The following is an 85,838-nucleotide window of genomic DNA, read 5'->3' as shown; positions in this document are numbered from 1 at the left end:
CACAAAGAACAATGGACCATCCACATGCGATCAGGCATCCCCTGGTTCATCCCGCCACCCCACATCGACCCCCGCCAGGTACCGCGGAGAAACCACCAACTCCGAAACTGACCACCCGGCCCGGAAACGCAAGGTAGCGCACACCACAGCGCCCAAGCCACCACCGTCGGCGCATGTGCAGGGGCACCGTGGAAACATCCCAGCCGGAACGTAGCCAGACAGCCAGCTGACTAGCTGCCGCGCCCAGCTACCTCCGCCCGATGACCACCGTCGCGTCCAGTTCCTCCGAACGGGCAATGCGGGGCGTCAGTCCGCTCCGGGTCATGGCCGCTGCGGTCTGGCTGGCCTGACGGCGGCTTGTTTCAATGAGCAGGTGCCCGCCAGTCCGGAGCCATGCAGAGGCCTGCGCGATAACCCTTCGCTGAACGTCGAGTCCGTCGGGCCCTCCATCGAGCGAGACCCGGGGTTCGTGCACCCGGGCTTCGTGGGGCATGCTGCAGATGGAGGCAGTGGGCACATATGGCGCGTTGACCGCCAGAAGGTCGACGCGGCCTTTCACCCTCGGCGGCAGCGCCGCGTAGAGATCTCCCTCATGGACGTGGCCACCTGCCGGGACAACGTTCCGGCGGGCGCAGCGCACTGCGGAGGGATCGACGTCGGCGGCATGCAACTCGATGCCCGTAAGTGCCGCAGCCAGCGCGGTAGCCACCGCGCCCGAGCCACAGCAGAGGTCCACGACAATCCGCTCTGGTCGCGCCGTCATTGTCGTGGACCTGGCCCCGGCTCCGGCCGGCACCGCAACCTTTTCGGCGCCGGCAGAGGAGGCGAAATCCGCGCGAACCGACGAGATCGCCGGCTGAAGCCCCGCCGGACTGGCCGGCTCCTCGGGCACCATGGTGTGCGCCCTGAAGCGTGTAGGAGCCGCGGCCGGGGCGGCTGATTGAGTGACTTCTGAATGTGGGTCGGCTGGATATGGGTTAGCAACACCGGGACCGGGGTACCGCCTCGCAAGCAGCGCCGCCGCCTCGCTAACCAGGAATTCCGTGCGACGACGCGGTACGAAGACTCCCGAATCCACTGCGATCCGCAGACCGCAGAACTCGGCCCAGCCAAGGATATGTTCAAGCGGAAACCCGCCAACTCGCCGCTCGACCGCCGCGGCCAACTCACTTGGGGGGAAGGGTGCGGCTAAAAGGAGATCGGCCTCGTCTTCGGCGAAGACACAGCCCGCGGCACGGAGCCGGGCGATAACAGTGGAACGGGTCAAAGAGGGGTGAACAGGCATGAGTGCGTCCTTCGGTTGAACGATGGGCGCTCCGTGCATCGACTAGCCCCGAAGGTCCGGTGGGCAGCGGACAGGGAGAACCCAGGCTGGCATAGCGTGAATCGTTCTCACCTCCCGGAGTCTTCAAAGCCGCGTCTTCAAAAGCGGTTCAGGGCTCGAGCAAGCCCGCAAAAGTCCATGCTATCTGACGCCAATCGCGGCAATTCTTGGCAGGATGGGACGATGACCCGCAGCGAAAATCACACGCTCATCTGGACCGGCTCGTACACAGCGGACAGTGGAGGCCACGGGGCCGGCATCGGAGCCGTCTTGACCAATCCTGATGGGACACTCACCTGGCTGGGCACGGCTACAAAGGCGGACTCGCCGTCGTTCGTTGCCGTCCACCCGTCGCTTCCCATGGTCTATGCCGTCGGCGAGACTGCCACAACCGTCCAGGCCTACCGCCGCCGGGGCGAATTCGGGCTCGAGGCGGCTGGTGATCCGTGGGCCGCCGGCGAGGCTGCGTGCCACGTTGCCGTCGATCCGGAGGGCAGGTTCCTGATAGTTGCCTGTTGGGGCGACGGCCAAGTGCTGCTCTACGAGTTGGATGCCGAGGGCGGCATCACGGCCCGCTATTCGGCGGAGCCGTCGGTGGACCCCCACGGTGACGCAAACACTGCCGACGGCGGCCGTCCGAGTCGCGCCCACGCCAGCCTGATGCTGGCCGACGGCAGGATCATGACGACGGATCTGGGCCATGACCTACTGCGCGTATGGCACTACATTCCGGGGACCGGCCTTGCACCGGACCACGAGGTGGTGCTTCCAAAGGGCAGCGGCCCCCGGCACCTCGTGCAGCATCCCGGCGGAACGGTGTTCGTGGTGTCCGAGTATTCGATCGAGGTCTTCGCTGTACGGGCGGCATCGGATACAGGGCAGTTTTCGCATCAAGAGAAGTTCGAGCTAGTCGGACGTGGTCCGGCAACGTCAGGCGGCGTGCAGGATGGTGACTCGGCGGCCGAGATTGCTCTCTCCCCCGACGGCAGGCACGCCTATGTGGGCGTGCGCGGCTCCAACCGGATCAGTGTGCTCCGGATGGAGGCCGACTCAACTGACAGCACGACCTCGGGCGCAGCCGGCCGCACAGCCGGGCAGCTCCGGCCGCTGGCAGACTACCCAAGCGGAGGGGACTGGCCGCGGCACCACCTGGTCCGCAATGGCTGGCTTCATGTGGCCCACGAGCGCTCCCACGATGTGACCACATTCCGCCTGGATCCTGAAACCGGGATGCCCGGAGATGTGCACCACCGGCTCGTTGCGGGTTCCCCAACGGCCCTGATTGTGGCAAGCTAAGCCACAAATCGACAAGCCCAATACAGGATCCGTCATTCGCAATACACCTGCTTGACAGCAAGGCACGCGACTGCCGTGTTTCCGCGGCCTGGACATGTCGACCGGCAACACAGTCAGACCCGACAACCAGACAAGGCAGACCGGGACACATCGGCCCGGCAGAGCAGCGTCGCTTCGCGGAAGGCCCCAGCCATGTTCAATAATCCCCTCTGGAAATCCTTGCGCCGCGGCGGCTTCCGGGCCGGCAAGTCCGCCCACAACGTCTCCTTGCGCACCTCCGCAGCGGCGGCGGCCTCCCTGCTCCTGCTGGCAACCGCCGCCCCACCAACCCAGGCGGCACCGGGAAGGGGACCGGGCGCGCCATCAGGCGACCAGTCGCCGTCGGGCGTTCATTCCCTGCGGGCGCCGGTGACTGACGAGAACTTCTACTTCGTCATGGCGGACAGGTTCAGCAACGGGAACACAGCCAACGACGACGGCGGCCTCGGCTCGGATCCGATGGTCTCCGGCTTCGATCCGCAGCGCAAAGGTTTTTACAACGGCGGCGACCTGAACGGGCTGCTGGACAAGATCGACTACATCCAAGGCCTCGGGACCACGTCCATCTGGCTGACGCCCAGCTTCAAGAACAAAGCCGTTCAACCGGAGGACAACTCCGCCGGCTACCACGGGTACTGGGTCACGGACTTCACACAGATCGATCCCCACTTGGGTACCAACGCGGAACTGAAGGCGCTCATCGACGAGGCCCATTCGCGCGGAATGAAGGTGTACTTCGACATCATCACCAACCACACGGCGGACGTCATCGGGTACAAGGAAGGCGCCCGCACCGGCTACGTGTCAAAGGACAAGGAGCCCTACCGCACGGCCGCAGGGGAGGTCTTCGATGACCGTGACTTCGCCGGCCATGCGGACTTCCCAAAGCTCGATGCAAAGCTGTCCTTCCCCTATACGCCGGTGCTCGACCCGGCTGAGAAGTACCTGAAGGTTCCAGCCTGGCTGAACGATCCCACGCTGTACCACAACCGCGGGGACACCACCTTTGCCGGCGAAAACTCCTACTACGGGGACTTCTTCGGCCTGGACGACCTGTTCACCGAGCACCCCAAGGTGGTGGACGGCATGAAGGACGTCTATCAGACGTGGATCCGGGATTTCGGTGTTGACGGCTTCCGGATCGACACGATGAAACACGTGAACGACGAGTTCTGGCAAGAGTTCGGCCCCGACGTCCTCAGCTACGCGAAGGAGCAGGGCAAGGACGAATTCTTCATGTTCGGCGAAGTCTTCGACACGTCCAAGAGCTTCACTTCGCAGTTCACCACCCGCAACGGCATGCAGGCCGTGCTGGACTTCCCGTTCCAGGACGCCGCCCGCAATTTTGCCTCCCGAAGCCAGGACGCCAGGCAGCTCGAGACCTTCTTCGCCGGGGACGACTGGTACACCGACGCCGATTCCAACGTGTACCAACTGCCCACTTTCCTGGGCAACCACGACATGGGCCGGATCGGCAGCTTCATCAGCTCGGACAACCCGGATTCAAACGACGCCGAACGCGTGGCCCGTGACGAATTGGCCCACGAGCTGATGTACTTCTCCCGCGGCAACCCGGTGATCTACTACGGTGACGAGCAGGGCTTCACCGGCCCCGGCGGGGATCAGGACGCGCGCCAAACGCTTTTCGCGAGCAAGGTGACTGAGTATCTCGACGACGACCTGCTCGGCACTGACGCCACCCATGCCTCAGACCACTTCAACACCGGGCACCCGCTCTACGGGAAGATCAGCGAACTGGCGCAACTGACCAAGGATCATCCCGCCCTCCGCGACGGCGCCCACCAGCACCGGTACGCAGCGGACGGCCCCGGCATCTACGCGTTTTCCCGCATCTACGCGCAGGACCAGCGGGAGTACGTGGTGGCGCTGAATAACAGCGAACAGCCTAAGACGGCGGCTATCCCCACCTACATCGCGAAACGCAACTACAGCCTCGTCTATGGGGATGCAGCTGCCAAATCCAAGAGTTCCTCGGACGGCAGGCTGACCGTTACGGTTCCGCCGCTGTCAGCGGTCATCTACCAGTCATCGGGCCGGATTCCGAAATCCAAAGCCGCACCAGCTGTATCACTTCAGGCCCCTGTCCCCGCGGCGGCCAGCGCCACCTCCCAGGGCGATAACGGCAGGATGCAGGTGACGGCCGACGTCGCCGGTACTTCGTTCTACGAGGTCACGTTCGAGGCGAAGACGGCCGGCGGCCAGTGGGAGCCCATCGGCACGGATGACACCGCCCCCTACCGTGTCTTCCACGACATCGCAGCGCTCAATCCGGGCGCCACGGTGGAGTACCGCGCCGTGGCACTGGATAACGCGGGCCACACATCGGTCAGCAGCGCACGGGCCGCGACGGTTCCGGCGCCCGTGCTCACCATTCGGCAGCCTGCGGAAGGCAGCACGGTCCAAGGGAACGTGGACGTGGTCGCCACGGCGGATCCGGAAAAGGCCGGCCATGTGGTGGGCTTTGAACGGAGCGTGGCCGGGGGACCCTGGACGGCCGTCGGCAAGCCCGATGGCTCTTCGCCCGCCTACACCGTGGCTGACAATCTGGCCCCGCTGAACCTGGCTGACGGCACAGAGGTGCGTTACCGGGCCGCGATGGCAGGCCCCGGATTCAACGTGGTTAGCGGCGTGCGGACCGTCCTGGTCGGAGCCGCACCTCAACCTGAATCGGTCACGGTGGCCGGCAGCCTCAACAGCGAAATGGGCTGCCCGGAAGATTGGCAACCAGCGTGCGAGTCGGCCTTCATGACGCTGGACCCGGTCAGCCGCACCTGGAATCTGACCGCGGACCTTCCCCCGGGCCAGTACGAGTTCAAGGCGGCCATCAACGGTTTGTGGGACGAGAATTACGGCCAGGACGGCGTGCCCAACGGGTCCAACATCCGGTTGGACCACGACGGCGGTCCGGTCACCTTCAGGTACGACCACACCACGCACGTGGTTACTGCACAGAGCTGAGGACCTAGCCGCGGAGAGACCTGTCCACGGCCGCCAGTAGCGAGTTGAAGCGCTCGTTTTCCTCCAGGCTGTCGATCAGGACGGATTCGCCATCGGAATCTGCCAGCGGCACCTGCCAGTTGGGGTACTGGGCCGACGTGGTCCCGGGCTGGTTCTGGACGCGGCGCTCACCCACGGCGTCCACGAGCGCCACACCGAGCAGGACCGACGGGGACTGCGCGAGCAAGCGGTGCAGGGCCTCGACCCTTTCCTGCTCGGTACCCGGCTCGTCGGCGGGGAGGAGGCCGCGGTGCCGGAGCAGGGCCATCATTTTCTCCAGCTTGGCGTTGTGTTCCAGGCGTTCTTCCTCCGCGGACCGCTCCAGGAGCCCCAGGCCGTTCCGCAGGGTGACGTGGTCCCCGGCGAGATAGCCCGCTGTCGGCGGGAGGTCGTGCGTGTTCACGCTGGAGAGCGCCTGCACACGGTACTGTTCCGGCGCAAGCGGGGCGTCGCCGTCGTTCTCAAACCACAGAATGGAGGTGCCCAGAATGCCCCGCGAGGCAAGGTAATCGCGGACCCACGGCTCGAAGGTGCCCAGATCCTCCCCGATTACCACGGCTCCGGCGCGCTGCGCCTCCAGCGCGAGGATGCCGATCATGGCGTCGTGGTCCAGGCGGACGTAGGCACCGTCCGCAGGTGAATTGCCCGCCGGCACCCACCAGAGCCGGAAAAACCCGAGAATGTGGTCCACCCGGATCCCGCCCGAATGCTGCAGCACGGTAGCCAGCATCTCCCGGAACGGCTGGTAGCCCGCCTCAGCCAGGCGCGTGGGATGCCAAGGCGGCTGGTGCCAGTCCTGCCCCAACTGGTTGTACATGTCCGGCGGGGCCCCCACGCTGACACCGGAGGCGAGGACTCCGCGCAGCGCCCAGGCGTCGGAGCTTTGGAGGTCGGCCCCGACGGCAAGGTCATGGACGACGCCGAGACGCATGCCTGCCCGCCTGGCCGTAGCCTGGGCCGACTCGAGCTGTTCATCGCAGAGCCACTGCAGCCACCGGTGGAAGTCGATCCGTTCCGCCAGTTCGCCCCGCAGCCTTTCGAGCAGCGGCGATCCGAGCGCCGCCGCAGGATCTGTCCAAAACGGGTCATCGGCGTCGAGGTCCTCCCGCACCGCACACCAGAGGGCGAAGTCGTCCAGACCCGCACCCGCCGCACGGCAAAAGTCCTCAAACGCCCGCTGGCGGGACGGTGAACGGCGTGCTTGATAGAGCAGTTCCAGCGCTGCCAGCTTGGCGCTATACGCCCTGTCCCGGTCCAGCCGGGTGGTGTCCTTGTTCAGCTGCCGCGCCTGCTTCCTGAGGCTGCGAATAACACCTTGCAGCTTCGGTTTCAGGTAGGCCAGCTCCGGAATCGCTTCGATCCTGAGGTAGAGCGGGTTGAAGAAGCGCCGGGTGGACGGCGAGTACGGGGAGGGCTCCATCGGCGGCGCGGGTTCGGCCGCATGCAGGGGGTTCACCAGCACGTAGTCGGCGCCGTGGGCACCGGCGAGCGCGGCCAGTTCCGCAAGGTCCGCGAAGTCGCCGATGCCCCACGACCGCTTGGAGCGGACGGAGTACAGCTGCGTGGCGAGACCCCAGCCCCGGCGATCCTCCAACGCAGCGGCCGTGGACAGCCGGGCCGGAACCACCACCAGCGTGGCCTCGGCAACCTTGCCGTCGGACTCAGCCCGCAGCGTGTGCCATCCCAGGCCGGTGTTGTCCGGCATGTCGAACGTGGCCCTGCCCATGGTCACGCCGTCGACGACGCGCGGTTCCACCCAGATGTCCACCTGCGGGGCGATGAGCTCCCGGCCGTCCTCCGTCGAGACAGTCAGCCGGACAGGAGCCCCGTGCGGGACGTGGACCGGCACCAGCGCCGTGGTGCCTTCCTGGACCACGACGGCGGGAGGCAGCATCCGCCGCCAGGGCGCCAACTCCGCATCGGCCAGCGCCTTCTCGATGAGCTGGTCTGTGTGGGCCTCCACGCCCAGGGCGGCCAGTACACGGACCAGGGTGGCCGGCGCCACCTCGTGCGGAAGCCTGTCCCAGCCCTGGTACGTCGTCTCCACCCCGTGAACTTCAGCGAGCCAGTGCAAGAGTTCGGTGCTGACGGAATCGGCGGGTGTTCCGGAAGATGCCTCGTGCTGGCTGGGAGCCTTCATTAATGTCCGCCTCGTCTGCTGTGATCGGCCCGAAATTGCAGTGCTGCCGCTGCGGCCGGCCGCTTCTCAGCGAGGGGCGCAACTGTTGGTTCCGATTATTGCAGGGCGGCGCGGTGCTGGGTCCAGCGCTACGGGCCATGACGCGCATTCCCTAGATGCCATGGGACGTCCGGTCCGGCGGGTCAGACTAGCTCGCAGGAAGCGCAACGATACGGGTACGAAATACAGCATCGCGGGAGAGTTCGTGACAGCGGAACAACAATAGGGACATGGCGTCCCATTCCAGCTGTCGTAAAGGAAGCAGAATTCGGCCATTCTCGATGGTGGCAGTGGTCGGCGCCGCTGTAATGGCCACAGCCGGAGGTTGCACGTCCTCCTCCAGCGGGGAGCCGCCATGTATACCGCCCGCCTATTCGGTAAGCCCATCGAGTGCCAAGCCAGGAGAGACGGTGAAAGTCACAGCGCCTGATGCGGATTGCAATCCCCGCTACGGCGCAAATGCCCGCATTCAAGTCATCGTTACCGACGCCAAGGGGGTCAAGGTTATCAACACAACCTCCCCAATGACTGACGCCGGGGGATTCACCTATAGCTTTGACGTCCCTGATCGCATGGCGGTCGGAGACGCGGAAGTGACCGCCATGCCGTACAACATCGATTGGTGCGACGACACCGGACGGAATAACCGGGCCGCCGGCGAAGCGGGGAAATCGAAGGCGGCGTCATGTGCAATGCCCGTGGAGTCACTCAGCATCACGCGCTAATCATTCCGTGCGGCTACGCTGCGGCGCAGGCCTTCTTCAGCTGGGCGACAGATTCGCTGGGTACTTGGTCTCCGGCCTGCGCAATTTCCTTGAGCGGGGACGTGATCTCGGACGGAACGCCGGCGGTCTCGGCTCCGGCGACGAGTCCGGTCAGCGCTACCTTGTCCGAGGCACTGACCAGTCCGTCCTCCAGCAGGGCGCAGATCTGGCCCTTGACCTGCTCGGCCGCGGCGTTGGCCACGCCGGAGGCCGCCGAGCTGGCCGCGTTCTGCACGGCTTCCTGGGCCTGGCCGCAGCCCGCCAGAAGTACTAGCGCAGGGAGCATGGACAGTGCGAGGAAGGTACGTTTCATACTCCCAGCCTAGCAACCGGCTGAAGGCAGCCTTCGCAGGCCAACCACGAGGCCGGCGGCATCGACCGCCCAGTTTGACAACGGTGTCGAATCGCGTGCTAACGCCATCCGGCCAGTGAATGCTCCAACGCCGCCATATACAACGCGGAATGGACCGTTGACTTGTCTCGTGGACATCACCTAGCGTTCCAGTCACTGACAACGTTGTCTGCGGGAGGACACGCGCGATGAAGGGCGATTTCAGCAATATGAACATCCGAAATTCACGAAAAATGCAGGCAAGCACTGCGCTAACCATGGCGGGTCTCAGCCTTGCCGCGGCGCTGGCCGGGGCAGTACCGGCGCCGGCAGCAGGAACGGTAGGAGACGAGCAACACCGTCCGGCGATCCATTACACGCCGAAACAGAACTGGATGAACGATCCCAACGGGATGGTCTTCCACAAGGGCGTCTACCACCTGTACTACCAGCACAATCCGTCGGGAAACACGTGGGGGAACATGTCCTGGGGCCATGCCACGTCCACGGACCTGGTGCACTGGAAGGAGCAGCCGCTGGCCATCGCCACAGATGACCAGCAGGACATTTTCTCCGGGAGCGTGGTGGTGGACAAGAGCAACTCGTCCGGATTCGGAACGGCCGAGAATCCGCCCATGGTGGCAATCTTCACCAGCGCCTACAAGGACGCCTCACCCTACCGGGGGCTGCAGGCACAGTCACTGGCGTACAGCCTGGACGACGGCCAGACGTGGACGAAGTACAGCGCCAACCCGGTGCTCAACCGCAATTCGGCGAACTTCCGCGACCCCAAGGTGTTCTGGTACGACTCCCCCGGAGGCGGCGGCTACTGGGTGATGACGGCCGTCGAGGCTACGGAGCACAAGGTGGTGCTCTACAAGTCCAGCAACCTCAAGGACTGGACGCCGCTCAGCGAATTCGGTCCGGCCAATGCCACGGGCGGGCTGTGGGAATGCCCCGACCTCTTCCCCCTCGCGGTCGACGGCGATCCATCGAACATCAAGTGGGTCATGGTGGTCAACATCAACCCCGGTGGCGTGGCCGGAGGCTCGGCAGGCCAGTACTTCGTGGGCAGGTTCGACGGCACCACGTTCACTTCCGAGAGCACGAAGGCGAGCGACGCGTTGCCTGCCGGCACTCCCCTTGCGGGCTTCAATGACGCCACCTACAACGGCTGGGCCGTGAATAACGAACCCGGCAACGCGAAGAACGGGCCGTTCGGGGAGGCACCCGCGTCCGGAACCCTGGCAGGTCAGAACACCGTCACCGGCTTCGCCGGCAGCGGCCTGATCAACTCCTTCAACGACCGCGACTGGCCGCTCGGCTCCATCAATTCCCCGGAATTCACCGTGGACAGTGATTACCTCAACTTCCTGGTGGGCGGCGGCCAGCATCCGCGCGTCTCGGACAAGCTGGACAACACGCCGCCGCCCGGCGACCTTCTGTTCAACGGCTTTGAAGCTCCCGACGGTTCCACCATGGCCGACGCCGGCTGGACAGGCACCGGCGATCTCACGCCCGCGTCCCAGCCCGCCACCGCCGGCGGTGACTTCTTCATCGGCGCAAAGCGCATCAACACGTTCGAATCGGGCGGGGCTCCCGGCGACGACAGGCAGGGAACCATGACGTCGCCGTCGTTCCTTCTATCCCGGAACTTCATGAGCATGCTCGTGGGCGGAGGGCACCGCTCCGCGGACTCCGGCCAGCTTCTCGAGGTCCAGCTGCTGGTGAACGGCAACGTGGTGCGCCGCCTCGCGGGCGACGACGCCGGCGCCCTCAACTGGAAGGGCTGGGACGTGTCGGAATTCGCCGGGCAGGAGGCACAACTGCGGATCGTGGACCAGGCAACCGGAGGCTGGGGACACCTCACCCTTGACCACGTGATGCTGACGGACCAGGCCGCCGTTCTCCGCTCCGACGAGACCACCGTAAACCTCGTAGTCGACGGTCAGGTGGTCCGGACGGCCACCGGCGCGAACAGCGAAGTCCTGGACTGGGCATCCTGGAATGTTGCGGAATTCAAGGGCCGGCGGGCCAGCATCAGGGTGGTGGACAACAACCGGTTCGGCTGGGGCCACATTCTTGCCGATGAGTTCGTGGCATCACCCCGGCCGGCAACACCCAGGCTGCAGACCTACGACTGGCTGGATTACGGCCGGGATTACTACGCCTCAGTTTCGTTTGGCAACATGCCCCAGGACAAGCGCATCATGCTCGGCTGGATGAACAACTGGGACTACGCCAACAGCATTCCGACAACACCGTGGCGCAGTGCCATGTCCCTGCCCCGCCAGGTTGCGCTGACCCAGACGGCAAGCGGGCCGCGCCTCACGCAGAAAGCCGTCCAGCAGGCGGATGGCCTCGGCACAGGCGTGAGCTATGCGGAGAAGCGGACGCGAAACATCGCCCCCGGTACCCATGCGCTGCCGACGGCTGCCTTCGGGCAGGTGCAGCGGATCGACGTGACACTGGCGCCAGGCACCGCTTCGAAGGCGGGGATCACGGTGCTGGGGAACGGCAGCACCTCAACCGTCATCGGCTATGACAAGGCAGCGGGCGAGCTGTACGTGGACAGGAGCAACTCCGGAGATACCGGTTTCCACCCGCTTTTCGCGTCGGTGGACTCGGCGCCCGTCACGGTGGACGCAAACGGCAACGTGACCCTGCGCATCTACGTCGACCGGTCTTCCGTGGAGGTCTTCGCCCAGAACGGGCTGCGGACCATTACAGACCAGGTCTTCCCGGCGCAGGGGGCAAACCAGGTGGCGCTCTTCGCCGAGGGCGGCACCGCCCAGCTGAAGTCGTTGACCGTGACACCCCTGAGCAACTCCATGTTCGGAACAGCGCAAAAGCCCACTAAGAGCAAGGGCTAAGTCCCCGGGCAGGCCACCGGGGCACGCAGCCCACGGGACACCAGCGAAAGGGCCGGTGCCCGCATGAATCATGCGGGCACCGGCCCTCACTGTTGTCTGGAGAGTCCGGGGTTTCGGCGGCCTGGTGGTTGTGCCGCCTATCGCCGCCCGGTGGCCATTCCGCCTATCGCCGGCCCGACCTGACGCGGGTCAGTGAATTGGCTGGAGCCAGGTCAGCACCGAACCGTCCTCCTCGATGTGGTTCGCCAGCTCCCCGTTGAACGTGGCGCCGTAATCCGCGCTGATGTGCTCCTGGAATGCCGCGGCGTCCTCGTAGACCTCGAACACGAAGTACTCGCGGGGATTGGCTTCCCGGGTGTACGGCAGGAACAGCTGGTTGCCCGGCTCCCTGCGCACCTGCTCGGTCAGTTCGCGCATCATTTCCGCTACGCGGGCTTCGCTGCCGGGTTTCACGGTGAATTCGGCGTACAGCGTTTTGGTCATGGGATTCCCCTCTTGTGGATGATGTGGGCTGTGGATCGAGGTGGGCGGGTTGAACAGTTAGTGGCTGGCCGGATACGGCTCAGCTTGGCGGCCGGATCTCCCCGGATCCCCGCAGAATGAGTTCCGACGGGACGACATACGTCTGCGGGGCCTGCTCGTCGCCGTCGATCCTGGCCAGGAGCCGCTCGGCGGCGAGCTTCCCGATCCGCTCCGGGTGCTGTGCGATGACGGTGACGCCGGGGTCCATCATGTCCGCCAGGGTGAAATCGTCGAACCCCACCAGGGCCACGCGCTTGCTGGCGCCAAGCTCCTTTAGAGCCCGCATGACCCCGAACGTGACGAGGTTCTGGCTGGAGAATATGGCCGTGGGTGCATCCTCCGCCGTGAGCAGCTCCAGTGCTGCCAGGCGCGCCGATTCCTCGTCATGCAGGCCGTCCCGCAGCGGAATCGCGGACGTTGCGATGCCCGCCCGCCCAAGTTCCTCGGTGAAGCCGCGCCGGCGTTCGCGGGCCGTTTGAATATCACCGCGGTCGCCGAGATAGGCAAGCTTCGTGTGGCCCTGCGCGATCAGATGGGCTGCGGCTTTGGCCGCCCCGACGGCGTTGTCCGTCACCACCGCGTCCGCCTCCAGGCCCACCGGTTCGCGGTCAATGAAGACCATGGGCAGGTCGCGCGAATGCTCCGGAATGACGTAGGACTGGCTCTTGGCGATGGGGGTCAGGACCAGCCCGTCCACACGCCGTCCCAGGAACGCGGCGACAAGTGACTTCTCGCGCTCGGGGTCGTCGTCGATGCTGGCGGCAAAGACGGCAATTCCGCGAGGAGCAAGCGTGTCCTCCAACGCGCGGTGGATCTCGCTGCTGAACGGGTTGGCCACGCTGGGCAGCAGGAGCCCGATGGAAAGAGTCTGGCGGCCGGAGCGGCGGAGACTGCCGGCGGCCATGTCCAGCTGGTAATTGAGTTGCTGGGAAGCGCCCAGGACCCGCTGCCGGGTTGCCTCGGACACGCCCGGCTCATCGTTCATCACCCGCGAGACAGTCTTAATCCCAACTCCGGCCAAGGCTGCGACATGGCGCATGGTGGGCCGGTTCTTGGCCGCCTCGGCTTGGTAACGATTAGACATCGTTGTCATAACTTGGTCCTTCATCATCGAATTTATCTTGACTCTACCCTGTGACGTTGATTACATGATGTATGACATCGTTGTCAGGCACGGGAAGTGCCACGAAACCAGGAGATTCAATGTTGAGTTCCAAAGCCCCGCGGACAGTCACCAACCGCATGCTCGCCATCGGCGCAGTCCTGACCCTCGGCACGCTCAGCCTCACCGCCTGCGGCGGAAGTTCCACGGCCACTACGTCTACCGGAAGCTCGTCCGCGGAGAAGGTCGGTGTGTCCCTGATTGTAAAGACCACGTCGAACCCCTTCTTCGTGTCCATGCAGGACGGCGCAAAGAAGGCCGCCGAAGCCGACGGCGTGGACCTGAAGCTCGCGGCCGGCAAGGCAGACGGCGACGAAGAGACCCAGATCCAGGCAATCGAAAACGCAATCTCCAAGGGCGACAAGGGCATCCTGATCACGCCCAACGGCCCGTCCGTGGTGGACGCACTGAAGAAGGCGAAGGACGCGGGCCTCTTCGTCATCGCACTCGACACGCCGCCGGACCCCGCCGATGCGGCCGACATCACGTTCGCCACGGACAACTTCGCCGCGGGTGAGCTGATCGGCAAGTGGACCGCCGCTCAGCTGGCCGGTAAGAAGGCCACCATCGCACTGCTGGACCTGTTCGACGACAAGGTTGTCTCGGTGGACTACAACCGTGACCAGGGCTTCCTCACCGGTCTAGGCGTCGACACTGCCGACAAGAAGAAGAACGGCGACGAAGCCAAGACCGGCAAGTACACGGGTGGCAAGGGCGGCGACTACGAGATCGTGGGCAGCCAGGCGACCCAGGGCGCCGAAGACGGCGGCCGCACCGCCATGGAGACCCTCCTCGCCAAGAACCCGAACGTCAACGTTGTCTACACCATTAACGAGCCTGCCGCGGCCGGCGCCTTCGAGGCACTGAAGGCTGCGGGCAAGGAAAAGGACGTGCTCGTTGTCTCGGTTGACGGCGGCTGCGCCGGCGTCAACAACGTCAAGTCCGGCATCATCGGCGCCACGGCCCAGCAGTACCCGGTCAAGATGGCTGAGATGGGCGTCAAGGCCATCGTTGAGCTCGCCAAGACCGGAAAGAAGCCGGCCAATTCCGAGGGCCTGGACTTCTTCAACACCGGCGTGGAGCTCGTCACGGACAAGGCCGCCGACGGCGTCAAGAGCATCACCACGTCCGAGGCTTCCCAGATCTGCTGGGGCAAGTAACCAGCCTTGGACACCCTCCGCGGGAGGGCGCTGAGCATCGGCACCCTCCCGCGGCGGACAGCAACACAACCGGCGGCCCAAGCCGACGTCCTTCCCAGCAGAACCAGCCCCAGCAGAACCTTGAAGTTCAGGAGCAACCGTGACCCAGCAACAGACAGCAGGCCCGCCCGCAACCGGGCATGCCGACCTGGCCGAGGAATTCCTCGATCGACAGACCCCGCTCAGCCGTATCCGCAACGTCCTCCACCGCTACCCCGCCCTCAGCCCCGCCATCGTGCTGCTCGTCGCGGTAGTGGTCTTCGGGCTCCTCAACGACAGGTTCCTCCGGGTCGAGAACCTATCGCTGATCACCCAGCAGGTCTCGGTGGTGGGAACCCTGGCCATCGCCCAGACACTCATCATCCTGACCGCGGGCATTGACCTTTCGGTGGGCGCCGTCATGATCCTCGGCTCTATGGTGGTGGCGCAGCTGGCCGTCAGCAGCGGCATGCCGGGACCGCTTGCGCTCCTTGCCGGGCTCGTCGTGGGCCTCGCGGCAGGGGCGTTGAACGGCTTCCTGGTGACCAGGTTCAGGCTCCCTCCGTTCATCGTCACTCTGGGCACGCTGAACATCTTCATTGCCCTGACGCTGCTGTACTCCGGCGGCTCGACAGTCCGCGGTTCCAGCATGCCCGGCCTGCTCACCTGGATGGGAAGCACGTTCCCGGTGGGCCCGGTCCGCATCTCCACGGGCGTGGTGATGATGCTCCTGCTCTACATCGCGGTCGCCTTCATTCTCGGGAAGACCGCGTGGGGCCGGCATGTCTACGCAGTGGGCGATGACAAGGAAGCCGCCCGCCTGGCCGGTATTCCGGTCAACCGCGTCCTCATGAGCGTCTACCTCGCGGCGGGGGCAGTGCTCGCGATCGGCGCGTGGATCCAGATCGGCCGCACGAACGCTGCCAGCCCCAACGCGGGGGTGGATCTCAACCTCGACTCCATCACCGCCGTCGTGATTGGCGGGACCAGCCTCTTCGGTGGCCGCGGCTCCGTGTGGGGCTCGCTCCTCGGGGCGCTGATCGTGGGCGTGTTCCGCAACGGCCTGTCACTGGCCGGGCTCGACGTGCTCTACCAGACCCTCGCCGTGGGCGTCCTCATCATCCTCGCTGTGTCCATCGACCAGTGGATCCGAAAGGTGAAATCATGACTGCCACCGAAATCCAGCCCGCCAACACCGAGGTCCGCCAGCCGATCCTGCAGGCCAGGAACCTCGTCAAAACGTTCGGGCGGGTGGTGGGCCTGGACGGCGTCAGCCTTGACCTCTACCCCGGCGAAGTCCTGGCCGTCATCGGCGACAACGGCGCGGGAAAGTCCACACTCATCAAGTGCCTCACCGGCGCCGAGATCCCCGATTCGGGCGAGTTGAAGTTATCCGGGCAGCCGGTCCACTTCAAGCGCCCGCAGGACGCCCGCGCCCACGGCATCGAAACGGTGTACCAGAACCTTGCTGTTTCGCCGGCGCTGGATGTCGCGTCCAACCTGTTCCTGGGCCGCGAGGAACGGCTTCCCGGGCCCCTGGGAAAAATCTTCCGCGTCCTTGACACCAAAGGCATGCGCCGCAAAGCCAAGGAGGAGCTGACCAGGCTCGGTATCTCCACGCTCCAAGACGTGACGGTTCCGGTCGAGAACCTGTCCGGCGGACAGCGCCAAGCCGTCGCCGTGGCCCGTGCCGCTGCGTTCGGATCCAAAGTGGTGGTACTGGATGAGCCGACGGCGGCCCTCGGCGTGCGGGAATCGAACCAGGTCCTGCAGCTGGTCCGGGACCTCCGGGACCGAGGACTGCCCGTCATCCTCATCAGCCACAACATGCCGCACGTGTTTGACGTGGCAGACCGGATCCACATCCAGCGCCTCGGAAAATGCGCGGCCACCATCACGCCCGAGTCGCACAGCATGACCGATGCGGTGGCCATCATGACGGGTGCCGCCACCGCCTAACCGGCCGCCGTTTAGAGCGCCACCGCAATGCCGTTTTACCGCACCACCGCTTTACCCTCCCCAACTCCGTCCGCGGGCCCTAACAGGTCCGCGGACGGCCCCGTGAAAGGCCCCTCCATGCTCAAGACCCATTCCAGCGCAACTCCCCCGGCAACCCCTGATGTCATCGTCATCGGCGAAGCTCTGGTCGACGTCGTCACCTCCCCCGAAGGGACCGTCGAACACCCCGGCGGGTCTCCGGCGAACGTCGCATATGGCCTCGGACGCCTCGGCGTGCGCGCCGCCCTCCTGACTTCCATCGGCGACGACGACCGCGGCGCAGCGATCGAGGCGCACCTGGACGGCGCCGGCGTCGTGCTCCTTCCGGGTTCCAGGACGCCAGGACGGACGGCGTCCGCCACCGCCACCCTGGCCGCCGACGGCTCCGCCAGGTACGAGTTCGACATCCGCTGGGAGCTGCCGCCGGTGGCGCCGGCGTTCCTCCCGAAGGTGCTCCACACCGGCTCGATCGCCACCTTCCTGGCCCCCGGGGCCGCGGCGGTGAAGACGCTCCTGGAACAATCGCACCGTGAATGCGTGGTCACCTACGATCCCAACGTCCGCCCTGCACTCCTGGGCAGCCAGGCCGAGGCCAGGGCCATCTTCGAGGAGCTTGTTCCGCTGACGGACGTGGTTAAGCTCAGCGACGAGGACGCACGGTGGCTCTACCCGGGCCTGCGGCTCGAGGATGCGGCCGCAAGGATCCTCGGCCTGGGCGCCGGGCTCGCCGTGGTCACGTGCGGCTCCGAGGGGTCGCTGCTGGCCACCCCGGCCACGCAACTGCACATCCCGGCCATCAGATCGGTGGTGGCGGACACCATCGGCGCCGGCGACTCCTACATGGCGGCGCTGATCTACGGGCTGCTGGCACGCGGGACCGACGGCTTGGCTCCCGCCGTTCTGGAGACGCTCGGACGCATGGCGTCCAAGGCCGCGGCCATCACGGTCCGCCGGCCGGGCGCCAACCCGCCCACGGCTGACGAGCTGCTCGCCGACCTGCCGGAAGGCGCGGCCGCCCCTGCCGCCGTCGTCGCCTGACTGGGCTAACGCAGCGCTAGTCCCCGGTGTCCTTCGCCGCCTTGGCGGCGGCCTTGGCGGCCTGCTTGCTGGCCCGGACCTTGCTCAGGGACTCCGGATCCACGATGTCGGCAACGGACAGGAACGCATCCTCCTGGCCGTAATGGCCGGCGGCCTGGCGCCAGCCTTCCGCCTGGAGTCCGCACTGCTTGCCGAGGAGCGCCAGGAAGATCTTTGCCTTTTGCTCGCCGAATCCAGGCAAGGCCTTCAGCCGCCGCAGCACCTCCCGGCCGTCGGGGTCACCCTGGGTCCAGATGGCTGTGGCGTCCCCGTTCCAGTCCTGGTGCACGGTTTCAGCGAGTGCCTGGACACGGCCGGCCATGGATCCCGGGAAACGGTGCACGGCGGGGCGCTCCTTGAACACCTCCACGAAGCCCTGGGGGTCGTAGCCGGCGATGGCCGCGGGGTCCATGGATCCGATGCGCGTCCGGATTTTTTCGGGACCGGCAAACGCCGACTCCATGGTCACCTGCTGATCGAGCAGCATGCCGGTGAGCAGTGCAAACGCATCGTCGCTGAGTAATCTGTCGGCCGCCGGGTCCCCTGTGATGTGCAGTTCCATGCGTCCTATCCTCCCACCCGCTCCGGTCCGCGTCAGGGGTGGCCCCGCAGCCGGCCCCGCAAAGACGCGGCGCCCCAAACGGCCAGGAAGGCAGCCACGAGCAGCAGCCCGGCATCACCCAGATCGATGGACGCCAGCCACGCCGTCATCGGATCCCCGAGGCCGAACGCCGCATCGAAAAGTCCGCCCAGGGTGATGATGGCGACGACGAGTGCCGAGAGGGACGAAATGCCCGTAACCACGGCGTTGAAGCCAAGCTTTCGGCTGGGATCATGAATAGCGGACCTGTACATCCGCATCATGGCCACCCCGTTCAACGAATCGCAGAACGTCATTGATGCCGCGAACGCGAACGGCAAGGCCATCAGCGCCAGCGGCGACACCCCGGCGAGGGACGCCGCCGTTGTCATGACCAGTAGCCCGATGGTCGTGGCAGTGTCGAACCCCAGCCCGAACAGGAAGCCGATTGCATAGATGTTGCGCGGATGCTGGACCCGGGATAGCGGCTTAGCCAATAGCCGCGCCACGAAGCCCTTGGCCTCGAGGTCTTCGATGGAGATGCTCGCGCCCGTCCTGGCGCTGCGGTACAGCTGTGCCGTCCGCACGAACGCGGAGCCGTTGAAGATGCCCATCAGCAGCAGAAACAGCCCGGAAACCCCGCTGCCGATCAACCCCAGCACGATGTTGCCCGTGGCGCCCTCCTCCATGAGGCGCCCGACGGCGGTCGAACCGGAAACCACCAGGACGCCGGCCAGGACCACCACGGAGCTGTGCCCCAGGCTGAATGCGAAACCAACGCTGACAGGGTTCCGCCGCTGCGCGACGAACTTTCGCGTGGAGTTGTCGATTGCGGCGATGTGGTCCCAATCGTAGCTGTGCTTGATGCCCGCCACGTAAGCGGTCAGGACCAGCCCCAGGGCCAGCGGCTGGCCGGCATGTGCCGTACCGAGTGCAAGAAGGGAGATGGTGGCGGCGTGCAACGCCACCACAGCACCGAACGTCCACAGCAGCCTGGTGCGCATCGACAGGTGTTCGCGGGTGCGGTACAGGACGGCCAGGTCTGACAGCGTTGTCATCAGTGCTTCCTCAAATTCAGGCGATCCTGACCATTCCAATTGTGACGCAAGAGTGCCGTGCACGCACCCAGCAATCGGGCCAGACCCTCCGTGCTGTTGGCGAGCGAACGCACTATGAGGCCAGTCGTGCCGGCGACGGATTGGGTCAGCGAAATTCCGGTGAAGGCGTCATGGTCCTGGGTCACGGCGTGGAGTTCGTCGGCGAGCGCCTGGTCCACGCGCGGATCCACGACGATCAGCGATCCCAGATGGCTGAAGCCCTCCATGAAGCCCATTCCCGTGACGTCGTCGAGAGGCGGGCGGACCAGCAGGTTGTCGAGCGCCAGCAGTTCAGTGCCTGCGCCGGTGTCCACGTGGATCTCGTTGCGGAGCCGCAGTTCCTCGTACCGGAAGGATGATCCGTCCGGCGACCACCCCGGAGTGACCACCTCGGCCATCATCAGGCTCGACGACGGCCGAACAGTGATGTGCGTGTTCTGCCGGTAGCTGGCCTCCCGGTATGCGATGAGCTGGTCCGGTGCGAGTTCGAGCTGTGCCCCCTCCCCCAGCCGCAGGGTCATCCGCTGCTCGGCAAACGAGCCCGGGGTCCGGTAGATCTTCATCGCCGACTGAGTCGTCAGCAGTAGCTTCGCCCCCGAACCCACCTCCACATCAATGACATAGAGATCCGCGCCAAGATACGCCCCGCCCGGATTCACGATGACATAGCAAACCTGCCCCGAATCATCGAGGTAGTGCGGCCGTAAAACCCTCAAGCCGCCTTGATGGAACTGCCTCGAGGCAATCGATTTCCCGCCGCGTTCAGTGATGAGGAGTTCAAGGCGGCCCCTCTCGGGCCGATCAGCAGGCCCGGGTGAGATGACTGCTTGAGCCGCCTCGGGCGGGCCGCTGCTCATTTCGCCAGGTCGAGCATCAGGACGTCGCGCCGCACCCATTCGATGACGGCGTCGAGGCCTTCGTCCGTTTTCAGGTTGGTGAAGCAGAACGGCTTGGTGCCTCTGAACTCGCGGGAGTCCCGCTCCATGACTGACAGGTCTGCGCCCACGTGCGGTGCGAGGTCGGTCTTGTTGATGATGAAGAGATCGGACTTGATCATGCCTTGGCCGGCCTTGCGCGGGATCTTCTCGCCCTGGGCCACGTCGATGATGTAGATCGAGAAGTCGACCAGTTCCGGGCTGAACGTGGCGGAGAGGTTGTCGCCGCCGGATTCTACGAAGATCACCTGAAGGTCCGGATGACGTTTCTTCAGCTCCTCGATGGCCGCGGTGTTCATGGACGTGTCCTCGCGGATGGCCGTGTGCGGGCAGCCGCCGGTCTCTACGCCGATGATCCGGTCCTCCGGAAGGATTCCGTTTGCGGCCAGGATCTTGGCGTCCTCGATCGTGTAGATGTCGTTCGTGATGGCGGCCATGGAGATTTCGCCGCTCATATGGCGGGTGAGCCGCTCCACGAGCTGCGTCTTGCCGGCGCCAACCGGTCCGCCGACGCCGATCTTGATGGGTTCAGACATTCTTTCCTCCTACTAACTCATGAACATGCGGGCGCGTTGACGCTCGTGCCGCATTTGCGAAATTTCCAGCCCGGGACTGACGGCGCCGAAGTCGTCCGGCGTGAGCTGACCGACCCGCTCGACGGCGGCAGCAACGCCGTCGGACGCTTTCCGCAATAGGCGCTGGCCGGCATTCTGCCCCAGCGGGATGGCACGGACCGCGTTCTGCGTCAACGACGTGACGGCGGCGAAAAGGTACGCCGCGAGCGCCTCGGGCAGAGGCACGCCCAGTGAACGGGCGACGACGGCGAACCCCAGCGGCTGATGGCCGGCGGAACGGCCCGCAGTCACCAGTTCCCGGTACGCCGTCAGCTCAGGAGAGGGGAAGACTTCGTCGCCGATTTCCAGCAGCCGCGTGCCCATCTTGATGCTGGCCTCCCGCAGCTGCCGCGGCAGGAGCTGCGCGGTCAGGAGCGCGTCCAGCTCGGCCACGGGGACACCCTCATAAAGGAACCGGATGCCCAGTCCGTCAGAGTAGGTCAGCTGCTGGGAAACAAAAGCACTCAGCCAAACCCCAAACGACGCCTCATCATGAACCAACCCGCGCTCAATGTAGGTTTCAAACCCCAGCGAGTGCGCAAACGCCCCGGTAGGCAGCGCGGAATCGGTGAGCTGCTGCAGGGCCAGCTGGTAGCTAGTGGCTGTGTTCAGCATGGCGGAAGGGGACTGGCATGACGCGTTCCTGGCGGTTGTAGGGCACTCCGACGTGTTTGAGATAGTCCTCTACGGTGTGGTCATACTGGCAGACCATGACTTCAGCGCCGTATTCGGAGGTCGGGTCGAAGAACTGCGCCTGCAGGTGGCGGTTGCCCAGCGAGTGCGCCACGGTTCCCATCTCGTGGATGGTCCGCGGCGCGATCACCAGGACGTCGGTGGGCAGCACGGACACCACGATCACGTTGGTCTCGGCCAGATGGAGGATGTCGCCGTCCCGAAGGTCAGGTGAACCCGCAGGCAGCCGGATGCCGAGTTCCTTGCCGTGGTCGGTGGTGACGCGCTGGATCCGTTTGACCAGCTGGGCGCTGGGCAGCACCACCTTCTCCTTGTGAAGCCCGTAGTAGGTGTCCTGGCCGGCGGGCTGATCGTGCAGGTTGCCCAGGATCTTCTCGATGATCATGTGGTTCTCCTAGAAGAGGAAGTAGCGCTGTGCCATCGGCAGCACATCTGAAGGTTCACAGGTGACGTTCTCGCCGTCCACCGTCACCTTGTACGTCTCCGGATCCACCTGGATGTCCGGGGTGGCGTCGTTGTACTTCAGGTCGGCTTTGGTCAGCGTCCGGATGCCGGAGACCGGCCGGATGACTTTCTCCAGGCCCAGTTCCCCGGGCACGCCGGCGTCAATCGCGGCCTGGGACAGGAAAGTGATGGAGGACTGCTGCAGGGCCTTGCCGAACGTGGCGAACATGGGGCGCATGGTGCGCGGCTGCGGCGTGGGAATGGAAGCGTTGGCGTCACCCATCAGCGCGTAGGCGATCTGGCCTCCCTTGAGCACGAGCTCGGGCTTTACGCCGAAGAACGCCGGGTCCCACAGCACCAGGTCCGCGAACTTCCCCTCTTCCACTGAGCCGATGGCGTCGGCCATGCCCTGCGCGATGGCCGGGTTGATGGTGTACTTCGCCACGTACCGCTTGAGGCGGAAGTTGTCGCTTTCCGCGCCGGAGCCAAGAGCGGATCCGTGCGCACCGCCGTCGGGATCCGAAAGGATGCCTCGCTGCTTTTTCATCTTGTCCGCCACCTGCCAGGTGCGGGTGATCACCTCCCCCACGCGGCCCATGGCCTGGGAATCGGAGGCGGTGATGGCGAAGATGCCCAGGTCCTGCAGCACGTCCTCGGCGGCGACGGTTTCGGCCCGGATGCGGGAGTCGGCGAAGGCCACATCCTCGGGGATGTCCGGGTTCAGGTGGTGGCACACCATGAGCATGTCCAGGTGCTCTTCGATGGTGTTGCGCGTGTACGGCAGCGTGGGGTTTGTGGAGGCGGGCAGGACGTTGGGCAGCCCGGCGATCTTGATGATGTCCGGCGCGTGGCCGCCTCCGGCGCCCTCGGTGTGGAAGGTATGGATGACCCGCCCACCGATGGCACGGACAGTGTCCTCCACGAAACCGCACTCGTTCAGGGTGTCGGTATGGATGGCCACCTGGACGTCGTATTCGTCGGCGACCTTCAGGGAGGTGTCGATCGCCGCTGTCGTGGAGCCCCAGTCCTCGTGCACTTTCAGGCCCACCGCCCCAGCCCGGATCTGCTCGGCCAGCGGTTCGACGGCGGATGCGTGCCCCTTGCCCAACAGGCCGATGTTGATGGGGAGCCCTTCGGCGGCCTGCAGCATGCGCTGGATGTGCCACTTTCCGGGGGTGACGGTGGTGGCCTTGGTGCCTTCCGCCGGGCCGGTGCCGCCGCCCACCATGGTGGTCACGCCGCTGCAGAGTGCCGCGGGCACCTGGTCCGCGGAGATGAAATGGATGTGCGTGTCCACGCCGCCGGCGGTGAGGATCTTGCGCTCCCCCGCGATGATTTCGGTGCTGGCGCCGATCACAATGTTCACGCCGTCGGTGATCTGCGGATTGCCGGCCTTCCCGATCCTGAAAATGTGGCCGTCCTTCAGGGCGACGTCCGCCTTGTAGATGCCCGTGTAGTCCAGCACCACCACATTGGTGATCACGGTGTCGGGTACGGCTCCGCCCTGGACGTTACCGTCCCGCGTCACCTGGCCGTTCTGGCCCATGCCGTCGCGGATCACCTTGCCGCCGCCGAACACCACTTCCTCGCCATATACGGTGAGGTCTTTTTCGATCTCGAGGAACAGGTCGGTGTCCGCCAGGCGGATGGCGTCACCCGTCGTCGGGCCGTACAGGTCCGCGTACTGCCTGCGGGACAATTCGAAGCTCACTGTGCTCCCCCTGCGTTTCCCGGTGCGGACTGTGCCGTCCTTAGGCTGCCGTTCACCGCATTGCTCAGCCCGAATACCTCCCGGCTTCCGGCCAGTGCAATCAGCCGGACGGTCTTGCTGTCGCCGGGTTCGAAGCGCGCAGCCGTGCCCGCGGGGATGTCCAGGCGGCACCCGTAGGCAGCCCGGCGGTCGAATTCGAGCGCGCGGTTCGCTTCGGCGAAGTGGTAGTGCGAACCCACCTGAACGGGGCGGTCACCGGTGTTAACGACGACGACGTCGATCGCCTCGCGGCCCGCGTTGACCACCACGGGCTCAGCCCGCAGGACGTACTCTCCCGGAATCATGGCACCCCTAGCGGATGGGATCGTGGACGGTGACGAGCTTGGTGCCGTCGGGGAAGGTGGCCTCGACCTGGACGTCGTGGATCATTTCCGGCACGCCTTCCATGACGTCGTCGCGGCTGAGCAGGGTGGTGCCGTAGCTCATCAGTTCGGCCACGCTCCGTCCGTCCCGCGCCCCCTCAATCAGTTCATAACTAATGACGGCCACCGCCTCCGGAAAATTCAGCTTGAGCCCGCGCGACTGGCGGCGGCGCGCAAGGTCGGCGGCGACCACGATCATGAGCTTTTCCTGCTCGCGGGGCAGCAGATGCATTCCGGGAATCCCTTCTACGGCGGGCACCGCGCGGGCATGCCGTAGCTGCGGTGTGCCACCAGCGTAGGCGGCGGACGTTTCCGCCAGATTTCAGGGCCGTGCTTCCCGCCGGCGCTAGATGCCCTTCAGGCGTTGTGCGATCTCATCCGTGGACAGGACGGGCTGGCGGTATTCGGCGGACAGGATACGCAGCATATCCGCCGCCGCCTGCTCGTCCCCGGATGCCATCGCTTCCTCTGCGTACACAACGCGGAAGTTGTGCGCGAAGGCGTCGGCCGCCGTCTGGGCTACGCAGTTGTGCGTGGCGACTCCGGCCAGCACCAGCTCCTCCGCGTCCCAGTTCCGCAGCCTCGAGACGAGGTCTGTCCCCGTGAAGGCGCTGTCGCGCGTCTTGATGAGCCGGGGCAGCTCACCCGTTTCCAGGCCGGATACCATTGCGGCCTGCTCCGTGCCGCGGAAGATAAACCCCTGGTCATCGTCCAACATGTTCAGCGACCACGTGGACTTGTCCCGCTCGTGTTCAGTGCCCACCAACAGGACTTTGGCGCCGTTCGCGGCAAATTCGCGGATGAGGCTGTTGCAGGAGCGGACCAAACCCTCCCGCCGCTGGGCCAGCGCAGGATCCTCGAAGTAGGCATTCTGCATATCGATGATCAGCAGGACGATCATGGCGGATCCTTTCCGTTGCTCCGCAATTCCCCGTACCCAGGATGCCACCGGAAATAACGCCTCTGGAGGCCGCACCGCAACCGTCGCTAGGGTGCCGAGGCGCGGATCCGCAGCTCAAACTCCACTTCCACGTGCACTCCTTGCTCCGCCGTTTCAGTGCCCTCGACCCGATCGATCAGTAGCGCGATGGAGCGTTCGGCGATCTCGTCCATGCCGGGGGCAACGGTGGTAAGCGACGGCGAGGCAAACCGTGCCTCGTCGATGTCGTCAAAACCTGCCACGGCGACGTCCGCCGGCACGTTGACGCCGCGGATCTGCAGTTCGTGCATGGCGCCGAGCGCCAATGCGTCATTTAATCCGAAGACGGCATCGAAATCCGCTCCGCTGTCCAGCAGCTCCCCGACGGCAGAGGCGCCGCCATCACGCCGCCACTCCGCCGGCACAATGAGCGACGGGTCAAAGTCCATTCCCGCGGCGGCGAGCGCCTCCCGATACCCGGTCAGGCGAAGGCCCGGGCTTCCGGTGGAATCTTCCTCCGACGCTCCAATCACCGCTATCCGACGGCGGTCTCCCGCCAGGAGGTGAGCGGTGAGCGCCCGGGCGGCTCCGACATTCTTCATGGTGACGAGATCAAACCGGGGGTCATCGATGTGCTCGCCGAGCATCACCATCGGCTTGCTTCCGCGATGGTGGGCAATGGCTTCGGCCCCCAGCGTCAACGGCGTGAAAAGCAGCCCGTCCGTGAGTTGGCGGAAAGTACCCTGCAGCGCGCTGAGCTCGTTCGCCTCCTCCGCCGCGGACTGCTCTACGAGCACGCGGTAGCCCCGGGCAGAAGCAACAGTCATGAGCCGTGAGGCGAGCTCAGCGTAGTACGGCACGGAGAGGTCCGACAGGACCAGCCCTAGCATCCGGGACTTTCCGGACCGAAGGCTCCGCGCCGTCAGATTGGCCTCGTAGCCCAACTCGGCGATCGCATCGAGCACCTTCTGTTTGGTGGCCGGCCTGATGAACTCGTAGTCGTTGAGCACGTTGGACACCGTTTTAAGCGACACGCCAGCGGCACGGGCAACATCATTCATGGTCACGGCCATCCAAGGGCTCCTTCTAGCGGTGGTTCGTCTGAGTACATCGTTGCAGAAAGCGGACCGCCCCGCCCGCAAGAAATTCCCAAGGTGCCTGAACCACCCTTTGTCCAAGGTCTCTCAGCTCTGTGGCCGGGCAACGGCGCCTGGCCACGGGGATATTGGGGGGAGACCCACAGTGCGGGTCCCCTAGGGAATACCGGGGGGAGTTTCCTGGGGCCCGCCTGGGGGCAACGCCTTGCGGTAGGTCCGGGGAAAGTTCTGGGGGAAATCATGGGGAAGGTAGGCAGGAATTGGCGCAGAGTCCTGAGATGCCCGCGGCGGATTGGGCCGTCACAGACCGGAGGCTGTTTGCCTTGGTCGCCTCACATCGCGGTGCCCGGGTGCCCGGGCCGGTCCGCGCCGCATCAGCGGAGCGCGGCACAGGATTGGAGTTCCTGGCTCTGCTGGGCTCAGGCCCCCGGCGGATCACGCCGGCAGTCATCGCCGACCTGCCTGGGATCGCCGGAGCCGTTGTCCTGTCAACGTGCAACCGCTTCGAGGTCTACTGCGAAACCGTCCCTGGCGCCGACCCTCTAGCTGCCCGGGAGAACGTGCTGTCCGTCATCAGCGCATGCTCCGCCGTTTCCCGGCACGAACTGGTCCATGCTGTGGATGTGCTGATGGGGCAGGCCATGACCGAACACCTGTTCTCGGTGGGGGCGGGGCTGGATTCCGCGGTGGTAGGCGAGCGGGAAATCGCCGGGCAGCTGCGCCGGTCCCTCACGGCGGCACAGGAAACGGGCACGGCCAGCGGGGCGCTTGTCCGCCTGTTCCAGGGAGCTTCCCGGGCAGCGCGCGATGTGGGCGCGCTGACCACGTTGGGCGACGCCGGCCGGTCCATGGTCTCTGTGGCCCTGGACCTGGCAACGGCGAAGCTGGGGCTCGGTGCGCGGTTGGGTCGTGATCAGGCCGGCCGGGACCTGGAAGCCCGCGATCTGGCAGGCCTGTCCGTGGTGGTCATCGGCACCGGTGCCTATGCGGGCTCCACCATGGCACTGTTGGCGGCCAGGCAATGCACCGGAGTCTCGGTGTTCTCCTGGTCCGGGCGGGCGGAGGCATTTGCCTCGTCCCGCGGGGCCGCAGCCCTTACCTGGGACAATCTGCCGGCCGCTATTCACAGCGCCGATGTGGTGATCGGGTGCAGCGGCCGCGGCCCGCGGCTTGGTGCGGCGGACTTCCGGAAGTTCAGGCAGGGCACACCGGCGAGTCTCATCGTCGTCGACCTCGCACTGAGCCGGGACTTTGAGCCGGAGTCCGGCGGGCTCTCAGGGATTGAACTGATCTCGCTCGAGGAAGTGCGGCTCGCTTCACCGCCCGAGCACACGGACGTTGTCCGGCAGGCCAAAGAGCTGATCCGGCAGGCGGCGCTGAAATTCGAGGAGGACCAGCAGGCCCGCCTCATGGACCCTGCCATCGTGGCCCTCCGCGGGCACATGCAGCAGGTCCTTGCCGGCGAGGTTGCGCGGGTGAAAAACCAGCACGGTTGCACCGCCACGGCGGAAGCGGTGGAGCTCGCCCTCCGGCGCGTCGTGCGGCAGCTCCTGCATGTTCCCACCGCCCGGGCCCGGGAACTTGCCGCGGCCGGGCGGCAGGACGACTACACCGCAGCCCTCGAGGCCCTCTTTGGATTGAGCGTAGAAACCGATGCGCTCCAGCCCGCGGCGCAGTGCCCTGTGGACGGGCCAACTGCCGAGCGGGACGGCACTGCAAGGATCCGCCCGGGACAGGATGAGGGCCGGCAGGAGCCGTTCCTCACCCTGTCCGCCGCGAGCTAGGCGCCGGTCCCAACCACGCGGGTCCCAACCGGGCGGATCCCCCAACCAGGGGGCGTAGGTCAGGATTCCACGGCCAGGCGGATCATGGTCCACGAAACGGCCGGGAGAACCGCGGTAAGGCGGCCGGCGTCGAGCTTCACGCTCACGTTCTCCGCGGGCAGCACCGACGTGGAGTCATCCGCCGTCGCGTGCCAGTACGGATCCTTGTTGGCAAAAGTAACGGCCTCGATTACCCGCACGTTGCCGAGCGCGGCCACGGCGGCGTCCAGCGATAGCGCCTCGGCAGCTGATCGGTTGACAGCAAAAACCACAGCCTCGCCAGCCTCGGCATCGTGCGTTGCCACGGCGGAGAGCGCGGCAAAATCCTCGGTCTTGCCGCCGCTGAGCAGCGGGGACTCGACCGCGAGCTGCAGCACGGTGCCCGCCGCGTGCCGGGAGGTCAAGGCGAACGGGTGGAAGGTGGTCTGCTTCCAGGCGCGTCCGCCCGGTTCCGTCATGATCGGGGCGATGACGTTGACCAGCTGGGCAAGGCTCGCCGAGTGGACACGGTCGGTGTGGCGCAGGAGGGTGACCAGCAGGTCGCCGACCACGACGGCGTCCGCCACCGAGTAGAGATCCTCGAGCAAGGCGGGAGCGACGGGCCAGTCCGTACCTGAGGGAACCTTGGATTCGTCGCGGCTGGCGTGCCAGACGTTCCATTCGTCAAAGGAGATGCCGACCTGCTTCGCGGACTTCTTCACCGACTTCACGTGGTCGATGTGCGAAATGATGTCCCGGATAAAGGAATCCATCCGGTGGCCGGCCGAGAGGTGTTCCTGAAGGTCGCCGAAGTCTTCGAAGTACTGGTGCGCGGAGACGAGATCCACGAGTTCGTACGTTTCGGTCAGTACCACCCGTTCCCACTCGCCGAAGGTGTCCATGCCCGGCCCGGAGCTGCCGCAGGCCACGAGCTCGAGGCCGGGGTCAACCATGCGCATGGCCCGGGCGGCGTCGGCTGCCACGCGGCCGTACTCCAGGGCGTTCTTGTGGCCGATCTGCCAGGGCCCGTCCATCTCGTTGCCCAGGCACCACATCCTGATGCCGTAGCCCTGCTCGGCGCCGTTGGCCCTGCGCCTGTCCGAGAAGGCCGTGCCGCCGTCGACGTTGCAGTATTCCAGCAGGTCCACGGCTTCCTGGGTGCCCCGCGTACCCAGGTTCACGGCCATCATCGGCTCCACCCCGGCCTTAGCCGACCATTTGGCGAACTCGTCCACGCCCACCAGGTTGGGGTCCGTGGAGTGCCAGGCGAGGTCCAGCCTAGCGGGGCGCTCCTCTGAAGGGCCCACGCCGTCCTCCCAGCGGTAGCCGGACACGAAGTTTCCGCCCGGGTAGCGGACCGTGGAAACGCCCAGCTCGCGCGTCAGTTCCAGGACGTCGGACCTGAATCCGTCCGAGTCCGCCTGCGGGTGGTCCGGCTCGAAGATGCCGGTGTAGACGCAGCGGCCCAGGTGCTCGACGAAGGCGCCGAAAGTTCTGCGCCTCACCGGCCCCACGGTGAACGCCGGATCAATGGTGATTTTTGCGGAGTTGCCGGCTGGAGTGTCCATCAGATGCCCTCATCCCTGTTTTCTACAACGTTATAGAACCAAGTGTGAACGCTATCAGCCGCGCCCGTCAAGAGCTCTGGCACCGCGAGTACATTCGGGGTTAATTTTTAATCAGCTTCCAGAACAGGCTCCCGCCCGCCCGGCAATGAGAGGAAGTCCAATGAACCCCCGGCCAGCGCCCCCGCATCGTGCGTACCGCACCCTCCGAATCCTCGGAACGGCTGCCGTTCTCGCAGTCGCGGCATCCGGTTGCACCGGGAGTCCGGCGCCGCCGTCGTCAGCGCTGCCCTCCGGCAGCACCCCAGCCACCGCTTCCCCAGGTGGCACCACCGGCGATCCAGGCGGCGGCACGCCCGGCAGCACCACGGCGCCGAAACCGACGGCGGGGCAGGCCACCGCTGCGCAGCCCACCAAGGGGCAGGCGCCGGGCATTCCCCAGGGACCCGCGGATATTCCCTCCATCGTCAGCAACGTTCAGCCGTCTGTGGTCACGATCTTCACCGACGGCGGCCTGGGGAGCGGCGTGGTGTACTCGGCAGACGGGCTGATCCTGACCAACGAGCACGTGGTGCGGGGCAACACGGACGTTGAAGTGGCCTTCGCCGACGGCCGCCGCGTCGCCGGCACAGTGCGGGCCACCGACGCCATCTCCGACCTCGCCCTCGTGGAGGCAAAGCGGACCGACCTTCCGGTGGCCAAATTCCAATCCGAGCTGCCCCGGATCGGCGAGCTCGCCGTCGTGATCGGTTCGCCGCTGGGATTCGAGAACACAGCGACGGCGGGAATCATCTCGGGCCTGCACCGGGAGATCCCCGGGTCCGCCGCCAGCAGCCAGTCGCTCGTGGACCTGATCCAGACCGATGCCGCCATCAGCCCCGGAAACTCCGGCGGCGCGCTGGTGAATGGCAGGGGTGAGGTGATCGGAATCAGCGAGGCCTACATCCCGCCGCAAGCCGGGGCGGTGGCCCTTGGCTTTGCCATCCCGGCGGCAACCGCCGTCAAGGTGGCGGACCAGCTCCGCGAGGACGGCACGGCCGATCACGCCTTTATTGGCCTGACGCTGGGTGAGATCACCCCGCAGATCGCCGAGCGGCTGGGCCTGCCGGACACGCGCGGCGCTCTGGCCCTGGCAGTCCCCGACGGCGGGCCGGCAGCCAGAGCGGGCATCCGCCCCGGCGACGTCCTCGTGAAGCTCGACGGCGCAGAGCTCGCGTCGCCCGAGGACCTGCTCGCCGCCCTGCGGAGCAGGAGCCCGGGACAAACCGTGACCGTTGAATTCCGCCGGGAATCGGGATCGCAGGAAGTCAAGGTTCAGCTCGTTTCGCGCGCTTCCCAGACGGGCTGAGCGCGAAGCGGACTGCCCCCAGAGCCAACGCCGCCTGCGCCACAGGCGGCTACAGCCCGCCGGCCAGCTTGTAGTACGCGGCGTTCCAGTTCAATTCCTTCTTGAACTGCTTGATGGTGGTGCCGTCGTCGATGGTGAGCAGTTCGGTTTGGGCGATTTCTGCGAAGTCTTCGAAGACGTCCATTCCGACGGCGGTGGAGAGGACGGTGTGGTGGGCGGCACCCGCGGTGAGCCAGGCCGCTGCGGACGTGGCGAAGTCCGGTTTGGGTGACCAGAGGGCGCGGGCGACGGGCAGGTTGGGCAGCGGTTCGTCGAGGTCCACCACGTCCACGGCGTTGGCCACGAGGCGGAAGCGGTCCCGCATGTCGGACAGCGCCACCACGACGCCGGGGCCGGCGTCGGTGTCGAAGACCATGCGGACGGGGTCTTCCTTGCCGCCGATTCCCAATGGGTGGATCTCGACGCGCGGCTTCGTGGCGGTCAGCGACGGGCAGACCTCGAGCATGTGCGCGCCCAGGATCTTCTCCTCGCCGGGCGTGAGGTGGTAGGTGTAGTCCTCCATGAGGGAAGCGCCGCCGGGCAGCCCCGCGCCCATCACCTTGGCGGCGCGGACCAGGATCGCGGTCTTCCAGTCGCCCTCGGCGCCAAAGCCGTAGCCGTCGGCCATCAGCCGCTGCACGGCCATGCCGGGCAGCTGGCGCAGTTCGCCGAGGTCCTCGAAGGATGTGGTGAACGCGGCCGAGCCGTTGGCTTCAAGGAAGCTGCGCAGGCCGAGTTCGATGCGGGCGCTGTAGCGCAGCGATTCGTGCCGGGCTCCCCCGGCCTTCAGTTCCGGGACCACCTCGTAAAGGCGCTCGTACTCGGCGACCAGGGCGTCGACGTCGGACTCCGCGGCGCCGTGCACGGCGTCGGCAAGCTCGTTGACGGACCAGGTGTTCACGGAGACGCCGAAGCGCAGCTCGGCCTCGGTCTTGTCGCCTTCGGTGACGGCGACGTTGCGCATGTTGTCCCCGAAGCGGGTCAGCTTCAGGGTCCGGACGGCGGCCCAGCCGGCGGAGGCGCGCTGCCAGGCACCCACCTGGCGGGCCACCGCGGGGTTGGAGGCGTGCCCGACGACGGTCTTGCGCGGGATGCCGAGGCGGGACTGGATGTAGCCGAATTCGCGGTCGCCGTGCGCGGCCTGGTTCAGGTTCATGAAATCGAAGTCGATGTCCGCCCAGGGCAGCTCCACGTTGGCTTGGGTGTGCAGGTGCAGGAGCGGCTTGCGGAGCAGGTCCAGGCCTTGGATCCACATCTTCGCCGGGCTGAAAGTGTGCATCCAGGCGGTCACGCCGATTACGGCGTCGTCCGAGTTGGCCTCGAGCGCGGTGCGGCGGATGGCGTCCGAGTCGGTCAGCACGGGCTTCCAGACGAGCTTGACCGGCACGTCGGAGGAGGCATTGAGGGCGGCGGCGATCTCCTGGGACTGCGCGGCGACCTGCTTCAGGACGTCCTCGCCGTAGAGGTGCTGGCTGCCGGTGAGGAACCAGACCTCGTAGTGCTCAAGGGAGGTGTTGGCGGCGTGGGGCATGGTGGTTCTCCTGGGAAGCTCTGGGGTGAAAGGGAAAGTTGCGGGGCCTGCACCGGGCGTGCGCCGGGCCTGGGGGCCGTTTGTTGGACCTAGCGGCCGTAGACGTTTTGGTAGCGGTCGTAGAGCGACTCGATCTTGTCCGGGTCGATGGGCAGCGGCTCGCCGAGCTGCCGGGCGATGTGGACGGTGCGGGCCACTTCCTCGCACATCACGGCTGCCTTGACCGCCGAGCGGGCGTCCTTGCCGATGGTGAACGGGCCGTGGTTCTGCATCAGGACCGCCGGGGAATGGGAAGCCTGCAGGGTTTCCACGATGCCGCGGCCGATCGAGTCGTCGCCGATCAGCGCGAACGGGCCCACCGGGATGGTGCCGCCGAACTCATCGCCCATCATGGTCAGCACGCACGGGATCGCCTCCCCGCGGGCCGCCCATGCCGTAGCGTAGGTCGAGTGCGTGTGCACCACTCCCCCGACCTCGGGCATGTGCCGGTAGACGTAGGCGTGCGCGGCCGTGTCCGACGACGGCGTGAGGGCCGGGTTCTCCCACTCGCCGTCGGCGGGGATGCCGTAGAGGTCCGTCACCACCATGCTCTCCGGAGTGAGGTCCGCATAGGAGACTCCGGATGGCTTGATGACCATCAGGTCGTGGCCGGGAACGCGGGCGGAGACGTTGCCGGCAGTCCACACCACCAGTTCGTAGCGGGTCAGTTCGGCGTGCAGGGCGCAGACCTCGGCCCGGATCCCGGCAAGGGTGTCCAGGAGGGCACTCATGCGGAGACCTCCTCGGCGAGCAGGGACTTGGCCGCCTGGCGCTGGATGGCCTTGAGCCGGTGCATGACGTCGTTGGTTCCCCTGCCGAAGTAATCGTGGAGCGTCCGGTACTCCCGGAAGAGCTCGTCGTACGCGGCAACGTTCTCGGGGATCGGGGTGTACACGCCGCCGGGCGCGGAGCCCATGGCGGCCGTGGCTGCCCGGATGTCCGGATACCTTCCGGCGGCGACGGCGGCGTGGATGGCGGATCCGAGGGCGGGCCCCTGGGTGGAGCCGATGGTGGAGAGCTGCAGACCGGTGATGTCCGCGTAGATCTGCATCAGCAGTTGGTTCTTCAGTAGTCCGCCGGCCACGATGAACTCCTTCACCGGCACGCCGGAGTCGCGGAAGGCGTCCACGATGGTGCGCGTGCCGAAGGCCGTGGCCTCCAGCAGCGCCCGGTAGGTGTCTTCGGGGCGGGTGGCCAGGGTCTGGCCCACCACCACGCCCGAGAGTTCGTGGTCCACCAGGACCGAGCGGTTGCCGGAGTGCCAGTCCAGGGCGATCAGGCCGTGCTCCCCGATCGCCTGCCCGGAAGCCAGCTCGGTGAGGTATTCGTGGATGCCCAGCCCCGCAGCGGCCGCCGCCTCGTGGTATTCCGGCGGAACACCGTACTTCGTGAACCAGCCGAAGATGTCGCCCACGCCGGACTGGCCGGCCTCGTAGCCCCAGAGTCCGTCGACGATGCCGCCGTCGACCACCCCGCACATCCCCGGCACTTCGCGCAGTTCAGCCCCGTTCATGACATGGCAGGTCGAGGTGCCCATGATGGCCACGAGCTGTCCCGGTTCCACCGCCTTGGCCGCCGGGGCGGTGACGTGGGCGTCCACGTTGCCCACGGCCACGGCGATGCCCTCCGGCAGGCCGGTCCAGGCGGCAGCCTCGGCGGTCAGGAACCCAGCGGCGTCACCGAGCCGGCCGATGGTGTGGTCCAGCTTGGTGCTCACGAAGTCCTTGAACTGCGGGTTCAGCGCGGCCAGGAATTCCTCGGAAGGATACTTCCCGTCCTGGTAGATGCCCTTGTAGCCGGCCGTGCACGCGTTGCGGACGTAGTTGCCGCACAGCTGCCAGACGATCCAGTCCGCGGCTTCCACCCAATGGTCCATTTCCGCGTACGCTTCCGGGTCTTCCTCGAGCAGCTGGAGTCCCTTGGCGAACTCCCATTCGGAGGAGATCAGCCCGCCGTAGCGCGGCAGCCAGGTCTCGCCCAGCTCCGCGGCGAGGGCGTTGATCCGGTCCGCCTGCGCCTGCGCGGCGTGGTGGCGCCACAGCTTGACGTAGGCGTGAGGACGGTTGGCGAAGCCGGGCACTTCATTCAGCGGGGTGCCGTCGGCCTTCACCGGCACCATGGTGCACGCAGTGAAGTCCGTGGCGATCCCGACCACGTTGGACGGATCAATGCCCGCGTCCGCGATCGCGGCCGGCACAGCGTGCCGGAGTACGTCCCGGTAGTCGTTCGGCACCTGAAGTGCCCATTCGCCGGGAAGGCGTGTGACTGTTCCATCCGCTATGCTCGCCACATCGGCCGGAAGTGCGTCGGTGACCACCGCGTGCGGATAGTCGAACACCCCGCTGCCGAGCTCCTTGCCGTCGCGGACCCGGACCACCACGGCGCGGCCCGACAGGGTGCCGTAGTCCACCCCGATGACATAGTTTTCGCTGCCGGGGTTGAAACCGGTGTCGTCACTGGATTGCATGCTAAAAACCTCCATCCGGGAGGTGCTGGCCCCTATGCCCGGTATCGAAAACGTAAAAGATTCTCTTAGATTGTGAACGCTAACATATCTACGCGTCAAGCATTGGCGGCGCCCAATTTTGAGGCGCCCAGGCCGTGCTGTTCCCTCCGCCCAACTCGTCGCACCAATGGGGCAGGGGCCCCGCCCTGCTGGGCGGAGCCCCCTGCCCTTCCAGGCATCTGGGTCCTTCTTGGCGTCAGGTACTTCCCCGTGCCGCCTTAGCCGAGCTGGCTGTGAAGGCGCTCCAGCTCGGTCTTGGTAACGGGCAGGACAGTGCCGTGGCGCGGCGCACGAGGCAGTTCGTAGTTGCTCGCGAGCTTCCAGTCGGGGTTCTCGAGACTGGTGCTTTCCAGCGGGATGTAGCCGCGGCCACCAAACTCATCCACGAAGAGGTAATACTTCTCTTCGGTGTTTGATTTGAAGACGGTCGGCCCCTCCACGCCGCCGGTCCCGGCGTTCTTGCCGATGCAGTTGGCCATCAGGGACCAGTTGCGCGGGTTCGTGGCCGGCAGATCGACGGCCAGCAGATCGGTGGACTTCTCCTGCATGATGTCGAGGCAACCGGAGACCCGGGCCTCGTCCTTGGTGAACCGGTAGTAGGTGTCGCCCTCCTTGATAACTGTGGAGTCGATGACCGAATCACCCGGGTCGTTCCAGACCTTGGCTTCGCTGAACGTCCGGAAGTCGCGCGTGGTGGAGTACATCATCTTGTTGTGGGTACCGCCGGAGTGGTTGGGGTCGTTGTCGGCGTAGATCTTGGAAGCCCAGTAGACGACGTAGGCCCCGATCTTCTCGTCGTAGTGGGCTTCCGGCGCCCAGGTGTTCCCTGCCGTGTCCGGAGAGACCTTCACGTGCCGCTGCTCGGACCAGTTCACAAGGTCCGTTGACTCCCAGACTTCCAGGTACCGGCTGCCTTGGCGCTGGGAGGCGTCCCACGAGGTTCCGCTGCCGATGGAGAGGTCGGTGGCGATCATGTAGAACTTATCGCCTTCCGGAGAGCGGATGACGAAGGGGTCCCGCAGGCCCTTTGTGCCAAGACCGGATTTCACCACGGGCTGTCCGCCGTTGAGTTCGTCCCACTTGAGCGCGTCATTGCCCCGGCTGGCGGCCATGAAGATGTTCTCTCCGGCGATGTCGTTGCCGGTGAAATACGCGAAGGCGTATCCTTCCTTGGCCTCTGCCCTGGGCAGCGGAAGGACGGTGACGCGAAAAGTTCTCTTCGTCCTGGTCTTGCCGTAGCTGACGAACGCGTGGAGGTTGAGCCGGGCAGGCTCTCCGCCGAAGGCCGGCCGCGTGACCTCACCGGTGGCGGTGATGACGGACTCGTCTCCCGACTCCCAAACCACGCTGGTCCCGTGCAGGCCGTTCGTGGGCAGGGTGATGTTGCCGCGGATTCCCCCGGCATCCCACACGTTCAGGGCGGCTGCGGCCTCGCTGACTTTCTGCTCGCCGCTGATGTCTTCGAGGACCGTCACGGTGAACGTCTTCGTAGCCGATGCCTCACCGGAAGTGGCCGTGGCCGTCAGCGTCACGGTCGCGTTCCCCGTCCCGTAAGCGGGACGCGTGACGGCGCCCTTGGACGAGACCGTCCCTTCGCTCGAGGACGACCAGGTGTAGGCCGACCCGTTGGGCCCGGTGAGGGGCAGGGCCAGGTCGGCGGTAACGGCGCTGGTGTCCCCGAGCGAGAGATCCTGCAGATCGAGGGCCACCTTCTCTTCCGGGGAGACGTAGCCGAGCTCGCGCACTTCAGCCGCCGAAAGGGCACGGTTGTAGATGCGGAAGTCGCGGACCTGCCCCTTCAGGTACTTGTCTCCGCTGTAAACCGATCGTCCCAGGTAGTTGGCCGTTGTGCCTCCGCCGCCGATGCTGCCGGGGGTGATGGTGACTCCGATCCTGCGGGCCACTTCGACGCCGTCCTCGTACAGAACGGCGGTGCCGCCGGCGAGGGTGTAGGTGATGGTCTTCCAGGCGCCTCGCGCCAGGTCCCTGCCGGCATTGGCAGTCTGCTCTGTTGACCAGTTACCGCTGGCGATCGAGGTGCGGTACGAGTTGCCGGTGGTGAACAGATAGCCGTTTCCGGTGCCGTTGCTGGTATTGCCGAGTCCCCAAATGAAATAGGGCGTGGCCTGATCCGAAGCGATCTTCACGTCCGTCGAGACGGTGATGGAGTCGAGGCCCCGCATGACGTCGTTGGGAAGGCGGACATGGGCGTTGGTGCCGCCGAGCTGCAGGCCTTCATCACCGAGGCGGCTGGCGTCGCCGCTGATCGCGCCGTTGCGGCCATTTCCGGAGGTGTCTTCGGCAACGGATCCCGTCGGTTCGGTCAGGTTGTATTTGAGGACCAGGCCGTCGTCAATGGCGGCCTGGGCGGGGGCGCCGGCGGCGAGGCCGCCAAGGACAAGGGCAGCCGCTGTGAGGACTGCCGGCCCGGTGCGGGCTCTAAGTGGAATTAGGGGCATGGATGATGCTTTCGTTAGGGCGGCCAACGGAGCCGCGGTTGACGGGTCTTGGGGCAGGCCCTGGGGCCTTGGGAAGCCGCTGCTGCGCGGCACGGATCAGGAGGTTGCGAGGTCAGGAGTCAGGAGTCAGGAGGTCAGCCTGACAATGAGCGCCTGCGCACCGCTCACCAGGATGTCCCGGAGGGCCTGGCTGTGCACGCTGTGCCCGGCGAAGTCGATGTACTGCTTCAGGTACTGCAAAGCCTTCGCAGTGGATTTCTCCGCCAGTGCTTTCCGGGCGGCTTCCAGCCGGGAGCCGAGCATCGCGTGCGCCTCGGCTGTCATGGTGCCGGCGGTGCGGACTGCATCCGCAACGGCCTGGAGGTCATCGATCTCGCCGGCCGGAGCCGTGAAGGCTGCGCGCTGGGCACACCGGTAGATGCGGTCGGCGTCAGCTTGGGAAAGGGCGCCCTCGATGATCCAGGTGCTGTTCACCTGGCCGACGCGCTTCAGCAGTTCAGGCTTGTTCACGAAGGAAGCGGCGTCCCAGACGTCGTCGAGCAGGGTGGTCTTGTTGGCCCGTGCGGGGTTGGGCACGCCGGAATCCACGCCGCCAAACACGACTTTCGGCTCATTGCGCCGGAAGTATGAGTGGAATGCGTCCGCCGTTCCTTCGAGGAAGGGCGCCAGTTCGACGCCGGAGAGGGTGAAGTGCAGCGGCTTGCCGGCAACCGGCTGCACGGCCGGGGCGAGGTCTCCGTTGAGCTTGGCCGTAGCGTACAGACTGAACGGCAGGAAGGTGGTGCGGCTGTCCCGTGCGACCAGGTGCATAGGTCCGTACATCAACGTCTGGACTGTCGGGTCGTCCAGGGCCCTTTCGGCACGGAGGGTGAATGGCATGTCAATCTCTACAGAGTCGCCGCTCTTCCACGCCCTGGGAATGTTGAGGTACGTGCCGGGTGCCGCCCGCCCGTCGACCGGGGTTCCGTTGACGCGGACGGTGAAGCCTGCCGTCGCCCATGCCGGAACCCTTAGCCGCAGTTCGAACTGGCCGTCGCCGGCGACCGTAAGTTTCGACCGCTGCTCGAGCGGATAAGTGGTCTCCTGCGTCACTGTTAGGTTCTTGTCCGCCCAGTTGAGCTTGGAGGGCATATAGAGGTTCACGTACAGTGCGCTGTTGTCCTCGGCAGTGAAGTACACCGAATCCTGATACTTAGTGGCCGACTCCATGCCGGTGCCTTCGCAGCAGGTGGTCCCGTTCTTCGGGGTAAAGTCGCGGACGGCGCCAGGCTGAAGGCCGATGAAGTAGGTCGCAAGCGGCAGCTCCGCGCTGTCCTGGTCCTGCTTCGAGCCAAGCACCTGGTTCAGGAGCGCGCGTTCGTAGTAGTCCATGTATGCGGGGTTCTGCTCCTTGAAGAACAGTTCGCGGGAGAGCTTGAGCATGTTGTAGGCGCAGCAGGTTTCGGCGTCCGTGTCATGCAGCGTGCTCGCAATCTGGTTGGGCGCCTTCCAGAATTCGGTCTGGCTTGTTCCGCCGATGCTGTAGGTTCGCGTGCCTGCAACCATGCCCCAGAAGTTGCGGGCGGACCTGAGGTACCTCTCATCGGCGGTCTTGTTGTACATGAGCATCAGCCCGGTGAAGATCGGGATGTGCTGGTTGGCATGGAGGCCGGTGAGGACGTCCTTGTTGGCGGCACACGCGTCGATGAGGGAGTCGAGATCGAAGTACTTGGCGAGTTCAAGGTGCTCCGGTTTGCCGGAGTGCCCGTGGGTCTCAAGGATGGCTTCCACGATGCCGCCGAACTCGCCGCTGGAGAAGATCCCCCACATGCGCTGGCGGACGGCCGGGGTGAGCCTGCTGAGCCGCGAGTGCATCCAGTCACAGAGGCCGACTGCCAGGTCAAGGGCCTTCGGTTCCTTCGTGGCCGTGTACGCATCCAGCAGGCCTTTCAGGATCTTGTGCGCGGTGTAGTACGGGGCCCAGACACGGTGGTAGTCAGGGGTGGTCCTGCTCTCGAGTTCGATGAACTGCGTTTCGGGGTAGGCCGCGAGGAACCCGGGGTGGCTGGGCAGGCCCCAGGTGCGCCGCAGGGTGGCGTGACGGCCCTTTCCGGACGCGTCGGCCAGTGTCGACCCGCTGGTCTCGCCGCAGGCGATGGAAATGACGTCCCCGCCGCCTGCCGAGGTGGCGGAAGCGCGCGCCCCGGCCAGCTCTCCGATCTGCCCCGCGGTCAGCGCCGCCGACCAGATGTTGATGTCCTGGTACCCGCCCGCGTAAGTCGGGTCGTTGTACTGGGAACGGCCCAGCCACACGTTGCCCAGGCTCCCCAGCATCGCGGGGGTCAAGGTCATGGCGGCGTTTTGGCCGACGCGCCGGCCATTGACGTACAGTGTGCCCGTCCCGCCGTCGAGCGTGACCGCGACATGGCTCCATTCGTTGACCGGCAACGGCGAGGAACCCACGATCGTCTGCTCGCCGCCCGCGAAGTTCCGCGTGATGGCGAATCGGGGAAGCCCGCTACCGTCGCGCGGCGTCAGGAAGGCGTAGGTCCTGGTGTCATTTCCGAAGTCGAATATCCGCGCCCAGTTCGCCGCCGCTGTGGGGCGCACCCATGCTGCGAACGTCATACTGTGAAGCCCGTCGACCGATCCCGGAGGCAGCTGACCGTAGAGACAGGACCCCCGGGCCAGCTCGACGGCGGAAGCGGAAACCCGGCCGGTTGTTGCCTGGACGGAGGGATCCTGCGAGAGCGACTGCCGGCATTCGTGGAGCGAGGAGACCAGGTTCTGCAGCTTCGTCCCGAACACCTCCTCCCCGGTGCTGGCATAGGCCTGGGCCAGCATGGACATATGGTGCCCGGTGAAATGACCCCTCAGGTTCCCGTTCGCTTCGCCGTCGAGGCCTTCCCACCCGCCGGCCGGCAGGGGCGTTACGCCGGCAATCGGCCGGAGGCCGGCGTTGGCCCGGAAAACATTGATGTAGCGGCGCTCGTCGTAGCCCCGGGCGAAGTTGAGGATCAAGTCGCGCTTCCGGGCGAAGACTCCGGGGCCCAGCGCGACGTCTGAAAGTTTGAAAGGGCGAAGGGCAAGCGCGGCGGTAACGCCGCCGGTGGCTGGCAGGGGACCCTGCGCGGCGGCTGCCGTGGCCGCGCTTGCAAGCGAGGGGAGCCATGGAAGCGCCGCAGCGGCCGCTCCGAGCCTGAGGATATTGCGCCTGGATACTGGATTCGTCATTGGATCTCCGGTACGTTGTCGCGGGCTGCCGCGGAAGTAGGGCGAGACAAGTGGCCCGGCCGGCTCGCCAGCCGGGCCACCTGTGGTCAAGCCTGGGTTACGTTCCTATTTGCGTGAGCTGCCGTCGGTAAGCCGGATGAAGGTCACCGAACTGGGCTCGAACGTGTAGGTGAACTTCGGCCCTGCCCCGTTGAAAGTGCTCGCCGCGGAGGCGAGGTTCTGCCCGTCCGCAGTCTCGGTGAGCGTCGTCACGGCAGCGGTGGCGGCAATGTTGGTCGCGCCGGTGACGCTGACATCCACGGGAGTCCGCTCAGCCGAGGTGTTGACCACCTTGACGATGGTGTCGCCTGACTTTGCGTCCTTGGTGACCACGGAGTAGATGGGATCGGCGGGCGTATCGTCCACCGTGCCCCACAGGACGTTGTCCAGGTACAGCTTGGCGATGCGCCCGGTGACCTCGATGCGGATGTCGTATTCATGTCCGGTTTGGATCACCGTGTTCTTTTCCAGGACATTCGTCTTGCCGCCGTTGACGGCTTTCTCGACGACGGACTTCGAGTTGTTCCAGCCGCCCAGGTTCCACCAGAAGTAGTTTCCGGTGTCCTTGACTCCGAAGGAGACAAGGAACCCTTCCGAGCCCGCCAGCTTTGTCGCCTTGGTGTTGAGCGTGTAGTTGCTCCAGTCGGCGTTTCCGGCCGTCACCATGGTGTTCAGGGCGGTGGTGCTTGACTGCACGTAGGCGCCGTCCTGGATGGACCAGGATCCGGTGCCGTTGCCGGTCCACGCCGCAGCCGTTCCCGAGAAGTCATCGCTGAACAACGTTGCGCCGTCGTTGCCGGTCACCTTGACGTCGTCATAGCGGGCGGACGTGGCCCAGGTGGACAGCCCGATCTTGCCTGCAATCGGCGCCACGGTCGAGGCCGGGTTTTCCTGCGTGCTCGGCACCACCTGCGTGCCGACGTTGTTCATGAACAGCTTCTGGACCTCGTAGTTGGGGGTGGTCCGGACGGACGTTCCGTTGAAGAACATCATGTCCGGGCTCCACTGCGTGTTGGCCTCGTTCGCGATCAGCGGCGCGTAGGACGCCATCTTGACCACATCTGCGTTCCGCTCGAGGCCGGTCATGTAGGAAGCTTCCGCGAGCGCGTTGAAGGGTTTGTTTCCGCGGGAGGCGTACTCGCCAAGGAAGACCTGGTAGCTGTCGCGGCTGTAGGAGTCGTAGCGGTGGTTGTTGTTAAGGAACCAGGACGGTTCGTTGTAATAGTGCTCGTCGACGAGGTCCACGCCCGTGTCAGCGTTGAACTTGGCGAGGTCGTCGAATTCGGGGCCCTGGCTGAACGGCCCCGTGTTTCCGATGATCTTGATCTCGGGGTGGGCGGCCCTGACGGCGTTGTAGAACTGGGTGAAGTATTGCTTGAACTCGGGCTTGTACTCCTCGTTGCCCAGGCCGATGCGGTCCAGCTTGTAGGGCTCAGGGTGGCCGTATGCGATGCGCTTTGCACCCCACTCGGTGCTGGCATCGCCGTTGGCGAATTCGATGAGGTCGAGCGTGTCCTGGATGTAGCGGTCAAGGGTCGCCTGGTCGGGAGCGGACTTGTTGTCGCCGCATCCCGTGACACCCACGGGAACCACCGGCACAGGGACTGCGCCCATATCCTCTGCCCACTGGAAGTACTCCATGTAGCCGAGGCCGTACGTCTGGTTGTAGCCCCAGAAGTTCCGGTTCGCCGGGCGCTGCTCCACCGGCCCGATGGTGTCCTTCCACTGGTACGTGCGGGCGCGCGTGTAGTTGGGGGCTGAATAGGTGTCGTAGCTTCCGGTGTTGACGATGCAGCCGCCCGGGAAGCGCAGGAATCCGGGGTTCAGGTCTGCGATCTTTTCGGCGAGGTCCTTACGAAGGCCGTTTGCCCTGCCGTTCCACGTGTCCTGCGGAAACAGCGAAATCATGTCGAGCCGGACCGTGCCAGTTCCCTGAACGACTGTCGCCAGCCGGCCCGCTCCGGTGGAGGACTTGGGCGACAACGTCAGATCGTACTTGGCCCACTTGTCACCCTTGATTTTGATCGTGGCGGTGGCCAGGCGGGTGCCTTCCGGCGTCTCCAGCGTTACGGCAAGGCTTGTACCGGCGGGGTTGGACGTGCGTGCCCAGACTGAGTAGTTGTATTTCTTGTGCGCCTCGAGCTTCTGCCCGGCGTTCCAGCCGCTGTTGCGGACGCCGACACCGGCGGCGCCGCCTGCGCCGGCGCTGGCGGCGTCGATCTGCAGGTAGTTCCGGTTGTTCTCGTTCAGGCGATTGCTGTCATTGACCACGGCGACTGTTCCGTCGCTGCCCCGCCTGAGAGTTTCCCAGGCGGTCATGGGCGTGTAGGTGCGGTTGTCCCCGGAGTTGAATTCAAACGACCGGTTCTGGACGAGTTCGGCGTAAATGCCGCCGTCGGCGCCCTGGTTGATGTCCTCGTAGAAGGCCCCGTACATGGTGGGATCGATCGAAGGCCCGGTCTCGGCGGCATTGATGTTGATGGTTCGGTTTGTTGCTGTCTCTGCATTGGCGCCCAGCGCCGGGGCCAGTGACAGCATCGCTGCTGCCAGTGATCCGGCAAGCGCCATGGTGCAGGCCCGCTTTGCGGGACTTGGGGATTTCGATGGCATGGAAGAGATGGCCTTTCTCCATTGAACGGTCCGCCGGCTCGCCGGCGCAGCTCAGGCAAGGCGGCCGCCGACAGTTTCGCAGGATGCAAAACCGTCCCCGGGCGTGGCCGCCGGTGAATGGGTAAACAAAAAGCTGTTAACGCTAACAAAGTGCGCGTCGGGAAAAGTATTCGACATCTTTGCAGTGTTGTAAAGAGCCTTGACAAGAACGGCAGGCGGGTGGATCACGCCTGGGGCACCCTTCCGGGATTCCCTTCGGGCCGCCACTCGATAGTGCGGCCGGCCAGCCAGTCAGCCGAGTCGCCAATTTGTGACCCTGGCTACTTGACGACTTTCTTTGTTAGCGTTCACAATGAGTCGCAGAGCGCATCAGCTCACTTGCAGCAATGGCGGTGTTCGAATTCTCCCGCCTGCATGTAACTACGCTTCCGGGAGGATGTTGTGTTTAAGAAATCCCTAATTGCGGTTGCCGCCGCATCAATGCTCACGCTGACAGCCTGCGGCGGAACCGGCAGTGCTGCCGGCAACGCGGGCAGTGACAAGATCACCATGGGCTTTGCCCAGGTCGGCGCCGAAAGCGGGTGGCGCACCGCAAACACCAAGTCCGTACAGGAATCCGCCAAGAAGGCCGGGATCGACCTGAAGTTCTCAGATGCCCAGCAAAAGCAAGAGAACCAGATCAAGGCGATCCGTTCCTACATCCAGCAGAAAGTCGACGTCATTGCGTTCTCCCCCGTGGTGGAGTCCGGCTGGGACACGGTGCTGAAGGAGGCCAAGACGGCGAAGATTCCCGTCATCCTCACCGACCGGGCGGTCGACTCCTCGGACAAGACCCTGTACAAGACGTTCCTCGGTTCTGACTTCGTTGAGGAGGGCAAGAAAGCGGGAGCCTGGCTCGTGGAGGATTCGAAGGCAGCCTCCGACACCGTCAACATCGTCGAAATTCAGGGCACCACCGGGTCCGCTCCGGCGAACGACAGGAAAGAAGGGTTCGAGGAAGCCATCAAGGCTAATCCGAAGCTGAAGATCATCGCCTCGCAGAGTGGGGACTTCACCCGCAGCGGCGGCAAGCAGGTCATGGAGGCCTTCCTCAAGAACAACCCGGACATCGACGTTGTCTTCGCCCACAATGACGACGAGGGCCTGGGTGCCATCGAGGCCATCGAAGCGGCCGGCAAAGTTCCCGGCAAGGACATCAAGATCGTCACCATCGACGCGGTGAAGGACGGCATGACCGCGCTGAGCAACGGCAAGATCAACTACATCGTCGAATGCAGCCCGATGCTCGGCGACCAGCTCATGGACCTTGCCAAGAAGGTTATCGCCGGCGAGACCGTCCCGGAACGGGTCGTCACCGAGGAAACCACCTTCACCCAGGAACAGGCAAAGCAGGTCCTTGCCAGCCGCCCTTACTGAGTCCCGGCGCCCCTGAACGCCCGTGCGGCGGCGGATCACCGCCGCCGCACGGCCGCCCGCCGCACGGCAGACCTAGCACAGAAAAGATACGAGGATGAACGAAATCGTTCCGGTCGTCGAGATGACCGACATAGCTATTGGATTTCCAGGAGTTAAGGCGCTCGACGGAGTCAACTTCCGCCTCTTCCAAGGTGAAGTCCACGCCCTCATGGGAGAGAACGGCGCCGGCAAATCCACGCTGATCAAGGCCCTGACAGGCGTGTACACCATTGATTCCGGCACGATAACCGTACTCGGCGAGCACAAGCAGTTCTCGACGCCGGCAGCATCCCAGGCAGCCGGCATCAGCACTGTCTACCAGGAGGTCAACCTCTGCCCCAACCTGACCGTTGAAGAAAACGTGCTGCTGGGACGGGAGCCGCGCCGCCGCGGCTCCATTGACTGGAAGGGCGTCCGGTCCCGGACCCGGGAGGTCCTCGCAGAGCTGCACCTGAACCATGTTGATCCCGGATCCCTGCTGTCCTCGCATTCCATCGCGGTCCAGCAACTCATCGCCATTGCCAGGTCGGTGGAGATCAACGCCAAGGTCCTCATCCTGGATGAACCAACGTCGAGCCTCGATGCCGATGAAGTCAACCAGCTCTTCCGCGTCATCCGGGACCTCCGCGACCGCGGCGTAGCGATCCTGTTCGTCTCCCACTTCCTTGAGCAGGTCTACGAGATCTCCGACCGCATGACGGTGCTCCGCAACGGAAAGCTCGTGGGCGAATACCTGACCCGCGACCTCTCCCGCATGGGCCTGATTTCCAAGATGATCGGCAAGGAAATGGAGGCACTCGCCGAGCTGGACCAGGCCCCTGCCCGGACACGTGCCAGGACAGGCTCCGAGGTGACGCCGTTCGTTGAGGCCCGCGGGCTCGGGAGGAAGGGATCGGTGTCGAACGTGGACCTGTCCATCTACCCCGGGGAGGTCGTTGGCCTCGCAGGCCTGCTGGGAGCAGGCCGGACCGAGATTGCCAGGCTCTTTTTCGGTGCCGACAAGGCCGATGAAGGTTCCATCAGGGTTAAGGGCGTCAGCCAAAGGATCCGCTCCCCGCGGACCGCGATCGATAAGCGCATCGGGTTCTGTTCCGAGGACCGCAAAGAGGAAGGCCTCATCGGAGACCTGTCCGTCCGCGACAATCTCATGCTGGCCATGCAGGCCAGCAAAGGCTGGGCGCGCCGTATCCCGCGCCGCGTCCAGGACGAGCTGGTGGCCGAGTACATCGCAACCCTCGATATCCGCCCGGCAAATCCCGACGCCCTGATCCGCAACCTCAGCGGCGGGAACCAGCAGAAGGTCCTGCTCGCCCGCTGGCTGATCACTTCCCCCGAACTGCTGATCCTCGATGAGCCAACCAGGGGAATCGACATCGGGGCGAAGACCCAGATCCAAAAGCTCGTCAACAAACTCGCGACAGAAGGGATGTCCATCCTCTTCATCTCCTCGGAGCTCGAAGAGGTCCTGCGCCTGAGCGACCGCGTCGCCGTCATCAAGGACAGGGAAATGGTCGCCGAAATCAAGAATGACGACGTCTCAGTGGAAGACGTCATGACGGTCATCGCCGGAGGTACGCAGTGAAATCCCTTATGAAGAACCGCCTTGCCTGGCCGGTGATCGCGTTGGCAGCGCTGCTGCTGCTGAACCAGATTTTCCGGCCCGACTTCCTGAGCCTGCGGATGCAGGACGGACACCTCTACGGCAGCATCATCGACATCATGCGCAACGGCGCCCCGACCATCCTCATTGCCCTGGGGATGACCCTGGTCATCGCCACCCGGGGCATTGACCTCTCGGTCGGCGCGGTCGTAGCCATCGCCGGAGCGGCGTCGTGCGCCTACATCGCCGCTTCCCCGGAACCTGCCTCGCCGGTAACGGCAGCCATGGCCGTGCTCATCGCCGTGTTGGCGGGCCTTCTCCTGGGCGTGTGGAACGGGTTCCTGGTCTCAACTGTCGGTGTGCAGCCCATCATTGCGACTCTGGTGCTGATGACCGCCGGACGGGGCATCGCCCAGCTCATCACGGGCGGCCAGATCGTCTCCGTATCGAATGACCACTACAAGTCAATCGGTGCCGGGTACCTGTTCACCCTTCCCGTCTCCATCCTGATCACCGCGGCAGTCTTCGTCCTGGCGGCCGTCCTCACCCGGCGCACGGCGCTGGGAATCCTCATCGAAGCCGTGGGCATCAACCCGGTGGCCAGCCGCCTGGCCGGGCTGCGCTCGCGGAACATCATCTGGATCGTTTACGTCTTCAGCGCGGTGTGCGCCGCCATCGCCGGCCTGATGATCAGCTCCAATGTCACCGCGGCCGACGCGAACAATGCAGGCCTTTACATTGAAATGGACGCGATCCTTGCCGTCGTCATCGGCGGCACTTCACTCGCCGGCGGGCGGTACACCCTGGCCGGGACCGTGATCGGGGCCTTCATCATCCAGACCCTGACCACCACCGTCTACACGCTCGGAATCCCGCCGGAAGTGACGCTGGTGTTCAAAGCCCTCGTCGTCATTACCGTATGTCTCCTGCAGGCGCCCAAGGCACGGAACCTGCTGAGGAGCCTCAAAGCCGCACCCAAGCCCGGCACGAAGGAAAAGGTCGCAATCTGATGTCCTCCCTGTCCACCCTGACGCCACTGACCGTCAAGGAACCGTCGCCCCTCCGCAGCCGCATGCGCGGAGGCGCCCGCTATGCGCCGACCCTCGCGACCCTGGGGCTCTTCATCGCCATGTTCGCCGTGGGTGCGGGCATGTACCCGAGCTTCCTCTCCGGCCAGGTGTTCCTGAACCTCTTCATCGACAACACCTTCCTGATCGTGCTCGCCGTCGGCATGACGTTTGTGATTCTGACAGGGGGCATCGACCTGTCGGTCGGAGCCGTCGTCGCACTGTCGATGATGGTCAGCGCCACACTTCTCCAGCAGGGCTGGAATCCGGCCGCTGTCATATTCCTTGTCCTGGTCATCGGTGGCGGGCTGGGCCTCCTCATGGGACTGATCATCCAGTACTTTGACATCCAGCCCTTCATCGTCACCCTCGCCGGCATGTTTCTCGCCCGCGGCCTCTGCTACGTCATCAGTCTCGACTCGATCCCCGTCACCGAGGGATTCTTCACCAGCGTGGCCCAGGCCCAGATCCCGCTTCCCGGGGACCTCTTCGTCTCACCGGGTGTACTCCTGGCGCTGGCCATAGTTGCCGCAGCCTTCTTCATCCTCCACCACACCCGCTTTGGCCGGACCGTCTACGCCATCGGCGGCAATGAGCACTCAGCGATGCTCATGGGGCTGCCGGTAACGAGGACAAAAATCCTGGTCTACGCACTCAGCGGGCTCTGCTCGGCCATCGCCGGAGTCCTGTTCTCGTTCTACAGCCTCTCCGGCTACAGCCTCGCAGCGCAGGGAATGGAACTTGATGCCATCGCCGCCGTCGTCATTGGCGGCACCCTGCTGACGGGCGGAACGGGCTACGTCCTTGGATCCGTCGTGGGAGTCCTGGTGCTGGGAATTGTCCAGACCTTCATCGCCTACGACGGAACACTGAGTTCCTGGTGGACGAAGATCGTCATCGGCGGACTGCTCCTCGCCTTCATCCTGCTGCAGCGGCTCTTCGCCAGGAAGACGGCTTAAGCGGCCCGGCGTCGCTGGCCCTCCCAACCCGTCACACCCGATTCATCAGCGCCAAAACCATTCACAAATCGCGAAGCCCGGCCCGGGAGCCTGCACGCCTTGTGCCGCAGTCCCAGTCCGGTGCTTCATCAATGACCCCTTCTCCGCTGCCGCGCGGCCTCGCATGAGGCCGACCGCGCCCACGCGTGGAAGGGAATCCAGGAAGGACGCTCTCAACATGAATGCTCCCCTCAACCGGCAGTTTTCGCGCCGCTCGTTCCTCGGCTCCGGAACCGCCGCAGCCACCACGGTGATACTGGCCGGCGCGGGTGCCGGAACCCTGGTGACGGCCCCGGCGGCCGCCGCCGCTCCCGCCCTTCCGACGCCGGTCATCAACCCGGTCGTTCCGCAACGGGCTGACCCCTGGCTCATGAAGCACACCGACGGCAGGTACTACTTCACCGGCTCCGTGCCTGAATACGATCGGATCATCCTCCGCTCCTCATCCACCATCTCCGGGCTGGGCAGCTCCTCGGAGGCCGTGGTGTGGACGCGGCCCGCCACCGGAACCATGGGAGGCTACATCTGGGCACCGGAGCTGCATCACTTTGACGGGAAGTGGCACATCTACTTCGCCGCCGGGGACAGCAACGACGTTTTCCGGGTGCGGATCTACGTGATCTCCACGGCCGCGGCTGACCCGACGACCGCGGTGTGGGAACCACCGGTCCGGGTGTACACGCACGCCGACACTTTCTCCCTGGACGCCACCACCTTCGAGCACGCCGGCACGCGGTACCTGCTCTGGGCCCAGAGCGATACAGGCGTGAATTCGAGCCTGTTCATCGCCGCCATGTCATCTCCCTCCACCCTGTCTAGCGCTCCGGTCCGCATCGCCGTCCCCACGCTGGACTGGGAAACCAGGGGGTACAAAGTCAACGAAGGGCCCGCCGTGATCAAGCGGAACGGCCGGATCTTTGTGTCCTTCTCAGCCAGTGCGACAGACGCCAACTACTGCATGGGCCTCCTGACCGCCGACGAAAACGCGGATCTGCTCAATGCGGCGTCCTGGACGAAGACCCCGACGCCGGTATTCAGCACCTCGGAGGGGTCAAAGCAGTACGGGCCGGGGCACAACTCCTTCACCGTCGACGAAGCGGGCAATGACGTTCTCGTGTACCACGCCAGGTCCTACCGCGACCCGATCGGCAACCCGCTCTTTGACCCCAACAGGCATGCCCGCGTTCAGCGGTTGCACTGGAAGGCAGACGGAACACCCGATTTTGGAGTTCCCGTTGGGGACGGGGAGCTCCCCGTGCGATTGGAATCAGCCGCCGCCCCCGGCGCCTACCTCGTTCACGACGGGACAATCGTCACAGCTTCGTCGGCGCCGTCGCTGGGGGGGTCCCAGTTCCGCATTGCCCCCGGCTATGCCAAGAAGAACTCCGTGGTCATCGAGCCGGTCCTGACCAAGGGACGTTACCTTCGGATCCAAAGCTCAACCGTCGCAATCGCGTCCACCGCCGGATCGTCGTCGGCATTCATCCAGCGAGGCGGACTTTCGGATCCGGCAGGAGTCTCCTTCGAGTCAGTCGATCTTCCCGGTTCCTATCTGCTGCTCCGGCAGAGCGTCCTCACCGTAGCCCAGGCAGGCAAGAACGACAGGGCCGCGGCCACTTTCTTCCTGGGTTCATAGCCGCACGGTACGGTCGTCGTCAGCATCTCCCGCAGGGCCCGGTAAGCTTCCCAGCTGCCGGGCCCTGCGGGTGCCATTTGAGAGGCGTGCACGGGCCTCAGCCACGGTCCCCCGGGCTCAGCGTGCGGCGGGTGGCGGCGCCGTCGTCGAGCGAACCACAAGCCTGGGGTTGACCACTGACGATGCACCTGAATGGCCGTTGGCCATATCGAAAAGGAGCATTTGCATGCAACGGGCTCCGAGTTCCTTGAAACCCTGGTTGACAGTGGTCAGGGGCGGCACAAGATAGGCGGCCTCGGGCTGGTCATCATAACCAACGAGACTGATGTCCTGCGGGACGCGCAGCCCGGCTTCGCTAAAGGCACGCAGGGCTCCAAGTGCCATCTGGTCGTTGGCTGCGAACAGCGCGGTGACATTTCCTGCGGCCGCAAGTTCAAGCCCGGCACGGTAGCCGCTTTCGGCGCTCCAGTTGCCCCGGATCAGCACGGAGTCGGAAAGTTCCGCCTGGGCGAGGGTCCGACGCCAGCCGTCAATGCGGGCGGCGGCGTCAATCCAGTCCGGCGGCCCGGAAACATGGGCTATGGCTGCATGGCCGAGGTCCACCAGATGCTGCACGGCAAGGCTGGCGCCCATCCGCTGGTTCACCGCGGCGACACTCAGCCGCTCGTCGACGCCGAAGCCCACCGCAACCAGCGGGACGGCCATGCTGATGGTGCTGAGCGATTCGAACATGGCCTCGTGCGGCACGATCACGACGATGCCGTCCACTGACTGCATCATGAAGTATTCGAGGGCGTCCTTGATCGCGGCCGGCGTGACTTCACTGAGGCTGGCCACGCTGACGAAATAGCCCTTGTCACGGGCTGCCTGCTGCACTCCAAGCAGCGTATTGGCCGGACCGTAATGGGACATGTCGCTTCCCAGGACGCCTATGGTTTGGGACCGCCGGGTAACCAGGCTGCGCGCTGCGGTGTTCCGGCGGTAGCCCAATTCCCCGATGGCCTTTTCGACGCGTTCGCGGGTTTGGGGGCTGACGTTCGGATGGGCGTTGAGGACCCGCGAGACCGTCTGGTGTGAAACACCGGCCAGCCTGGCCACGTCCTCCATCACGGGGGGACGCCTGGTCTCTGATCCTACTGACATCCCTCCCCCTAAGTTAGCGCTAACAATTAGTTTACCAGCTATGCCGAAATCAGGATGCGGGAAATCCAGGTTCAGGCAGGGGCGGAGGTGCTCTGCCGCACCACCAGTTCGGGCGCCACCACGGTGCTGCTGACGCCCTTGCCGTCCTCGATGGCCGTCAGCATGAGGTCTATGCAGCGCCGGCCGAGTTCCTCGAAGTCCTGACGGACAGTGGTGAGCGGCGGGGTGAAGTAGCCCGACTCCGGCTGGTCATCGAACCCGACGACGGAGACGTCGTCGGGCACGCGGACGCCGGCCTCATTAAACGCGCGCAGCAGGCCAAGGGCCATCTGGTCGTTACCCACGAAGATGGCCGTGGCCGAGCGCTCGGCGGCCAGCTTCCTGCCGATCTCGTAGCCGCTGCCGGCACTCCAGTCACCCGTCATCAGGAGATCGTCCTCAAGGCCCGCGGAACGCATTGTGGCGCTCCATGCCTCTGCCCGCGCCACGCCGTCGATCCAGTCCTGCGGTCCGGCGACGTGCCCGATCCGCCGGTGGCCCAGCTCAATCAGATGCCCGACGGCGAGTTCGGCTCCCCGCGCCTGGTCCACCATGGCACCGCTCACCGCGTCACTTCCCAACGACCCCACCGCCACCACCGGGACCCCGAGTGTCAGGTCCGCCAGGGCCAGCAGCGTTTCGGAGTGCGGCACACTCACCACAATCCCGTCGACGGACTGGTCCATGAAGTGCCTGACGGCGTCGAAAATCGACTCACGGCTGACCGACTTCAGCGCCGCGATACTGACAAAATAGCCGGCGTTCCGGGCGGCCTGTTCAACTCCCAGCAGCGTGTTGGCCGGACCGTACTGGGAGAGCTCGCTGGCCAGGACGCCGATGGTCTGGGAGCGGCGGGTGACCAGGCTCCGCGCCGCGGTGTTGCGCCGGTACCCGAGCTCGGCAATGGCTGCCTCCACGCGTTCGCGCGTGGCCTTGCTGACGTTGGGGTGGTTGTTGATCACCCTGGAGACGGTCTGGTGCGAGACGCCGGCACGCTCCGCCACGTCCTCAAGCCGCGGCAGCCGCGCGTTGCGTTTAATCATGGGGCTATTGTGCGCGACGCCGCGCCGCAACACGAATGCCGCAGTGGCGCCGGGCGGCAGGCACGCAAAAAAGTCCCCGGCTCCTGTTGCCAGGAACCGGGGACTTTCCACTCTTCGCTAAAAGAGTGGGCCCTGTGGGGATCGAACCCACGACCCACGGATTAAAAGTCCGATGCTCTACCAACTGAGCTAAAGGCCCAAACTGACTGTCGAAATGCCTGCCTCAGCGGCCTGCACAGCGGGTGTCAGCTCCAGTCCATTTCTGGACGTTAACACTGTACCCCAGTCCACGGCGTCTTTCGCACGGGGCCCACCGCCGCCGTCGTCCCGTCGATTTTCCGGCCCGGCGACGGCGGAAACCGCGCGGTTCCGCGGAGCGGGGGCTCCGACCGCACGCTCGATTCCCGCACGGACCAGGAGTAGCGTGGGAGCATGAGCGAGAAAGCAGGAACCAGCGGCCCGGGCGGGGCGGAGCGGCACCACAAACCAAAGCCTTTTGCGCCCATCGATTTCGAGCCATTCGCAGGCGGTGCTGATCCGGCACGCGTGTCCGAAGCGGCACACCTCGCAGCCCAGGCCCTGGTGCGCCACGGGCGCGACAGCGACGATCCCGTCATCACCAAACGCCTGGTGAAGCTCGCCGACGAACAGGGCCTGGAGGCCATCGCCGAAATGTGGGCCGAGAGCCCGGCGCGCTCACTCCCGGGTGCACTGTGGCGGCTGTATGCCCTGCGCGCAGCGACCGTCCAGGATCCGGAGCGCATCTCCGTCTACTTCAAGGCGGGCAAGGACACGGCACAGGTGTCCAACGTGGTTGCCGGAGCGGCCGAACCGCCCGGCGCCGACGAAATGAGGACCATGGCTGACGCCATTTTGTCCGGCGCGTTCGACGGCGACTTCGACGTCGCGCTGGAGCGTTCGGCCGCGTTTTGCCGCGTTGTTGCGCTGGGCCAGGCCACCCTTGCGGACGGTGCCGACCACAGCAATGAGGTGCACGCCCGTAAGCTGACGCGCAACTCGCACCTCCTGGTGAAGACCGCCGAGGACCTCGAACACGCCGCCAACGCCTGGCGGCTGGGCGAGCTGGACTGACCCATCAGGACCGATCTGTCAATGTTGACTTGGAACGGGCAAAGTAGAACACTGAAACTGGTGCCGAACCGCGAAACCCCCGGGCTTCAACATTTAGCCGCCTAGAGCGGCCTACCGCCGAGAGGCGTATCCGGTTCGGCACCACTTTCATGCCCGGCTGCCGGTGCCGGTAAAGTACTGACTAGCTGCGGGGCACGACGTCAAGTCACACCGTCCGCAGTGCCCAGCCCTGACGATCCTCCGGAGACCGGTACTAATGAAGCTGCGCCTTTTTCCGCAGGAGCCCGCGGGGCTGAGCCTTCTCTCGCAGCTGGCACGGCAGATCGTCCTGGCCAGCGCCACCATGGCGGAGATCCTGGGGGCGCCGGCCACGGAGCATCACCGGCTCGTCGAGGACATGCACAACCACGAGGCCAAGTCCGCTGAGCTGCATTTCGCCCTGCTGACCCACATGCGCACCAGCTTCGTGAACCCGCTGCCCCGCGAGGACATGTACGGCCTGTCCCTGTGCCTCAACGAAGCAATCGAAAAGCTGGACGCCGCCGCCGAGCTCGTTGCCCTCTACAAGCTGGACCGGCTACCGAAAAGGGCCGCAGACCAGCTGGAAATCATCAGCCGCCAGGCCGAACTCACGGCTGATGCCATGCGGCGGCTCAACAACCTCGACGACCTCGAGGACTACTGGATCGAAGTGCTCCGCCTGGCCAAGCGGGCCGAGCGGACGCACCGGATCTGGGTGGCGGACATGCTCAAGGACATGAAGGCCACGCAGTACGCCCGGAACAGGGACGTCGCCAACCAGCTGGTGGACGTCACCAAGGACATGCGGCGCATCGCCACCCAGGTAGGCAGCATCATCGTCAAGGAATCCTGACGTGACGCTGTTCATCTTCGCCCTGGTGGTGGTCCTGGCCGCAGCCTTCGCGTTCATCAACGGCTTCAGGGATGTGTCCACGGCTGTGGCCCTGGCCGTCCGCACCCGGGCGCTTACGCCGACGGTGGCCGTCCTGCTGGCGGCCATCTTCAACTTCATCGGCGCCCTGCTCAGCGCCGGACTGGCCGTTGCCGTCAGCCAGAACTGGATCACCCTTCCCTCCGGCAACAGTGGGCTGACCATCCTGGTGGCCGGGCTGGCCAGCGCCTGTGTGTGGGGCCTGATCCTGTGGTGGCGCGGCGTACCGTCATCCTCCACGCATGCATTGGTGGGCGGCTTGGCGGGCGCCGGTACCGCGAGTGTGGTGGTGGGCGGCAATTCCGTGGGCGGCGTGGACGCCTCCCTCCTGCATCAGGTTGTCCTCCCCCTGGTGTTTTCCCCGGTCATCGCCTTCATCTGCGCCTACCTACTGGTCTTCCCGGTCACCTGGGCCGCCCGCTATGCGCAACCGAGTGTCATCAACAAGCGCTTTAGGGCCGCACAGTCGATCGTCGCCGGGGCTGTCGCCTTTGGCCACGGGCTCCAGGACGGGCAGCGCATCAGCGCAGTGCTACTCCTGGCCCTTCTGGCGGCGGGATACAGTGGCGGCGGCTCGATCCCGCTGTGGGTGGCGATGCTTTCCGCCGTTGCGATCACTGTGGGGACACTGTTCGGCGGTTGGCGCATCTCGCACACACTGGGCTACCGGCTCATCCGGATTGATCCGCTCCGCGGCGTGGTGGCACAGGGCTTCAGCGCCATTCTGCTGTTCATCGGCGCGATCGGCCTCCACTGGCCCGTCTCCACCACGCACACCGTCACGGCGTCCGTTCTCGGCGCGGGTGAAAACCAGAACTTCGCCGCAGTCCACCGGAAGCTGGTGATCCGAATCCTGTGGCTATGGGTTCTTACGCCGGTTGCCACCGCAGCCGGCGCCTTCGTCCTTGAGCTGGCAATGTCGCCGCTCATCGGGGCGTAGCCCCACCCATCGAAAGCGCAAACGGCCCCTCTGAGCGTTCAGAAGGGCCGTTTACGGGCAATCGAGGGCGGCGGTGGCTGGGCCCACGCCGCCAGGGGTCCCTGGCCGAGCTTGCGAGGCGAGGGCGGCGGTGGCTGGGCCCACGCCGCCAGGGGTCCCTGGCCGAGCTTGCGAGGCGAGGGCGGCGGTGGGGATTATCCGAAGCGGCCGGAGACGTAGTCCTCAGTGGCCTTCTGGCTCGGGTTGTTGAAGATGGTGCTGGTCTCGGCGAACTCGATCAGCTTGCCCGGCTTGCCGGTTCCGGCGATGTTGAAGAACGCCGTCCTGTCCGAAACGCGGGCCGCCTGCTGCATATTGTGGGTCACGATCACCACGGTGTACTGGTCCTTGAGCTCGTTGATGAGGTCCTCAACGGCCAGGGTGGAGATCGGGTCCAGAGCGGAACACGGCTCGTCCATCAGGATCACCTGCGGCTCCACGGCGATGGCACGGGCGATGCACAGCCGCTGCTGCTGGCCGCCGGAGAGACCGGAACCCGGCTTCTCCAGGCGGTCCTTGACCTCGTTCCACAGGTTGGCGCCTTGGAGCGAGCGCTCCACGAGGGCATCGGCCTCGCCCTTGGACATCTTCTGGTTGTTCAGCTTCACGCCGGCCAGCACGTTGTCCCGGATGGACATGGTGGGGAACGGGTTGGGCCGCTGGAAGACCATGCCGATCTGGGAGCGGACCGTGACGGGGTCGACGCCGGGGCCGTACAGGTTGTCGCCGTCGAGTAGCACTTCGCCCTCGACGCGGGCGCCCGGCAGGACCTCGTGCATGCGGTTGAGCGTCCGCAGGAACGTGGACTTGCCGCAGCCGGAGGGGCCGATGAACGCCGTGACGGACTTGGCTTCGATGTTGATGCTGACGTCTTCGACGGCAAGGAAGTTGCCGTAGTAGACGTTCAGGTCTTTGACGTCGATGCGCTTGGACATGATGTTCCTTTAACTTGCTGGTATGGATTGAAGTCTAGATCCCGGCTGCCCGTTCCGGAACGGCCGGGGACCTGCCTAGCGTCCGGTCTTCGGGGCGAAACTCTTGGCAATCAGACGGGCGCCGAGGTTCAGGAGCATCACCAGGAGGATGAGCACCAGCGCGGCACCCCAGGCCCGCTGCGAGGACGGGTCCGGGTTGGACGGCGAGGTCGGGTTCAGGATCTGCGTGTAAATGAACGTGGGCAGGGAGGCCATCCAGCCACCGAACACATTGTTGTTGATGGTCGTGGCGAAGCCCGCCGTCACCAGGATGGGTGCGGTCTCGCCGATCACTCGGGCGATCGCGAGGGTGACGCCGGACGCGATGCCGGAGATCGCCGTCGGAATGACTACCTTGAGGATGGTGCGCCATTTGCGGACGCCCAGGGCGTAAGCCGCCTCGCGGAGCTCGTTGGGGACGATCTTGAGCATTTCCTCGCTGGAGCGGACCACCACCGGGATCATGAGCACTGAAAGCGCGACGGCGGCGACGGCGCCCGTTTTGGTGCCTGGGCCAACAATGGCGAAAAAGAACGCTGCGGCAAAGAGGCCGGCCACGATGGACGGGATGCCGGTCATGACGTCCACGAAGAACGTGATGGCGCGGGCCAGGGGGCGGTCGTTGCCGTACTCGACGAGGTAGATCGCTGTCAGCAGGCCCACGGGTACAGAGATAACTGTCGCCAGCAGGGTGATCTGGAGCGTGCCCATGAGCGCATGGTAGATCCCGCCGAGGACGGCGCCGGTCCCTTCGGCCGCCCTGTTGTCAAAGACGCCCGTTACGCCGTTCATGGACGTGCCCAGGAACCCTGGCGTGATAATGCCCGGGATGCCGTTGACCAGGACGGTCCAGATCACGGAAATGAGCGGCAGGAGCGCAATAAGGAAGGATCCCATCACGAGGCACGTGGCGAGCTTGTCCTTGGCCTTGCGTGAGCCTTCCACGGCGGCACTCCAGCCCACCAATCCTGCAGCGAAGAGGATGGCGGAGAGAAGGCCCCAGCCGAAGGCGTTGAAGCCAATCAGCGCGAGGATCGCTGCGCCGAGAACCAGCGCCACGGCGAGGACGACGTACGGGGCAAACTTGGGCAGCTGGCCCTTGGTCAGTGCGGACCTTTTGCGGGCCGGCGTCAGGGTGGAGGTCATTTAGTTGGCTCCCGAGAATTCTTTGTGCCGGCTGATGATCCAGCGGGCAACCATGTTGACGGCCAGGGTGATCACGAAAAGGATCAGGCCAGCGGCAATCAGCGTGTTCACCTTCAGGCCGCTCGCCTCAGGGAAGTTAAGCGCGATCTCGGCTGCGATGGTCTGGTTGCCAGATTGAATCAGGCTGGCGGTGAGGGCGCCGGAGGAAAGCACCAGCGCCACGGCCATGGTCTCGCCGAGCGCCCGGCCGAGGCCCAGCATGACGGCACTGATGATGCCCGGGCGGGCGAACGGCAGGACGGCCATCTTGATCATTTCCCAGCGCGTTGCGCCTAGGGCAAGTGCGGCTTCCTCGTGCAGCTTGGGGGTCTGCAGGAAAATCTCGCGGGCCAACGACGTGATGATCGGAAGCACCATCACGGACAGCACGATGCCTGCGGTCAGGATGGTCTTGCCGGTGGCTGATGCAGGTCCCTGGAAGATGGGCAGCCAGCCCATGTTGTCCGCGAGCCAGTCATAGGCCGGGGAAATTTGGCTGGCCAGGAAGGCCGCGCCCCAGGCGCCGTAAATCACGGAGGGGATGGCGGCGAGGAGGTCAATCACGTAGCCGAGGCCGGAGGCCAGCTGCCGCGGCGCGTAGTGCGAGATGAAGAGCGCGACGCCGATGGCAACCGGCGTGGCGATGACCAGCGCGATGACGGCCGCGATGAGCGTGCCGATGACAATCGGCCAGATGTAGGCAAAGAAGCCCTTTCCGCCTTGGATATCCGAAGCAGGGGCCGTGAAAGCCGGAAGGGCCTGGATGAGGAGGAAGAGCGCAACGCCGAACAGCACGGCAAGGATCAGGCACCCTGCTGCCAGGGCGGCTCCGGAGAAGACTTTATCCCCGGCGCGGCCTGCGCCACGGGAACTTGTCAGGGAGGTGGTGGTCATACCTGGCCCTTCGGTGTTGGTGTTGCAGAATTGTGGATCTTTGTGGAGCCGGTTTTTACACGGCTAAGTTCCCCGCCCTGCCTTTCGGCTGGGCGGGGAACTTCGGCGTTCAGTTCAAACCTTACGACTTGACCTTGATGGCTTCGATGGCCTTGGTAGCCTTCTCCGTCAGGGCGGAGGACAGCGGAGCCGACTTTGCGGACTCGGCGGCAGCCTTCTGGCCCTCTTCGGAGACTACGTACGTCTCAAAAGCCTTGACCAGGTCAACGGTCTCCTGCTTGTCATAGGCGGAGCAGACTACGTGGTACGAAACCAGCACGATCGGGTAGGCGCCGGACTCGGTGGTGGTACGGTCCAGCTTGATCGCAACGTCGCTGGCGGCGCGGCCTTCGACGGACTTGCCGGCGTCAACGGCCTTGGCAGCGGCCTCCGGGGAGATCTTGACGAACTCGGAGCCGACCTTGATCTGGGCGGTGCCCAGCTTGCCGCCAACTGCGGAGTCATCTGCGTACGTCACTGCACCCGGGGTGTCGGTGACGGTCTTGACGACGCCCGACGTGCCCTTGGCGTTCTCGCCCTTCAGCGAAGCGGGCCACACGCCGTCGGCCTCGTCCTTCCAGACCTCCGGAGCCGCAGCCGCGAGGTACTCGGTGAAGTTCGTGGTGGTGCCGGAGTCGTCGGAGCGGTTAACCGGGGTGACCTTGAGGTCCGGAAGCTTGACATCCGGGTTCAGGGCAGTAATGGCGGGGTCGTTCCACTTGGCGATCTCGCCGCGGAAGATCTTGGCCGCCGTGGGAGCGTCCAGCTTCAGGTCCATGACATCCGGCACGTTGAACGCGATGGCGATCGGGGAGATGTAGACCGGGATGTCGATGGCGCCTTCAGGGCCGCACTGGGTCTTGGCGCTCGCGAGCTCCTCGTCCTTCAGGTAGGCGTCGGAACCGGCGAACTGTGCCGAGCCGTCGAGAATGGCCTTGCGGCCAGCCCCGGAACCGTCCGGTGAGTACTGCACGGTGGCGCCCTGGTTTGCGGCGGCGAAGTTGGTCTTCCAGACGTCCATAGCTGCGCCCTGCGCAGAGGAACCGATGCCGGTCAGGGTTCCGGTGACCTTGGTGCCGGCAGCGGACTGCGTGCCTGCAGGAGTGTTAGTGGCGTTGTCTGAACCGCAAGCGGTGAGCGCGAGTGCGCCAACGGCGATGACAGCGATAGCCGCGTGGCGGCCGAAGCGGAGTGCCTTCACTGGGTGTACCCCTTCCAGGGTTTTCTGATGCGATCCGAACCGGAGACGTCCGGACAGGGAGCTGCGTACTTTTTGTACCTTCATCGAAGTTATGGGCCGCAGGTAACGAGTGTTGGGGTCAAAGGTGAACGGAAGGTTAACGGCAGCGGGACATTGGCTTACACATGCAGGGTCAGCATTGCGTTAGTTACGTCACAGCCGTAGGGGACCATCTTCCCATGCACGGCTGCGAGGCGCGGTTCCACGGGCTTGTTCCCTCCTGAAACTGGGCACGCCGCCCGGCATCGCGTGACACGATGGGCTTCATGGAGACACCCGGGAACCTGGATGCACACCGCCTTGGCGAGGGGCCGCCGTCGGACGCTGACGTGGACCTGTACCGCAGGCTCAGCAGCGACATCGCCGCCGGCGTCGGCGTGGTTTCCACCGTGCTGCGCAACCGCGATTATGCCGCGACCGTCAGCGCGTTCCTCTCAGTTTCCTACGATCCGCCGACCCTGCTGGTCAGCCTCTATTCGGAATCGCGGATCGGCGAGGCGGTTGCCGAAGCGGGTACGTGGGCGCTGAGCCTGCTGTCCGGCAATCACCAGGGCACCGCGAACTGGCTGGCCAGCCCCGGGATCCCGCTGCACGGAATGCTCGCGCAGGTTCCCTTCCGACGCGGTCCAGCCACGGGAGCGGCCGTTATCGAAGGAGCCCTCGCCTACTTTGAGCTGCGAACGGTATCCGTTCATCCGGCCGCCACCCACCTGCTCGTTGTCGGAGAGGTCTTGGCGATGGGCAGCGACGCTTCACCGGCCGAGGCGTCGGACCCGCTGCTGCATTTCGGCTCCGAGTTCCGCCGGCTGGCGCCCTAGGCCCGCCGCATTAGCCCGCGCTGAGTCGACGTACATCCTCTGGGGCTCAGCCTCCGGCGGGGACCGTCAGACGGTGGAAGGGTCCGTGTTGGCGCCGCACAGGATAACGGCAACGCGTTCGCCCTCCGCCGGAACGTAGGCCCCCGACGTCAGCGCAGCATAGGCGGCCGCGGCACCGTGCTCCACGACCATCCGGTACTCGGCCCACAGCAGCGAGCGCGCGGCGACGATCTCGTCGTCGGACACCAGCAGGCTCTTCACGCCGGTCCTGACCGCAACTTCAAAGCCGATCTGCCCGATTCGCCGGGCTCCCAGGGAGTCCGCCGCGATCCCGGCGACGGCCACGTCGACCGGGGCTCCCGCCTCGAGGGCAGCACGGAGCGTGGGGGCAGTGGCTGGCTCCACTCCCACCACGTTGGCCAGGCCTTCGACGGCGGCCGCAATCCCGGCCATCAGGCCCCCGCCGCCCACGGCCACCAGCACGGTGTCCACGCCGTCCAGCTGTTCCAGGAGCTCCGAACCGACCGTGCCGGCAGCCGCGGCAATCTCCGGCTGGTCGTAGGCGTGGCAGTACACGGCGCCGGATTCGGCTGCATAAGCGACGGCGGCGTCGTAGGCGATGGCGTATTCGGCGCCGCGCTGGATGACGGAGGCCCCGGATTCCCTGAGCTTCTTCACCTTCATGGCGGGGGCGGTCTCCGGGACAAAGACGGTGGCCGGCACGCCGGCCTGTGCAGCGGCATAGGCGTTGGCCAGGCCGGCATTGCCGCCGGAGGCCACCACGATTCCGACGTCCTCCTTCAGCTCGCCGCGTTCACGGCAGGCAAGCACCCGGTTGAACGCACCGCGCGCCTTGAACGTCCCGGTGTGCTGCATGAACTCGCACTTCAGCCACACGTTCCCGGCATAGCTCCCCCGGTCCGCTGCTATCACCGGGGTGCGCCGCACCAGCCCGGCAATTCTGGCGGCGGCTTCATCGACGTCAGCTCGCGTGATCATTTCATCCCCGGGTGGCAGTGGTTCGGTGGTTCGGTGGTTCGGTGGTTCGGTGGTTCGGTGGTTCGGTGGTTCGGTGGTTCGGTGGTTCGGTGGTGCGGCCGGCCTGAGCCCCCGCAGGCCTTTGCGCAGGCCTTTGCGCAGGCTAAATCCGATCATATCCGGCCAGACGACTCGATCACCGGGGGGCGCTAGGTCACCGGCGCCGGAGCCGGGCCAGCAGCGTGGCGGCGAGCAGCGCCGTCGTAATTTCCAAGGCGACGATGGCCAGCAACCCGCCAGAGGCAGAACCAGCCGCGGACCAGCCCGCCCCTGCTGCCGGCAGGGCCGTCCCGTGGCTGTGACCGGCCGCCGCGCCACCGGCAGCACCACCCAGGAGCAGGGCGGCGTGCAGCACCGTCATGGCCAGCCCGCATGCCATCACCTGCCGCAGGGAACCCGCCCTTCCATCGCGCCAGATGTGGAAAGCGCAGGGCAGGCAGACTCCCACCATGGCCAGCATCAGCACGTTAAGCCACAGCCCGTGGTGGCTGCCCGTGACGAGCCAGAGGTGGACCAGGCAGGATGCAGCCGTCGCAGCGGCGACAACCCGGGAGTGGACAAGCCGGGAGTGGACAATGGGGCCGGGGCGGAGGACGGGGCCGGCGGCGCGGCCCCGTTCCCGAAGGGCTGTCAACGGCGTCAGCCTAGCCGTGGCAATGTCCGCCGGAAGCCGGCTGCGAACCGGCAGGCACATCGAGTACGGGGCTGCGGTCAAAGAATCCTTCGGGGCGCAGCTTGAAACCGACCGTGTCCACCGGCATGATCGGCCAGTCTTCGGTCCGCGGGAAGTGGGTGAGGCCGAAGGTGTGCCAGACAACAATGTCCTGCCCGTCGATGTCCCGGTCCTGGGCGACGTAGGCCGGCAGGCCCGCTCCTCCGGCGTGCTGGTTCACGAAGTCCCCGGTGGGGTAGCGCTCGTCTTCCGCGAACCGGGTGACCCACAGGTCCTTCGTCGCGAAGGCGGCGCGCTGCGCGATGGAGGACCCCGGATCAGCCAGAAGTGTGGGCTGGCCCTGCGCGTGGAGTTTGAAGCCCACCGGCTCGCCGAGCCGGTTGCGCGAGTCCGGATTGGAGATGATCCAGGTGCGGCCGTTGCGCGCGTCAGCTTCACGGACGGCTTCCGATTCGCGGGCCAGCAGGGTGCGCCGCCGGGAGAAGGCGTTGCCCCGTTCGTTGCCCTCCCCCATCGGCTGCCGGACAACGTCCTCTTCCTCGACCCGGTTGGTGAACCCGTCGATCGCCATGTCCAGGCGGGCGCTGAAAAGGTGCTGGTGGAAGGGCGCCCCCAGCCCGGGAGCCAGCTGCGAGATGTTGTCCGACCCTCCCTCGGGGTAGGCACTGGTGAAGACCACGCCGGTGGCCTTGGCCTCGAACTCGATGGTGCCGTCCAGGTACAGGTACCAGTAGAAGCCGTAGTCGTAGTTGCCGATGGTGGTGAAGAAGGAGATCACCAGGCGGCGGTTCCGGCGCGTGTAGTTGACGCCGGACCAGAGGTCGCTGTGCTTGGCCAGGATGCCCCAGTCCTCCTCATGCATGCAGATGCCGTTGCGGATCTCGCGGGGGTTGCCGAAGGCGTCGCTGATGACCGGGCTGAGGTAGGTGATGTCACCGAGGCAGTCGCACCCCAGTTCGAGCGAGTTGGCGTACTGGCCCACCAGGTACTCCCCCGTGTCGAAGTAGTTCTGCCACGACCGGATCGGGGACGGATCACCGTAGGGAACCACCATCTCGGCGATGGATGCGCGGTTGATGATGGGGCGCCTCCGCTCACCGTCCTGGAAGGCGAGGTTGTGCAGCACCACGCCTTCGCGGACATCAAAGCCGACGTCCAGGCTCCACTTCTCCCACTCCACGTGGTTGCCGCCGGCCACGGTGAAGCTGGGCCCTTCTGGCTGCGTGATGCTGATGGGCTTCTGGGTGGTGCGGAGCGGGCCGGTCAGCTCCGGATCGGTGTAGTTGCCGTGTTCCGCGGGAACGGGGAACACGCCGGTGTCCAGCACCTGGGTCACCGTCTTGCTGACGACGTCGACGTAGGCCACGAGGCCGTCCACCGGATGCGCCCAGGCGCTGTCCTGCGGGAACTCCTGCACGAACGCGAGGCCCCGGAGGATCCTGCGCCCCTTCTCCTCCGGGTATTCGAAGACGCCGGCCGACAGCGGGGCCACGCGCACCTTGTTGACCTCCAGTCCACGCTCCGCGAGCGCGCTGAGCCACCGTTCGTCGGAGGCGAGGAGTTCCTCGACGACTTCGAACTCCTCCTCGAGTACGGGGAGTTCACCCGTCACGGAAGTGTCCAGTTCGACGGCGGAAATCACCGCGCCGCCCGTGGCCGAGACGGTGACGTCCAGGGGTTGCCCGCCGGTCACATCGTGAATGAAGACCCGGAAGCGCCGGTCCTCCTGTTCGGGCGTCGCGCCCCGGGCCGGATCCAGCAGGCCGAGGTAGGCAATCCGCTTCTCCGGGCCCAGAAGTCCGCCGGCGCTAAGAATGCCCTGGACGTCCGTGATTTCGGCGCCCGTCGCCAGGCGGTGCGGCGTAAGCGTGTCAGTTATGGAGGGGGTCATGACGGCCTTTTGTCCGGGACCTTGGCAGGTCGGATTTTTATTTTCTATAGTTGTAGAGAATAAACGGTCCGTAAGATGGATCACAAGGGTTCGACACAAAAAAGTTCCGGGGGAGCGCCAGCGTGCCAAAGATTGTTGACCATGACGAGCGTCGCCTGGAACTGGTTGACGCGACCTGGCGGATCATCGCCAAGCTGGGCATCGAGGGCGCCACCATGCGCGAAATTGCCACCGAAGCAGGCTTCGCCAACGGAGCCCTCAAGCCGTACTTCCCCACCAAGGACACCCTCCTCGCATTCGCCTTCAGCCACGTTTTCAACCGGACCAACCAGCGAATCGAGGCGGTCACCGCCGGCAAATCCGGGATCGCTGCCCTGCGGGCCTTCTGCGTGGAAGTGTTGCCGCTGGACGAGGAGCGCATCAACGAGGCGCGGATCGTGATCCCGTTCTGGCAGAAGGCGGTCAACGACCCCGCAAAGGCCGCCATCCACCGGGAATCCATGGAGCAGTGGCACGCAGCGTTACTGGGGCACCTCGCGGAGGCGAGGAAAAGCGGCGCCGTCACAACCGCCGTCGACGACGACGCGCTCGCCGGCCAGCTGCTGAACATGCTCCTCGGCGCCCAGATATGGGCAGCGCTGGCCCCGGAAGGCCGCACCGACCTCGGACTGAACGAACAGCTCGAGGGCTTCCTGGCCCTGCTGACCCGCTAGCCTTGTGAGTTCAAGACCCCGCCCCCGGACCGCGACGGCGGAGATGACCAACCAGGAGATGCCGGCTGTGACCATCCCAAAGGAAATCGACACGCCGGAAGTCATGGTCGACCTGGACATACTCGAGCGGAACATCGACCGCATGGCATCGGCTGTCCGGGCAAAAGGCCTACGCCTGCGCCCGCACGCCAAAACGCACAAGATCCCCGAGATCGCCGCCCGCCAAATCGCTGCGGGAGCATCGGGCCTTACCGTGGCAACCATCGGCGAAGCGGAAGTGTTTGCAGCTGCGGGTGTCGATGACCTGTTCATCGCCTATCCGCTCTGGATTTCCCCCCAAAAAGCCGACCGGCTGCGGCGCCTGTCGGAAACTGCACAAATCGCCGTCGGCGTGGATTCCGCGGCAGGGGCGGCCATGCTGGGAACCGGGCTGGGGAAGGCGGCCGGGAGCGTGAGCGTTCTCCTGGAGGTCGACAGCGGCCACCACCGGAGCGGGGTCCGTCCGGAGGCAGTGGTGCCGGTGGCCCAAGCAGCGGCACAGGCCGGCCTGAAGGTCGCGGGAGTCTTCACCTTCCCGGGCCACAGTTATGCGCCCGGCATGCCGGCCGAGGCGGCCCGGCAGGAGCAGCGGGCCCTGCACCAGGCGTCCGAAGTCCTCGCCGCGGCAGGGTTCCACATCACCTGCCGAAGCGGCGGCTCAACCCCGACGGCGATGCTGACCGAGAATTCGGTGGCCACCGAGGTGCGTCCGGGCGTCTATGTCTTCGGCGACGCCCAGCAGCTGGAGCTGGGGCGGTGCGCCGTCGAGGACATCGCACTGACCGTGGCGGCCACGGTGGTCAGCCAGCATGAAACCACGGCGGACGGCCCCGCACGCTTCATCATCGACGCCGGCAGCAAGGTTCTCGGCAGCGACCGGCCGGCATGGGCAAGCGGCTTCGGCCGGCTGATGGACCAGCCCGACGCCCAGATCACGGCATTGTCGGAGCACCATGCCACCGTCGAGTGGCCCGAGCGCGCGACCGTGCCGGCGATCGGACAGAGGCTGCGCGTCATCCCCAACCATGTGTGCCTTGCGATAAACCTGGCCGACGACGTCGCAGTCACCAGCCGCGGTGAGCTGGTGGACCGGTGGGCCGTGGCCGCCCGGGGGAAGAACAAGTGAATACGCAGCCAGCCAGGGAATCTTTTTTCGACATGTGTTGAAAAAAGATGACACGGCGGAACTTCGCCGCTAACCTGAAATGACTGTGTTCCAGGACACAGTGCTGGGGACTAACTTCAGATGGCCATCCGTCGTCAGGAACATCCATGTCTGCAATTACTGCCCGCCCCGGGCGCCAGGACGTCCACACCCGCGTGGCGGGATCGTTCGACCATTGGCGGCACCTCGTGGCAGAATCCTTCGTGCCGCTGCTCGCCGAGACGGCCGACGCCGGCGGCTTCCGCGGCCGAATGCGGTCCCGGGTCATGGACCGCCTGTGCATCGTGGAGGTCTCCGCGACGCGGCACGAGGTGCACCGCACGCCCGCCCTCCTGGCGCAGTCGGACCAGCGCTACTTCAAACTCAATCTCCAGCTGGAAGGGACCGGGCTTCTCATCCAGGACAACCGCGAGGCGGTGCTGCGGCCCGGAGACCTGGCCATCTACGACACCAACCGGCCCTACACCCTCGCCTTTGAGGAACGGGCGCGGATGATGGTGGTCATGTTCCCGCACGACGCACTGTCACTGCCGCCCGACTATGTGGGGCAGCTCTCGGCGGTCCGGTTGTCAGGCGGCAGTGGCCTGACGGGCATTGTGGGTCCGTTTATTGCTCAGCTCGCCGAGAACCTGGAGGCCCTCAGCGGCCCCAGCGGTTCGCGGCTGGCCGCCAACGCGCTCGACCTCGTGTCAACTATGCTGCACTCGGAGCTGGCCGTGGCACCGGACAGGATGAAGCCCCAGGCAGTGCTGGCAACCTCGGTCCGCGAGTACATTGAGGCCAACCTGGCGGACCCGGACCTTTCGCCGGCCAGCATCGCGGCGGCGCACTTCATCTCCACGCGGCACCTGCACAACGTGTTCCACGAATCAGGCTCGACCGTTGCCAGCTGGATCAGGAGCAAGCGGCTGGAGCGTATCCGCCGCGACCTGCGGGACCCTCTCCACGCGGGCACGTCGGTAGGCGCCGTCGCGGCGCGCTGGGGATTCCTGGACGCGGCCCACTTCAGCCGCACCTTCCGCGAAGCGTTCGGCGAATCCCCCACCGACTGGCGGCGCGGCGCCTGACGCCGCCTGCCGTTGTGGATCAGGCCTGGATCGGCCCTAGATCAGGCCCTGGGCCAGCATCGCATCGGCCACCTTGACGAATCCGGCGATGTTCGCGCCCGCCACGTAGTTTCCGGGGGCGCCGTACTCATCCGCGGTTGCTGCGCAGCGGTCGTGAATTCCCACCATGATCTCGGTCAGCCGCTGTTCGGTGTGCTCAAAGCTCCAGGAATCCCGGCTCGCGTTCTGCTGCATTTCAAGGGCCGAGGTGGCGACGCCGCCTGCGTTGGCAGCCTTGCCCGGCCCGAACAGCACGCCGGCGTCCTGGAACACCGCCACCGCCTCACGCGTGGAGGGCATGTTGGCGCCCTCGCCGACGGCGAGCAGCCCATTCCGGACAAGCCGGGCAGCGGCATCGCCGCCGAGTTCGTTCTGCGTAGCGCAGGGCAATGCCACGGCGGCATCAACGTCCCACACCGAGCCGCCCTCCACGTAGGCGACGTGGGTCCCGCGCACGGCGTAGTCCTTGAGCCGCCCGCGTTCCACTTCCTTGATCTGCCGGAGCAGGCCGACGTCGATTCCCGCCTCATCCACGACGTAGCCGGAGGAATCGGAACAGGCCACCACGGTGGCGCCGAGCGACTGGGCTTTGGCGATGGCGTTGATGGCCACATTGCCGGAGCCCGACACCACCACCCGCCGGCCGTCGAAGGAAGCGCCGCGGGTCTTCAGCATCTCCTCCGTGAAGATCACCGTGCCGAAGCCCGTGGCCTCCGGCCTCACCAATGATCCGCCCCAGGAAATGCCCTTGCCGGTAAGGACGCCGGATTCGTAGCGGTTGGTGATGCGCTTGTACTGCCCGAACAGGTAGCCGATTTCTCGCCCGCCCACGCCGATGTCACCGGCGGGAACGTCGGTGTATTCACCGATGTGACGGTACAGCTCGGTCATGAACGACTGGCAAAAACGCATGATCTCCGCGTCGGAGCGGCCGCGTGGATCGAAGTCGGAGCCGCCCTTGCCGCCGCCGATGGGCATGCCGGTGAGGGCATTCTTGAAGATCTGCTCGAAGCCGAGGAACTTCACGATCCCCAGGTACACCGAGGGATGGAAGCGCAGGCCGCCCTTGTAGGGACCCAGCGCGGAGTTGAACTCCACGCGGAAGCCGCGGTTTATCTGCACCCGGCCGGCATCGTCCGTCCACGGGACCCGGAAGATGATCTGCCGTTCGGGCTCGCAGAGCCGCTCCAGCACTGCGCCTTCAAGAAATTCCGGGTGGCGGTCGTGCACCGGACCCAGGCTTTCGAACACCTCGGTAACGGCCTGGTGGAACTCGGCTTCTCCCGGATTCCTGGCCAGGACGGTATCCCTGATGGCCTCGAGCCGTGCATCCATGATGATTCCTTACGTCGAACCGGGCGCGGGAAGTCTCCGGCATACGCCGGACCGGCACCCTTTTATTGAAACTTCAACATATCCAATTGTGACTGCACGGGCCACGCATGGCCAATCGGCCTTCGACTAACCTCCGTATTGTGACATTTAATTTCCATGAAACGAAAACAATGGCCTCGGGTTGGGGTTCGGCAGGTGACTTCTGATGGCCCATATCTGCCTGCTTCTCTCCGGGGCCGCGCTGCTGATCAACGGGCTCGCAGCGCTGAAGCTGCTCCCCCGCAGGGACGCCGCGGTGATCAGCCTGGTCATCGGCAGCATCCAGCTGGCCCTGGGCATCACGTACCTGGGGATTACCGGCGACGGCGGCCTGCATTTGCTCCTCGGAGCATCCGGGATGTTCCTGTTTGGACTGACCTACGTGTACGTCGGCCTGGATTTCCTGCTGGGGCTCGGGTCCAGGGTGCTCGGCTGGTTCTGCGGGATGGTGGGCCTGTGCGGCCTCCTGCTTGCCGCAGCCTGGTCCGGGGAGGATCCGCTGCTGGCCGTCCTTTGGCTGTGCTGGACCTACCTGTGGTTGCTGTTCTACCTTCAGCTTGCGCTGGGCATGGAGCACCTCACGCCGCTCATCGGCTGGTCCCTCGTCCTCACCAGCCAGGCCTCTGCCACGGTGCCGGCATTTATGGGACTGACCGGCCGGTGGCCCGGCGAACCGGAGATTGCCGCGGGAGCGGCCGTGTCGCTGTTGGCGCTGTTGCTGGTTGCCGGCGGCCTCGCCTGGCGCGGGCGGCACCAAACCGCCGCCCGCCCCGCCGCCGTCGAAAGTCCGTTACCCGGCGAACTCAAGGTCTAGGTTCCGGGCCACGCTTCTCCACCCGGATCTCGACCAGCACTCCGGCGAGGAAAATCACGGGGACGGCCACCAGCAGGCAAACGGCCGTTTCGGCGCTTCCGCCAATGAGGGATGTGAAGTTGCTGACCACCAGGGAGAGGACCCATGCGAGTAGCAGGGCGGCGAGTGACGGGGCAATGAGCGTCCGCCAGCACTGTCCGGTCACCCGCTCCCGGCGGAAATAGCCGACGACGGCGAGCGAGCACAGCATGTACAGCACCAGGAGTGCCGCAACAGCGAGCCCGCTGAACCAGGAGAACAGGGTCAGCACCGGGTCCAGTCCCAGCAGGGCGAACGGTGCCACCAGCAGGGCGGCGATCACGGTCTGGATCCACGCCGCGACTGCAGGGGCACGGTGCTTGTTGGTCCGGGCCACCACGGCCGGCATCGAACCGCGCAGCGCCAGCGAATGGAGGTAGCGGTTGATGCCGTTGTGGAAGGCAATGATGCCGGCCAGCAGGGAGGTCACCAGGAGGACTCCGGCGGTGACGCCCGCCCATGGTCCGAACAGTTCGACGATGGGGCCGATGACGAATGACGTGGCGTCCCCCGATTCCAGTGCGGCGCCCGCGGCGTCGGCTACCTGTGAGGGCCTATAGAAACTGACCAGCATCCACGTGATGAAGGAGAAGAACACGGCGATGATGCCCACGGAGAGATAGGTGGCCCGGGCCACGGTCTTGTGCGGATCCTTGGCTTCTGCGGAGTAGATCGCCGTGGATTCGAAACCGAACATGGACGCCACCGCGAACATGATGGCCACGCCGGGCGCGCCGGTCGCAATGGCCTCGGGCGAAAACGAGGCCGCGAAGTTCAGGCCTTCCGGCCCGCCGCCCTTGAACAGCACGGAGAAACCGAACATGAGGAGAATCGCGACTTCGAGGCCCACCAGCACGGCGAGCACCCGGGCGCCGAGCTCGATGTTCATGGAACCCAGCACCTGGACCCCGGCCATGGTGGCCACGGCCAACAGCCACCAGGGGACGCCGATGCCGGTGGACGCAAGCAGCCCGGAGAAGGCAGCCCCGTACAGACCGTACATTGCGGCCTGCACGGTGCTGTACGCCAGCAGCGCCAGCCATGCCGCCCCGGCGCCGACCTTGCGGCCAAACGCCGCCGTGACATATGCGTAGAAGGCGCCGTTGGTCTCTACTTTCCGGCTCATGGCGACGAACCCGACGGCGAAGATCACAATGACGATGCCGACGATGAGATAGGCGCCCGGGGCACCGGCGCCGTTGCCGAGCGCTGCCGCCAGGGGTGCGGCGCCCACGATCCCGGTCAGCGGGGCCTGCGCGGACAGGACAAAGAACAGGATGCCCAGGACGCCGATGCTGCCTGCGCGCAGGGCAGTGGAGTGTTCCTGGCGGGACCCGGGTTCTGCGGTCCGGGATTCGGGATTCGAAATACTCATTGGATCCTTCTTAACGGTCATGAGTGCTGGGAAAAATGCTGGGGGTGTTCCGGGGAAAGAGCTTGGGAAGGGTGCCGGGCCCGGGCAAAGCTGCACCGTGAAATCCAGCATGGCAGTCGCCTCAGAAGGCGCCTTGTCGTGCAGCGATCAGTTGTTGTTCCTGAGCGCAAAGACCTGTTTCGAGGACAGTGCCTCACCCCGGGAACGCCAAAGGCCGGTCACCGCCTGTCTGCGGTAACCGGCCATTGGATCGTTGGGTGCCAGAGACGGAGGATCAGCTGATTTCTGCCGGAACCGGTTCAGCCGGCCCCTCTGCAATGATTGGGACATTCTTGGCTTCTGCAGCCCTGACGAACCTCGGACCGGCAGGCCCGAAGGCGTCGGCCGGTTCCGGGAAGAGCCAGAGCACGAGGGGGTAGAGGACTGCGGCCAATCCGATGGAAACGGGGATGCTCAGGTCTACGCCTGCGGCCAGGTCGCCGAGCGGCCCGGTGAACTGGCCGGGGATGTTCACAAAGAGGATGCCCATCACCGCCGCGAAGATCCAGACGGCCATGGCCCGCCAGTTCCAGCCATGGTTGAACCAATACCTGCCACCGGTCTGCCGGCGGTTGAAGACCTGCAGGGAGTCGGCGTCGTACCAGCCCCGGCGAACAATGTAGCCCACCGTCATGATGATCATCCACGGCGCGGTGCACGTGATGATGAGAACGGCGAAGGTGGAGATACTCTGCACCACGTTGAATGCGAACTTGCCCACAAAGATAAACACGATGGCAATGGAGCCGATGAAGATGGTCGCCTGGACGCGGGAAAAACTGGGGAAAACGCTGGAGAAGTCCAGGCCGGTGCCGTACAAGGCAGTGGTCCCGGTGGAGATGCCGCCGATCAGTGCGATCAGGCAGACCGGCAGATAATACCAGGCCGGGGAAACCGCCAGCAAGCCGCCCACATAGTCCGACCCCTCGAAGAATGATGGGGCCTCCATGGCGATGATGGTGGCCGTCACTAGCCCGAAGCCGAACGGAATGAGGGTGGCAATCTGCGCGAAGAAAGTGGCTGCCATCACCCGGATCTTGGGCGTGTCAGCGGGGATGTAACGGGACCAGTCCCCAAGAAAGGCGCCGAAGGAGACGGGGTTGGACATCACGATCAATGCAGAACCGATGAAGGACGGCCAGAACAATGCGTTGGTGGCGGCATCCGCGGCCGGGCCGAAGATGCCCGCATAGGAGGGATCGAAGGCGCCGGCAAAGGCGAAGATGCCGAGCAGGAACAGCAGCGAGGCCGCCACCACGGCGATCTTGTTAACCAGCAGCATGAACCGGAAGCCGTAAATGCAAACGGTCAGGATCAGGATTGCAAAAACGCCGTAGGCGATGCTGAGGGTGACCGGGTTCTGCGGCAGGCCGATCAAACGGTTGGCCCCGCCGACCAGGGCATCGCCGGAGCTCCAGACGGAGATGGAGAAGAAGGCGAAGGCCGTCAGCAGGGACAGGAAGGAACCCACCACCCGCCCATGGACTCCGAGGTGCCCGGAGGATGAAACGGCATTGTTCATCCCGTTGGTGGGACCAAAGACGGCCATGGGTGCCAGGATCAGGCCGCCCACCACCACGCCCAAGACCGTAGCCCACAAGGCGTCTGTAAATGAGAGTCCGAAAAGTATGGGGAAGGAGCCGAGAACCACGGTGGCAAACGTGTTGGCGCCGCCGAACACCAGCCGGAACAGGTCCAGGGGCCGGGCGCTACGGTCCTTCGCCGGGATGGGCTCGATACCGTGCTTTTCGACCTCAGTCGCTGCCGGTACGTCGGAGTTGATCGTCATGAGGGTGCCTTTGCCTAGGAGACGTACGCGGGTGAAAGGTGTTCGTGGATGGCCAGGATCCGGCCGTCCGGAGTCCTGGAAAAAATGATGGACTCCCGTTCATGGAGCACATCCTTGGCTCCCTTCACTTCGACAACCGTCCGGACATCGTGGCTGAAGACGGCGCCGGTGCCGGCAAGCTGGACGGCCTGTCCGGAGCTCTGGCATTCGACGACCCGCCAGCCGGAGTCGAGCCAGCTTTGCCAGAGGTTCCGGTACTTCTCCAGCGATTCAATCCGGGAAGGTTCCGTGTGGAACACGAAGGTGGCATCCTCCGCGAAACACCGGAAGTATGCCTCGAAGTCGGCGGCCGCAAAGGCGTCGACCAGCCTGGTGGCTGCTGCCTGGACCTCCGTCCTGGTAAGAATTTCCATGGTCCGCTCCTTGGCCGATGGGCTTCATATCGTTGAATTGAGCCTTCGTGATGCAACTCACAATGTGACTATCGAACATCAGACATTGCCTAATAGGCAACAAAGTGCTGTGAGTCGGCCGTTTGTTACGCGGTGCACCGGCGCAAAAAAGTTCGCCTGGGGTCAAGAGCCGTTCGCGGATACACAAGACTCCCCGGCGCCGGCCGGGCAGACTCGAGACATAGCCTCAGGCCATGCCGGCCGGTGCGCATTGCCTACTCGAAGTGGAGTACCCCATGGAAACCTACGACGCCCTGCTGGCCTCGATCACCGCGGACGCCGGCTCCAACAGCCGGACCATCCTTGACCCCGCCACCGGCACCCCGGTCGGCGACGCCCCGGTCCACACCCTCGAGGACCTCGAACACGCCATCACCGCCGCCGCGGAAGCCCAGCCGGCCTGGGCCGCGCTGGGCCACGACGCCAGGTCCGCCGCGCTCCTCAAGGCCGCCGACGCCGTCGAACGCTCCGCCGAAGAACTCGCCCGGCTCCTCTCCCGCGAGCAAGGTAAGCCCCTCAACGGCCCCAACGCCCGCTTCGAAGTCGGCGCCTGCGCCGCCTGGCTCCGCGCCACCGCCATCACACCCCTGGAACCCGAAACCGTCGTCGACGACGGCCAAACCTACGCCGAACTCCACTACCAGCCCATCGGCGTCGTCGGCGCCATCGGCCCCTGGAACTGGCCCATGATGATCACCATCTGGCAGATCGCCCCCGCCCTCCGGATGGGCAACACCGTGGTGGTCAAACCCTCCAAAATGACCCCGCTCTCCGTCCTGGCCCTGGCCAAGGTCCTCAACGAAGAACTCCCCGACGGCGTCCTGACCGTCGTCTCCGGAGACCGCGAAGTCGGCGCCCGCCTGGCCGAACACCCCGCCGTCGGAAAAATCATGTTCACCGGCTCCACCGCCGCCGGTCGGGCCATCATCAAATCCTCCGCCGACACCGTCAAACGCCTCACCCTGGAACTCGGCGGCAACGACGCCGGCATCGTCCTGCCCGACGCCGACCCCAAAACCATCGCCGAAGACCTCTTCTGGGGCGCCTTCATCAACACCGGCCAGACCTGCGCCGCCCTCAAACGCCTCTACGTCCACGACGACATCTACGACGCCGTCTGCGAAGAACTCACCAAGGTCGCCGCAGCCATGCCCATGGGGGTCGGCCTCGACGAAAACAACGTCCTGGGCCCGCTCCAGAACAAAGCCCAATACGACATCGTCGCCGGACTCGTGGAAGCCGCCAGGGAATCCGGCGCCCGCATCCTGCTCGGCGGCAACCCCGACCCCGGCCAGCCCGGACACTTCTACCCCGCCACCCTCGTGGCCGACATCGACAACAACAACCCGCTGGTGGCCGAGGAACAGTTCGGCCCCGCCCTGCCGATCATCCGCTACAGCACCGTAGACGAAGCCGTGGCCATGGCTAACGCCCTCGACGTCGGACTCGGCGCCTCTGTCTGGTCCCCCGACCTGCCCGCGGCCCGGAAAGTCGCCGCCCGGATCCAGGCCGGCACTGTCTGGATCAACAAGCACGGCGCCGTGGACCCCCGCGTCCCCTTCGGCGGCGCGAAGCAGTCCGGCTACGGCCTGGAATTCGGCGTGGAAGGCCTCAAAGCCCTCGGCGTGCCACAGGTAATCAACGGCTAGGCTTCGGTTCAAAAGAACGACGACAACAAGGAGGCCGGGGCGCAGAAGACACCCCGGCCTCCTTGTTGTCGTATTCGGCGTCCATTACGACATCGATTGTCACCTGGGTGAGTGGCGGGGCGCCACGCGTGAAACCATACGGAGCATGGCCCAAAAGATTGCGTACCAGGGTGAGCCCGGCGCCAACTCCAATATCGCTTGCATCCAGATGTTCCCCGAGCTGGAAAGTATCCCGAGTGCCAGTTTCGAGGACGCATTCGAACTGGTGTCTAGCGGCGAGGCTGACCTTGCCATGATCCCGATCGAGAATTCGATCGCCGGCAGGGTGGCGGACATCCATATTCTGCTGCCCCAGTCCCACCTGCAGATCGTGGGTGAGTTCTTCCTGCCCATCCACTTCGACCTGCTAGGCATCCCGGGGAGCACCATCGAGGCGGCCACCGAGGTCCACAGCCACATCCACGCCCTGGGCCAATGCCGGAAGCTGATCCGCAGCGCCGGCCTCAAGCCCGTGATCGCCGGAGACACCGCAGGGTCAGCCCGCGAGGTCCGGGAATGGAACGACCCCGCCAAACTGTCCCTTGCTCCCCCGCTGGCAGCGCAACTCTACGGCCTGGAAGTGCTGGCTTCCGCCGTCGAGGACGACCCCTCCAACACCACCCGCTTCGTGGTCCTGGCGCCTGAAAAGAAACTGCCGACCCGAGACGAGTTGCCCGGGCCGGCAGTGACCAGCTTCGTGTTCCGCGTCCGGAACGTCCCGTCCGCGCTCTACAAGGCACTGGGCGGGTTCGCCACCAACGGCGTGAACATGACCCGGCTGGAGAGCTACATGGTGGGCGACGAGTTTGCTGCCACCATGTTCATGGCCGACGTGGAGGGACACCCGGAGGACCTGCCGCTGAAGCTTGCCCTGGAGGAGCTGGACTTCTTCACCACCGAGGTGCGGATCCTGGGTGTGTACGCCGCTGCCGAATACAGGACCCGGCCAGCTCAGGCTGCCGCTGTCTGACGCCGGTTCAGGAGAGGCGCGAAGAACGCGGCGAGCTCCGCCGTCGCCGTCAGGGGCAGGACGTTTGCCACGTACTGGTCCGGGCGCACCACGACGACGGCGCCGCCGCGGTTGATGCCGCGCAGTTCGAAGATGTCAGCCGCCGGATCGGTGGCGTAGACGTTCTCCAGGTAGGTGAGCCGGAACGGCCCCACCTGAGGCTTGAACGCCGCCGGCACGGCGCCGATGTCGATGCTGGTGTGGTCCTGCTGGTAGATCACCTTCACGTCGAACCAGGCATCGCGGTCGGCGCCCGACGGCGTTGCGGCCAGCGGCGAGTCGGCCGCCGTCGCGATCCACGCGGCGAATTCCGTGGTCGGCGACGGGGCGCCGTTCTGTCCCGCCGCGGGCGCTGCCGCGTCCGCGAACACGTAGATCCGCCACCGGCCGTCGGCCTTCGCCTGGTGGCCAAGGTGAACCGGGTTGGTGTCGCAGACCCGAACTACGGGCGCTGACTTGAAGCGCTTGCCGATAGTGAACCCGGTGGCGAGATCCTGGTGCGCCGGCTCGCCAATGAGCATGGACGGGGCGTACTGGGTCATGAAGCCTGCCGGGAATTCGGCGGTGCTGACGTAGAAGTCCTCGAGCTCCGAGGGGTTCTCGAATTCCTCGGGCTTCTTCGCCATGAGCGTGGACCACTCCTTGTCGAAGTCGATGAGGTTCTTCGCGATGACCTGGCGTTCGGCCGAGTAGGTGGACAGCAGGCTCTCCGGGCTACGGCCCTCCAGCACATGCCCGAGCTTCCAGCCCAGGTTGAAGCCGTCCTGCATGGAGACGTTCATGCCCTGGCCGGCCTTGGCGCTGTGGGTGTGGCACGCGTCGCCGGTGATGAACACGCGCGGCGTACGGGTGCCCCGGTCCTCCGGCAGGACGTCGTCGAACCGGTCAGTGAGGCGGTGGCCCACCTCGTACACGCTGTGCCAGGCGACGTTGCGGACGTCGAGCGTGTAGGGGTGGAGGATATCGTTCGCCTTGGCGATGATCTGCTCGATGGTGGTGCTGCGCACTGCGCCCTTGTCATTCGGGTTTACTTCGCCGAGGTCGACGTACATGCGGAAGAGGTGGCCGCCTTCGCGCGGGATCAGCAGGATGCTGCCGCCTTCACCCGACTGGATGGCACACTTCAGCCGGATGTCGGGGAAGTCCGTGGCGGCAAGGACGTCCATGACGCCCCAGGCGTGGTTGGCCTGGTCGCCGGCGAGGGTGCAGCCGATCGATTCCCGCACCTTGCTACGCGCGCCGTCTGCACCGACAACGTACTTGGCCCGGACAACGCGCTCCCGGCCCTCATCGGGGCCGGCCGTGTGCAGGAGCGTCACTGTGACGGGGTACTCCCCCGCGCCGGTGACCTCGAGGCTGCGGAACTCATAGCCGTAGTCTGGCGCCATGCGGCTGGGCGAGTTGGCCATGAACTCGGCGAAGTAGTCCAGCACGCGGGCCTGGTTGACGATCAGGTGCGGGAACTCGCTGATGCCGGCGGGGTCGTCCACGGCGCGGGCTGCGCGGACGATGCGGGAGTGATCCGCGGGGTCCGGCTTCCAGAAGGCCATCTCGGTGATGCGGTACGCCTCTGCGGTGATCCGCTCGGCAAAGCCGAAGGCCTGGAACGTCTCGACACTCCGGGCCTGGATGCCGTCGGCCTGGCCAATGGCGAGCCTGCCGTCCCGGCGCTCGACGATCCGCGTCGTGACGCCCGGGAACTGGGACAGCTGCGCTGCCGTGAGCATGCCCGCAGGCCCGGTGCCCACGATGAGCACGTCCACTTCGTCGGGAAGCTCTGTTGGCCGGTCGATGCCGACGCCGGCGGCCGGTTGGACTCGCGGGTCACCTGAAACGTAACCGTGGTGGTGGAACTGCACGGGCTTTCCTCACTTCGTTGTGTGGCTGACTATCGCCATTGATGTTCGATATTAGAACTACCAGTTCCATAATCGAAACATCGTCGTTGATCCAGAACTGTACGCCAGATATGACATGGGTTACAAGTGCCCGAAAAGTCCCTGCCAAACAGGGGTTGACGCCCCGCGCTTCTTGGGCAATAGTTTTCGTATACGATTTCGTACTCGATGAGGAGTAACTCTTGGAACAGGTCACTGACCACATCCTCGCTGCGGCCCGCAAGGTCATCGCGGTGCATATCAACTACCCCAGCCGGGCTGCCCAGCGCGGCCGCACACCGGAGCAGCCCTCTTACTTCCTCAAACCATCGTCCTCCCTGGCCCTCACCGGCTCAACAGTGGAACGCCCCGCCGGCTGCGAACTCCTCGGCTACGAAGGCGAGATCGCCCTGATCATCGGCAAGCCCGCCCGCCGCGTCGGCCTCGAGGACGCCTGGAGCCACGTCGAGTGGGTCACCGCCAGCAACGACCTGGGCGTCTACGACCTCCGCTACGCGGACAAGGGCTCCAACCTCCGCTCCAAGGGCGGAGACGGTTTCACGCCTGTGGGCCCGGGACTGATCGCCGCCGATGCGGTGGACCCCGCGAAACTGCGGATCAGGGCTTGGCACAACGGCGAGCTGGTCCAGGACGACACCACCGAGGACCTCCTCTTCCCGTTCGCCCGGCTCGTCGCCGATCTGTCCCAGCTGCTCACCCTCGAAGAGGGTGACATCATCCTCACCGGCACGCCGGCCGGCGCGTCCGTCGCCAAGCCGGGCGACGTCGTCGAGGTTGAAGTCAGCACAGTTGAAGTCAGCACCGCTGAAACCAGCACCAGCACGACGACGGCGGGCGGCGCCGCTCCGGGCATCACCACCGGCCGGCTGGTCACCAAAGTCGAGGAGGGCACGACGGCGTTCGCCGACTTCGGCGCCCGGCCCAAGACCGATGATCTCCAGCGCGAGGAAGCCTACGGGTCGCGCGAAGCGGCCGGCCTTGCTGCGGCGGAGGCAGCCGCCGTCGGACCTGTCTTGGCCCCTGAACTGAAGGCCAAGCTGGAAAGCGTCTGCACCGCCACCCTGTCCTCCCAGCTGCGCAAGCGCGGCCTCAACAACGTCAGCATCGACGGCCTCACCTCCACCCGCCCGGAGAAGCGGATCGTGGGCCTGGCCCGGACCCTGCGCTACGTACCCAACCGCGAGGACCTGTTCAAGACCCACGGCGGCGGCTTCAACGCCCAGAAGAGGGCGATCGACTTGGTCAATGAGGGCGAGATCCTGGTGATGGAGGCCCGCGGCGAGAAGGGCACCGGCACCATCGGGGACATCCTCGCCCTCCGCGCGCAGGTCCGCGGCGCGGCCGCCATCATCACTGACGGCGGCGTCCGTGACTTCGCCGCCGTGGCCGCAATGGACATGCCCACGTATTATGCCAACCCGCATCCCGCGGTGCTTGGCCGCCGCCACATCCCGTGGGACACGGACATCACCATCGCCTGCGGCGGCACCACCGTGCAGCCGGGCGACATCATCGTGGCCGACTCGGACGGCATCCTGGTCATCCCGCCGGCCCTCGCCGAAGAGCTCGCGGACGATTCGATCGCCCAGGAACGCGAGGAAGTCTTCATCGCCGACATGGTGCAGCAGGGCCACAGCGTGGACGGGCTCTACCCGCTGAACGACGAGTGGCGGGCCAAGTACGAACAATGGGAAACGGACAAAGCCAATGACTGAGACTGTCACCGCCGCAGGTACCAGCACGGGCAGCAAGTCGGAGCAGGCCTACGCCGCCGTTAAGGCCAGGATCATCGACGGGACCTACTCCCCCGGCTACCGGCTGGTGCTGGCCAAGATCGCCGAGGACCTGGGCGTCAGTGTGGTTCCGGTACGGGAAGCCATCAGGCGGCTCGAAGCCGAGGGCCTGGTGAAGTTCGAGCGCAACGTCGGCGCCACCGTGTCCGGCATCGACCCCACGGAATACCTGTACACCATGCAGACGCTGAGCATCGTGGAGGGCGCCGCCACCGCGCTGTCCGCCCCGCTGATCGATTCCGTGGCCATCGCCCGGGCGCGTGCCGTGAACGAGGAGATGCGGGAATGCCTGCACCATTTCGATCCTGTCCGCTTCACGCAGCTGAACCAAGACTTCCACAGCGTCCTCTTCGAGCACTGCCCCAACCCGCACATCCTGGACCTCGTCCACCGCGGCTGGAACCGCCTGGCCTCCCTGCGCTCCTCGACGTTCCGCTTTGTCCCCGGACGCGCTCATCAGTCCGTGGACGAACACGAAGCGCTGCTCCGGCTCATCGAAATCGGTGCCAGCGCAGACGACATAGAGAAAGCAGCACGACTCCACCGCAGCGCCACCCTGGACGCCTACCTGGCCGCCGCAACCGACCACCAGACCCCGCAGACCGCACAGCAGTAAGGAAAAACAATGACGTTCACTGCCCCGGAAACGAAGACGCACTACATCCCCGAGGACCTCCCCGCCCACATCCAGCACTACATCAACGGCGAGTTCGTTGACTCCGTGGGCGGCAAGACCTTCGACGTCCTGGACCCGGTGTCCAACAACAACTACGCCACCGCCGCGGCCGGCCAGAAGGAGGACATCGACCTCGCCGTCGCCGCGGCCCGCGAAGCCTTCGTCAACGGCCCGTGGCCAAAGATGAAGCCGCGCGAACGCGCCCGCGTCCTGAACAAAATCGCCGACGCCGTCGAGGCCCAGGAAGCACGCCTCGCCGAACTCGAAACATTCGACACCGGCCTGCCGATCACCCAGGCCAAGGGCCAGGCCCTGCGCGCAGCGGAGAACTTCCGCTTCTTCGCGGACCTGATCGTGGCCCAGTTCGACGACGCCATGAAGGTGCCCGGCTCGCAGATCAACTACGTGAACCGCAAGCCGATCGGCGTCGCCGGCCTGATCACCCCGTGGAACACCCCGTTCATGCTGGAATCCTGGAAGCTGGCCCCGGCACTGGCCACCGGCAACACCGTGGTCCTCAAACCGGCCGAGTTCACCCCGCTCTCCGCCTCGCTGTGGGCGCAGATCTTCAAGGACGCGGGCCTGCCGGACGGCGTCTTCAACCTGGTCAACGGCCTCGGTGAGGAAGCCGGCGACGCCCTGGTCAAGCACCCGGACGTCCCGCTGATCTCCTTCACCGGCGAGACCACCACGGGGCAGACGATCTTCCGCAACGCCGCCGCCAACCTTAAGGGCCTGTCCATGGAGCTCGGCGGCAAGTCCCCGTGCGTGGTGTTCGCGGACGCCGACCTTGACGCCGCGATCGACTCCGCCCTGTTCGGCGTCTTCTCGCTCAACGGCGAGCGCTGCACCGCCGGCTCCCGCATCCTGGTCGAGCGCGCCATCTACGACGAGTTCTGCGAAAAGTACGCCGCCCGCGCCAAGAAGATCGTCGTCGGCGATCCGCACGACCCCAAGACGCAGGTGGGTGCCCTGGTCCACCCGGAGCACTACGAAAAGGTGGCGTCCTACGTGGAGATCGGCAAGTCCGAAGGCCGGCTGCTGGCCGGCGGCGGCCGCCCGGAGCACCTCCCGGAAGGCAACTACATCGCCCCCACCGTGTTCGCCGACGTCGCACCCGACGCGCGGATCTTCCAGGAGGAAATCTTCGGCCCCGTCGTCGCGATTACGCCGTTCGAGAACGACGACGAGGCGCTGGCGTTGGCGAACAACACCAAGTACGGGCTCGCCGCCTACATCTGGACCCAGAACCTGACCCGGGCCCACAACTTCTCCCAGAACGTCGAGGCCGGCATGGTGTGGCTCAACAGCCACAACGTCCGCGACCTCCGCACCCCGTTCGGCGGCGTCAAGGCCTCCGGCCTGGGCCACGAAGGCGGCTACCGCTCCATCGATTTCTACACCGACCAGCAGGCCGTGCACATCACCCTCGGCTCCGTCCACACGCCCAAATTCGGCGCGTAGGCGACGCCGGCACCCCAGCCTGCCCGCCGCCGTCGTCCATCGCCCAAGACCCCTTTCAAAGAAGAGAGAATCCCATGAACAACTTCGTCCCCACCCCCAGCGTCCCGGCACCGGACATCGTCCGCTGCGCCTACATGGAAATCGTGGTCACCGACCTCGCCAAGTCCCGCGAGTTCTACGTTGACGTCCTCGGCCTGCACGTCACCGAGGAAGATGAAAACGCCATCTACCTGCGCTCCCTCGAGGAGTTCATCCACCACAACCTGGTCCTCCGCAAGGGACCCATCGCCGCAGTGGCCGCCTTCGCCTACCGGGTGAAGTCCCCCGCCGAGGTGGACGCCGCCGAGGCCTACTACAAGGAGCTCGGCTGCCGCACCGAGCGCCGCAAGGAGGGCTTCACCAAGGGCATCGGCGACTCCGTCCGCGTCGAGGACCCGCTGGGCTTCCCGTACGAGTTCTTCTACGAGACCGAGCATGTGGAACGCCTCACCCAGCGCTATGACCTCTACTCCGCCGGAGAACTGGTGCGGCTGGACCACTTCAACCAGGTCACCCCGGATGTCCCGCGCGGCCGCAAGTACCTCGAGGACCTCGGCTTCCGCGTTTCCGAAGACATCCAGGATTCCGACGGCGTCTCATACGCCGTGTGGATGCACCGCAAGCAGACGGTGCACGACACCGCCCTGACCGGCGGCAACGGCCCGCGCATGCACCACGTCGCCTTCGCCACGCACGAGAAGCACAACATCATTCAGATCTGCGACAAGATGGGCGCACTGCGCATCTCCGACCGGATCGAACGCGGCCCCGGCCGGCACGGCGTCTCCAACGCCTTCTACCTCTACATCCTGGACCCGGACGGCCACCGCATCGAGATCTACACGCAGGACTACTACACGGGCGACCCCGACAACCCGGTGGTCACCTGGGACGTGCACGACAACCAGCGCCGCGACTGGTGGGGCAACCCGGTTGTCCCCTCCTGGTACACCGAGGCCTCCCTGGTCCTGGACCTGGACGGAAACCCGCAGCCCGTCATCGAACGCACTGATGCCTCCGAAATGGCAGTTACCGTGGGCGCGGACGGCTTCTCCTACACCCGCAAGGAAGAGGACGGCCCTGCCGGAGAAAAGACGGGCTTCAAGCTCGGGGCGCAGGTCTAGCGTGCTGGATCCCAAGACGATCGAGGCGATCGCGGACGAACTGCTCGAGGCCGGCCGGAACCGCAAGCCGGTGCCGCGGCTGACGGCCCGCTACCCGGACATGACGGTGGAGGATTCCTATGCCGTGCAGCAGCTGTGGCGGCGGCGGAACGAGGAAGCGGGCCGGACGCTGGTGGGCCGCAAGATCGGGCTCACGTCCAAAGCCATGCAGGCAGCTACCGGCATCACCGAACCCGATTACGGCGCCATCTTCGATGACATGGTCCTCGAGACCGGCTGCTCCGTGCAGTGGGACCAGTACACGCATCCGCGGGTGGAGGTTGAACTGGCGTTTGTCCTGAAAGAGGGGCTCAAAGGGCCCGGCTGCACCATTTTTGGCGTCCTGAACGCCACCGACTACGTGGTTCCGGCCCTCGAGATCCTCGATTCCCGGATCGAGATGGAGGGCCGGACCATCGTGGACACCATCGCGGACAACGCCGCCATGGGAGCCATGGTGGTGGGCGGCAATCCCGTCCGCCCCGACGCCGTCGACCTCCGCTGGGTCTCCGCCATCCTGTACAAGAACCAGACGGTGGAAGAGACCGGCGTCGCCGCAGGCGTGCTGGACCATCCGGCCAACGGCGTGCACTGGCTCGCCAATAAGATTGCCGCCCACGGGGACGGCATGCAGGCCGGGGACATCATCCTGGCCGGGTCCTTCACCCGCCCGCTGTGGGTCTACAAGGGCGACACCGTGCACGCCGACTACGGACCGCTGGGGAGCATCACATGCCGCTTCGAGTAGAACCGGACGCCACGTTCCGCGATGCCCTGGCCGCCGCAGACCGGCCGCTGGCCGGAATGTGGGTGTGCTCCGGCAGCCCGCTGGTCGCCGAGATCTGCGCCGGGGCAGGCCTGGACTGGCTCCTGATCGACGCCGAACACAGCCCGAACGGACTCGAATCCATCCTGGCCCAGCTGCAGGCGGTGCACGGCTATCCGGGGCACGTGATGGTGCGGCCGCCGGTCAACGACACGGTGGTGTTCAAGCAGTACCTGGACCTCGGGATCCAGAACCTGCTGGTGCCCATGGTGAACTCCGCGGCGGAGGCCGAGGCGGCGGTGGCCGCCACGCGCTATCCGCCGCAAGGCGTCCGCGGCGTGGGGTCCGCCCTTGCCCGGGCCGCCCGCTGGAACCGCGTCCCGGACTACCTGAACCGCGCCGGCGAGACCATCAGCTTGACCGTCCAGATTGAATCGACCGCTGCAGTGGAGGCCGTTGAAGACATCCTGTCCGTGGAAGGTGTGGACGCCATTTTCCTGGGCCCTGCCGACCTTGCCGCCTCTATGGGGCTGCTGGGCCAGCAGGAACACCCCGAGGTGCGCGCCGCCGTCGAACACTGCATCGCCGCCGCCAAAGCGGCAGGCAAGCCCGCCGGCGTGAACGCTTTCGCCCCCGCCACGGCCCGCGCCTACCTCGACGCCGGCGCTGCCTTCGTCCTGGTGGGCGCCGACGTCGCACTCCTGGCCCGCGGCTCCGAAGCGCTCGCCGCCGACTACATTGCGCCAGCAGTGAGCGAACCGCCCGCAAGCTACTGAGCGGACCCCGCTGGTAGAGCCGCCGACGCCGACCCCGCTGGTTGAGCCTGCCGAAACCCCGTACTTTCCCGAGGAGACCCCGCATGACCACTTCCCCCGTACTCTCCCCTGCCGTCACCCCCGAACAGGAAACCGCCCTCCTGGCCTCCGTCCCCACCGGCCTGCTGATCGGCGGCACGTGGGTGGACGCGTCCGACGGCGGCACGTTCGACGTCCACGACCCTTCCACCGGGGAGGTCCTCGCCACGCTGGCCTCCGCCACGAGCCATGACGCCCTCGCCGCGCTCGACGCCGCGGACAACGCCCAGGCATCCTGGGCCCGGACCGCACCGCGGGAACGCGCCGAAATCCTGCGCCGCGCCTTTGACCTTGTGACAGCACGGGCCGAGGAGTTCGCGCTGCTGATGACCCTGGAGATGGGCAAGCCCCTCGCCGAAGCGCGCGGCGAAGTCACCTACGGCACCGAGTTCCTGCGCTGGTTCTCCGAGGAGGCGGTGCGCGACTACGGCCGCTACCTCACCACCCCCGAGGGCAAGAACAAGATCCTGGTCCAGAAAAAGCCGGTGGGGCCCTGCCTGCTGATCACGCCCTGGAACTTTCCGCTCGCCATGGCCACGCGCAAGGTCGCCCCCGCCGTCGCAGCCGGCTGCACCATGGTCCTGAAGCCGGCGAAGCTGACGCCCCTGACGGCGCAGCTGTTCGCCCAGACCATGCTCGACGCCGGCCTTCCCGCGGGCGTCCTCAACGTGGTGTCCTCCTCCAGCGCAGCCGGGATCTCCGGCCCGCTGCTGGCAGACCCGCGGCTGCGCAAGGTTTCCTTCACGGGTTCCACTCCTGTGGGCAAGCGCCTCATGGCAGACGCCGCACAGAACGTCCTGCGCACCTCCATGGAACTCGGCGGCAACGCCCCGTTCATCGTGTTCGAGGACGCCGACCTGGACAAGGCCGTGGAAGGCGCCATGGCCGCCAAAATGCGGAACATGGGCGAGGCCTGCACCGCAGCCAACCGCTTCCTGGTCCAGGAAACCGTGGCAGCAGAGTTCACCCGGAAGTTCGCCGCTGCGATGGCCGCACTGACCACCGGCCGCGGCACCGAACCGGACACCCAGGTGGGGCCCCTCATCGACGCCGGCGCCCGCGACGACGTCCACGCCCTGGTAACCGCCGCCGTCGACGCCGGTGCTACCGCCAGCACGGGAGGAGCGCCGGTGGACCGTCCGGGCTACTTCTACCAGCCCACGGTGCTCGCGAACGTACCCAATGACGCCGAGATCCTCCGGCAGGAAATCTTCGGCCCGGTTGCCCCGGTGACCACCTTCACCACCGAGGAGGACGCGGTCTGCCTCGCCAACGCCAGCGAATACGGCCTGGCTTCCTACGTCTACAGCCGTGACTTCAACCGGCTGCTGCGCGTGGCCGAGCAGATCGAATTCGGCATGGTG

The 85,838-nt window shown here is 65.7% G+C and carries 68 protein-coding genes, 1 tRNA gene and 2 pseudogenes (1 of these 71 only partly in view); 32 read left to right on the top strand and 39 right to left on the bottom strand.

The window, feature by feature from the left end:
- Positions 1–247: 247 nt before the first annotated feature.
- Positions 248–757, bottom strand: a pseudogene (locus CXQ90_RS13235) (putative protein N(5)-glutamine methyltransferase); the annotation flags it as partial.
- A 255-nt stretch (positions 758–1,012) separates the two neighbouring features.
- A pseudogene (locus CXQ90_RS22970) lies at positions 1,013–1,285 on the bottom strand (putative protein N(5)-glutamine methyltransferase); the annotation flags it as partial.
- A gap of 222 nt (positions 1,286–1,507) precedes the next feature.
- On the opposite strand from CXQ90_RS22970, the gene CXQ90_RS13225 reads away from it, so the two are divergent.
- Complete coding sequence (locus tag CXQ90_RS13225; RefSeq protein ID WP_181038554.1) at positions 1,508–2,620, top strand: beta-propeller fold lactonase family protein; 1,113 nt, start codon at positions 1,508–1,510, stop codon at positions 2,618–2,620.
- 192 nt (positions 2,621–2,812) lie between these two features.
- Entirely contained in the window at positions 2,813–5,638 is a 2,826-nt protein-coding gene (locus CXQ90_RS13220; RefSeq protein ID WP_104139734.1) for an alpha-amylase family glycosyl hydrolase, read from the top strand.
- Between the two features lie 4 nt (positions 5,639–5,642).
- Here the strand turns inward: CXQ90_RS13220 and malQ are convergent, their stop codons facing one another.
- On the bottom strand, positions 5,643–7,817 hold the full coding sequence (malQ, locus tag CXQ90_RS13215) for a 4-alpha-glucanotransferase (RefSeq protein WP_104139732.1): 2,175 nt from the start codon (positions 7,815–7,817) through the stop codon (positions 5,643–5,645).
- A 449-nt stretch (positions 7,818–8,266) separates the two neighbouring features.
- Between malQ and CXQ90_RS13210 the strand changes: the two genes are divergently transcribed.
- Complete coding sequence (locus tag CXQ90_RS13210) at positions 8,267–8,581, top strand: hypothetical protein (protein ID WP_104139731.1); 315 nt, start codon at positions 8,267–8,269, stop codon at positions 8,579–8,581.
- Between the two features lie 13 nt (positions 8,582–8,594).
- Here the strand turns inward: CXQ90_RS13210 and CXQ90_RS13205 are convergent, their stop codons facing one another.
- The gene (locus CXQ90_RS13205) at positions 8,595–8,933 is read right to left on the bottom strand and encodes a hypothetical protein (RefSeq protein ID WP_104139729.1); all 339 of its coding nucleotides are present in this window, start codon (positions 8,931–8,933) and stop codon (positions 8,595–8,597) included.
- 272 nt (positions 8,934–9,205) lie between these two features.
- Between CXQ90_RS13205 and CXQ90_RS13200 the strand changes: the two genes are divergently transcribed.
- Positions 9,206–11,824 (top strand): GH32 C-terminal domain-containing protein, encoded by a 2,619-nt coding sequence (locus tag CXQ90_RS13200; RefSeq protein WP_104139756.1) that lies wholly within the window; start codon positions 9,206–9,208, stop codon positions 11,822–11,824.
- Positions 11,825–12,013: 189 nt separating this feature from the next.
- Here the strand turns inward: CXQ90_RS13200 and CXQ90_RS13195 are convergent, their stop codons facing one another.
- Together CXQ90_RS13195 and CXQ90_RS13190 are read right to left on the bottom strand one after the other, a co-directional pair.
- Positions 12,014–12,307, bottom strand: a complete 294-nt coding sequence (locus CXQ90_RS13195) for a putative quinol monooxygenase (RefSeq protein ID WP_104139728.1) — start codon at positions 12,305–12,307, stop codon at positions 12,014–12,016.
- Positions 12,308–12,386: 79 nt separating this feature from the next.
- Positions 12,387–13,385 carry a LacI family DNA-binding transcriptional regulator gene (locus CXQ90_RS13190; protein ID WP_104139755.1) on the bottom strand — a complete coding sequence of 333 codons (999 nt, stop codon included), beginning with the start codon at positions 13,383–13,385 and terminating at the stop codon, positions 12,387–12,389.
- Positions 13,386–13,549: 164 nt separating this feature from the next.
- Between CXQ90_RS13190 and CXQ90_RS13185 the strand changes: the two genes are divergently transcribed.
- From CXQ90_RS13185 to CXQ90_RS13170, 4 genes are all read left to right on the top strand, one after another.
- Entirely contained in the window at positions 13,550–14,668 is a 1,119-nt protein-coding gene (locus CXQ90_RS13185) for a substrate-binding domain-containing protein (protein WP_104139726.1), read from the top strand.
- Positions 14,669–14,807: 139 nt separating this feature from the next.
- Complete coding sequence (locus CXQ90_RS13180; RefSeq protein ID WP_104139725.1) at positions 14,808–15,854, top strand: ABC transporter permease; 1,047 nt, start codon at positions 14,808–14,810, stop codon at positions 15,852–15,854.
- Positions 15,851–16,645, top strand: coding sequence for an ATP-binding cassette domain-containing protein (locus tag CXQ90_RS13175; protein WP_104139723.1), 795 nt, complete (start codon positions 15,851–15,853; stop codon positions 16,643–16,645). Before CXQ90_RS13180 ends, CXQ90_RS13175 begins: the two co-directional genes overlap by 4 nt.
- A gap of 117 nt (positions 16,646–16,762) precedes the next feature.
- Positions 16,763–17,722 (top strand): carbohydrate kinase, encoded by a 960-nt coding sequence (locus CXQ90_RS13170; protein ID WP_104139722.1) that lies wholly within the window; start codon positions 16,763–16,765, stop codon positions 17,720–17,722.
- Positions 17,723–17,738: 16 nt separating this feature from the next.
- On the opposite strand, the gene CXQ90_RS13165 is transcribed toward CXQ90_RS13170, so the two are convergent.
- The 11 genes from CXQ90_RS13165 to CXQ90_RS13115 form a co-directional block, all read right to left on the bottom strand.
- Positions 17,739–18,323: an HhH-GPD-type base excision DNA repair protein gene (locus CXQ90_RS13165; protein ID WP_181038553.1), complete on the bottom strand. Its 585-nt coding sequence runs from the start codon at positions 18,321–18,323 to the stop codon at positions 17,739–17,741.
- 32 nt (positions 18,324–18,355) lie between these two features.
- Positions 18,356–19,399, bottom strand: a complete 1,044-nt coding sequence (locus tag CXQ90_RS13160) for a HoxN/HupN/NixA family nickel/cobalt transporter (RefSeq protein WP_104139720.1) — start codon at positions 19,397–19,399, stop codon at positions 18,356–18,358.
- The gene (locus CXQ90_RS13155; RefSeq protein WP_258064526.1) at positions 19,399–20,184 is read right to left on the bottom strand and encodes an urease accessory protein UreD; all 786 of its coding nucleotides are present in this window, start codon (positions 20,182–20,184) and stop codon (positions 19,399–19,401) included. Before CXQ90_RS13155 ends, CXQ90_RS13160 begins: the two co-directional genes overlap by 1 nt.
- A gap of 107 nt (positions 20,185–20,291) precedes the next feature.
- Entirely contained in the window at positions 20,292–20,909 is a 618-nt protein-coding gene (ureG, locus tag CXQ90_RS13150; protein ID WP_104139717.1) for an urease accessory protein UreG, read from the bottom strand.
- 12 nt (positions 20,910–20,921) lie between these two features.
- Positions 20,922–21,602 (bottom strand): urease accessory protein UreF, encoded by a 681-nt coding sequence (locus CXQ90_RS13145; protein WP_104139716.1) that lies wholly within the window; start codon positions 21,600–21,602, stop codon positions 20,922–20,924.
- On the bottom strand, positions 21,583–22,065 hold the full coding sequence (ureE, locus tag CXQ90_RS13140) for an urease accessory protein UreE (RefSeq protein ID WP_104139714.1): 483 nt from the start codon (positions 22,063–22,065) through the stop codon (positions 21,583–21,585). The genes CXQ90_RS13145 and ureE overlap by 20 nt, the downstream gene beginning before the upstream one ends.
- A gap of 9 nt (positions 22,066–22,074) precedes the next feature.
- The gene (ureC, locus tag CXQ90_RS13135; protein ID WP_104139713.1) at positions 22,075–23,835 is read right to left on the bottom strand and encodes an urease subunit alpha; all 1,761 of its coding nucleotides are present in this window, start codon (positions 23,833–23,835) and stop codon (positions 22,075–22,077) included.
- Positions 23,832–24,179: an urease subunit beta gene (locus tag CXQ90_RS13130; RefSeq protein WP_104139711.1), complete on the bottom strand. Its 348-nt coding sequence runs from the start codon at positions 24,177–24,179 to the stop codon at positions 23,832–23,834. The genes ureC and CXQ90_RS13130 overlap by 4 nt, the downstream gene beginning before the upstream one ends.
- Before the next feature lie 7 nt (positions 24,180–24,186).
- Positions 24,187–24,489 carry an urease subunit gamma gene (locus CXQ90_RS13125; protein ID WP_104139710.1) on the bottom strand — a complete coding sequence of 101 codons (303 nt, stop codon included), beginning with the start codon at positions 24,487–24,489 and terminating at the stop codon, positions 24,187–24,189.
- Positions 24,490–24,603: 114 nt separating this feature from the next.
- Positions 24,604–25,158 (bottom strand): cysteine hydrolase family protein, encoded by a 555-nt coding sequence (locus tag CXQ90_RS13120; RefSeq protein ID WP_104139708.1) that lies wholly within the window; start codon positions 25,156–25,158, stop codon positions 24,604–24,606.
- 86 nt (positions 25,159–25,244) lie between these two features.
- A complete protein-coding gene (locus tag CXQ90_RS13115; RefSeq protein WP_104139707.1) occupies positions 25,245–26,249 on the bottom strand; it encodes a LacI family DNA-binding transcriptional regulator in 1,005 nt (334 codons plus the stop codon).
- A 302-nt stretch (positions 26,250–26,551) separates the two neighbouring features.
- On the opposite strand from CXQ90_RS13115, the gene CXQ90_RS13110 reads away from it, so the two are divergent.
- Complete coding sequence (locus CXQ90_RS13110; RefSeq protein WP_104139705.1) at positions 26,552–28,057, top strand: glutamyl-tRNA reductase; 1,506 nt, start codon at positions 26,552–26,554, stop codon at positions 28,055–28,057.
- A 59-nt stretch (positions 28,058–28,116) separates the two neighbouring features.
- On the opposite strand, the gene CXQ90_RS13105 is transcribed toward CXQ90_RS13110, so the two are convergent.
- Complete coding sequence (locus CXQ90_RS13105; RefSeq protein WP_104139704.1) at positions 28,117–29,643, bottom strand: alpha-N-arabinofuranosidase; 1,527 nt, start codon at positions 29,641–29,643, stop codon at positions 28,117–28,119.
- Positions 29,644–29,803: 160 nt separating this feature from the next.
- Here CXQ90_RS13105 and CXQ90_RS13100 point away from each other — a divergent pair, with 160 nt between their 5' ends.
- Positions 29,804–30,988, top strand: a complete 1,185-nt coding sequence (locus CXQ90_RS13100; protein WP_104139702.1) for a trypsin-like peptidase domain-containing protein — start codon at positions 29,804–29,806, stop codon at positions 30,986–30,988.
- A 49-nt stretch (positions 30,989–31,037) separates the two neighbouring features.
- Here CXQ90_RS13100 and araA read toward each other — a convergent pair whose 3' ends face one another.
- The 6 genes from araA to CXQ90_RS13070 all read right to left on the bottom strand — a co-directional run bounded on the left by araA (position 31,038) and on the right by CXQ90_RS13070 (position 43,424).
- A complete protein-coding gene (araA, locus tag CXQ90_RS13095) occupies positions 31,038–32,558 on the bottom strand; it encodes an L-arabinose isomerase (protein WP_104139701.1) in 1,521 nt (506 codons plus the stop codon).
- 89 nt (positions 32,559–32,647) lie between these two features.
- A complete protein-coding gene (locus CXQ90_RS13090) occupies positions 32,648–33,328 on the bottom strand; it encodes an L-ribulose-5-phosphate 4-epimerase (protein ID WP_104139699.1) in 681 nt (226 codons plus the stop codon).
- Positions 33,325–35,064, bottom strand: a complete 1,740-nt coding sequence (gene araB / locus CXQ90_RS13085) for a ribulokinase (RefSeq protein ID WP_104139698.1) — start codon at positions 35,062–35,064, stop codon at positions 33,325–33,327. The genes CXQ90_RS13090 and araB overlap by 4 nt, the downstream gene beginning before the upstream one ends.
- A 257-nt stretch (positions 35,065–35,321) precedes the next feature.
- Positions 35,322–37,562 carry an immunoglobulin-like domain-containing protein gene (locus CXQ90_RS13080; RefSeq protein ID WP_104139696.1) on the bottom strand — a complete coding sequence of 747 codons (2,241 nt, stop codon included), beginning with the start codon at positions 37,560–37,562 and terminating at the stop codon, positions 35,322–35,324.
- A gap of 126 nt (positions 37,563–37,688) precedes the next feature.
- Positions 37,689–40,775, bottom strand: coding sequence for a beta-L-arabinofuranosidase domain-containing protein (locus CXQ90_RS13075; RefSeq protein ID WP_104139695.1), 3,087 nt, complete (start codon positions 40,773–40,775; stop codon positions 37,689–37,691).
- 105 nt (positions 40,776–40,880) lie between these two features.
- Complete coding sequence (locus CXQ90_RS13070; RefSeq protein WP_104139693.1) at positions 40,881–43,424, bottom strand: alpha-L-arabinofuranosidase C-terminal domain-containing protein; 2,544 nt, start codon at positions 43,422–43,424, stop codon at positions 40,881–40,883.
- A gap of 441 nt (positions 43,425–43,865) precedes the next feature.
- Between CXQ90_RS13070 and CXQ90_RS13065 the strand changes: the two genes are divergently transcribed.
- The 5 genes from CXQ90_RS13065 (at position 43,866) to CXQ90_RS13045 (ending at position 50,180) form a co-directional block, all read left to right on the top strand.
- On the top strand, positions 43,866–44,840 hold the full coding sequence (locus CXQ90_RS13065; RefSeq protein ID WP_258064524.1) for an ABC transporter substrate-binding protein: 975 nt from the start codon (positions 43,866–43,868) through the stop codon (positions 44,838–44,840).
- Positions 44,841–44,934: 94 nt separating this feature from the next.
- Complete coding sequence (locus CXQ90_RS13060) at positions 44,935–46,461, top strand: sugar ABC transporter ATP-binding protein (protein WP_104139690.1); 1,527 nt, start codon at positions 44,935–44,937, stop codon at positions 46,459–46,461.
- On the top strand, positions 46,458–47,489 hold the full coding sequence (locus CXQ90_RS13055; protein WP_104139689.1) for an ABC transporter permease: 1,032 nt from the start codon (positions 46,458–46,460) through the stop codon (positions 47,487–47,489). Before CXQ90_RS13060 ends, CXQ90_RS13055 begins: the two co-directional genes overlap by 4 nt.
- The gene (yjfF, locus tag CXQ90_RS13050; protein WP_219816684.1) at positions 47,489–48,505 is read left to right on the top strand and encodes a galactofuranose ABC transporter, permease protein YjfF; all 1,017 of its coding nucleotides are present in this window, start codon (positions 47,489–47,491) and stop codon (positions 48,503–48,505) included. The genes CXQ90_RS13055 and yjfF overlap by 1 nt, the downstream gene beginning before the upstream one ends.
- 217 nt (positions 48,506–48,722) lie before the next feature.
- Positions 48,723–50,180, top strand: a complete 1,458-nt coding sequence (locus CXQ90_RS13045) for a family 43 glycosylhydrolase (RefSeq protein WP_104139687.1) — start codon at positions 48,723–48,725, stop codon at positions 50,178–50,180.
- A 117-nt stretch (positions 50,181–50,297) separates the two neighbouring features.
- Here the strand turns inward: CXQ90_RS13045 and CXQ90_RS13040 are convergent, their stop codons facing one another.
- From CXQ90_RS13040 to CXQ90_RS13030, 3 genes are all read right to left on the bottom strand, one after another.
- Positions 50,298–51,323 carry a LacI family DNA-binding transcriptional regulator gene (locus tag CXQ90_RS13040; protein WP_258064523.1) on the bottom strand — a complete coding sequence of 342 codons (1,026 nt, stop codon included), beginning with the start codon at positions 51,321–51,323 and terminating at the stop codon, positions 50,298–50,300.
- A gap of 71 nt (positions 51,324–51,394) precedes the next feature.
- Positions 51,395–52,405: a LacI family DNA-binding transcriptional regulator gene (locus CXQ90_RS13035; protein ID WP_104139684.1), complete on the bottom strand. Its 1,011-nt coding sequence runs from the start codon at positions 52,403–52,405 to the stop codon at positions 51,395–51,397.
- Between the two features lie 126 nt (positions 52,406–52,531).
- Positions 52,532–52,604: transfer RNA gene (locus CXQ90_RS13030), tRNA-Lys, on the bottom strand.
- Positions 52,605–52,837: 233 nt separating this feature from the next.
- On the opposite strand from CXQ90_RS13030, the gene CXQ90_RS13025 reads away from it, so the two are divergent.
- The 3 genes from CXQ90_RS13025 to CXQ90_RS13015 all read left to right on the top strand — a co-directional run bounded on the left by CXQ90_RS13025 (position 52,838) and on the right by CXQ90_RS13015 (position 55,389).
- The gene (locus CXQ90_RS13025) at positions 52,838–53,497 is read left to right on the top strand and encodes a hypothetical protein (protein ID WP_104139682.1); all 660 of its coding nucleotides are present in this window, start codon (positions 52,838–52,840) and stop codon (positions 53,495–53,497) included.
- Between the two features lie 256 nt (positions 53,498–53,753).
- Entirely contained in the window at positions 53,754–54,371 is a 618-nt protein-coding gene (locus CXQ90_RS13020; protein ID WP_104139681.1) for a DUF47 domain-containing protein, read from the top strand.
- Between the two features lies 1 nt (position 54,372).
- The gene (locus CXQ90_RS13015) at positions 54,373–55,389 is read left to right on the top strand and encodes an inorganic phosphate transporter (RefSeq protein WP_104139679.1); all 1,017 of its coding nucleotides are present in this window, start codon (positions 54,373–54,375) and stop codon (positions 55,387–55,389) included.
- 194 nt (positions 55,390–55,583) lie between these two features.
- On the opposite strand, the gene pstB is transcribed toward CXQ90_RS13015, so the two are convergent.
- The 4 genes from pstB to pstS all read right to left on the bottom strand — a co-directional run bounded on the left by pstB (position 55,584) and on the right by pstS (position 59,721).
- Positions 55,584–56,363 (bottom strand): phosphate ABC transporter ATP-binding protein PstB, encoded by a 780-nt coding sequence (gene pstB, locus CXQ90_RS13010; RefSeq protein WP_104139678.1) that lies wholly within the window; start codon positions 56,361–56,363, stop codon positions 55,584–55,586.
- Positions 56,364–56,438: 75 nt separating this feature from the next.
- Positions 56,439–57,548: a phosphate ABC transporter permease PstA gene (gene pstA, locus CXQ90_RS13005; RefSeq protein WP_104139676.1), complete on the bottom strand. Its 1,110-nt coding sequence runs from the start codon at positions 57,546–57,548 to the stop codon at positions 56,439–56,441.
- Positions 57,549–58,481, bottom strand: coding sequence for a phosphate ABC transporter permease subunit PstC (pstC, locus tag CXQ90_RS13000; RefSeq protein WP_104139675.1), 933 nt, complete (start codon positions 58,479–58,481; stop codon positions 57,549–57,551).
- 121 nt (positions 58,482–58,602) lie between these two features.
- Entirely contained in the window at positions 58,603–59,721 is a 1,119-nt protein-coding gene (gene pstS, locus CXQ90_RS12995) for a phosphate ABC transporter substrate-binding protein PstS (RefSeq protein ID WP_104139673.1), read from the bottom strand.
- A gap of 305 nt (positions 59,722–60,026) precedes the next feature.
- Between pstS and CXQ90_RS12990 the strand changes: the two genes are divergently transcribed.
- The gene (locus tag CXQ90_RS12990) at positions 60,027–60,578 is read left to right on the top strand and encodes a flavin reductase family protein (protein ID WP_104139750.1); all 552 of its coding nucleotides are present in this window, start codon (positions 60,027–60,029) and stop codon (positions 60,576–60,578) included.
- 66 nt (positions 60,579–60,644) lie between these two features.
- Here the strand turns inward: CXQ90_RS12990 and CXQ90_RS12985 are convergent, their stop codons facing one another.
- The 3 genes from CXQ90_RS12985 to CXQ90_RS12970 all read right to left on the bottom strand — a co-directional run bounded on the left by CXQ90_RS12985 (position 60,645) and on the right by CXQ90_RS12970 (position 64,180).
- Positions 60,645–61,577: a threonine/serine dehydratase gene (locus CXQ90_RS12985; RefSeq protein WP_104139748.1), complete on the bottom strand. Its 933-nt coding sequence runs from the start codon at positions 61,575–61,577 to the stop codon at positions 60,645–60,647.
- A gap of 193 nt (positions 61,578–61,770) precedes the next feature.
- Positions 61,771–62,250, bottom strand: a complete 480-nt coding sequence (locus CXQ90_RS12975; protein ID WP_258064522.1) for a hypothetical protein — start codon at positions 62,248–62,250, stop codon at positions 61,771–61,773.
- Positions 62,251–62,260: 10 nt separating this feature from the next.
- On the bottom strand, positions 62,261–64,180 hold the full coding sequence (locus tag CXQ90_RS12970) for a primary-amine oxidase (RefSeq protein ID WP_104139672.1): 1,920 nt from the start codon (positions 64,178–64,180) through the stop codon (positions 62,261–62,263).
- A 122-nt stretch (positions 64,181–64,302) separates the two neighbouring features.
- Between CXQ90_RS12970 and CXQ90_RS12965 the strand changes: the two genes are divergently transcribed.
- The 3 genes from CXQ90_RS12965 to CXQ90_RS12955 all read left to right on the top strand — a co-directional run bounded on the left by CXQ90_RS12965 (position 64,303) and on the right by CXQ90_RS12955 (position 67,164).
- Positions 64,303–64,893, top strand: coding sequence for a TetR/AcrR family transcriptional regulator (locus tag CXQ90_RS12965; protein WP_104139670.1), 591 nt, complete (start codon positions 64,303–64,305; stop codon positions 64,891–64,893).
- Between the two features lie 67 nt (positions 64,894–64,960).
- Positions 64,961–66,058, top strand: a complete 1,098-nt coding sequence (locus CXQ90_RS12960; RefSeq protein ID WP_258064521.1) for a D-TA family PLP-dependent enzyme — start codon at positions 64,961–64,963, stop codon at positions 66,056–66,058.
- A gap of 146 nt (positions 66,059–66,204) precedes the next feature.
- Positions 66,205–67,164: a helix-turn-helix domain-containing protein gene (locus CXQ90_RS12955; RefSeq protein WP_104139669.1), complete on the top strand. Its 960-nt coding sequence runs from the start codon at positions 66,205–66,207 to the stop codon at positions 67,162–67,164.
- A gap of 36 nt (positions 67,165–67,200) precedes the next feature.
- Here the strand turns inward: CXQ90_RS12955 and gdhA are convergent, their stop codons facing one another.
- The gene (gene gdhA / locus CXQ90_RS12950) at positions 67,201–68,538 is read right to left on the bottom strand and encodes an NADP-specific glutamate dehydrogenase (RefSeq protein WP_104139667.1); all 1,338 of its coding nucleotides are present in this window, start codon (positions 68,536–68,538) and stop codon (positions 67,201–67,203) included.
- A gap of 205 nt (positions 68,539–68,743) precedes the next feature.
- On the opposite strand from gdhA, the gene CXQ90_RS12945 reads away from it, so the two are divergent.
- Positions 68,744–69,391 carry an AmiS/UreI family transporter gene (locus tag CXQ90_RS12945; RefSeq protein WP_104139666.1) on the top strand — a complete coding sequence of 216 codons (648 nt, stop codon included), beginning with the start codon at positions 68,744–68,746 and terminating at the stop codon, positions 69,389–69,391.
- Here CXQ90_RS12945 and CXQ90_RS12940 read toward each other — a convergent pair.
- The 3 genes from CXQ90_RS12940 to CXQ90_RS12930 form a co-directional block, all read right to left on the bottom strand.
- A complete protein-coding gene (locus CXQ90_RS12940; protein WP_104139664.1) occupies positions 69,381–70,844 on the bottom strand; it encodes an APC family permease in 1,464 nt (487 codons plus the stop codon). The genes CXQ90_RS12945 and CXQ90_RS12940 overlap by 11 nt on opposite strands.
- A 274-nt stretch (positions 70,845–71,118) precedes the next feature.
- A complete protein-coding gene (locus CXQ90_RS12935; RefSeq protein ID WP_104139663.1) occupies positions 71,119–72,672 on the bottom strand; it encodes a cytosine permease in 1,554 nt (517 codons plus the stop codon).
- A gap of 14 nt (positions 72,673–72,686) precedes the next feature.
- Positions 72,687–73,085 carry a nuclear transport factor 2 family protein gene (locus tag CXQ90_RS12930; RefSeq protein WP_104139661.1) on the bottom strand — a complete coding sequence of 133 codons (399 nt, stop codon included), beginning with the start codon at positions 73,083–73,085 and terminating at the stop codon, positions 72,687–72,689.
- A gap of 275 nt (positions 73,086–73,360) precedes the next feature.
- Between CXQ90_RS12930 and CXQ90_RS12925 the strand changes: the two genes are divergently transcribed.
- Both CXQ90_RS12925 and CXQ90_RS12920 read left to right on the top strand, forming a co-directional pair.
- On the top strand, positions 73,361–74,773 hold the full coding sequence (locus CXQ90_RS12925; RefSeq protein ID WP_104139660.1) for an aldehyde dehydrogenase family protein: 1,413 nt from the start codon (positions 73,361–73,363) through the stop codon (positions 74,771–74,773).
- Between the two features lie 145 nt (positions 74,774–74,918).
- Positions 74,919–75,782, top strand: coding sequence for a prephenate dehydratase (locus CXQ90_RS12920; RefSeq protein ID WP_104139658.1), 864 nt, complete (start codon positions 74,919–74,921; stop codon positions 75,780–75,782).
- On the opposite strand, the gene CXQ90_RS12915 is transcribed toward CXQ90_RS12920, so the two are convergent.
- A complete protein-coding gene (locus CXQ90_RS12915) occupies positions 75,764–77,680 on the bottom strand; it encodes an FAD-binding monooxygenase (protein WP_104139657.1) in 1,917 nt (638 codons plus the stop codon). The genes CXQ90_RS12920 and CXQ90_RS12915 overlap by 19 nt on opposite strands.
- 221 nt (positions 77,681–77,901) lie before the next feature.
- On the opposite strand from CXQ90_RS12915, the gene CXQ90_RS12910 reads away from it, so the two are divergent.
- The 7 genes from CXQ90_RS12910 to CXQ90_RS12880 all read left to right on the top strand — a co-directional run.
- A complete protein-coding gene (locus CXQ90_RS12910) occupies positions 77,902–79,434 on the top strand; it encodes a fumarylacetoacetate hydrolase family protein (RefSeq protein WP_104139655.1) in 1,533 nt (510 codons plus the stop codon).
- Positions 79,427–80,128, top strand: a complete 702-nt coding sequence (locus CXQ90_RS12905; RefSeq protein WP_104139654.1) for a GntR family transcriptional regulator — start codon at positions 79,427–79,429, stop codon at positions 80,126–80,128. Before CXQ90_RS12910 ends, CXQ90_RS12905 begins: the two co-directional genes overlap by 8 nt.
- Positions 80,129–80,137: 9 nt before the next feature.
- Positions 80,138–81,652, top strand: coding sequence for a 5-carboxymethyl-2-hydroxymuconate semialdehyde dehydrogenase (hpaE, locus tag CXQ90_RS12900; RefSeq protein WP_104139652.1), 1,515 nt, complete (start codon positions 80,138–80,140; stop codon positions 81,650–81,652).
- Between the two features lie 74 nt (positions 81,653–81,726).
- A complete protein-coding gene (gene hpaD, locus CXQ90_RS12895; RefSeq protein WP_104139651.1) occupies positions 81,727–82,815 on the top strand; it encodes a 3,4-dihydroxyphenylacetate 2,3-dioxygenase in 1,089 nt (362 codons plus the stop codon).
- A 1-nt stretch (position 82,816) separates the two neighbouring features.
- Positions 82,817–83,602 (top strand): 2-oxo-hept-4-ene-1,7-dioate hydratase, encoded by a 786-nt coding sequence (gene hpaH, locus CXQ90_RS12890; RefSeq protein ID WP_104139649.1) that lies wholly within the window; start codon positions 82,817–82,819, stop codon positions 83,600–83,602.
- Complete coding sequence (locus CXQ90_RS12885; protein ID WP_104139648.1) at positions 83,587–84,396, top strand: aldolase/citrate lyase family protein; 810 nt, start codon at positions 83,587–83,589, stop codon at positions 84,394–84,396. The genes hpaH and CXQ90_RS12885 overlap by 16 nt, the downstream gene beginning before the upstream one ends.
- An 83-nt stretch (positions 84,397–84,479) precedes the next feature.
- Positions 84,480–85,838: the 5' portion of an NAD-dependent succinate-semialdehyde dehydrogenase gene (locus tag CXQ90_RS12880; RefSeq protein ID WP_104139646.1), read on the top strand. It continues 150 nt past the right edge of the window; only the first 1,359 of its 1,509 coding nucleotides appear in the window; its start codon is at positions 84,480–84,482; its stop codon lies off the right edge, out of view.

This window comes from Arthrobacter sp. ZGTC131 (genome assembly GCF_002929275.1).
Taxonomy (GTDB): Bacteria; Actinomycetota; Actinomycetes; order Actinomycetales; family Micrococcaceae; genus Arthrobacter.
The sequence above is the reverse complement of the archived record's forward strand: the minus strand, read 5'-3'. Positions and strand labels throughout refer to the sequence as shown.

Coding starts and splice junctions, on each gene's coding strand:
- yjfF (WP_219816684.1), top strand. CDS start 47,489: ATGTCCTCCCTGTCCACCCTGACGCCACTGACCGTCAAGGAACCGTCG.
- CXQ90_RS13040 (WP_258064523.1), bottom strand. CDS start 51,323: ATGTCAGTAGGATCAGAGACCAGGCGTCCCCCCGTGATGGAGGACGTG.
- CXQ90_RS13120 (WP_104139708.1), bottom strand. CDS start 25,158: ATGATCGTCCTGCTGATCATCGATATGCAGAATGCCTACTTCGAGGAT.
- araA (WP_104139701.1), bottom strand. CDS start 32,558: ATGCCCCACGCCGCCAACACCTCCCTTGAGCACTACGAGGTCTGGTTC.
- CXQ90_RS13115 (WP_104139707.1), bottom strand. CDS start 26,249: ATGGCCGTGACCATGAATGATGTTGCCCGTGCCGCTGGCGTGTCGCTT.
- CXQ90_RS12935 (WP_104139663.1), bottom strand. CDS start 72,672: ATGACGATCAACTCCGACGTACCGGCAGCGACTGAGGTCGAAAAGCAC.
- CXQ90_RS13090 (WP_104139699.1), bottom strand. CDS start 33,328: ATGAGTGCCCTCCTGGACACCCTTGCCGGGATCCGGGCCGAGGTCTGC.
- CXQ90_RS13130 (WP_104139711.1), bottom strand. CDS start 24,179: ATGATTCCGGGAGAGTACGTCCTGCGGGCTGAGCCCGTGGTGGTCAAC.
- gdhA (WP_104139667.1), bottom strand. CDS start 68,538: ATGGATGCACGGCTCGAGGCCATCAGGGATACCGTCCTGGCCAGGAAT.
- CXQ90_RS12945 (WP_104139666.1), top strand. CDS start 68,744: ATGGCCCATATCTGCCTGCTTCTCTCCGGGGCCGCGCTGCTGATCAAC.
- CXQ90_RS12930 (WP_104139661.1), bottom strand. CDS start 73,085: ATGGAAATTCTTACCAGGACGGAGGTCCAGGCAGCAGCCACCAGGCTG.
- CXQ90_RS13205 (WP_104139729.1), bottom strand. CDS start 8,933: ATGAAACGTACCTTCCTCGCACTGTCCATGCTCCCTGCGCTAGTACTT.
- CXQ90_RS13075 (WP_104139695.1), bottom strand. CDS start 40,775: ATGACGAATCCAGTATCCAGGCGCAATATCCTCAGGCTCGGAGCGGCC.
- CXQ90_RS13200 (WP_104139756.1), top strand. CDS start 9,206: ATGCAGGCAAGCACTGCGCTAACCATGGCGGGTCTCAGCCTTGCCGCG.
- CXQ90_RS13100 (WP_104139702.1), top strand. CDS start 29,804: ATGAACCCCCGGCCAGCGCCCCCGCATCGTGCGTACCGCACCCTCCGA.
- CXQ90_RS13025 (WP_104139682.1), top strand. CDS start 52,838: ATGAGCGAGAAAGCAGGAACCAGCGGCCCGGGCGGGGCGGAGCGGCAC.
- CXQ90_RS12885 (WP_104139648.1), top strand. CDS start 83,587: ATGCCGCTTCGAGTAGAACCGGACGCCACGTTCCGCGATGCCCTGGCC.
- hpaD (WP_104139651.1), top strand. CDS start 81,727: ATGAACAACTTCGTCCCCACCCCCAGCGTCCCGGCACCGGACATCGTC.
- CXQ90_RS13220 (WP_104139734.1), top strand. CDS start 2,813: ATGTTCAATAATCCCCTCTGGAAATCCTTGCGCCGCGGCGGCTTCCGG.
- CXQ90_RS12940 (WP_104139664.1), bottom strand. CDS start 70,844: ATGAGTATTTCGAATCCCGAATCCCGGACCGCAGAACCCGGGTCCCGC.
- CXQ90_RS13190 (WP_104139755.1), bottom strand. CDS start 13,385: ATGCGCCATGTCGCAGCCTTGGCCGGAGTTGGGATTAAGACTGTCTCG.
- pstC (WP_104139675.1), bottom strand. CDS start 58,481: ATGACCACCACCTCCCTGACAAGTTCCCGTGGCGCAGGCCGCGCCGGG.
- CXQ90_RS13185 (WP_104139726.1), top strand. CDS start 13,550: ATGTTGAGTTCCAAAGCCCCGCGGACAGTCACCAACCGCATGCTCGCC.
- pstB (WP_104139678.1), bottom strand. CDS start 56,363: ATGTCCAAGCGCATCGACGTCAAAGACCTGAACGTCTACTACGGCAAC.
- hpaE (WP_104139652.1), top strand. CDS start 80,138: ATGACGTTCACTGCCCCGGAAACGAAGACGCACTACATCCCCGAGGAC.
- CXQ90_RS13225 (WP_181038554.1), top strand. CDS start 1,508: ATGACCCGCAGCGAAAATCACACGCTCATCTGGACCGGCTCGTACACA.
- CXQ90_RS13145 (WP_104139716.1), bottom strand. CDS start 21,602: ATGCTGAACACAGCCACTAGCTACCAGCTGGCCCTGCAGCAGCTCACC.
- CXQ90_RS12920 (WP_104139658.1), top strand. CDS start 74,919: ATGGCCCAAAAGATTGCGTACCAGGGTGAGCCCGGCGCCAACTCCAAT.
- araB (WP_104139698.1), bottom strand. CDS start 35,064: ATGCAATCCAGTGACGACACCGGTTTCAACCCCGGCAGCGAAAACTAT.
- CXQ90_RS13045 (WP_104139687.1), top strand. CDS start 48,723: ATGAATGCTCCCCTCAACCGGCAGTTTTCGCGCCGCTCGTTCCTCGGC.
- CXQ90_RS12970 (WP_104139672.1), bottom strand. CDS start 64,180: ATGACCCCCTCCATAACTGACACGCTTACGCCGCACCGCCTGGCGACG.
- CXQ90_RS12925 (WP_104139660.1), top strand. CDS start 73,361: ATGGAAACCTACGACGCCCTGCTGGCCTCGATCACCGCGGACGCCGGC.
- CXQ90_RS13160 (WP_104139720.1), bottom strand. CDS start 19,399: ATGACAACGCTGTCAGACCTGGCCGTCCTGTACCGCACCCGCGAACAC.
- CXQ90_RS13080 (WP_104139696.1), bottom strand. CDS start 37,562: ATGCCCCTAATTCCACTTAGAGCCCGCACCGGGCCGGCAGTCCTCACA.
- CXQ90_RS13060 (WP_104139690.1), top strand. CDS start 44,935: ATGAACGAAATCGTTCCGGTCGTCGAGATGACCGACATAGCTATTGGA.
- CXQ90_RS13020 (WP_104139681.1), top strand. CDS start 53,754: ATGAAGCTGCGCCTTTTTCCGCAGGAGCCCGCGGGGCTGAGCCTTCTC.
- malQ (WP_104139732.1), bottom strand. CDS start 7,817: ATGAAGGCTCCCAGCCAGCACGAGGCATCTTCCGGAACACCCGCCGAT.
- CXQ90_RS13035 (WP_104139684.1), bottom strand. CDS start 52,405: ATGATTAAACGCAACGCGCGGCTGCCGCGGCTTGAGGACGTGGCGGAG.
- CXQ90_RS13170 (WP_104139722.1), top strand. CDS start 16,763: ATGCTCAAGACCCATTCCAGCGCAACTCCCCCGGCAACCCCTGATGTC.
- CXQ90_RS13070 (WP_104139693.1), bottom strand. CDS start 43,424: ATGCCATCGAAATCCCCAAGTCCCGCAAAGCGGGCCTGCACCATGGCG.
- CXQ90_RS12905 (WP_104139654.1), top strand. CDS start 79,427: ATGACTGAGACTGTCACCGCCGCAGGTACCAGCACGGGCAGCAAGTCG.
- ureE (WP_104139714.1), bottom strand. CDS start 22,065: ATGATCATCGAGAAGATCCTGGGCAACCTGCACGATCAGCCCGCCGGC.
- ureG (WP_104139717.1), bottom strand. CDS start 20,909: ATGTCTGAACCCATCAAGATCGGCGTCGGCGGACCGGTTGGCGCCGGC.
- CXQ90_RS13195 (WP_104139728.1), bottom strand. CDS start 12,307: ATGACCAAAACGCTGTACGCCGAATTCACCGTGAAACCCGGCAGCGAA.
- CXQ90_RS13175 (WP_104139723.1), top strand. CDS start 15,851: ATGACTGCCACCGAAATCCAGCCCGCCAACACCGAGGTCCGCCAGCCG.
- CXQ90_RS12985 (WP_104139748.1), bottom strand. CDS start 61,577: ATGATCACGCGAGCTGACGTCGATGAAGCCGCCGCCAGAATTGCCGGG.
- CXQ90_RS12955 (WP_104139669.1), top strand. CDS start 66,205: ATGTCTGCAATTACTGCCCGCCCCGGGCGCCAGGACGTCCACACCCGC.
- CXQ90_RS12990 (WP_104139750.1), top strand. CDS start 60,027: ATGGAGACACCCGGGAACCTGGATGCACACCGCCTTGGCGAGGGGCCG.
- CXQ90_RS13165 (WP_181038553.1), bottom strand. CDS start 18,323: ATGGAACTGCACATCACAGGGGACCCGGCGGCCGACAGATTACTCAGC.
- CXQ90_RS13125 (WP_104139710.1), bottom strand. CDS start 24,489: ATGCATCTGCTGCCCCGCGAGCAGGAAAAGCTCATGATCGTGGTCGCC.
- pstA (WP_104139676.1), bottom strand. CDS start 57,548: ATGACCTCCACCCTGACGCCGGCCCGCAAAAGGTCCGCACTGACCAAG.
- CXQ90_RS13105 (WP_104139704.1), bottom strand. CDS start 29,643: ATGGACACTCCAGCCGGCAACTCCGCAAAAATCACCATTGATCCGGCG.
- CXQ90_RS13110 (WP_104139705.1), top strand. CDS start 26,552: ATGCCCGCGGCGGATTGGGCCGTCACAGACCGGAGGCTGTTTGCCTTG.